The organism is Candidatus Mycobacterium wuenschmannii, from assembly GCF_030252325.1.
Lineage (GTDB): Bacteria > Actinomycetota > Actinomycetes > Mycobacteriales > Mycobacteriaceae > Mycobacterium > Mycobacterium wuenschmannii.
The window spans coordinates 1,084,151-1,199,493 of the sequence record NZ_CP126981.1 but is presented as its reverse complement, the minus strand read 5'-3'; the positions used below and the strand labels follow the sequence as shown (position 1 = coordinate 1,199,493).

Annotated in this window: 103 protein-coding genes and 3 riboswitches (2 of these 106 running past the window's edge); of the genes, 41 read left to right on the top strand and 62 right to left on the bottom strand. The window is 66.3% G+C overall.

What is annotated here, in order from left to right; translation table 11 throughout:
• Positions 1-32: the 5' portion of a molybdate ABC transporter substrate-binding protein gene (modA, locus tag PT015_RS05790; protein ID WP_285189502.1), read on the bottom strand. Its footprint begins 835 nt before the window's first position; only the first 32 of its 867 coding nucleotides appear in the window; it begins with the start codon at positions 30-32; the stop codon falls past the left edge of the window.
• Positions 33-209: 177 nt separating this feature from the next.
• Between modA and PT015_RS05785 the strand changes: the two genes are divergently transcribed.
• The 3 genes from PT015_RS05785 to PT015_RS05775 all read left to right on the top strand — a co-directional run bounded on the left by PT015_RS05785 (position 210) and on the right by PT015_RS05775 (position 3,385).
• On the top strand, positions 210-887 hold the full coding sequence (locus PT015_RS05785) for an SDR family oxidoreductase (RefSeq protein WP_285189501.1): 678 nt from the start codon (positions 210-212) through the stop codon (positions 885-887).
• Positions 888-959: 72 nt separating this feature from the next.
• The gene (locus tag PT015_RS05780) at positions 960-1,877 is read left to right on the top strand and encodes an LLM class F420-dependent oxidoreductase (protein ID WP_285189500.1); all 918 of its coding nucleotides are present in this window, start codon (positions 960-962) and stop codon (positions 1,875-1,877) included.
• A gap of 122 nt (positions 1,878-1,999) precedes the next feature.
• Positions 2,000-3,385, top strand: a complete 1,386-nt coding sequence (locus PT015_RS05775) for an NAD(P)/FAD-dependent oxidoreductase (protein ID WP_285189498.1) — start codon at positions 2,000-2,002, stop codon at positions 3,383-3,385.
• Here the strand turns inward: PT015_RS05775 and PT015_RS05770 are convergent.
• Positions 3,382-3,777, bottom strand: coding sequence for a PaaI family thioesterase (locus tag PT015_RS05770; protein WP_285189496.1), 396 nt, complete (start codon positions 3,775-3,777; stop codon positions 3,382-3,384). The two genes, PT015_RS05775 and PT015_RS05770, sit on opposite strands and share 4 nt — an antisense overlap.
• Before the next feature lie 130 nt (positions 3,778-3,907).
• Here PT015_RS05770 and PT015_RS05765 point away from each other — a divergent pair, with 130 nt between their 5' ends.
• The 4 genes from PT015_RS05765 to PT015_RS05750 all read left to right on the top strand — a co-directional run bounded on the left by PT015_RS05765 (position 3,908) and on the right by PT015_RS05750 (position 8,576).
• Entirely contained in the window at positions 3,908-5,281 is a 1,374-nt protein-coding gene (locus tag PT015_RS05765; RefSeq protein WP_285189495.1) for a cytochrome P450, read from the top strand.
• On the top strand, positions 5,278-6,123 hold the full coding sequence (locus tag PT015_RS05760) for a phthiotriol/phenolphthiotriol dimycocerosates methyltransferase (protein ID WP_390887939.1): 846 nt from the start codon (positions 5,278-5,280) through the stop codon (positions 6,121-6,123). The genes PT015_RS05765 and PT015_RS05760 overlap by 4 nt, the downstream gene beginning before the upstream one ends.
• A 240-nt stretch (positions 6,124-6,363) precedes the next feature.
• On the top strand, positions 6,364-7,740 hold the full coding sequence (locus PT015_RS05755) for a cytochrome P450 (RefSeq protein WP_285189492.1): 1,377 nt from the start codon (positions 6,364-6,366) through the stop codon (positions 7,738-7,740).
• 23 nt (positions 7,741-7,763) lie between these two features.
• Positions 7,764-8,576, top strand: a complete 813-nt coding sequence (locus PT015_RS05750) for a phthiotriol/phenolphthiotriol dimycocerosates methyltransferase (RefSeq protein ID WP_285189489.1) — start codon at positions 7,764-7,766, stop codon at positions 8,574-8,576.
• 99 nt (positions 8,577-8,675) lie between these two features.
• Here the strand turns inward: PT015_RS05750 and PT015_RS05745 are convergent, their stop codons facing one another.
• Positions 8,676-9,476 (bottom strand): iron reductase, encoded by an 801-nt coding sequence (locus PT015_RS05745; protein ID WP_285189488.1) that lies wholly within the window; start codon positions 9,474-9,476, stop codon positions 8,676-8,678.
• Between the two features lie 149 nt (positions 9,477-9,625).
• Here PT015_RS05745 and PT015_RS05740 point away from each other — a divergent pair, with 149 nt between their 5' ends.
• The 10 genes from PT015_RS05740 to PT015_RS05695 all read left to right on the top strand — a co-directional run bounded on the left by PT015_RS05740 (position 9,626) and on the right by PT015_RS05695 (position 23,841).
• Positions 9,626-10,042: a BlaI/MecI/CopY family transcriptional regulator gene (locus tag PT015_RS05740; protein WP_285189486.1), complete on the top strand. Its 417-nt coding sequence runs from the start codon at positions 9,626-9,628 to the stop codon at positions 10,040-10,042.
• Positions 10,043-10,056: 14 nt separating this feature from the next.
• Positions 10,057-11,010, top strand: a complete 954-nt coding sequence (locus PT015_RS05735) for a M56 family metallopeptidase (RefSeq protein WP_285189483.1) — start codon at positions 10,057-10,059, stop codon at positions 11,008-11,010.
• 80 nt (positions 11,011-11,090) lie between these two features.
• Positions 11,091-12,548, top strand: coding sequence for an NADP-dependent phosphogluconate dehydrogenase (gene gndA / locus PT015_RS05730; RefSeq protein ID WP_285189480.1), 1,458 nt, complete (start codon positions 11,091-11,093; stop codon positions 12,546-12,548).
• Between the two features lie 9 nt (positions 12,549-12,557).
• Positions 12,558-13,994, top strand: a complete 1,437-nt coding sequence (locus PT015_RS05725) for a GuaB1 family IMP dehydrogenase-related protein (protein ID WP_285189478.1) — start codon at positions 12,558-12,560, stop codon at positions 13,992-13,994.
• Between the two features lie 139 nt (positions 13,995-14,133).
• On the top strand, positions 14,134-15,498 hold the full coding sequence (locus tag PT015_RS05720; protein WP_285189476.1) for a hemolysin family protein: 1,365 nt from the start codon (positions 14,134-14,136) through the stop codon (positions 15,496-15,498).
• Positions 15,498-16,550, top strand: a complete 1,053-nt coding sequence (locus PT015_RS05715) for a hemolysin family protein (RefSeq protein ID WP_285189474.1) — start codon at positions 15,498-15,500, stop codon at positions 16,548-16,550. Before PT015_RS05720 ends, PT015_RS05715 begins: the two co-directional genes overlap by 1 nt.
• Positions 16,543-17,514, top strand: a complete 972-nt coding sequence (locus PT015_RS05710) for a 3-methyladenine DNA glycosylase (RefSeq protein ID WP_390887938.1) — start codon at positions 16,543-16,545, stop codon at positions 17,512-17,514. Before PT015_RS05715 ends, PT015_RS05710 begins: the two co-directional genes overlap by 8 nt.
• Positions 17,515-17,549: 35 nt before the next feature.
• The gene (locus tag PT015_RS05705) at positions 17,550-19,736 is read left to right on the top strand and encodes a malate synthase G (RefSeq protein ID WP_285189472.1); all 2,187 of its coding nucleotides are present in this window, start codon (positions 17,550-17,552) and stop codon (positions 19,734-19,736) included.
• A gap of 74 nt (positions 19,737-19,810) precedes the next feature.
• Entirely contained in the window at positions 19,811-21,943 is a 2,133-nt protein-coding gene (locus PT015_RS05700; protein WP_285189470.1) for a substrate-binding domain-containing protein, read from the top strand.
• A 293-nt stretch (positions 21,944-22,236) separates the two neighbouring features.
• Complete coding sequence (locus PT015_RS05695) at positions 22,237-23,841, top strand: hypothetical protein (protein ID WP_285189467.1); 1,605 nt, start codon at positions 22,237-22,239, stop codon at positions 23,839-23,841.
• Here the strand turns inward: PT015_RS05695 and gcvP are convergent.
• The 12 genes from gcvP to PT015_RS05635 all read right to left on the bottom strand — a co-directional run bounded on the left by gcvP (position 23,838) and on the right by PT015_RS05635 (position 37,115).
• On the bottom strand, positions 23,838-26,660 hold the full coding sequence (gcvP, locus tag PT015_RS05690; protein WP_390887999.1) for an aminomethyl-transferring glycine dehydrogenase: 2,823 nt from the start codon (positions 26,658-26,660) through the stop codon (positions 23,838-23,840). The genes PT015_RS05695 and gcvP overlap by 4 nt on opposite strands.
• 47 nt (positions 26,661-26,707) lie before the next feature.
• A riboswitch (glycine riboswitch) is annotated at positions 26,708-26,813 on the bottom strand.
• A riboswitch (glycine riboswitch) is annotated at positions 26,814-26,911 on the bottom strand.
• A 67-nt stretch (positions 26,912-26,978) separates the two neighbouring features.
• On the bottom strand, positions 26,979-27,623 hold the full coding sequence (locus PT015_RS05685) for a MerR family transcriptional regulator (RefSeq protein WP_285189463.1): 645 nt from the start codon (positions 27,621-27,623) through the stop codon (positions 26,979-26,981).
• Positions 27,624-27,905: 282 nt separating this feature from the next.
• On the bottom strand, positions 27,906-28,397 hold the full coding sequence (locus tag PT015_RS05680) for a bifunctional nuclease family protein (protein WP_285189462.1): 492 nt from the start codon (positions 28,395-28,397) through the stop codon (positions 27,906-27,908).
• Between the two features lie 109 nt (positions 28,398-28,506).
• On the bottom strand, positions 28,507-29,244 hold the full coding sequence (ftsR, locus tag PT015_RS05675; protein ID WP_285189459.1) for a transcriptional regulator FtsR: 738 nt from the start codon (positions 29,242-29,244) through the stop codon (positions 28,507-28,509).
• Positions 29,244-29,714, bottom strand: coding sequence for a glycogen accumulation regulator GarA (gene garA, locus PT015_RS05670; protein WP_285189457.1), 471 nt, complete (start codon positions 29,712-29,714; stop codon positions 29,244-29,246). Before garA ends, ftsR begins: the two co-directional genes overlap by 1 nt.
• A gap of 209 nt (positions 29,715-29,923) precedes the next feature.
• Positions 29,924-30,319: a glycine cleavage system protein GcvH gene (gene gcvH, locus PT015_RS05665; protein WP_285189455.1), complete on the bottom strand. Its 396-nt coding sequence runs from the start codon at positions 30,317-30,319 to the stop codon at positions 29,924-29,926.
• Between the two features lie 23 nt (positions 30,320-30,342).
• A complete protein-coding gene (locus PT015_RS05660) occupies positions 30,343-31,206 on the bottom strand; it encodes a DUF881 domain-containing protein (protein ID WP_285189453.1) in 864 nt (287 codons plus the stop codon).
• Positions 31,207-31,222: 16 nt separating this feature from the next.
• Positions 31,223-31,555: a small basic family protein gene (locus tag PT015_RS05655; protein WP_285189451.1), complete on the bottom strand. Its 333-nt coding sequence runs from the start codon at positions 31,553-31,555 to the stop codon at positions 31,223-31,225.
• A gap of 34 nt (positions 31,556-31,589) precedes the next feature.
• A complete protein-coding gene (locus tag PT015_RS05650) occupies positions 31,590-32,504 on the bottom strand; it encodes a DUF881 domain-containing protein (protein WP_285189449.1) in 915 nt (304 codons plus the stop codon).
• The gene (locus PT015_RS05645) at positions 32,497-33,090 is read right to left on the bottom strand and encodes a CDP-alcohol phosphatidyltransferase family protein (protein ID WP_285189448.1); all 594 of its coding nucleotides are present in this window, start codon (positions 33,088-33,090) and stop codon (positions 32,497-32,499) included. The genes PT015_RS05650 and PT015_RS05645 overlap by 8 nt, the downstream gene beginning before the upstream one ends.
• A 13-nt stretch (positions 33,091-33,103) precedes the next feature.
• On the bottom strand, positions 33,104-35,428 hold the full coding sequence (gene secA2 / locus PT015_RS05640) for an accessory Sec system translocase SecA2 (protein ID WP_285189446.1): 2,325 nt from the start codon (positions 35,426-35,428) through the stop codon (positions 33,104-33,106).
• Between the two features lie 40 nt (positions 35,429-35,468).
• Entirely contained in the window at positions 35,469-37,115 is a 1,647-nt protein-coding gene (locus PT015_RS05635; RefSeq protein ID WP_285189444.1) for an acetolactate synthase, read from the bottom strand.
• A 77-nt stretch (positions 37,116-37,192) separates the two neighbouring features.
• On the opposite strand from PT015_RS05635, the gene PT015_RS05630 reads away from it, so the two are divergent.
• Positions 37,193-39,112, top strand: a complete 1,920-nt coding sequence (locus tag PT015_RS05630) for an ABC transporter ATP-binding protein/permease (RefSeq protein WP_285189441.1) — start codon at positions 37,193-37,195, stop codon at positions 39,110-39,112.
• Between the two features lie 3 nt (positions 39,113-39,115).
• Here the strand turns inward: PT015_RS05630 and PT015_RS05625 are convergent, their stop codons facing one another.
• The 3 genes from PT015_RS05625 to PT015_RS05615 form a co-directional block, all read right to left on the bottom strand.
• Positions 39,116-40,612 carry an FAD-binding protein gene (locus tag PT015_RS05625; protein WP_285189438.1) on the bottom strand — a complete coding sequence of 499 codons (1,497 nt, stop codon included), beginning with the start codon at positions 40,610-40,612 and terminating at the stop codon, positions 39,116-39,118.
• On the bottom strand, positions 40,609-41,109 hold the full coding sequence (locus tag PT015_RS05620) for a VOC family protein (RefSeq protein WP_285189435.1): 501 nt from the start codon (positions 41,107-41,109) through the stop codon (positions 40,609-40,611). The genes PT015_RS05625 and PT015_RS05620 overlap by 4 nt, the downstream gene beginning before the upstream one ends.
• Before the next feature lie 91 nt (positions 41,110-41,200).
• The gene (locus PT015_RS05615; RefSeq protein WP_285189434.1) at positions 41,201-41,911 is read right to left on the bottom strand and encodes a TetR/AcrR family transcriptional regulator; all 711 of its coding nucleotides are present in this window, start codon (positions 41,909-41,911) and stop codon (positions 41,201-41,203) included.
• A gap of 109 nt (positions 41,912-42,020) precedes the next feature.
• Here PT015_RS05615 and PT015_RS05610 point away from each other — a divergent pair, with 109 nt between their 5' ends.
• Entirely contained in the window at positions 42,021-42,461 is a 441-nt protein-coding gene (locus tag PT015_RS05610; RefSeq protein WP_285189432.1) for a PNPOx family protein, read from the top strand.
• On the opposite strand, the gene PT015_RS05605 is transcribed toward PT015_RS05610, so the two are convergent.
• The 14 genes from PT015_RS05605 to PT015_RS05540 form a co-directional block, all read right to left on the bottom strand.
• The gene (locus PT015_RS05605; RefSeq protein ID WP_449247898.1) at positions 42,458-43,129 is read right to left on the bottom strand and encodes an Rv1815 family serine proteinase; all 672 of its coding nucleotides are present in this window, start codon (positions 43,127-43,129) and stop codon (positions 42,458-42,460) included. The two genes, PT015_RS05610 and PT015_RS05605, sit on opposite strands and share 4 nt — an antisense overlap.
• Before the next feature lie 130 nt (positions 43,130-43,259).
• A complete protein-coding gene (locus PT015_RS05600) occupies positions 43,260-43,844 on the bottom strand; it encodes a LysM peptidoglycan-binding domain-containing protein (RefSeq protein WP_285189430.1) in 585 nt (194 codons plus the stop codon).
• A 142-nt stretch (positions 43,845-43,986) separates the two neighbouring features.
• On the bottom strand, positions 43,987-44,928 hold the full coding sequence (locus PT015_RS05595) for a sterol desaturase family protein (protein ID WP_285189428.1): 942 nt from the start codon (positions 44,926-44,928) through the stop codon (positions 43,987-43,989).
• Positions 44,929-44,951: 23 nt separating this feature from the next.
• The gene (locus PT015_RS05590; protein WP_285189426.1) at positions 44,952-45,677 is read right to left on the bottom strand and encodes an MgtC/SapB family protein; all 726 of its coding nucleotides are present in this window, start codon (positions 45,675-45,677) and stop codon (positions 44,952-44,954) included.
• Positions 45,678-45,768: 91 nt separating this feature from the next.
• A complete protein-coding gene (locus PT015_RS05585; RefSeq protein ID WP_285189425.1) occupies positions 45,769-47,013 on the bottom strand; it encodes a PPE family protein in 1,245 nt (414 codons plus the stop codon).
• Between the two features lie 13 nt (positions 47,014-47,026).
• Positions 47,027-47,326 (bottom strand): PE family protein, encoded by a 300-nt coding sequence (locus tag PT015_RS05580; RefSeq protein ID WP_285189423.1) that lies wholly within the window; start codon positions 47,324-47,326, stop codon positions 47,027-47,029.
• A 282-nt stretch (positions 47,327-47,608) separates the two neighbouring features.
• A riboswitch (M-box (ykoK) riboswitch) is annotated at positions 47,609-47,779 on the bottom strand.
• A 160-nt stretch (positions 47,780-47,939) separates the two neighbouring features.
• On the bottom strand, positions 47,940-49,772 hold the full coding sequence (gene eccA, locus PT015_RS05575) for a type VII secretion AAA-ATPase EccA (RefSeq protein ID WP_285189421.1): 1,833 nt from the start codon (positions 49,770-49,772) through the stop codon (positions 47,940-47,942).
• Between the two features lie 4 nt (positions 49,773-49,776).
• On the bottom strand, positions 49,777-50,949 hold the full coding sequence (gene eccE / locus PT015_RS05570; RefSeq protein WP_285189420.1) for a type VII secretion protein EccE: 1,173 nt from the start codon (positions 50,947-50,949) through the stop codon (positions 49,777-49,779).
• Positions 50,946-52,670: a type VII secretion-associated serine protease mycosin gene (mycP, locus tag PT015_RS05565; RefSeq protein ID WP_390887997.1), complete on the bottom strand. Its 1,725-nt coding sequence runs from the start codon at positions 52,668-52,670 to the stop codon at positions 50,946-50,948. The genes eccE and mycP overlap by 4 nt, the downstream gene beginning before the upstream one ends.
• 106 nt (positions 52,671-52,776) lie before the next feature.
• Complete coding sequence (gene eccD / locus PT015_RS05560; RefSeq protein WP_285189418.1) at positions 52,777-54,291, bottom strand: type VII secretion integral membrane protein EccD; 1,515 nt, start codon at positions 54,289-54,291, stop codon at positions 52,777-52,779.
• Between the two features lie 176 nt (positions 54,292-54,467).
• Entirely contained in the window at positions 54,468-55,379 is a 912-nt protein-coding gene (locus tag PT015_RS05555) for an ESX secretion-associated protein EspG (RefSeq protein ID WP_285189416.1), read from the bottom strand.
• 89 nt (positions 55,380-55,468) lie between these two features.
• Positions 55,469-55,753, bottom strand: a complete 285-nt coding sequence (locus PT015_RS05550; RefSeq protein WP_285188788.1) for a WXG100 family type VII secretion target — start codon at positions 55,751-55,753, stop codon at positions 55,469-55,471.
• A gap of 43 nt (positions 55,754-55,796) precedes the next feature.
• A complete protein-coding gene (locus tag PT015_RS05545; RefSeq protein ID WP_285189414.1) occupies positions 55,797-56,093 on the bottom strand; it encodes a WXG100 family type VII secretion target in 297 nt (98 codons plus the stop codon).
• 165 nt (positions 56,094-56,258) lie between these two features.
• Complete coding sequence (locus tag PT015_RS05540) at positions 56,259-56,558, bottom strand: PE family protein (RefSeq protein ID WP_285189412.1); 300 nt, start codon at positions 56,556-56,558, stop codon at positions 56,259-56,261.
• A gap of 457 nt (positions 56,559-57,015) precedes the next feature.
• Between PT015_RS05540 and PT015_RS05535 the strand changes: the two genes are divergently transcribed.
• Positions 57,016-58,776: a serine/threonine-protein kinase gene (locus PT015_RS05535; RefSeq protein WP_285189410.1), complete on the top strand. Its 1,761-nt coding sequence runs from the start codon at positions 57,016-57,018 to the stop codon at positions 58,774-58,776.
• A 12-nt stretch (positions 58,777-58,788) separates the two neighbouring features.
• Here PT015_RS05535 and PT015_RS05530 read toward each other — a convergent pair whose 3' ends face one another.
• Positions 58,789-59,964 carry a cytochrome P450 gene (locus PT015_RS05530; RefSeq protein ID WP_285189409.1) on the bottom strand — a complete coding sequence of 392 codons (1,176 nt, stop codon included), beginning with the start codon at positions 59,962-59,964 and terminating at the stop codon, positions 58,789-58,791.
• A 121-nt stretch (positions 59,965-60,085) separates the two neighbouring features.
• On the opposite strand from PT015_RS05530, the gene PT015_RS05525 reads away from it, so the two are divergent.
• Positions 60,086-60,280, top strand: a complete 195-nt coding sequence (locus PT015_RS05525) for a ferredoxin (protein WP_285189406.1) — start codon at positions 60,086-60,088, stop codon at positions 60,278-60,280.
• A 37-nt stretch (positions 60,281-60,317) separates the two neighbouring features.
• On the opposite strand, the gene PT015_RS05520 is transcribed toward PT015_RS05525, so the two are convergent.
• From PT015_RS05520 to eccB, 8 genes are all read right to left on the bottom strand, one after another.
• Entirely contained in the window at positions 60,318-60,671 is a 354-nt protein-coding gene (locus PT015_RS05520) for a hypothetical protein (RefSeq protein ID WP_285189405.1), read from the bottom strand.
• A 215-nt stretch (positions 60,672-60,886) separates the two neighbouring features.
• Positions 60,887-62,122 (bottom strand): PPE family protein, encoded by a 1,236-nt coding sequence (locus PT015_RS05515; RefSeq protein WP_285190944.1) that lies wholly within the window; start codon positions 62,120-62,122, stop codon positions 60,887-60,889.
• A 14-nt stretch (positions 62,123-62,136) separates the two neighbouring features.
• A complete protein-coding gene (locus tag PT015_RS05510; RefSeq protein WP_285189403.1) occupies positions 62,137-62,436 on the bottom strand; it encodes a PE family protein in 300 nt (99 codons plus the stop codon).
• Between the two features lie 282 nt (positions 62,437-62,718).
• Entirely contained in the window at positions 62,719-63,969 is a 1,251-nt protein-coding gene (locus PT015_RS05505; protein WP_285189402.1) for a PPE family protein, read from the bottom strand.
• A gap of 339 nt (positions 63,970-64,308) precedes the next feature.
• Positions 64,309-65,511 (bottom strand): PPE family protein, encoded by a 1,203-nt coding sequence (locus tag PT015_RS05500; protein WP_285189401.1) that lies wholly within the window; start codon positions 65,509-65,511, stop codon positions 64,309-64,311.
• A 17-nt stretch (positions 65,512-65,528) separates the two neighbouring features.
• Positions 65,529-65,828 (bottom strand): PE family protein, encoded by a 300-nt coding sequence (locus PT015_RS05495; RefSeq protein WP_285189399.1) that lies wholly within the window; start codon positions 65,826-65,828, stop codon positions 65,529-65,531.
• A 171-nt stretch (positions 65,829-65,999) separates the two neighbouring features.
• Complete coding sequence (gene eccCa / locus PT015_RS05490) at positions 66,000-70,184, bottom strand: type VII secretion protein EccCa (protein ID WP_285189397.1); 4,185 nt, start codon at positions 70,182-70,184, stop codon at positions 66,000-66,002.
• A complete protein-coding gene (gene eccB, locus PT015_RS05485) occupies positions 70,181-71,692 on the bottom strand; it encodes a type VII secretion protein EccB (protein ID WP_285189395.1) in 1,512 nt (503 codons plus the stop codon). The genes eccCa and eccB overlap by 4 nt, the downstream gene beginning before the upstream one ends.
• A 304-nt stretch (positions 71,693-71,996) precedes the next feature.
• Between eccB and malQ the strand changes: the two genes are divergently transcribed.
• From malQ to PT015_RS05470, 3 genes are read left to right on the top strand one after another with little or no spacing between them, the layout of a single operon-like run.
• Positions 71,997-74,144 carry a 4-alpha-glucanotransferase gene (gene malQ, locus PT015_RS05480; RefSeq protein WP_285189393.1) on the top strand — a complete coding sequence of 716 codons (2,148 nt, stop codon included), beginning with the start codon at positions 71,997-71,999 and terminating at the stop codon, positions 74,142-74,144.
• Positions 74,145-74,165: 21 nt separating this feature from the next.
• On the top strand, positions 74,166-75,047 hold the full coding sequence (locus tag PT015_RS05475) for an LLM class F420-dependent oxidoreductase (protein ID WP_285190943.1): 882 nt from the start codon (positions 74,166-74,168) through the stop codon (positions 75,045-75,047).
• Positions 75,044-75,511 carry a nuclear transport factor 2 family protein gene (locus PT015_RS05470; protein ID WP_285190942.1) on the top strand — a complete coding sequence of 156 codons (468 nt, stop codon included), beginning with the start codon at positions 75,044-75,046 and terminating at the stop codon, positions 75,509-75,511. The genes PT015_RS05475 and PT015_RS05470 overlap by 4 nt, the downstream gene beginning before the upstream one ends.
• Here the strand turns inward: PT015_RS05470 and PT015_RS05465 are convergent.
• Positions 75,502-76,626: a glycosyltransferase gene (locus tag PT015_RS05465; protein ID WP_285189392.1), complete on the bottom strand. Its 1,125-nt coding sequence runs from the start codon at positions 76,624-76,626 to the stop codon at positions 75,502-75,504. The two genes, PT015_RS05470 and PT015_RS05465, sit on opposite strands and share 10 nt — an antisense overlap.
• A gap of 33 nt (positions 76,627-76,659) precedes the next feature.
• Entirely contained in the window at positions 76,660-77,964 is a 1,305-nt protein-coding gene (locus tag PT015_RS05460; protein ID WP_285189391.1) for an NAD(P)/FAD-dependent oxidoreductase, read from the bottom strand.
• Positions 77,965-78,052: 88 nt separating this feature from the next.
• Between PT015_RS05460 and PT015_RS05455 the strand changes: the two genes are divergently transcribed.
• Positions 78,053-78,265, top strand: coding sequence for a LapA family protein (locus tag PT015_RS05455; protein ID WP_285189390.1), 213 nt, complete (start codon positions 78,053-78,055; stop codon positions 78,263-78,265).
• Positions 78,266-78,280: 15 nt separating this feature from the next.
• Here PT015_RS05455 and PT015_RS05450 read toward each other — a convergent pair whose 3' ends face one another.
• Together PT015_RS05450 and PT015_RS05445 are read right to left on the bottom strand one after the other, a co-directional pair.
• The gene (locus PT015_RS05450) at positions 78,281-78,709 is read right to left on the bottom strand and encodes a type II toxin-antitoxin system Rv0910 family toxin (protein WP_285189389.1); all 429 of its coding nucleotides are present in this window, start codon (positions 78,707-78,709) and stop codon (positions 78,281-78,283) included.
• A gap of 85 nt (positions 78,710-78,794) precedes the next feature.
• Positions 78,795-79,358, bottom strand: a complete 564-nt coding sequence (locus tag PT015_RS05445) for a hypothetical protein (RefSeq protein WP_285189388.1) — start codon at positions 79,356-79,358, stop codon at positions 78,795-78,797.
• 141 nt (positions 79,359-79,499) lie between these two features.
• On the opposite strand from PT015_RS05445, the gene PT015_RS05440 reads away from it, so the two are divergent.
• A complete protein-coding gene (locus PT015_RS05440; RefSeq protein WP_285190941.1) occupies positions 79,500-80,516 on the top strand; it encodes a DNA topoisomerase IB in 1,017 nt (338 codons plus the stop codon).
• A gap of 397 nt (positions 80,517-80,913) precedes the next feature.
• Positions 80,914-81,501 (top strand): peptidoglycan endopeptidase, encoded by a 588-nt coding sequence (locus PT015_RS24670; RefSeq protein WP_390887996.1) that lies wholly within the window; start codon positions 80,914-80,916, stop codon positions 81,499-81,501.
• 7 nt (positions 81,502-81,508) lie between these two features.
• Here PT015_RS24670 and PT015_RS05430 read toward each other — a convergent pair whose 3' ends face one another.
• Positions 81,509-82,750 carry a sulfotransferase family protein gene (locus PT015_RS05430; protein WP_285189387.1) on the bottom strand — a complete coding sequence of 414 codons (1,242 nt, stop codon included), beginning with the start codon at positions 82,748-82,750 and terminating at the stop codon, positions 81,509-81,511.
• 28 nt (positions 82,751-82,778) lie between these two features.
• Here PT015_RS05430 and PT015_RS05425 point away from each other — a divergent pair, with 28 nt between their 5' ends.
• The 3 genes from PT015_RS05425 (at position 82,779) to PT015_RS05415 (ending at position 85,360) form a co-directional block, all read left to right on the top strand.
• Positions 82,779-83,354 carry a TetR/AcrR family transcriptional regulator gene (locus PT015_RS05425; protein ID WP_285189386.1) on the top strand — a complete coding sequence of 192 codons (576 nt, stop codon included), beginning with the start codon at positions 82,779-82,781 and terminating at the stop codon, positions 83,352-83,354.
• The gene (locus tag PT015_RS05420; RefSeq protein WP_285189385.1) at positions 83,351-84,466 is read left to right on the top strand and encodes a DUF1214 domain-containing protein; all 1,116 of its coding nucleotides are present in this window, start codon (positions 83,351-83,353) and stop codon (positions 84,464-84,466) included. The genes PT015_RS05425 and PT015_RS05420 overlap by 4 nt, the downstream gene beginning before the upstream one ends.
• 120 nt (positions 84,467-84,586) lie before the next feature.
• Positions 84,587-85,360, top strand: a complete 774-nt coding sequence (locus PT015_RS05415) for a cutinase family protein (RefSeq protein WP_285189383.1) — start codon at positions 84,587-84,589, stop codon at positions 85,358-85,360.
• Between the two features lie 6 nt (positions 85,361-85,366).
• On the opposite strand, the gene PT015_RS05410 is transcribed toward PT015_RS05415, so the two are convergent.
• Positions 85,367-86,584 (bottom strand): cytochrome P450, encoded by a 1,218-nt coding sequence (locus PT015_RS05410; protein WP_285189381.1) that lies wholly within the window; start codon positions 86,582-86,584, stop codon positions 85,367-85,369.
• A 194-nt stretch (positions 86,585-86,778) separates the two neighbouring features.
• Between PT015_RS05410 and PT015_RS05405 the strand changes: the two genes are divergently transcribed.
• Both PT015_RS05405 and PT015_RS05400 read left to right on the top strand, forming a co-directional pair.
• On the top strand, positions 86,779-87,330 hold the full coding sequence (locus tag PT015_RS05405) for a TetR/AcrR family transcriptional regulator (RefSeq protein WP_285189380.1): 552 nt from the start codon (positions 86,779-86,781) through the stop codon (positions 87,328-87,330).
• Between the two features lie 44 nt (positions 87,331-87,374).
• A complete protein-coding gene (locus PT015_RS05400; RefSeq protein ID WP_285189378.1) occupies positions 87,375-88,463 on the top strand; it encodes an NAD(P)H-dependent amine dehydrogenase family protein in 1,089 nt (362 codons plus the stop codon).
• Between the two features lie 9 nt (positions 88,464-88,472).
• On the opposite strand, the gene PT015_RS05395 is transcribed toward PT015_RS05400, so the two are convergent.
• Positions 88,473-89,096, bottom strand: coding sequence for a flavodoxin family protein (locus PT015_RS05395; RefSeq protein ID WP_285189377.1), 624 nt, complete (start codon positions 89,094-89,096; stop codon positions 88,473-88,475).
• Between the two features lie 79 nt (positions 89,097-89,175).
• Complete coding sequence (mbp1, locus tag PT015_RS05390) at positions 89,176-89,412, bottom strand: microaggregate-binding protein 1 (protein WP_285189375.1); 237 nt, start codon at positions 89,410-89,412, stop codon at positions 89,176-89,178.
• A gap of 257 nt (positions 89,413-89,669) precedes the next feature.
• Here mbp1 and PT015_RS05385 point away from each other — a divergent pair, with 257 nt between their 5' ends.
• Positions 89,670-90,245, top strand: a complete 576-nt coding sequence (locus PT015_RS05385) for a hypothetical protein (protein WP_285189374.1) — start codon at positions 89,670-89,672, stop codon at positions 90,243-90,245.
• A 30-nt stretch (positions 90,246-90,275) separates the two neighbouring features.
• On the opposite strand, the gene PT015_RS05380 is transcribed toward PT015_RS05385, so the two are convergent.
• Positions 90,276-91,103 carry a sugar phosphate isomerase/epimerase family protein gene (locus PT015_RS05380; protein ID WP_285189373.1) on the bottom strand — a complete coding sequence of 276 codons (828 nt, stop codon included), beginning with the start codon at positions 91,101-91,103 and terminating at the stop codon, positions 90,276-90,278.
• Between the two features lie 14 nt (positions 91,104-91,117).
• A complete protein-coding gene (locus tag PT015_RS05375; protein WP_285189372.1) occupies positions 91,118-91,882 on the bottom strand; it encodes an SDR family NAD(P)-dependent oxidoreductase in 765 nt (254 codons plus the stop codon).
• Positions 91,883-91,929: 47 nt separating this feature from the next.
• Here PT015_RS05375 and PT015_RS05370 point away from each other — a divergent pair, with 47 nt between their 5' ends.
• Positions 91,930-92,913 (top strand): LLM class flavin-dependent oxidoreductase, encoded by a 984-nt coding sequence (locus PT015_RS05370; RefSeq protein WP_285189371.1) that lies wholly within the window; start codon positions 91,930-91,932, stop codon positions 92,911-92,913.
• Here the strand turns inward: PT015_RS05370 and PT015_RS05365 are convergent.
• The 4 genes from PT015_RS05365 to PT015_RS05350 are packed head-to-tail and all read right to left on the bottom strand — an operon-like array spanning position 92,910 to position 97,606.
• The gene (locus PT015_RS05365) at positions 92,910-94,178 is read right to left on the bottom strand and encodes an amidohydrolase family protein (RefSeq protein ID WP_285189369.1); all 1,269 of its coding nucleotides are present in this window, start codon (positions 94,176-94,178) and stop codon (positions 92,910-92,912) included. The two genes, PT015_RS05370 and PT015_RS05365, sit on opposite strands and share 4 nt — an antisense overlap.
• 10 nt (positions 94,179-94,188) lie before the next feature.
• Positions 94,189-94,962, bottom strand: coding sequence for a class II aldolase/adducin family protein (locus PT015_RS05360; protein ID WP_285189368.1), 774 nt, complete (start codon positions 94,960-94,962; stop codon positions 94,189-94,191).
• A complete protein-coding gene (locus PT015_RS05355; RefSeq protein WP_285189366.1) occupies positions 94,949-96,559 on the bottom strand; it encodes a class I adenylate-forming enzyme family protein in 1,611 nt (536 codons plus the stop codon). The genes PT015_RS05360 and PT015_RS05355 overlap by 14 nt, the downstream gene beginning before the upstream one ends.
• A 48-nt stretch (positions 96,560-96,607) precedes the next feature.
• Complete coding sequence (locus tag PT015_RS05350) at positions 96,608-97,606, bottom strand: Gfo/Idh/MocA family protein (protein WP_285189365.1); 999 nt, start codon at positions 97,604-97,606, stop codon at positions 96,608-96,610.
• Positions 97,607-97,864: 258 nt separating this feature from the next.
• Between PT015_RS05350 and PT015_RS05345 the strand changes: the two genes are divergently transcribed.
• On the top strand, positions 97,865-98,029 hold the full coding sequence (locus PT015_RS05345) for a hypothetical protein (RefSeq protein ID WP_285189363.1): 165 nt from the start codon (positions 97,865-97,867) through the stop codon (positions 98,027-98,029).
• Here PT015_RS05345 and PT015_RS05340 read toward each other — a convergent pair.
• Complete coding sequence (locus PT015_RS05340) at positions 98,026-98,376, bottom strand: DUF732 domain-containing protein (RefSeq protein WP_285189361.1); 351 nt, start codon at positions 98,374-98,376, stop codon at positions 98,026-98,028. The two genes, PT015_RS05345 and PT015_RS05340, sit on opposite strands and share 4 nt — an antisense overlap.
• 112 nt (positions 98,377-98,488) lie before the next feature.
• The gene (locus PT015_RS05335; RefSeq protein WP_285189360.1) at positions 98,489-99,964 is read right to left on the bottom strand and encodes an MFS transporter; all 1,476 of its coding nucleotides are present in this window, start codon (positions 99,962-99,964) and stop codon (positions 98,489-98,491) included.
• Positions 99,965-100,066: 102 nt separating this feature from the next.
• On the opposite strand from PT015_RS05335, the gene PT015_RS05330 reads away from it, so the two are divergent.
• From PT015_RS05330 to PT015_RS05315, 4 genes are all read left to right on the top strand, one after another.
• Positions 100,067-100,516: a hypothetical protein gene (locus PT015_RS05330; RefSeq protein WP_285189359.1), complete on the top strand. Its 450-nt coding sequence runs from the start codon at positions 100,067-100,069 to the stop codon at positions 100,514-100,516.
• A gap of 232 nt (positions 100,517-100,748) precedes the next feature.
• Entirely contained in the window at positions 100,749-101,171 is a 423-nt protein-coding gene (locus tag PT015_RS05325; RefSeq protein ID WP_285190939.1) for an MmpS family transport accessory protein, read from the top strand.
• 50 nt (positions 101,172-101,221) lie between these two features.
• The gene (locus tag PT015_RS05320; RefSeq protein WP_285190938.1) at positions 101,222-104,026 is read left to right on the top strand and encodes an MMPL/RND family transporter; all 2,805 of its coding nucleotides are present in this window, start codon (positions 101,222-101,224) and stop codon (positions 104,024-104,026) included.
• Positions 104,027-104,068: 42 nt separating this feature from the next.
• Entirely contained in the window at positions 104,069-104,311 is a 243-nt protein-coding gene (locus PT015_RS05315) for a hypothetical protein (protein WP_285189358.1), read from the top strand.
• Between the two features lie 5 nt (positions 104,312-104,316).
• Here the strand turns inward: PT015_RS05315 and PT015_RS05310 are convergent, their stop codons facing one another.
• A complete protein-coding gene (locus PT015_RS05310) occupies positions 104,317-105,129 on the bottom strand; it encodes an adenylate/guanylate cyclase domain-containing protein (protein ID WP_285189357.1) in 813 nt (270 codons plus the stop codon).
• Positions 105,130-105,271: 142 nt separating this feature from the next.
• Here PT015_RS05310 and PT015_RS05305 point away from each other — a divergent pair, with 142 nt between their 5' ends.
• Entirely contained in the window at positions 105,272-105,451 is a 180-nt protein-coding gene (locus tag PT015_RS05305; RefSeq protein WP_285189356.1) for a hypothetical protein, read from the top strand.
• A gap of 116 nt (positions 105,452-105,567) precedes the next feature.
• Complete coding sequence (locus PT015_RS05300) at positions 105,568-106,818, top strand: FAD-dependent oxidoreductase (protein ID WP_285189355.1); 1,251 nt, start codon at positions 105,568-105,570, stop codon at positions 106,816-106,818.
• Here PT015_RS05300 and PT015_RS05295 read toward each other — a convergent pair whose 3' ends face one another.
• The 4 genes in view from PT015_RS05295 to PT015_RS05280 are tightly spaced (at most 58 nt apart) and all read right to left on the bottom strand, a layout consistent with a single transcriptional unit that may run on beyond the window.
• Positions 106,819-107,649, bottom strand: a complete 831-nt coding sequence (locus PT015_RS05295; RefSeq protein ID WP_285189354.1) for an ABC transporter permease — start codon at positions 107,647-107,649, stop codon at positions 106,819-106,821.
• Positions 107,646-108,485 (bottom strand): ABC transporter ATP-binding protein, encoded by an 840-nt coding sequence (locus PT015_RS05290; protein ID WP_285189353.1) that lies wholly within the window; start codon positions 108,483-108,485, stop codon positions 107,646-107,648. Before PT015_RS05290 ends, PT015_RS05295 begins: the two co-directional genes overlap by 4 nt.
• On the bottom strand, positions 108,482-114,007 hold the full coding sequence (locus tag PT015_RS05285; RefSeq protein ID WP_285189351.1) for a type I polyketide synthase: 5,526 nt from the start codon (positions 114,005-114,007) through the stop codon (positions 108,482-108,484). The genes PT015_RS05290 and PT015_RS05285 overlap by 4 nt, the downstream gene beginning before the upstream one ends.
• A 58-nt stretch (positions 114,008-114,065) precedes the next feature.
• Positions 114,066-115,343 carry the 3' portion of an NAD(P)/FAD-dependent oxidoreductase gene (locus tag PT015_RS05280; RefSeq protein WP_285189348.1) on the bottom strand. 492 nt of this gene lie beyond the right edge of the window, so 1,278 of the gene's 1,770 nt are visible here — the last part of the coding sequence; its start codon lies off the right edge, out of view; its stop codon occupies positions 114,066-114,068.

Sequence of the window (115,343 nt, the reverse complement as noted above, 5' to 3'; positions counted from 1 at the left end):
GTGACCGCCTCGTGCCGGATTCGGAGTTTCATATCTAGCTACCGTCCAGTAACATAAGGAAACGTTAATGCCATACACGCCCTGAAATCCCAGGGACCGGCGTTGCGGTGTGCCACCATCGAAGCATCGGAAAACCGTTGCTCTCGGCGGAGACCGCGGCTGCTCGACACGAGCCGGCACCTGGATTCAATGCTGAATACAAGGAGGTCATGGCGGTGGAGGTACTGGTCACCGGAGGCGACACCGAGTTGGGTCGCGCCGTTGCTGAGGAATTTCATAACGACGGCCACACGGTCACGCTGCTCGGCGCTCGCCGCGACGACCTCGAGGTAGCGGCCAAGGAGATCGAGGCGGACGCGATCGTCTGCGACAACACCGACCCGGCCGCGCTGGCTGAGATTCGTCATCTCTTCCCGCATCACCTCGACACCATCGTCAACGTTCCGGCCCCGCGTTGGAACTCCGGCGACCCGCGCGCCTATTCGCTGTCCGACCTCGCCTCGGCTTGGCGCACATCGCTGGATGACACCGTCCTGTCGGCGGTGTTGACGCTCGAGACGGTCGGCGACCACCTGCGCTCCGGCGGTTCGATCATCAGCGTCGTGCCGGAAAACCCCCGCCCGGGCAGCGCCGAGGCCGCCGTCAAGGCCGCCCTCGCCAGTTGGGTCGCGGGCCAGGCCATGGTCTTCGGCACCCGCGGTATCACCGTGAACGCGGTCGCCGCGGGACGCAGCGCGCAGCAGGGTTACGAGGGTCTGTCCAGCACCCCGCCTTCGGTTGCCGCCGAGGTCGCCCGGATGTCGCTGTTCTTGACCAGCGGCGCCGCCCGCCACATCACCGGGCAGACGCTGCACGTCAGCCACGGCGCGTTGACTCAGTTCGCCTGACCGTAATTCGCTGAGCGCGTAATTCGCTTCGGTGACCGTCGCGGCTGCGCGCCGGTCACTAGGGTGGACTTTGTGACCATTCGACTTGGCTTCCAAATTCCCAACTTTTCCTACGGCACCGGCGTCGAACAACTCTTTCCCACCGTAATCGCGCAGGCACGCGAAGCCGAATCAGCAGGCTTTGACTCGGTTTTCGTGATGGACCACTTCTATCAACTGCCGATGCTCGGCTCTCCGGACCAGCCGATGCTCGAGGCGTACACCGCCCTCGGAGCGCTCGCGACGGCGACCGAGCGAGTTCAGTTGGGCACGTTGGTAACTGGCAACACGTACCGCAATCCCACGCTGCTGGCCAAGGCCATCACCACCCTCGACGTGGTCAGCGCGGGGCGGGCGATTCTCGGCATCGGCACCGGCTGGTTCGAACTCGAGCACGACGAACTCGGCTTCGAATTCGGCACCTTCACCGACCGTTTCAATCGACTGAACGAGTCGCTGGAGATCATCCTGCCGATGCTCAAAGGTGAGCGGCCGACTTTCTCCGGTGAGTACTACCGCGCGAACAATGCATTGGCCAATCCCCGCTATCGCGATCACATCCCGCTGATGATCGGTGGCAGCGGTGAGAAGAAGACGATTCCGCTGGCGGTGCGGCACTTCGATCACCTCAACGTCATCGCCGGCTTCGACCAACTCGCGGGCAAGGTCAAGGTCGTCCGGGAGCGCTGCGAGGAGATCGACCGTGATCCCGCGACGCTGGAGACCAGCATGCTGGTGACCGTGCTGCTCGACGACAACGTGAAGCCGGACCAGGTCCCTGACGAGATGGGCGGACGCATGCTGGCCGGCAGCGCCGACTACATCGCCGAGCAGGTCAAGGCCAAGGTGCTGGACGCGGGAATCGACGGCGTGATCATCAACATGCCGTCGTACACGCCCGGTGTCATCGCGGCGGTCGGCGAGGCGCTGCGACCGGTCGTCGGTCTCTAGCGAGGTGCGTCACGTGTGACGCTCTGTGGTGTGGGCGATCACACGCGATTTACGTCGAAAATTGCAGGTCCCGACGGCTATCGTAGAGGCGAACGCTGTCGCCGCTGAGGAGCAATGACGCCATGAACGCCCTGCCCGAAAACACCGCGCCCGATCGCCGACACCGGGTAGTGGTCATCGGTTCGGGATTCGGTGGCCTGAACGCCGTGAAAAGGCTCAAGCGCGCGGACGTCGACATCAAGTTGATCGCCCGCACGACCCACCATCTGTTCCAGCCGATGCTCTACCAAGTGGCGACGGGCATCGTCGCCGAGGGTGCAATCGCTCCCCCGACCCGAATGATCCTGCGCGGCCAGCACAACGCGCAGGTCCTGCTCGGCGACGTCACTCATGTCGACCTCAAGGGCAAGTTCGTGGTCTCGGAGTTGCTCGGCCACAGCTATGAAACCCCTTACGACAGTTTGATTATCGCGGCCGGCGCGGGCCAGTCCTACTTCGGCAACGACCATTTCGCCGAATACGCACCCGGCATGAAGTCCATCGACGACGCCTTGGAACTGCGCGGCCGGATCATGAGCGCGTTTGAGGCGGCCGAGCGCTCCAGCGATCCCGAGCGGCGCAAGAAGCTGCTGACCTTCACTGTCGTCGGCGCCGGACCGACCGGCGTCGAAATGGCCGGCCAGATCGCCGAGCTCGCCGACTTCACGCTGAAAGGCGCTTACCGGCACATAGATTCGACCAAGGCGCGGGTGATTCTGCTCGACGCCGCCCCTGCGGTGCTGCCGCCGATGGGCGAGAAGCTCGGTCACAAGGCTGCGGCGCGGCTGGAGAAAATGGGCGTCGAAATCCAGCTCGGCGCCATGGTGACCGACGTCGACCGCGATGGCATCACCGTCAAGGACTCCGACGGCACCACCCGCCGCATCGAGTCGGCCTGCAAGGTGTGGTCGGCCGGCGTCTCGGCCAGCCCGCTGGGACGCGACTTGGCCCGGCAGTCCGGGGTCGAACTCGATCGCGCGGGCCGGGTGAAGGTGGAGCCCGATCTCTCAATTCCCGGTCACCCCAACGTGTTTGTCGTCGGTGACATGGCCGCCGTCGACGGCGTTCCCGGGGTCGCTCAGGGTGCCATCCAAGGTGGCAAGTACGCCGCGCAAACCATCAAGGCCGAGCTGGCCGGGGCGGATCCCGTGCAGCGCGAGCCGTTCCAGTACTTCGACAAGGGCTCGATGGCCGCGGTGTCGCGTTACTACGCCGTCGTGAAGATCGGCCCACTGGAATTCGGCGGCATCATCGGCTGGTTCGCATGGCTGCTGTTGCACCTGGTGTACCTGATCGGTTTCAAGAACAAGATCACCACGGTGTTGTCGTGGATCGTGACATTCCTGAGTGGTCGACGGGGTCAGCTCACGATCACCGAGCAGCAGGCCTTCGCCCGCACCCGGCTCGAACAATTGGCGGTCCTGGCCGCCGAGGCGCACCAGGACGAGACGGCCAAGGCCGCCAGTTAGCTGTCGGCCTCGAGGTTCTGCAACCGAACCTGGCCGCGAGCCACGAGCCGCTCGTCGGAGTCGACGATGGTGACCAGCCACAGCTGCTGTCGTCGTCCGCGATGAATTGGTGTCGCAGCGCCGTAGACCATTCCGGTGCTGATCGCGCGTAAGAAGTCGGTGTTGTTGTTGACGCCGACGACCGAGCCGCCGCCGTTGGCGTCGATCCAGGTGTAGGCGGCGACGCTGGCCAGACTCTCCACCATCGAGCACCAGACCCCGCCGTGCACGATGCCCATGGGCTGCAGCAGTTTGGGCGCGACGTCCAGGTGGGCGCGGGTGCCGTCCGGGGTGATTTCGGTGAACGTCAGCCCGAGTTCTTTGTCGAAAGGTGCTTCGGGCAGTGGCTGCATGGATCTACTCCCGTTCTCCGGCATGCACGTGCGCGCGCTCGCCGCGTAGATGTTGCATAGTTTGTTGAGAGAGCTGTAACATTCTTTTCGAATGGAAAGACTCTCTGGACATACTGTGGGAAGGCTCGACATGGCGACGGCGACGTCCGACCCGGTGCGGCTCCCGCCGCGTCCGCGAATTCCGAAGCTGATCCAAACCGCAGCCTTCTTGACCTCGAGCCACGCAATGTTTGCCGGTCTCGCTAGACGTTACGGCAGCGCAGTTGTGCGAGTGAATCTGCCGCACAATAACGACGCGGTCGTCGTCTGCGATCCGGTGTTGGCGAAAGATCTCCTTTCCACCGGTTCTGACCTGGTCGAACGCGCGCCGTCGGGCGCCGGCGCGATCGGCGCGGTGTTCGGGCCCGGCTCGACCTTCAGCCTGGCCGGCGACGCGCATCGCGAGCGCCGCAAGTTGTTGACTCCGCCGTTTCGCGGCACGCGGATGCGCGGCTACGAACGCATCATCGAAGACGAAGTGCGGCGTGAGATCGGCAACTGGCAGCAAGGCCGCGAGTTCGCGACGATCGAACCCATGCTCAGGATCACGCTCGGTGCGATCCTGCGTGCCGTGTTCGGCGCCGGTGGACCCGCATTGGAAGAACTGCGCGAAATGGTGCCGCCGCTGATCACGCTCGGCTCCATGCTCGCCGCCTGCCCGCCGATGGTTCAACAAGACCTCGGCCCGTGGAGTCCGTGGGGCCGGTTCGTGCGAGAGCGCCGGCGGTTCGACGCGATCATCGCCTCGTTGATCGCCGAGGCGCGCGCCGATTCCGCGCTCGAGCAGCGCACCGACGTCTTGGCGCTGCTTCTACAGGCTCGCTACGACAATGGCGAGGGCATCTCGGACGAGCACGTCGCCGACGAGCTGCTGACTCTGCTGGGGTCCGGTCACGAGACCACCGCCGCCTCCCTGGCGTGGACGCTGGAGCGGCTGAGCCGCCACCCGGCTCTGCTTGCCGAATTGACCGAGGAGGCCGACGCGGGTGGGTCGGAGTTGCGGCAGGCCACCATCTGGGAGGTGCAGCGCACCCGGCCCGTGCTCGACGGCACCACGCGACGGACCAAGACTCGAATCCGGTTGGGCGAGTGGGTCCTTCCAGCGGGGACGAACATCATCGTCAGCATCAAGCTCGCGCACGAGTCTGAAAACGACTTCGCCGACGCGCAGTCGTTCAACCCCCACCGTTTCCTGGGCGGGGCACCCAAACCGGCCGCCTGGATCCCCTTCGGTGGCGGCGTCAATCGCTGTGTCGGCGCGGCATTCGCCAACATGGAACTGGATGTAGTCCTGCGCATGTTGCTGCGTGAATTCCGCTTCGTCACGACCGACGCCCCCGGTGAGAAAGCCAGGTGGCGCGGTGTGGCGACCGTGCCGTCGCGAGGAGGTCGAGCAATGGTCTATCGGCGAGGTGCCAGCGCACCGACAAGTGTTGGCACGCTGACCGCGGCGGGCCTCCGATGACGAACCAGGGCATCGACATGAATCCTGTGGCGACAGGCAGCCGCCGGCGGTACATCAAACCCCTCGGCAGTTACGCGTGGTTCAAAAAGGCGATCAACAAGTACTGGTATCCCTTTGTCACGCGGCGATGGGACCAGGACGACGTCGTGTTCCTCAACTGGGGCTACGAGGAAGACCCGCCGATGGGCCTGCCGCTGTCCCTCGACGACGAGAAGAACCGGTACGGCATCCAGCTCTACCACCGCACGGCGACGCAGATCGACCTTGCCGGCAAGACGGTACTGGAGCCCAGCTGCGGCCACGGCGGCGGCGCAGCCTACGTGATGACGACGCTGCGGCCTGCCTCCTACACCGGGCTCGACTTCAATCCGCACGGAGTGGATTTCGCGAAGCGGCGGCATTCCCTGCCTGGGCTGGACTTCGTGCACGGCGATGCCGAGGCCCTGCCCTTCCCGTCCGAGTCCTTCGACGTAGTGCTCAACGTCGAGGCCTCGCACGCCTACCCGCACTTCGAGCGGTTCCTCGACGAGGTCGTGCGGGTCCTGCGCCCTGGGGGCCACTTCCTTTATGTCGACTTCCGCGGCTTCCTCGAATACGACGAGTGGGATGCCGCCCTGGCGGCCCTGCCGTTACGGATGGCGGCCAGGCGCGAGATCAATGCCGACGTTCTGCGCGGGCTCGACAACAACGCGGCACGCCACGTCGAATTGATCAACAAGCGGCTGCCTCTCGTCTTGCAGCCCTTCGGGCGACTTTTCGCCGGCGCGCCGGACACGTTGATGTACAAAGAACTGCAACGAGGCCGGCTGTCCTATCGGCTGCACCACTTCATCAAGGACTGACCCCGTCATCACCCCTTTCCGACCCTTGGCCGAATGCGGCTGTAGGGTCGGCCGAGGTATTGCCGGACGTCGATGACCTCCGCCACGCAGGGGTGTCTTGTTGGCCAGCGGATCCACCTCACCGCGTCCAGGTACCTGGGTTTCAAGGCTGAAACAATGCAACGCGGCAAATGACCGCGGCCGGTACTGTGAGGTGCCGGCGCGGATACCTTGGCAGCAGCGAAACGGGGAGTGGACGACATGCTGACGGTGACAACCGACCCGGTGCGCTTACCGCCGGGCACGCGACTCCCGAAACCTGTTCAGGGCCTGTGGTTCCTGCGCGACTACCACCACATGTACGGCGCTCTCAGTCGCCGCCTTGGCCCGGTTTTCCGGGTGAATATGCCGCGTCTGGGCCATGCGATTGTCATCAGGGACGCCGCCCTGGTCAAAGAGGTGCTGAACACCAGCACCGATCTGGTGGAACGCGCAACGACGGGAACCGCCAGCCTCGGCGACGGCTTCGGCCCTGGGTCGACGTTCGCCCTTGCCGGCGATGAGCTCCTCGAGCGGCGCAAGCTCATCCTCCCGCAGTTCCACGGCAAACGGATGCGCAGCTACGAGCCGATCATTGAAGAAGAGGTGCTGCGCGAGATCGAGGGCTGGCCCGAGGGGCAGGAATTCGAGACGTTGCCGTCGATGACGACGATGACACTTGGCGCGATCCTGCGTGCCGTGTTCGGCGCCGAGGGCGACACACTCGACGAGCTGTACGACTTGATCCCGCCCATGGCTGAGATCGTCGGTGTCTACCTGACCCTGCCGTCCTTCCTACGCCGCGATCTGGGTTCGTGGAGTCTCGGCGGGCGCTACATGCGGTACCGCCGCCGGTTCGACGCCGCGATCGATGCGCTGATCGCCGCCGCGCGGGTCGATCCCGCGCTGGACGAGCGCGCCGATGTGTTGGCGCTGCTGGTGCGGGCGCGTTACGAAAACGGCGAGCCGATCAGCGACCAGCGCATCTCCGACGAGATGCTCACCCTGCTGGTGTCCGGTCACGAGACCACCGCAGGATCGCTGGGTTGGACGGTCGAACGGCTGATCCGTCATCCGGAGTTGCTGACGCGGCTGACCGAAGAAGTCGACGCCGGCGGATCCGAACTGCGCCAGGCCACGATCTCGGAAGTCCAGCGCACCCGGACCGTCCTCGACTCCACCGTGCGGTGCACCAAGGCCCGCCTGCGCCTGGGCGAGTGGGTGGTGCCCAAGGACACCCGACTGGTACTGAGCCTCGCCCTGGTCCACGACTCCGACGACGTCTTCGACGACGCGATGTCGTTCAACCCGGACCGATTCCTCGGCAGTGCCGCCAAGCCGCGAGGGTGGATGCCGTTCGGCGGCGGGGTCAACCGGTGCGTCGGTGCGTCGCTGGCCACCATGGAAATGGACATCACGCTGCGCATCTTGTTGCGCGAATTCCGTTTCACGCCAACCGATGCGCCAGACGAGCGCGCACACTGGCGCGGGATCGCCTACCAGCCGGCACAGGGTGCACGCGCGACGGTCCACCGGCGATCCGCAAAGGCCGCACAAGACGCCGACTCGGCGCTGATGACCGATCACAGCAACACGTAATAAAGCCTGGCATACTCGCCGCTGTGACAAGCACCCTCCAGCGCTACCTCAAGCCCATCGACCCTCTGCCGTGGCTCAAGCTGGCCATGAACAAGTACTGGTACCCGTTGATCACCCGGCGGTGGGAAAGCGACGACATCGTCTTCCTCAACTGGGGCTACGAGGAAGAGCCGCCGCTGGGACTGTCGCTGGCGCCCGAGGATGAGCCCAACCGCTACTCCATCCAGCTCTACCACCGCACGGCCGCCCAGGCCGACCTCGGCGGCAAGAAGGTGCTGGAGATTAGCAGCGGCCACGGGGGTGGCGCTGCGTACCTGACCCGGACCTTCTCCCCGGGCTCCTACACCGGCCTCGACTTCAACCCCGAGGGCGTCGCGTTCGCCAAGAAGCGCCACAACCTGCCGGGGCTGGACTTCGTGGAGGGCAACGCCGAGGCGATGCCGTTCGCCGACAACTCTTTCGACGCCATCGTCAACATCGAGGCCTCGCACACCTATCCACACTTCGACCGGTTCCTCCCCGAGGTGGCGCGGGTGCTGCGCCCGGGCGGCGACTTCCTCTACGCCGACTTCCGCGGCTACCTGGAGTACGACGACTGGGACGCGGCGCTGGCCGCGATGCCGATGAAGATGGCCTCGAAGCGTGACATCAGCAAGGACGTGTTGCGCGCGCGGGACAAGAGCGCCGAGGTGTTCCTGGACCTGAACACTCGTCACATCCCGAAGTTCCTGCAGGGCTTCGGCAAAATGTTCGCCGGCGCACCCGGAACCCTGGCATACCGACAGATGCAGGCAGGTAAGGCGTCCTACCGGATGTACCACTTCATCAAAGACTGACGCCCAACCCGGACAAAGCAGCGAGCCCCGTGCGTAACGCACGGGGCTCGCTGTATCGAGAGACCGGGGGTCACTGCAGCCCTCAGGACACCGGCGCGGTCATTCATTGCTCGATGCCAGAAGCATAGGCAAGGCTGCCCTAATTTCGCAAGAGCTTCCCCTCGCGCGTGTCCGCGCCGCGGACAGGCCGCGCACCGGGAGGCCGAACCCCACAAGCGCGTCGAGCACCGCCTGACCGCGACGCATCGCGGCAAGCTCGTCGGCGCCGGCCAGCTGCGGCACCTGGGTTGCCGATGCGACCACCATTGATCCGACGATGTGCCACATCGCGGCGACTGACAGGGCTCCGCCACTGACCGTGTGCAGCCGGGCGAACAGCGGTTCCAAGGTGCGATGGCAGCGGTGGGCGACCCATGTCGTCAGCGCTGCCTCGCTCGGTAGACGGACCACGCCGCCGCCCAGGCCGGCGGCGGCGCACGGGTCATCGGGCAGGACGCGAACCGTGGGGTCGACGACCCCGGCCCAGTCGATGACGCCGTCGGAGTCAACGTGTACCCACAGGTTCTCCAAGCCGGTGTCCCACGCCCGGGCCTCCAGCACCACCAGTGCGACCACCCGGCCGATCACGGTGTGCACCAGCGTTGCCGCCAATTGCCTTGCGGCGCTTCGCCGATCCATGTCGATCGCCGCCGCGTCGAACATCGTCTTCAGGCGATCGGTGCTCAGCGCGGACGTCAGCGGCCACCAGCGGCGCACTGAGACGTCGCCCAGCACCGCGACCCCGTAGACGCGCGGACACTGCGGATAAAGCTCGCGAAGCCGTCGGCTGGAGTCGTGCAGCGGCAGCAAGCGGTCAATGGACATCGCCGCGATCAGTGGGTCGTCGATCGTTATCGTCACGGTCACCTCCTGTTGTAAGGTTAGCCTAACCATATGACGGAGTTTGAATCAGTGGGACCCCTCACCGGGCCGCCGCATACGGGGGCGAGGTACGACGGCCGGTAGTAAGCGCGGGTACGCTGACGGCATTGCCAAGGAGATGAGCACACATGGCTAAGCTGACGCGGCTCGGGGATCTCGAGCGCGCGGTGATGGACCACCTCTGGTCGACTCCTCATCCGCAGACCGTCCGACAGGTCCACGAAGCGCTCTCTGAGCAGCGCGATCTGGCCTATACGACCGTCATGACCGTGCTTCAGCGGTTGGCCAAGAAAAATCTCGTCTCGCAGATTCGCGACGACCGCGCCCACCAGTACGCGCCCGTGCACGGCCGCGACGAACTGGTCGCCGGACTGATGGTCGATGCGCTCGACCAGGCCGCCGACACGGGCAGCCGGCACGCCGCTCTCGTGCACTTCGTCGAACGCGTCGGCGTCGAGGAGGCGGATGCGCTGCGGCGCGCGCTCGATGAATTGGAATCAGGCCATCGGAAACCCCCGTCTGGTGGCGCTCGGCCGGAGGACTGAGGGACACTGGGACGATGTCTGGGCCGGCCTTCACCGTACTTGCGGTGATTCTGGTCGGCCCGATCCCGGCCCTGCTGGCGCGAGCATCCTGGCCGCTGCGCGCTCCCCGCGCCGCGATGGTGCTCTGGCAGGCGATCGCTGTCGCCGCGGTGTTGTCGGCATTCAGTGCCGGGATCGCCATCGCAAGCCGGTTGTTCGTGCCGGGCGCTGACGGGCGCCCCACCGCCAGCCCAGCCGCCGAAATCGGTCGACTCGGTTGGCCGCTCTGGCTTCTCGATGTCGCGGTTTTTGGGCTCACCCTGATGATCGGTGCCCGGCTGTTGGTCGCCGTCGTGCGCGTCGCCGTGGCCACCCGGCGCCGGCGGGCCCATCACCGCATGCTGGTCGACCTGCTCGGCCTGTCGCCCGATCTGCTGTCGGCGCGGGCCTGCACCCGCGGCCGCGACCTGCGCGTGCTCGAAGTGGCTCAGCCGCTGGCGTATTGCCTGCCCGGGGTGCGTAGTCGCGTGGTGCTCAGCGAGGGCGCGCTCGACTCGCTGACCGAAGACGAGGTCGCCGCGATACTCAGTCATGAGCGTGCGCATCTGCGCGCCCGCCACGATCTGGTGCTCGAGGCGTTCACGGCAGCGCACGCCGCATTCCCCCGATTCGTCCGTAGCGCAAGCGCTTTGGACGCCGTGCAACTGCTGGCCGAGTTGCTGGCCGACGACGCCGCGGTCCGCGTTGCCGGTCGCGCTCCCCTGGCGCGCGCGTTGGTCGCGTGCGCTTCGGGTCGGGCGCCGATGGGCGCGCTGGCCGCCGGCGGCTCCCACACCGTGCTGCGGGTGCGACGGCTGTCCGGCAGCGGCAACAGCGTGTGGGTGTCCACGGCGGCCTACCTCGCTGCCGCGGCGGTCCTGGTGGTGCCGACGATCGCGCTGGCCATCCCCTGGCTCACCGAGTTGCACCGGCTGTTCACCGCCGCCTAGTCGGGCACGAATCCCGCTGTGCCACAGTGTCTAGGGGCGATGCCCCGCAATGATGTAGTCACGAATGGAGAGGCGCATACATGAGCTCGTCGAATTCCACGACCGGAACCGCGCAGATCGGCGTCACAGGCCTGGCGGTGATGGGCTCGAACCTCGCCCGTAATTTCGCCAGCCACGGTTACACCGTTGCGCTGCACAACCGGTCGGTCTCCAAGACCGACGCGCTGCTCAAGGAGCACGGCGACGAGGGTAAGTTCGTCCGCTCCGAGAGCATCGCGGAATTCCTCGACGCGCTGGAGAAGCCGCGTCGGGTGATCATCATGGTCAAGGCCGGCGAGCCGACCGACGCCGTCATCAACGAACTCGCTGACGCAATGGAAGACGGCGACATCATCATCGACGGCGGTAATGCCCTCTACACCGACACCATCCGCCGCGAGAAGGCGATCCGGGAGCGAGGACTGCACTTCGTCGGTGCCGGCATCTCCGGCGGCGAAGAGGGCGCGCTCAAGGGCCCGTCGATCATGCCCGGCGGCCCCGCCGAGTCCTACAAGTCGCTGGGCCCGCTGCTGGAGGAGATCTCCGCGCACGTCGACGGCGTCCCGTGCTGCACTCACATCGGCCCCGACGGCGCCGGCCACTTCGTGAAGATGGTGCACAACGGCATCGAGTACTCCGACATGCAGCTCATCGGCGAGGCCTACCAGTTGCTTCGCGACGCACTCGGAAAGACCGCACCCGAGATCGCCGACGTGTTCGCCGAATGGAACAAGGGCGACCTGGACAGCTTCCTGATCGAGATCACCGCCGAAGTGCTGCGCCAGAAAGACGCCAAGACGGGCAAGCCACTGGTCGATGTCATCGTCGACGAGGCCGAGCAGAAGGGCACCGGCCGCTGGACGGTGAAGTCGGCCCTCGACCTCGGGGTGCCGGTAACCGGTATCGCCGAGGCGGTGTTCGCCCGTGCGCTGTCCGGTTCGGTTGCCCAACGCAAGGCCACCACCGAGTTGGCATCCGGCAAGCTCGGCCAAAAGCCAAGCGACGCAAAGCAATTCACTGACGACGTGAGTAAGGCGCTGTACGCCTCGAAGATCATCGCCTACGCGCAGGGATTCAATCAGATTCAGGCCGGCAGCGCCGAATACGACTGGGGCATCACCCCGGGCGACATGGCCACCATCTGGCGGGGCGGGTGCATCATCCGGGCCAAGTTCCTCAACCGCATCAAGGACGCGTTCGACGAGAACCCCGACCTGCCCACGCTGATCGCCGCGCCGTACTTCCGTGACGCGATCGAGGCGGGCGTCGACAGTTGGCGACGAGTCGTGGTGACCGCCACCGAATTGGGTATTCCGGTCCCGGGTTTCGCCTCGGCGCTCTCCTACTACGACGCACTGCGCACCGAGCGACTGCCTGCCGCGCTCACCCAGGGTCTGCGGGACTTTTTCGGCGCACACACCTATGGACGGACTGATGAGGACCCGAGCAAGAAGTTCCACACCCTCTGGAGTGCAGACCGCAGCGAAGTCTCTGCCTAGCGGGGCGCGATGAGGTTCCTGGAGGGCCAGCGTCCCGCATACGACCTGACGTACGACGACGTCTTCATCGTCCCGAACCATTCGGACGTGGCGTCCCGCTTCGACGTGGACCTGTCGACCGGCGACGGATCGGGCACCACCATCCCGGTGGTCGTCGCCAACATGACCGCGGTGGCGGGTCGGCGGATGGCCGAGACGATCGCCCGTCGCGGCGGCATTGTCGTTCTGCCGCAAGACCTTCCGATCACTGCGGTGCAGCAGACGGTGGACTTCGTCAAAAGCCGCGACCTGGTCGTCGACACCCCGGTGACCCTCGAACCCGAGGACTCGGTGTCCGATGCGCTAGCGCTGATCTCCAAGCGGGCTCACGGCGCAGCGGTGGTGACATTCGAGGGCCGGCCGATCGGCCTGGTGACCGAGTCGTGTTGCGAGGGGGTCGACCGCTTCGCTCGAGTGCGTGACATTGCGATCACCGATTTCGTGACGGCGCCGGTGGGAACAAATCCGCGCGAAGTTTTCGACCGGCTGGAGCACGCCCCGGTCGACGTCGCGGTGATGACCACGCCCGAGGGCACTGTCGCGGGCGTGCTGACCAAGACGGGCGCGATCCGCGCGGGCATCTACTCGCCGGCCGTCGATGCGCGCGGCCGGTTACGGGTCGCGGCGGCGGTCGGCATCAACGGCGACGTGGTCGCCAAGGCGCAGGCGGTGGCCGAGGCCGGCGTCGACCTGGTCGTCGTCGACACCGCGCACGGCCATCAGGTCAAGGCCATGGACGCGATCAAGTCGATCGCGTCGCTGGATCTGGGCGTGCCCCTGGTCGCGGGCAACGTGGTGTCCGCCGACGGCACCCGCGACCTGGTCAATGCCGGCGCGTCGATCGTCAAGGTTGGAGTGGGGCCCGGCGCGATGTGCACAACCCGGATGATGACCGGCGTCGGCCGACCTCAGTTTTCCGCCGTCATCGAATGCGCTTCGGCGGCAAGGCAACTCGGTGCCCACGTGTGGGCCGACGGCGGCGTGCGGCATCCCCGCGACGTGGCGCTGGCGCTGGCGGCGGGAGCGTCCAACGTGATGATCGGGTCGTGGTTCGCCGGCACCTACGAGTCGCCGGGCGACTTGCTGCGCGACCGGGAGAACAAGCCGTACAAGGAGAGCTACGGCATGGCGTCCAAGCGCGCGGTGGTCGCGCGCACCGCTGCCGACAGCCCCTTCGAGCGGGCCCGCAAGGCGCTGTTCGAGGAGGGCATCTCGACGTCGCGGATGGCGCTGGACCCGGCGCGCGGCGGCGTGGAGGATCTGCTCGACCACATCACCTCCGGGGTCCGCAGCACTTGCACGTACGTCGGGGCGTCGACGCTGGCCGAACTGCACGAGCGGGTGGTGGTCGGAATTCAGTCCGCTGCGGGTTTCGCCGAGGGACATCCGCTGCCATTCGGGTGGTAAGCGGCACACCTTCGCTACCATCGGAGATCACTCCCACCGTGGGAGACGTCTAAGAAGGGGTCACCGTGCCGCAGGCACCCGCGCCAACCGGCGTGCGTGACGCCGACCCAGAGGAGCCTCCTTCTCGCGGGTGGCCTCGATGAATCTGCTCGTCACGCTGCTGAGCTTGCTGGCGATCGTGCTGCTCACCGCCGGAACCGCCCTCTTCGTCGCCGCCGAGTTTTCCCTGACGACGCTCGAGCGCAGCACGGTCGAGGCCAATGCCCGCCGCGGTGGCCGGCGCGACAGATACGTCCAGCGAGCCCACCGCAGCCTGTCGTTTCAGCTGTCCGGGGCACAGCTCGGGATCTCGATCACCACGCTGATCACCGGATACCTCACCGAGCCGTTGGTGGCCGAGCTGCCGCACCCGGCGATGGACGCGCTCGGTGTGCCCAACCAGGTCGCCGACGCGGTGATCACCTTCCTGACGCTGCTGGTTGTCACGTCGCTGTCGATGATCTTCGGCGAGCTGGTGCCGAAAAACCTTGCGGTGGCCCGCCCGCCGGCGACCGCGCGCGCCGTCGCTGGCATGCAGCTGCTGTTCTCCTGGCTGATGACGCTGCCCATCCGGGTCACCAACGGGGTGGCCAACTGGATCCTGCGCAAGCTGGGCGTCGAGCCGACCGAGGAGCTGCGGTCGGCCCGCTCGGCGCAGGAATTGGTGTCGCTGGTGCGCACGTCCGCGCGCAGCGGCTCGCTGGACCCCGCGACCGCGGCGTTGCTGGACCGGTCGCTGCAATTCGGCGAGCTGACCGCCGAGGAGCTGATGACCCCGCGGTCGAAAATCGTTGCGCTGCAGGTGGATAACACCGTAGCCGATCTGGTGGAGGCGGCCACCGAGAGCGGTTTCTCGCGGTTCCCGGTGATCGACGGGGACCTCGACGAGACGGTCGGCATCGTGCACGTCAAACAAGTCTTCGGGGTACCGCCGGCCGAGCGGGCGCAGACGCTGGTCACCGCCGTCGCGCAGCCGGTCGCCACGGTGCCCTCCACACTGGACGGCGATGCGCTGATGGGGCAGATCCGGGCCAACGCCCTGCAGACCGCGATGGTCGTCGACGAGTACGGCGGCACCGCGGGCATGGTGACCGTCGAGGACCTGATCGAGGAAATCGTCGGCGACGTCCGTGACGAACACGACGACGCCACTTTGGACGTGGTCGCCGTCGACAGCGGCTGGCGGGTGTCCGGCCTGTTGCGCATCGACGAGGTGGCCGCCGCCACCGGCTACCACGCCCCCGAAGGCGAGTACGAAACGATCGGCGGGCTGGTCATGCACCAGCTTGGCCACATCCCGGTGATCGGCGACGAGGTGCAGCTCAACGGCTACGAGCACGACGGTGTTCCGCATGCCTCCGCGTGGCGCGCCCGGGTGCTCCGGATGGACGGCCGGCGCGTCGACCTGTTGGAGCTGACCCAGCTGCCGGATCGCGCCGACTCCGGCGTCGGGCGGGGACGCTGATGGGCGATCTCCTGGAGTTGCTGGCGACAATCCTGCTGATCGGCGCGAACGCCTTCTTCGTCGCGGCCGAGTTCTCGCTGATTTCCGCGCGCCGCGACCGCCTCGAAGCGCTCGGCGAGCAGGGCCGCTCGGGCGCCTTCACGGTGATCAGGGCCGGCGAGCAGCTACCGCTGATGTTCGCCGGCGCGCAGCTGGGCGTCACGGTGTCCTCGATCATGCTCGGCCGCATCGGCGAGCCCGCCGTTGCCGACCTGCTGCGACGCCCGTTCGGCCTGCTCGGCCTGTCCCCCGCGCTGCTGCACACCACGTCGCTGCTGGTGGCGCTGGCGATCGTGGTGACGCTGCACCTGCTGCTCGGCGAGATCGTGCCGAAGAACATCGCGATGGCCGGCCCGGAGCGGGCCGCGATCTTGCTGATCCCCGTCTACCTGGTCTACGTCCGAGCGGTCCGGCCGGTGGTCAACTTCTACAGCCGGTGCAACAACGGCATTCTGCGGCTGCTGCGGGTACGCGCCCGCGACGAGCTCGACGTCACCGTGTCCACAGTCGAGCTGAGCGAGATGATCGCCGAATCGGTGTCCGAGGGGCTGCTTGATCCCGAGGAGCACACCCGGCTCACCCGCGCGCTGCAGATCCGCAATCGCACCGTCGCCGACGTCGCGGTGCCGGCCGCGGACATCTACGCGGTGCCGGTGGCCGCCGCCGGATCCGGGCCGACCGTCGATGTCGTCGAAAAGGCTTTGGCCGCAACGGGTTACTCTCGCTTCCCGGTGATCGGCGTCGACGGCGGCTTCGCCGGCTACCTGCACATCAAGGACGTGCTCTCGCTGGCCGACGACCCGCAGGCCGTCATCGACCTGGGTCGGGTCCGGCCGCTGCCCCGCATCCCCGAGTCGCTCGGTGTCCCGGAAGCGTTGTCGCGAATGCGTCGCACCAGCAGCCACCTGGCGCTGGTCACCGGGGACGGCGGCGCCGTGGTCGCGATGGTCGCCCTCGAGGACCTGGTGCGTGATCTGGTCGGCGTCGTGCGCGACGGGACAGGGCGTGCCTGACGTAGCCCGTCGCCACCGCGGGCCGGCACGGCCCGAGAAGGAGCCGAGCAATCAGGCACGCGTCCTGTTGAGTGTCGAGCAGTGGACGATCCGGGCCCGCGACCACGCGCTGCGCGCCGAGAGTTTCGTAGCGCCACACGCGAAGCGGGCGCAGGTCGGTGAGCCGCACCCGGTGTGGGATTTCCTGTTCAGCTACTACAGCCTGCGACCGCGCCAGCTGCGCTGCTGGCATCCCGGCTACGGGGTGGCGCTCGCCGGTGACGAGGCGATCCGCCGCTACCGCGGACGCCGCGGCTACACCGCCGGCGCGTCCAGCGTTACGGTCGCTCGCGATTTCCTGCTCAGTCGGCTCGACACGATCACCTTCGTGGCCGGCCTACTGCGTTCGACCGCGCGGCGGCCGGCCCAGCTGAACTGCTTCGGTCTACACGAGTGGGCGATGGTCTACCGCAGCGGTGATGTTCGCCACGATCGCGTGCCGCTGCGCCTCGGCGCCGCGGGCACCGACACCGTCGTCGAAGCCGAGACCGCGGGACCATTGCGCTGCAGTCACTTTGACGCCTTCAGGTTCTTCACCCCCGAAGCCGCGCCGCGTAACGCGGGCGCGCCCAGTCGCGCCACCCAGCAGGACTGGGAACAACCGGGCTGCCTGCACGCGAACATGGACCTCTACAAGTGGTCCTACAAGCTCAGCCCGTTGATCGACTCCGAGTTGCTGCTCGACTGCCTGGAGCTGGCCGCGGCGGCGCGTGAGGTCGACATGAGGGCCAGCCCGTACGATCTGAGCGACTACGGCTACGCGCCGATTCCCGTCGAGGATGCGGCGGGCCGTGCCGAGTATGTGCGTTGCCAGAAGGCGATCGCGACTCGCGCCGAGCCATTGCGGGCAGCACTGCTGGCGCGGTGTGACCTGCTGCTGCAGGTTGCCGGTGGCAAATCGGCTGGCGGCTGGCCGGTAGGCTGATGGGTGATTTTGATAGGTAAGTGCGGAGGGAAATGATGACTGATCGCGTGTCGGTGGGGAACCTGCGCGTCGCCCAGGTGCTGTACGACTTCGTCAACAACGAGGCTCTGCCCGGCACCGACATCGACGCCGACAGCTTCTGGGCTGGTGTAGACAAGGTCGTCACCGACCTGCAGCCGAAGAACCAGGATCTGTTGGCCCGCCGCGACCAGTTGCAGGCGCAGATCGACAAGTACCACCGCCAGCACGTCATCGAGCCGCTCGACCCCGAGGGCTACCGCGAGTTCCTGGCCGAAATCGGTTACCTGCAGCCCGAACCCGCCGATTTCACGATCACCACCGCGGGCGTCGACGACGAGATCACCACGACCGCGGGTCCGCAGCTGGTGGTTCCCGTGCTCAACGCGCGTTTCGCGCTGAACGCCGCCAACGCCCGCTGGGGCTCGCTGTATGACGCGCTGTACGGCACCGACGTGATCTCGGAGGACGGTGGCGCCGAAAAGGGCTCCAGCTACAACCGGGTCCGTGGCGACAAGGTCATCGCCTACGCCCGGGAGTTCCTCGACAAGGCCGTTCCGCTGGCCTCCGGCTCCTGGACCGACGCAACCGGCCTGAGCGTCGAGGACGGCCACCTGAAGGTCGCCACTGCCGACGGCTCGGTCGACTTGGCCGACCCGGACAAGTTCCTCGGCTACACCGGCGAACTCGGCTCCCCCAGCTGGTCGGTGCTGCTGGTCAACTACGGCCTGCACCTCGAGATCCTGGTCGACCCGGAGTCGCCGGTCGGCAAGACCGACAATGCCGGCATCAAAGACGTCGTCCTGGAGTCGGCGATCACCACGATCATGGACTTCGAGGACTCGGTTGCCGCCGTCGACGCCGACGACAAGGTGCTGGGCTACCGCAACTGGCTCGGCTTGAACCGGGGTGACCTGTCCGAAGAGGTCGACAAAGGTGGCAAGACCATCCACCGGGTGCTCAACCAGGACCGCACCTACCAGACGCCCGACGGCGGCGAGCTGACTCTGCCCGGACGCAGCCTGCTGTTCGTCCGCAACGTCGGTCACCTGATGACCAACGACGCGATCGTGGACGCCGAGGGCAACGAGACCTTCGAGGGCATCCAGGACGCCTTGTTCACCGGCCTGACCGCGATCCACGGGCTGAAGACCGGCGACGGCAACGGCCCGCTGACCAACAGCCGCACCGGGTCGGTCTACATCGTCAAGCCCAAGATGCACGGGCCCGACGAGGTCGCGTTCACCTGCGAGCTGTTCAGCCGCGTCGAGGACGTCCTCGGCCTGCCGCAGGGCACGCTGAAGGTCGGCATCATGGACGAGGAGCGCCGCACCACCGTCAACCTCAAGGCGTGTATCAAGGCCGCCGCCGACCGGGTGGTGTTCATCAACACCGGCTTCCTGGACCGCACCGGCGACGAGATCCACACCTCGATGGAAGCCGGCCCGATGATCCGCAAGGGCGCGATGAAGACCACCACGTGGATCAAGGCCTACGAGGACAACAACGTCGACACCGGCCTGGCGGCCGGCTTCAAGGGCAAGGCGCAGATCGGTAAGGGCATGTGGGCCATGACCGAGCTGATGGCCGACATGATGGAGCAGAAGATCGGCCAGCCGAAAGCCGGCGCCACCACCGCGTGGGTGCCCTCGCCGACGGCGGCCACCCTGCACGCCATGCACTACCACTACGTCGACGTCGGTTCCGTGCAGGAGGAGCTCGAGGGCAAGAAGCGCGCCACCATCGACGAGCTGCTGACGGTCCCGCTGGCCAAGGAGCTGGCCTGGGCCCCGGAGGAGATCCGTGAAGAGGTCGACAACAACTGCCAGTCGATCTTGGGCTACGTCGTCCGCTGGATCGACGCCGGAGTCGGCTGCTCGAAGGTGCCGGACATCCACGACGTCGCGTTGATGGAAGACCGTGCCACGCTGCGGATTTCCAGCCAACTCCTGGCCAACTGGCTACGGCATGGCGTCATCACCGAAGAGGACGTCCGCGCTAGCCTGGAGCGGATGGCTCCGCTGGTGGACGAGCAGAACGCCGGTGATTCCGGGTACCTGCCGATGGCTCCCAACTTCGATGACAGCATCGCGTTCCTGGCCGCGCAGGAGCTGATCCTGCAGGGCGCGCAACAGCCCAGTGGCTACACCGAGCCGATCCTGCACCGGCGCCGTCGCGAGTTCAAGGCTCGCGCTCACGGGTGACGCGGTTCAGGACAACTGGACCACTTCGATGACCGACGGTCGAGGACACCTCCGGCGCTCAGGAGAGGACCGGCATGGGTAGGCACAGGGCTCCCGACGACGACAACGAGCCGATCGACGAGCCGTCGGACGACTTCCCCGAGTCGGAAGACTTCGGCGACCCGGCCGGCTACCGCGAGCCGCCGAGTTTTGCCGCCGACGAGCCGCCCTACCCGGGTTCGTTCTCGGCTCCGCGCTACCCGAGCCCGCCGCCGGCGGAATCGTCTGACGAGTTCGACGACGGCCCAGGCTTTTTCGGCTTCGACGAGCCGGACGACCACCGCGGCGGATTCACGCCACCGGAGCCTCCGGAGCGCGACCTGCCTCCCGTCGACATCGACCCGCCGGACGACTTCCCAAGCTTTTCCCGCCGAGAGCCCAGCGCACCGACTCCCCCGCCGCCCTCGGACCCACCGACCGGCGGTCACCGCGGGTTGCCGGGCTTCAGCGGTGGCCACCGCAACGAAGGCGGGCGTCGCGGCGTCAGCATCGGCGTGATTGGCGCGTTGGTCTCGGTCGTCGTGGTGGTCGGCGTCGTCATCCTGTGGCGCTTCTTCGGTGACGCGCTGTCCAACCGGTCGCACAACGCTCGATGCGTCGGTGAGAAGCAACCGGTCGCCGTCATCGCCGATCCGTCCATCGCCGAACAGGTGCAACATCTCGCCGAACGTTTCAACGCTCAGTCGGCGCCGGTCGGCGACCATTGCGTCGCGGTCGGGGTGAAATCCGCGGGCTCCGACGCGGTCGTCGACGGCTTCATCGGCAAGTGGCCCGGCGACCTGGGTCAGCGCCCGGCGCTGTGGATCCCGGGCAGTTCGGTGTCGGCCGCCCGACTGACCGCCGCCGCAGGCAAGGAGACAGTGACCGACAGCCGGTCGCTGGTCACCTCGCCGGTGGTGCTCGCGGTGCGCCCCGAACTCCAGAAGGCCCTGGCCGACCAGAAGTGGGCGGCGCTGCCGGACCTGCAGACAAAACCCGATTCGCTGGCAGCGCTGAAGCTGGCGAACTGGGGTTCGTTGCGGCTGGCGCTGCCTCTCGGCGGCAACAGCGATGCCGCGTTCCTTGCCGGTGAAGCGGTGGCCGCCGAATCCGTTCCGCCCGGAGCGCCGCCGACCAACGGGAACGGCGCGGTCCGCACGCTGATCGGTGGGCAACCGAAGCTGGCCGACAACTCGCTCGTCGAGGCGATGAACGCGCTGCTCAAGCCGGGCGACGCGGCGACCGCACCAGTGCACGCCGTGGTCACGACCGAGCAGCAGGTGTTCGCCCGCGGACAGTCGCAGTCTGATGCCGGTAACACGTTGAGCGCGTGGCTGCCGCCGGGCGCCGCCGCCGTTGCCGACTACCCCACCGTCCTTCTCAGCGGATCGTGGCTGACGCAGGAGGAAACCACCGCGGCCAGCGAGTTCGCCCGCTTCATGCACAAGCCCGACCAGCTGTCCGAACTGGCCAAGGCCGGTTTCCGCGCCGAGGGCACCAAGACGCCCAAGAGTGACGTCACGGGATTCCCCACGCTGCCGTCGACGCTGTCGGTGGGTGATGACGGCACGCGTGCCGCGCTGGCCAACGCCGTCTCGGCCCCGGCCAGCGCGCCGGCGGCGACCATCATGCTCGAGCAGTCGATGACCACCGACGAGGGCGGCAAGACGCGGTTGGGCAACGTGGTCACTGCGCTCAACGACCGGATCAAGTCGCTGGCGCCCAACGCCGTGATCGGGCTGTGGACCTTCGACGGCAAGGAGGGCCGCGCCGAGGTGCCGGCGGGACCACTGGGCGATCAGGTCGACGGCAAGCCGCGCTCCGAGGAGCTGGCGGCGGTGCTGGACCGGCAGCACGCGTCGTCCGGTGGAGCGGTGTCGTTCACCACGCTGCGACTGATCTATCAGGGCGCACAGGCTAATTTCCATGCCGGACAAACGAATTCGGTGTTGGTGATCACGTCCGGGCCGCACACCGACCAGAGCCTCGGCGGCCAGGGCTTGCAGGACTTCATCAAGCAGGCCGCCGACCCGGCCAGGCCAGTCGCGGTCAACGTCATCGACTTTGGATCCGACTCCGACCGGGAGACATGGGAGGCCGTCGCCAAGTTGTCCGGCGGGAGCTACCAGAACCTGTCGACGTCGGCGTCGCCCGATCTGGCGACCGCGGTGACCAATTTCCTGAGCTGACGGCTCATCCGGCACGTCGGACAAAGTTCAGGTTTGTCACGGGCAGCGTTCGAATTTTACTCGGCAAAATTCGAACCTCGCCTGAGTCCAAACTGTGCTTGTGACTTTTGCGTGGTGCCCGTAGGCGCTGCATATGCGGCAACCGCGGATGCTCACCAGCGGAAGTTCGCTAAGTCCTTTAGTGAATCGATTCACATTGGAGTTTTGTCCAATTACTCAGACGAAGCTCAGGTAGAGTTCGGCCTTGTCGTAACACTGTGACCTGCACCACAGCGCGGTGTCTGGATAAGGAGATGTCCGTCATGCAATACGCCCTGCGCCCCTACGCCACCGCCGGAGTCGCCCTGGTCGGCGCCAGCATCATCGCCGTCACCCCGGTTGTGGTGCCGTTGCCCGAAGTCCAAACGCGGTCGGTGCAACTGGTCGACGCCTGGGCGGATCTGGTCACCGACACCACGGCGAACCTGACAAGCATCGCCAACAACGCCGACATCGCCGGCATCACGTCGGTGTTCAACGCCTTGGCTACCAACCCAATCGGGGTCTTCCAGGCGCTGACCGACCTGACACCGACCGTCTCCGCCGACCTGGGCTCGCTGCCCGGCTCCGTCAGCGTCGAGCTGCCACCGGGGCTGGCGCTGCTGTTTGCCCAGATCAGTGCTGAAGGTGCGGGCATCGGCGCGATCAACGATGTCATCGGGCAGTTGGCGAGCAACCCGGCCGGCGCATTCAACACCCTGCTCGAAGCGCCGGCCGTCATCGCAAACGCCTTCCTCAACGGTGATGGCGACATCAACCTGCTCAACGGCCTCGTCAACATCACGGGATTCAGCGGGCTGCTCGCGCCGCTGGGTGACGTCGGTATCAACCTCAACCTCAGCGGTCTGCTCGACGCCCTCGGTGTCGGCGGCCTGAATCTGAACGTCCTCGGCGTCGATCTGAGCGACCTGCTCAGCCAGCTGGGACTGGGCGACAACCTCGACCTCGGCGGCCTGATCGACGCCCTGGGCCTGAACGACGGCGTCGGCCTGGGCACGCTGCTCGGCAACCCGACGCTGGGTGACCTTCTGGGCGCCTTCGGTCTCGGCGGGCTCGGGCTTGGCTCCTTCGACCTGACCAGCGTGTTGAGTGGCCTGGGACTGGACGGCAACGTTGACCTGAACAACCTGGGACTTGACGGAGTCCTGGCCGCGTTCGGACTCGACGCGCCGATCAACACTCCCCTGATCGACTTGTTGGAGAGCCTGAATCTCGGCAGCTTCCTGGACCAGGGGCTTGGTTCGACACTGCCGGCAGGTTTGCTCAGCGGTGTCTTGGCACCGCTGAACAGCGTTCTCGGCGACCTGTTGGGGAACCTTCAAATCCCGCTTGTAGGTTCGCTCGGCGGCGTCCTGAACAGTTTGTTCGGGATCTCAGTCGACAACCTGTTAGACCCCGGCGACCTCATTGCGGCGCTGAACCAAGTCACCATCGGTCAGTTGTTGGAGGGTCCGACCATTACCGAGAGCGTCAGCGGTCTGCTCACAGCACTGGGAGTTGACCTGCCAAACAACCTGTCGATCGGCGACATCCTCACCGGTTTGGGTTTCTCGCCGGATACCGGCTTGTTGACGCTCGACGACCTGCTCGGCGGGTTCAACCTGGACAATATCGACCTGACCGGCTTCCTGAACGGCCTCAGCCTGAACCTGGGCGATCTGCTGGACGGCCTGAACCTGTCGGGCCTGGGGCTCGACCTGACCCAGCTGGGCGACCTGTCCAACCTGACCCTGGACGGCCTGCTCGGCGCCCTGGGGCTGGGCGACCTGGCTCAAATCACCATCGACCCGTTCGGTGGCCTGATCACGCAGCTGGCCGAGACCATTCCGCAGCAGATCCTCACCGCGCTGGGCGGTTAGGCGTAGGACTCCACCGGCGGGCAGGAGCAGACGAGGTTGCGGTCGCCGTAGGCGCCGTCGATACGGCGCACCGGCGGCCACACCTTGGGCCGGTAGTCCTTGCCCAGCGGGTATGCCGCGACCTCGCGGGTGTACGGATGCTCCCACTTGTCCACCAGCAGGCACTCGGCGGTGTGCGGCGCCCCGCGCAGCGGGTTGTCCTCCACCGTCCATTCGCCCGCGCCGACCCTGTCGATCTCGCCGCGGATCGCAATCATCGCCTCGCAGAACGCGTCCACCTCTTCGAGGCTCTCGCTCTCGGTGGGCTCGACCATCAGCGTGCCGGCGACCGGGAAGCTCATCGTCGGCGCGTGGAAACCGTAGTCCGCCAACCGCTTTGCCACATCGTCGACCGTCACGCCGGTCGACTTGGTGATCGGCCGCAGGTCCAGGATGCACTCGTGGGCGACCATGCCGTTCTCGCCGGTGTAGAGCACCGGGTAGTACTCGTCGAGCCGGCGGGCGATGTAGTTTGCTGAGGCGATCGCGGTCAGCGAGGCGGCGCGCAGACCCGGAGCGCCCATCATCCGGATGTAGGCCCAGCTGATCGGCAGGATCGACGCCGAGCCATAGGGGGCGGCCGAAACCGTCGGGCCGCCTGGCAATTCCGGCGCATACGGGTGGCCGGGCAGGAACGGCGCCAGGTGCGAGCGTGCCGCCACCGGACCCACGCCGGGGCCGCCGCCGCCGTGCGGGATGCAGAAGGTCTTGTGCAGGTTCAGGTGGCTGACGTCACCGCCGAACTTGCCGGGCCGAGCGAGGCCGACCAGTGCGTTCAGGTTGGCGCCGTCGATGTAGACCTGACCGCCGGCATCGTGCACGGCGGCGCAGACGTCAGCGACGTCCTGCTCGTAGACTCCGTGCGTCGACGGGTAGGTGATCATCAGCGTCGACAGGCGGTCGGCATGCTCACTGACCTTTGCTCGCAGATCGTCGAGGTCGACGTCACCATTCGAACGACACGCCACCACAACGACTTTCATGCCGGCCAGCGCGGCGGACGCGGCGTTGGTGCCGTGCGCGCTGGACGGGATCAGGCAGATGTTGCGCTCCGACTCGCCACGGCTGGCGTGGTAGGCGTGGATGGCCAGCAGGCCCGCGTACTCGCCCTGCGATCCGGCGTTGGGCTGCAACGAGACCGCGTCGTATCCGGTCAGATTCACCAGCCAGGTCTCCAGGTCGGCGATCAGCCGCCGCAGGCCCGCGCTGTCGGAGGCCGGTGCGAACGGGTGCTGACGTGCGAACTCCGGCCAGGTGATCGACTCCATCTCGGCGGCGGCGTTCAGCTTCATCGTGCACGAGCCGAGCGGAATCATGGTGCGGTCCAACGCAAGATCCTTGTCCGCCAGCGAGCGCAGGTAGCGCATCATCGACGTCTCGGTGCGGTACTTGACGAACGCCGGGTGGGTCAGGAATTCCGATGTGCGCGTGGCGATCTCAACAGGTGACGCCTTGGCGGCCGAGACAGCGAACGCCTCCAGCACCGCGGCGACGTGGGCGTCGGTGGTCACCTCGTCGCAGGTCACCGACACGTGGTCGTCGTCCACCCGCCAGAGGTTGATGCCGTGGGCCTTGGCCGCGGCGATCACCTCGTCGGCGTGACCCGGAACGTGGGCCACCACGGTGTCAAAGTACTTGTCGTACACCAACGTATCGCCGAGCGCGGCGGCGATGGCCGCGGCGTGGCCGTGCACCCGCCGAGCGATGCCGCGCAGGCCGTCGGCGCCGTGGTAGCTCGCGTACATCGCGGCCATGACAGACAGCAGCACCTGCGCGGTGCAGATGTTGCTGGTCGCCTTGTCGCGGCGGATGTGCTGCTCGCGGGTCTGCAACGCCAACCGAAACGCCGGCGAGCCGTCCGCGTCGACGGACACTCCGACCAGCCGGCCCGGCAACTGGCGGGCGTGCTTCTCGTGCACCACCAGGTAACCGGCGTGCGGTCCGCCGAATCCCATTGGCACACCGAATCTTTGGGTGTTACCGAACGCGACGTCGGCACCGATGTCCCCCGGCGGCGTGACCAGTGTCAGCGCCAGCAGGTCGGCGCCGACGGCCACCAACGCCCCGCGGTCGTGCGCCTCGGAGATCAGCGCCGACCAGTCGGTGAGCCGGCCACTCGCGCCGGGTAGCTGCGCGATCACGCCGAAGAACTCGTCTCCTTCCGGCAGAGCCGGAAGACCACTGCGCAGGTCGGCGGCCAGGATCTCAATTCCCAGGGGCTCGGCGCGGGTGGCGAGAATCGCCGCGGTCTGGGCGAAAACGTCGATGTCGACCGCCAGCTTGTTCGCATTGCCCTTCACCGCGCGGTGCATCAGCGTCATGGCCTCAGCGGCCGCGGTGCCCTCGTCGAGCATCGACGCGTTCGCCACCTCGAGACCAGTCAGGTCGGCGACCATGGTCTGGAAGTTGAGCAGCGCCTCGAGTCGGCCCTGGCTGATCTCCGGCTGATACGGCGTGTAGGCGGTGTACCAGGCCGGGTTCTCCAGGATGTTCCGCAGCAGCACCGGCGGTGTGTAGGTGTCGTAGTAGCCCTGACCGATCATCGACACCGCGGTGGTGTTCTGGTCGGCCAGCGCACGCAGTTCGGCCAGCGCCTCGGCCTCGCTGGCGGCGGGCGGTAGCTGGTCCAGCCCGGGTGCGGCGCCGGATTCGGTCAGCGCGTCAAGGATTCCGGCGGGCAGCGCGCGGCGGGCGAGATCATCCAGCGAACCGACACCGATGACGTCGAGCATCGTCGCGATAGCGGTGCTGTCCGGGCCGATGTGCCGGTCGGCGAACAGGGGATTGGTGTAGTCGGACACGGCGGACTCCTGACGAAAGAGGCAGGTCCTCCCCCTCTGTCGTCTACCCGAACCGGGCGCCTGAGAGATTCGACATCAGCTGTCTTTCCCCATGGGCGGGCGACTCGAGGTCACCGCTTTCCAGAGGCATCGGGGTCCGGCGCGGTCCGGGTGCCTGAGAGGTTGACGGAGAGGTATTGCTCCTTCGGCGCCCGTGGCTGGCGGCCACGGAACTCTCCCGCGCGAGAACGATGCGTCGTCGAGTTTACCGACTCGATGCCCGCGGCACAGCCGGCGGCACCGATAGGACCGGCCCGATCAGCCGATTTTGCGGTCGCGGTGCTTGCGCCGCGAGGCCAGTTCGTCTTCGGGCGCCTCGATCGACTCGCCGCCGTCGGCGCGCTCGCCGGGGAAATCCGCGATGGCACCGGTCAGTTCGCGCATCGCGCCGGAGACGGCGATGCCGAACACGCCCTGTCCGCCCTGCAGCAGATCGACGACCTCCTCGGCGGAGGTGCACTCGTAGACCGTGGTGCCGTCGGAGAACAGCGTGATGTTGGCCAGGTCCTGTACGCCGCGCTGGCGCAGGTGGTCGACGGCGACGCGGATGTTGTGCAGGGAGATGCCGGTGTCCAGCAGCCGCTTGACGATCTTGAGCACCAGGATGTCTTTGAACGAGTACAGGCGCTGGCTGCCGGAGCCTGCGGCGCTGCGAATCGAGGGCACCACCAACGAGGTACGGGCCCAGTAGTCCAGCTGGCGGTAGGTGATGCCGGCGATCTGGCAGGCGCTGGGTCCGCGGTAGCCGACGAGTTCATCGGGGACGGAGTCGTCGGGGAACAAGCCGCCCTGCACGGGCTCGGCCGTCACGTGGATCGCCTGGTCAGGTTCCGGCGCCGAACTGTCATCGAGCGCGGTCAACGACTCGAGATCCAGTTGATCCTGACGTGGCTGATCTCCCACGGGGGCTTCCTCTCGCCGATCGCGCTCGTTACGGGGCTGCAGGTTTCCGCGTTTGCTCAATCGAGTGCTTGTGAGCATACGCTTTTCGACTCGCTGTCGTGTTTGTAGAACTAATCAGTCGAAGCAAAGTATGGCGGTCGACGCGGTGAGCCCACGCTATCCGTCGGGCGTGTCGAGGGCGAACTCGCAGTTGAGACGCATCCGTGATATTGCCGATTCAGATCTGCAGCGCACGATTTCGGCACGCCGCATCCAGTGCGACGCCGCGAGGGGTTCGGCGTGTTATGTGGCTTTGAAATCGTCCGGCGAGACGCTGTCGAGAAACTCCTTGAACTTCTCGACCTCGTCTTCGCGGACGGCGGTCGGCTCGTCGTCGTTCTCGTCGGGAATGAGCAGGCCCGCCTCGGCGAGCACCGCCTCCTCGACATAGATCGGCACACCCACCCGCAGCGCGATCGCCACCGAATCCGACGGCCGCGCCGACACGGTGATGTCGCGGTCGAAGATCAGGTCGGCGTAGAAGGTGCCTTCCTGCAGATCGACGATGCGCACCTCTTTGAGCGAATGTCCAAGCGCGGCAATGAGATCACGGATCAGGTCGTGGGTCAGCGGACGAGGCGGCTCGACGCCCTGCTGCTCGAGGGCGATTGCGGCAGCCTCGGACTGGCCGATCCAGATGGGCAGGTAACGATCACCGTCGGCCTCGCGCAGCAGCAGCACCGGCTGGTTCTGCGGCTGCTCGACGCGAATGCCGACGACGCGAACTTCACCCATCTGTGTCTGCCCTCCGCACGTGCTGCCGTTTCCGGATCAGACCTGCGCGGACGTCGCGGTGCAAACACCAAGCCGCCGTGCGCAAGCTGTGGTTCCGAAGTCTAGTCCTTCAGCGGTGGAGAACGTCGCGCACTGCGGACTTGATCAACGAGGTGTGCAGCGTGATGGCCAGGGCGGCGACTTCGCGCGCCAGGTCGTCGGCGCGGTCGCGCGAACCGGTTTTGTTGGCCTTCACGAGAGGCCCGGCGATCTGCGCGATCAGATCGGATTGCCGGTCCGCCGCGGAGCGGAATGCGCGCAGATGGCGCGGTTCGACGCCGTAGTCGGCGAGCGCGCGGGCGCACTGCAGAATCACCACGGCATGCTCGTCGAAGAACCCGCCCGGCCCGGTGGTGATCACGCCCGCTTTGAGCAAAGCCGTCAGCAGGTCGTCGTCGACACCCGAGCGATCCAGCAGATCCTCACGGCTGAGCCGGACGCGGGTGGGTGCGACAGCCACCGAGTCGGTCTCGGCCGGCGCGCCGTCGCCCACCGTCACCAATCGCGGTACGCCGTAAGGCGATCCGGAAAGCGGCAACTCGCCGTCGGGTTGCGCGTCGAGTTGCGCCTTGATGACCTTGAGCGGCAGGTACTGATCGCGCTGCGCCGTCAGGATGAAGCGCAGCCGAGCACAGTCGTAAGCCGTGAACCGGCGATAGCCCGACGCCGCGCGTTGCGGCGTTACGAGACCCTCTGCCTCCAAGAAGCGAATCTTGGAGATCGTCACATCCGGGAAGTCTGGGCGTAGCAGGTCGAGGACCGCTCCGATCGACATCCCGCTCAGCGCGGGGGTCTCGGGCGCGGTCACTAGCCTCCCGACCCTCCGTCTTCGCCCGCCTTGGGCCCGGTCAGGAAGACCAAGCGGAACTTACCGATCTGGACCTCGTCGCCGTTGGCCAGCACGGCCGAGTCGACCGGTTCGCGGTTGACGTAGGTGCCGTTGAGGCTGCCGACGTCCACGACGTGAAACTCGTCGGTCTCCAAGCGGAATTCGGCGTGCCGGCGGCTGACCGTGACGTCGTCGAGGAAGATGTCGCTGTCGGGGTGACGGCCGGCCGACGTGGTGGGTTGATCGAGCAGGAACCGGGAACCGGCATTCGGGCCCCGTTTGACGACCAGCAACGCTGAACCGGCCGGAAGCCCCTCGACGCCGGACACCGAGGTCTCGGAGCCCGACTGCGCGGGAGCGTCCAACTCATTGAGGAAGTCGGCGCGGAAAACCGAAGTCGTTTCCACGGTGACTTCATCAGAAGTCAGGTCGTTGTCCTTGTCCGTCACCCGCTGCTCCTCACTGGCCGCTGCTGCGTTGTCTGGTTGGGTTCGGCCGACCGGCTTCCCACCCGCTGTGACCGTCGATGTGACGACCGTACCGCGCACAGGAGCCCAATGTGCCGTCCCCCGCCGGATCGGCGGCTACATCTGGCAGCCGCGCGTGTTCCATCCCGGTTCGGCCCGTTGTCGTCGGGCGGAGGGAACGATAACAAGGGTCACTCAGACAGTGAGCCGCGGTAGGTCTCGGCGTCCAGCAGATCGCCGAATCCCTTGTCCAGCGCCGCACTGTCGACCTGCAGGTCGATTAGCCATCCGCCGCCGTAGGGCTCGGAATTGACCAGCTCGGGGCTGCCATCCAGATCCTCGTTCACCGCAACGACTTTCGCCGACAACGGCGCGTACAAGTCAGAGACCGACTTGGTGGACTCCACCTCGCCGAAGGCCTCCCCCGCGTTCAGTTCGTCACCCACGTCGGGCAGCCGGACGAACACGACGTCGCCAAGCGCCGACTGGGCGAAGTCCGTGATACCCACCCGGACGGTGTCGTCACCGGTTCGCCGAACCCACTCGTGGTCGGTGGTGTAGTGCAAATCTGGTGGGATTTCGCTCACGGTGTTCCTGTTCTTGTCGGTGACTACTTGACGGGCTGAGCGTATTGGCGCGGTTTCGGTTGCCGCAAGGCGGTGATGCTGACCTTGTCGGACTGTTGAACCGTCATGGTCCCGCCGACCCGCTTGACGCTGTCCACCGCGCCGCCGGGAATGTTCATCGCCGCGGCCAGGGTCGGCGGATCGCCAATGGCGACAACCGAATACGGCGGCATCAGGGTCTTGCTGTCGACGGTCAACGCGCCCGGGGTGCCGACGATCCAGGTGTCGACGCCGGTGCGCACGGCCTGGTGGCGGTCGCTGATCTGGATCGCCTCGGCGCCGGCGGCGCGCAACTCGTCGAGCACGTCGAGCATCGCCTGCGGCGCGACACCCGGACCCGGGTCCTCGATGCGTACCGTGACGCCCGGGCCGTTGGCGCCGACGGTGCCGATCAGGATCGACAGCGCCGCGAGCCGGGCCTGGGCGTTCTGGATCGCGGTCTGGTCGCTGCTGCCCGAGGCCTGCAGGGCGTTCAGCGAGCGTTGCAGCTCTGCAACTTCGGTGCTGAGCGTGGCCTCTCGCTGCCGCAGCGAATCCAGCAGCACCAACAGGTCGGCGGGGCGGGCGGTGTCCAATGAGTCGCCGGAGGTGGTTTGGTGCACCTGAGTTGCGATGGCGACACCCAGCAAGAGGCACAGCATCACCGCCAGGGTGCCGAACACCGTGCGACCCCGCCGCAGAAACCCGCGGGGTTGCAGTTCGCCGATCGCGGGCTTGGGCTCGTGCGACCCCAATTCGTGGCGGCCGTGCTCGTCGTCGGACACCCGCTCGATCTTCTGCGTCGCAGTGTCATCGGCAACGGCCTCGATCTTCTGCGTCGCGGCGTCGTCCGGGTCGGTGTCGCTCATGTCGGCCTCACGTCCATCACGCCCCGAACAGCCTGCGGCGCAGCGCCGCGGCGTTGCCGAAGATACGGATACCCAGGACGACGATGATCGCGGTCGACAGCTGCGTGCCGACACCCAATTGGTCACCGACGTAGACGACCAGTGCCGCGACCAACACGTTGAACACGAACGACACCACGAAGACCTTGGGGTCGAAAATCCGTTCCAGGTAAGCCCGTAACCCGCCGAAGACGGCGTCGAGGGCGGCGACCACCGCGATGGGCAGGTACGGCTGGACGATCTCCGGCACGTTGGGGTGGAAAACCAGACCCAGCACAATCCCGACGGCCAGTGCTGCGATACCGATCATCGGTGCTGTGCTCCTGCTACTCGGACTTTTCGCACTACGGACCAATCTGTTTGGCGAACTTGACATCTCGCGCCGCCCCGGCGGGCAGCGTGAGGTTGTCCTTGGCGCTGACGTCGACGCCGACCCCGTACGACGTCTCCAACAACCGCAGACGGCGCAGTCCCGGGCTGTTGTTGAACACATCCTGCATGGCGTGCGGCGGCCCGATCGCGAGCACCGCGTACGGGCTGCTGGTGGGATTGTTGTCGACGAGAATCGCACCACCCGCCTGCCGGATGGTGACGTTCGGGCCCACGCGAACCCCGTCGACCGAGATCGCTTCGGCACCACTGGCCCACAGCGAGTTGACCACCAACTGCAGGTCGCGGTCGAGGATGATCTGCTGACTGCCGGCCACCCGCTGCTTGGACACGTCGGACAGATTGCGGCTGACACCCGGATCGGTCACGGTGACACTCAGCCCCGGGCCGGTGACCGGGGTGCTGGCGGCCGCCAGGCTGAGTCGGTCGAGGCTCGCCAGCAGCCGACGCCCGGCGGCGTCCTCGGCCAGCGCGTGGCGCTGTACGTCGTCGCGTTGCGCCGCAAGCGAATTGCGCTCCTTGGTGAGCTGTGAGGTCGTCTTCTCCTCGGATCGGACGCCGGTCGCCAGCACCCGCTGGGCCGCGCTCACGCCGGGCGCGACCAGTCTCGCCTGCGCGACCGCGGCTGCGAACACCGCGGCCACCAGCAGCGCCGCCAGCGCCTGCCAGAACCAGCCCTGCGCCCGCGCCCGCCCGGTCGGCTCGTCGCCGGCGTCGCGCTTAGCGGCGGCCGCAGCGTAACCGGGATCGAGATGCTCGGACAGCAACGCGCGCAGCAGCGATGGGACCGGGATCCGCTGCACCCTTCCGGCCTGGTGTGCGCTGAGCCCGGAATAGGGCTCGTAGCCGCCGAGCGCCTGGTCAGGCATTGCGGACCCGCACCGCTGGCATCCGGCGCAGCACGATCACGACCTGGTAGGCGTACACCATGAACGACCAGAGGTACATGTATGTACCCCAGATTAAAAAGGCCCAGCCGCAAGCCAATACGACGCGACTCCACAGTGCGTCCCACTGGCCCAACAGGATCAGCGGGAACGCCGACATCAACGCGAACGTCGCCGCCTTGCCGACGTAGATCACCGGCAACGCCGTGATGCCCCGCGTGCGCAGCAGCGGCAACTCGGCGGCCAGCAGGACGTCGCGAACCAGCAGGATCGCGATGATCCACCACGGCAGGATGTGCGCCAGCCCGAACGCGATCGGTGTCGTCACCATGTACAGCCGGTCGACGAACGGGTCGAGATAGGCGCCCAGTTTCGAGGACTGGTTCATCAACCGGGCGATCTTGCCGTCGGCCCAGTCCGACGCGCCGCTGAACATCAGGATGGCCACCGCCCACCCGTTGGCGTGCGCGACGAGCAGGAGATAGATGAAGACCGGGATCAAGACCAGACGGAGTCCGCTGAGCACGTTGGGCACCGTCAGCAGCCGGTCGTGGGCGGGCCGGTTCATGTGCGGTGTTTCCCTATCTGAAGATGCCGGGCAGGCTCAGTGCGGAAAGCGAGTCGTCGGACAGCGGGTTGTCGTGGACCATGTAAGTCCACGTCGACGTCGGACGGGCCAACTTGGACAGATCGACCCCCGGCTCGCTCTCGATCGACGGCGACGTCTCGAACGTCTGCTGGGCCGCCTCGATCGCATCGGCGGCCAGTGACGCGAACGCGTCGACCGCCATCCGGTGGAATTCGTCGAGCGGGTTCTGCCGGCCGAGCGCACGGAGGTGAATGCTCTCCCGGATGTCGGCGAGGTAGGCGAGGTGGTCCGCCCAGCCGCGGTCGAGGTGATACAGCATGATCAGCCGGCAGATCTTCGTCAGCTGTTCCTCGGAAAGCTGTTCGGAGAGTTCCTCGTAACGGTCCGGGGCCAGCTCGGCGAGTTCCTCGCGGGCGGTCGCGGTGCTCAGCAGGGTGTTGCGGCGCTCGACGATGATGGCCCGCTGCTGAGCGGTCAGCTGGTTGTAGCGCCAGGTGTTGGCGTGCACGTCGAGCAGGCGGCCCTCGGCGACGCGCTGGGCGTGCTCCAGCAGCCCGGCCACCTTGTTGCTGACGACGCGGCCGTCCTCGTCGGTCTGCACGGGCAGCTTGTTGGGTTCGAGGTTGGCCGCCGCGACGTCGTCTTCCCAACTCGAGAAGAACACCGACGAGCCGGGGTCGCCCTGGCGACCGGCGCGGCCGCGCAACTGGTTGTCGAGTCGCTCGGTGTGGTGGCGGCCGGTGCCGACGACGTGCAGTCCACCGAGTTCGACGACCTTCGCGTGGTCGGTCTCGTCGGAGCCGCCGAGCCGGATGTCGGTCCCGCGACCGGCCATCTGGGTCGACACGGTCACCGCGCCGAGCTTGCCGGCTTCGGCGATCACCGATGCTTCCTCCGCATCGTTCTTCGCGTTGAGCACCACCGCGGGCACACCGCGCCGTTGCAACCGCTCGTGCAGCTCTTCGGACTCGGCGACGTCGTGCGTGCCGACCAGAACGGGCTGGCCGGTCTCGTGCACGTCGATGATGTGCGCGATGATCGCGTCGATCTTCGCCGCGGCGGTGATGTAGACGCGGTCGGTCTCGTCCTCGCGAATGTTCGGCGTATTCGGTGCAATTGGCGACACACCCAGCTTGTAGAACTGGCGCAGCTGTTCGCCCGCGGCCAGCGCGGTGCCGGTCATGCCGCAGACGGTCTCGTAGCGGTTGACCAGCGCCTGCACGGTGATGGTGTCGAGCACCTCGCCGGTCTCGGTGGTCTCGATGCCCTCCTTGGCCTCCACCGCCGCCTGCAGGCCGTCCGGCCAGCGCTGCAGTTGCGCGATGCGGCCGCGCGACGAGTTGATCAGGTGCACGGCGTCGTCGCGGACGATGTAGTGCACGTCGCGGTGCAGCAGCACGTGCGCGTGCAGGGCGACGTTGACCTCGGTGAGCGTGGTGCCGACGTGCTCCTCGGAGTAGAGATCGATTCCGCCGAGCCGCTTTTCGAGCTTGTGGGCGCCCGCATCGGTCAGGTGGACGTTGCGGCTGTCGGCGTCGGTGTCGTAATCCTCGCCGGCCTGCAATTCGCCGACGAGCCGGATGATCTCTACTCGCGGCTGCTCGCGGTGGCTGGTGCCGGCCAGTACCAGCGGCACGAGCGCCTCGTCGACGAGCACCGAGTCGGCCTCGTCGATCAGGGCGACGTCCGGGTTCGGCGAGACGAGATCGTCGACGTCGGTGACCAACTGGTCGCGCAGCACGTCGAAGCCGATCTCGTTGATCGACCCGTAGGTGACGTTGCACTTATAGGCCGCGCGTCGCTCCTCGGGGGTCGACTCGCCGGTCACCCAGCCGACCGTGACACCAAGCGCCTCCAGCAGCGGGCCCATCCACTCGGCGTCCCGGCGGGCCAGGTAGTCGTTGATCGTGACGACGTGGACATGCCGCCCGCCCAGCGCGTAGCCGGCGGCGGCGATCGCACCGGACAGGGTCTTGCCCTCACCGGTCGCCATCTCCACCACGTCGCCGGCCAGCATCCGCAGCGCGCCGAGCAACTGCACGTCGAACGGCCGCAAACCGGTGGCGCGTTCGCCGGCCTCCCGCGCGATGGCCAGGAACTGCGGGACGTCGTCGGCTTCGGCCAGATCGTCGAGGTCCAGCAGGCCCGCGGCCTTGCGCAGCTGCTCGTCGTCGAGTCCCGCCGCCTTGTCGTCGTACTCCGCGGACGCGGTGACCTGGGCCAGCGAGCGGCCCTGGTTCTTCTCGGTGCTGGCGCCGAGCAGCTTCCAGAAGCGGCCGCTCAGGCGGGAGGACGAAGAGCTGGTGGTCTTTGGCACAGGTCAACGGTACTAGCCACCGGTGGCGATGCAGGCCGGGCTACGCCAGATTGGACCGGCGTGGATAGGCGACCTCGCGATCGGTGAGCACATTGACCACCGCGGGCAGGCCGCTGTCGAACGCGCGCTGCAGCGCCGGGCGTAGCTCGGCCGGGGTGGCGACGAGTTCGCCATGCCCGCCGAGCGCGCGAACGACCTCGTCGTAGCGGGTCTCCGGCCGCAGTTCGGCCACCACGGAGTAGCCGTAGAGGGCCACCATCGGGTGATGTTCGAGCCCCCAGATCCCGTTGTTGCCGATCACCGAGACGACGGGAATGTTGTGTCGCACGAGCGTGTCCCACTCCATCCCGCTGAAACCGAAGGCGCCATCGCCCTGCAACAGCACCACCTGACGGTCCGGGCGGGCCAGCTTGGCGGCCAGCGCGTAGCCGGGGCCCGAACCGAGGCACCCGAACGGACCGCTGTCCAGCCACGCTCCCGGCACGTAGCTGTCGATCACGCGGCCGGCGTAGGAACCGAAGTCACCCGCGTCGACGACGACGATCGCGTCGCGGTCGAGCATCGGCGCGAGTTCGGCGTAGACCCGCATCGGGTGCAGCGGGCTGCGATCGTCGGCCAACTCGCCCTGCTCCCGCTCGCGCGCCGCGGTCTCGGTCGCCCGCAGGTCGGCCACCCATTCCTCGTGGCCCGCGGTCTCGGCCCGCGGCGTCTCGCTCAGCACCGTCAGGATGGCCGACAGGTCGCCGTAGAGGCCGGCAGCGATCGGCCGGGGATGCGCGCGTTCCGGTTGCGCGCGGTCGGCCACGATCAGCTGGGTGTCCGGTCCGAAAACGCCACCGAAGCCCAGCCGGAAGTCCATCGGCACCCCAACAACGATGGCAACGTCGGCCTCCCCCAACGCTTTTGAGCGCGCCCGGGAGTAAGCCAGTGGGTGGTCCGCCGGTACTGTGCCGCGGGCCATGCCGTTCATCAGCACCGGAATCCGGCGCTGCTCGGCCAACCGCAGCAGTGCTTGCTCGGCGTGGCCCCACCACACGTTGGTGCCGGCCATGATCACCGGACGCTGCGCGGCCCCCAGCAGGCTGACGGCGCGATCCAGCGCGTCGCCGTCGGGCAGCGCCGGCGCCGGCGTCTCGATCAGGGCACCGGGTAGCCCGGTGTCGGCGGCGACGGAGAAGGCGTGATCCATCGGAAAGTCGATGAACGCTACGCCAGATCGGGCACCGACGGTGGCGCGCAGTGCGTCGTCGATCAGGCCGCTGACGGCATCGGCCGACGGCGCGGTGGCGGCGAATCGGGTCAGCGGCGCGACGAATGGCACGTGGTCGATTTCCTGCAGCGAGCCCATCCCCCAGCGCCCGGCCGGGGCCCGGCCACCCAGCACGAGCAGCGGCGACGAGTTCTGCTGCGCCGCGGCCATGGCGCTCATGCCGTTGGTGACGCCCGGACCGGCGGTGAGAGCGGCGACCCCGGGTTGGCGGGTGACCTTGGACCAGCCTTCGGCCGCAAACGCTGCGGTCTGTTCGTGCCGGGTGTCGACCAGCCGGATCCCCTCGCTGCGGCATCCGTCGTAGATCGAGAACAAGTGACCGCCGGACAGGGTGAAGAGCGTGTCGATCCCGCTGGCCTTCAACCGGCGCGCGATCAGTTGTCCGGCGTGGAAGCTGTTGTCGGCGTCGTTGCCCATGGCCCTACGGTACTTTCGCGGGGAAGCATCCACTGTGACGACGGGCTGGATGCCCTCGTCAGCAAGGAGACGCGATCTTGGAGCCGAAGCCGTTCAAGCCGTCGATCGACTGGTCCACGGCGACCACGGAATCGTTGTGGTGGCTGGCCAAAGGTTGGGTGATCGCCGCGGTCAGCGTGCTGCTGGTGCTCATCCTGCTGCGCTACGTGACCACCTGGGGGCGCCAGTACTGGCGGATCACCGGCGGCTACTTCACCGGGCGGCACGCCGTCCCCACCTGGTTGCAGTTGGCGGTTCTGCTGCTACTGGTCTTGCTCTCGGTGCGCCTGGTGGTGCTGCTCAGCTACCAGAGCAACGACATGTTCAGCTCGTTGCAGACCGCGTTCATGGGGACCGCGTCGGGTAACGCCGCGATCAGGCAGAGCGGTATCGACGGCTTCTATAAGTCGTTGATCCACTTCAGTGTGCTTGCCACGCTGTGGATTTCCCGAGTGATGCTGGACATCTACCTGACGCAGCGATTCATCATCGCTTGGCGGGTGTGGTTGACCGGGTACCTGTCCGACGACTGGCTCAGAGGTCGGGCGTATTACCGAGATCTGTTCATTGACAACACCATCGACAACCCGGATCAGCGAATTCAGCAGGACGTCGACATCTTCACCGCAGGGATGGGCGGGATGACCAACGTTCCGCAGAGCGACACCACCAACACCTTGCTCTTCGGCGCCGTGAAATCGGTCGTGTCGGTGATCTCCTTCGCGGCCATCCTGTGGAATCTGTCTGGCCCACTGAGCATTTCCGGTTTTACGCTGCCACGCGCAATGTTCTGGATCGTCATCCTCTACGTCTCGGTCGCGACGATCGTCGCGTTCTGGCTGGGACGTCCGTTGATCTGGCTGAGCTTCAACAACGAGAAACTCAACGCCGCATTCCGTTACTCGCTGGTCCGGCTTCGGGATTCGGCCGAGGCGGTCGGCTTCTACCGAGGTGAAAGGGTCGAGCGCGCAACATTGTGGAGTCGGTTCACACCGGTTATCGACAATTACCGGCGATACGTCCGCCGGACGGTCGGATTCCTCGGCTGGAACGTGTCGATGTCGCAGGCCATCGTGCCGTTGCCGTGGCTCGTCCAGGCTCCGCGACTGTTCGCCGGTCAGATCGCATTCGGCGACGTCACGCAGACCGCCACGGCATTCGGCGAGATCCACGATTCGCTGTCGTTCTTCCGCAACAACTACGACTCCTTCGCCTCCTTCCGCGCGGCCATCCTCCGTCTGCACGGTCTGGTTGACGCCAATGCCAAGGGCCGCGATCTGCCCGCGGTGCTGACGCGCCCAACCGCGGATGGTTCGGTGGAATTCGACGGCGTCGAGGTGCGCACGCCGGACGGGGATCCGCTCGTCGACGCACTCGACGTGCGCCTGGAATCCGGTCAGTCGCTGGTGATTACGGGACAGTCGGGTGCGGGCAAGACCACGTTGCTGCGCAGCCTCGCCGAGCTGTGGCCGTATGCGTCCGGGACGCTGCGCTGCCCGGACGGCGAGAACGCGACGATGTTCCTGTCCCAGCTGCCGTACGTTCCGCTGGGCGATCTAAGGACGGTGGTCTGCTACCCGAACTCGCCGACCGACATCTCCGACGAGACTCTGCAGAACACGCTCAGCCAGGTCGCGCTCACTCCCCTCGCGGATCGCCTCGACGAGGTGCGCGACTGGGCCAAGGTGCTCTCTCCCGGCGAGCAACAGCGGGTCGCGTTCGCACGCATCCTGCTCACCAAACCCAAGGCCGTCTTCCTCGACGAGAGCACCTCGGCGCTCGACGAAGGTCTGGAGCATGCGCTATATCAGTTGCTGCACAACGAGTTACCGCAGTGCATCGTGGTCAGCGTGAGCCATCGGCCCGCGGTGGAGACGTTCCACCAACGCCATCTCGAACTGCTCGGCGGCGGCCCGTGGCGGCTCGGCGAGGTGGACAAGCAACCCGCGTCGGTCTAGCGCCTACCCGCCCGCGGCCCTGCCGGCCGCGTGCGTTCCGGCGCGGCGCCCGAAGAACGACCCCTCGCCCAGTTGCGTGCCGCTGGCGTAACCCTTGCCGTCCTGGGCGATGTTCGATGCGCACGCGCCGACCGCGTACAGGCCCGGGACGACGCCGCCGTCGCCGCGCTTGACCTCGCCGTCGACGGTGACCGCCAGGCCACCCATCGTGAAACCGGAGTACATCGCCCGCCCGAGTGACAGGTCGAATACGGCCCACGGCCCATTGTCCTGCGGCGCAACATAATCCGGGCGCTTGTGGAAGTCGGGATCTTCGCCGTTGGCGGCGAACTCGTTGTAGCGCTCCAGCGTCGCGGCCACATGACCCGCGGGGATCTCGAGTGCCTCTTCGAGTTCGGCGATCGTCTCGTAACCGTCGAGGAACTTGATCAACGGCATCGCGGGCATCTCGGTGTGCGCCTCGTCGACGATCAGATACGCCGTCTGCTCTGGCTGCTCGAGCACGAAAGCCGATGTGCGCGAATGGTAGGAGTCCTCGGCGACGAATCGCTTGCCGTCTTTGTTGACGATCACACCGGTCAGCAGGATCTCGGGTGGATACGCGGCGGCGGTGATGAATTTCTCGTTCATGTTCTCGGCCACGCCGCCCGCCGAAACACCCATCCGCAGACCGAGACCGTCGTCGTTCGGATTGCCCAAGATGTATGGAGCCACCAGCCCATGGTGTTTGGTGCGGCGCGGCTGACCCAGTTCAGGGGTGTGTTCGGCGACCATGTCGGCGTTCATCGCGAATCCGCCGGTCGCGACGATCACCGACTTCGCTTTGACCGCACCGGTTTCGGTGAAGTGCTTCCACGCGACTCCGACCACGACCCCCTCGGCGTCCAGGACCAGGTTGGTTGCCCCCGTTTCGTACCGGAATTGGACGCCCAGTTCGTCGGCGCGCTTGACCAGCAGATCGATCACCATCGACGCGCCGCCGAGTTCTCCGGGCACGGGAACGGAATGCCCTCGCGGCGACGGGACGGCCTGCTCGCAGAACGGCCAGACCTTCTCATTGCCGGTGTAACTGAGCCCTTCGGTGCCCGGCGGTACCACGACCTTGCCCGGGTAGAAGCTTCGCTCGAACTGAAAACCCAAGTCTTCCAACCAATTGAAGTGCTCGACGCTGCCGCCGCTGTAGGCGCGGATCTTCTCATGGTCAGGATCGCGCGACACCGCGACGAGGTATTTGTACATCTCCTCGGCGGAGTCGGGATGACCTGTCGCTTCCTGAACCGCCGTGCCGCCGCCGAGGTAGAAGTGACCCCCGGCCATCGCGCTGGTGCCACCCGCGGCGGCGGCCCGTTCCAGCACCAGGACCCGTGCGCCTTCGGCGGCAGCGCTGACCGCCGCGCACCCGCCCGCGATGCCGAAGCCGAGCACTACGACGTCCGCCTCGTCCGACCACGACGGGATGTCATCGACGCTCAATGTTGCCGGGATGTCGGTAGAACTCACTGCTGCTCCTGCTTGATGTAGTCGAAGAACTGCCGCATCTCGGGTGAGAAGTGCGCGATCTCGATGAACGGAACGCCGGAATTCGGCGCGGACAGGTAGGCGAAGCGCAGACCCCCGGGCATCACGCCCTGCTGTGGCACCGAGGCCCCCTGCTGCTCCGCCGAGGCGAGGGCGGCATCGAATTCCTCCGGAGAGTCAGCCTCGACGCAGATGTGGTGTAAGCCCGGGCCAGAGTTGTCCAAAAGGTCACTATAGATATTAGGCCCGCGGACCGGTTCGATGAGTTCGAGTTGCATTTCGCCGAGGTAGCTCAGTGAGATGTTGGCGACGAAATCGGCCGGGGCACCAAGGTAGCTACAGGCGTCCGGCGCGAAGTGGATGTCGGGCAGACGCACCCACTTCCTGACGCCTAATAGCCCGGTGAGAGCCGTTTCGGTGGCATCCAGGTCGCGCGTCACCCATGCGGTTTGGACCGGTGATCCGAAGCGGAGACTCATCGCCTCGCAGGATAACCCAGCCCCTTGCCCGGCCGGAACTGTTGCCGGGATCGGCGATGTCCGCCGTCGAAAAAGGCCCGGTGAACATGTTCTAATTCGGCGCCGAAACCCCGAAAGCCGGCTGGGTGAGCACCCCGACCAATAGCCGCACCTGAGCGTCGAACACCGCGTGGGTGTCGCTCAACGTGTCGGCGCCGTACTGACCGAACACCTCGAGGCTGATCGCGCCGACCACGGCGGCCCACGTCGCAAAGCACTTGGCGATGACCGTGTCGTCGCCGGCAAATCCGAATTCCTGACGGAGTCGCTCGAAGTCATCGGACATCGGTTGCGGCGCAGAATGATTCGTCAACTTGATGTCTCCGGTCGCTATGCCGGCCGCCACGGCGTCGAACAGCGCGCCGATCACCCGGGTCCCGGGCTCGACCGTCCGCTCAGCCGGAGCGTGATAGCCGGGCACCGGACTGCCGTACAGCAGCGCCCAACTGGCCGGGTGTGTCACGGCCCAGTCCCGCACCGCGTGGGCGATCGCAACGACGTCCTCGGTCCACGCGTCGTCGGACACCGCGTCGCGGGCGCGATCCACCACGTCGGCAAGCTCGGAGTACGCGTCGATCAGCAGCAACGTCAGCAACTCGTCGCGGCTGGCGACGTAGCGGTACACCGCGGACGACACCATGCCGAGGTCGCGGGCGATTGCGCGCAGCGACAGCCCGGCCGCGCCGTGCTCCACCAGGTGGCGCCGACCGAGCTCGATGATCTGCGCCTCGGTGCGTTCGCGCGCATCGCGCCGATTCGCCATCTGGCAAGTGTGACACAACAGAGAACGGTGCTCTTGTTTTTCCTGAGCCGGTGTGTCATTCTTCCAGCAAAGAGAGCAGTGCTCTCAGTAACCGAACATAGGAGCGCTCGTGGCGACGAGATACGACGAACCCAGCGGTGTCGCGAAGAAGGCGAACACCTTGATCCGATGGCTGGCCGAAGCCGGCATCAGCATCGCGGGCACCCGCGCGCTACGCGTGCGCGGACGCGCGAGCGGTCGCGTCCGTAGCGTGGTCGTCAACGTCTTGACCATCGGTGATGCCGAGTACCTCGTGTCGCCGCGCGGCAACACCCAGTGGGCCCGCAACGTCCGCACAGCGGGCGCGGTCGATGTCGGACCGGTGTGGCGTCGCCGCAGTCTGCGCGCGACAGAGCTGGCGGACGGCGCCAAGGCGGAGGTGCTGAAGCGTTACCTGGAGCGGTGGTACTGGGAGGTCAAGGGCCACATCGCCGGGCTGACACCGGATTCCGGCGCCGACGAGCTGCGCGCCGCCGCGCCGTCGATCCCGGTTTTTGTGCTGACGCGCTAGATGGCCGGCCCGCCGACGCCTACGTCCTGACGGATCTGCTGGGTGGTCGACTGCCACGACACCGCCGCCGGCAGGTTGCCCCAAACGCTGTTGAAGATGCCGACGATGCGGGCGGGTCCGGGTCCGTTGGTGAGGTAGACCGGTCCGCCGGAGTCACCCTGCTGGCTGACGGTGCCGTGGCTCATCGTGAACCAGCCGTTGTTGACGGCCTCCACCGTTCCGCAGCTCTCGCCGGTGACGACGCCGAAGTGACAGATCGGTTCGCCGGGCGTGACGACCAGTCCCGGGTCGGACTGCAGCAAGCGCCCACCGGGCAGGATGTTGTTGATCGTCACGTCGGGGGCCAACACGATCGATTCGTAGTCCGAGATCTCCTGGTCGGTATGGACCACCGTCCCGTTGGGTGTGTTGTCCCGGAATGTTGCGACGTTGCCGATCACCTTGTTGTCCCGGTCCATAACCGGGCCGTCGCTGTGGCAGTGCCCGGCGCTGAACGCCACCCGCAGCGCGGGATCGACGTAGCCCAGAGTGCACAGGTGAGGACCCTGGTGGATCTCCATTCCGGGGAATACGGGCACCGGATCAGCGTGGGCGGGCGCGGGAACGCAGAATGCCGCGACCGCAGCCGCGAGAGTTACGCCGAATGCGCGAATTGCCGAACCCCCCACCCACGACTCCGATCCGTGAACACCGGCTCCCCACCGGCAGGCTTTTAGATTACCTAGCAAATCCTAAGCCGAGAGCGGATCTGACGAGAGCGCGCCGGCCGGATTCGCGGCCGACGCGCTCCCCTCGCGATCAAGGAATGGTCAGAACCTGGCCCGGTTGAATCAGGTCCGGGTTCGAGATGCCGCTGGCGTCGGCGATGATCTGGTACTTGTTGCCGTCGCCGTAGAACTGCTCGGCGATGGCCCACAACGTGTCACCCGACTCGACGGTGTAAGTCCGCGGGGCGGCGGGCTCCGGCTCGGCGTGCGCGGCTTCCTCGGCGTGGTGTTCTTCCTCGGCGGCTGCCGGTGCGGCCGCTTCGGGCTCGGCCGGCGGAGGAGCGTCGGTCTCGGTCTTGGTCGACCACGCGGCGCCGTCTGCGGAGTAGAGCACGAGGTTGCGGTCGTCCTGCAGGACCAGGCGGACGTTCTTTTTGCCCTTGGTGTCGGTGTGCCACACCGGCTTGTCGCCCGTGTAGAGAACGAAGTTGCCGTCGCTCTGCACCTCGGCGCGCACGACGTCTTCGCCGTTGGTGCCCGACGACCAGATCGCGTGACCGCGTGATGCCAGGACCAGGTTTCCGTCATCCTGCAGTGTCAGGGTGTAGGCCCCGTTGCTCGATGTCAGCGATTCACCTTTGACGAGCTTTTGCCCCTCGGTGAGAGTGTCTCCCACAGCAATTCCCTTCTCGTGGTCGCGGCAGGCGGATACCGGCCTCGCCGTCGAACTTACTGATCTTGGCTAAGCCGTGGGGGCTTTCGGCTCGCCGAAATAAAAACGCCGGGTGAACAAGGACTCACTGCCGCTGAGCGGATGGTCAGCGCGAGGGAGTCAGCGGAGCAGCGCTGCGCAGCACCCCGGCCGGCTGCCATCCAGGCGGCCCGAACACATACCCGAGGCGGTCGCGGAAACGCCTCGCAGAACGGAAATCCCTTGCGATAGAGAGGTATTCATGGGTCTGCAGTTTCCAGACGTTGAACGTGTCGACCTGTTTGGTCAGGCCGTAGTGCGGCCGGAAGGTCTCCTGCCGGAAGGTGCCGAACAGCCGGTCCCAGACGATGAATATTCCGCCGTAGTTCTTGTCGAGGTATTCGGCGTCCATCCCGTGGTGCACCCGGTGGTGCGAGGGTGTGTTGAAGACGAATTCGAAAGGCGCCCACATGCGCCCAATTCGTTCGGTGTGCACCCAGAACTGGTAGATCAGATTCAGCGAGAAACTGCAGAACACCACCCAAGGCGGAATTCCCAAGAGCGGCAACGGGATCCACATCAGGATCTCGCCGCTGTTGTTCCACTTCTGCCGCAGCGCGGTGGCAAAGTTGAAGAACTGGCTCGAGTGATGCGCCTGATGGGTCGCCCACATCAGCCGAATGCGGTGCGCGCTGCGGTGATAGCAGTAATAAAGGAGGTCGACGCCGAGGATCGCGATCACCCACGTGTACCACCGCGTCGCGGCCAAGTGCCACGGCGCGACGTAGGCATAAATCGCGGCGTACCCCAGCAGCGCGAGGAACTTCCAGCCCGCCGTCGTGGCGACCGAGATGAGACCCATCCGGATGCTGGCCCACGAGTCGGCGGTCAGATACGCGCCCGCTCCCGGACGGTCGGTGGGCATCGATGCTTGCCGCTCGATGCGCTCGAGTTTGCGTGCCGCCGTCCATTCCAGGATCAGCAGGCCGAGAAAGAACGGGATCGCGAACAACACCGGATCCCGCATCTGCTCTGGCAGCACGGAGAGGAAGCCGGAGATCGCAGTCACGTCACACACCCTACGACGACGGGCTAATGCGCCGGCGGCATGCGGTCATCCTGGTCACCCGCATACCAATGCACCGCCTGCACGCCCTCCTGCAGGGACAACTCGGCGACGAGCTGCTCCAGCCGGGACGGCGCGTGGCCGTCGCTGAGCAAATAGGCGGTCAGCGTGACGCTGTCGTCGCTGTTGCGGCCGGTGTAGATGCCACGCAGCAGCAGACGATCCCCGCCGAATCCGGTGCGCTGCACGATCTGCGCGCGCGCGTACTTCTCGGACTTGGGCCGGCAGATCAGCTGCAGCTGGTACGGCTGATCGTCCTCGTCCTCCTCGACCACGTTGTCGCGGTCGATCAGGTGCCCCACCGGGCGTCCCAGCAGATGAATCAACACGATGGTGCCGGTCGCGATCAGCGCGAACACCAGGTATCCCCCGGCCGCGAGCACCCCCACCGCGGCCGAGCACCAGAGCGTGGCCGCGGTGTTGAGGCCGCGGACGTTGAACCCCTCACGCAGGATCACCCCACCACCGAGAAAACCGACTCCGGAGACCACATAGGAGGCCACCCGGGTGGGACTGCTGTCGTTGGTCGCGACGGCGTACAGCACGAACAACGTCGCGCCCGTCGCCACCAGGGCGTTGGTGCGCAGGCCGGCCCGCCGGGCCTGCCACTGCCGCTCGATGCCGATCAGGGCGCCGCAGCCGAGGCCCACGGCCAGCCGCAGCGTGAATTCCGCGATTGTCAGCGTGTGCATGACGCGGCTCTCCTTTCCCGGGCGAGGTGCCTATCAGTGTGGACGACGCCACGCCCGATCGGCGCTCACCGCTCGAAATACAGTGTGCGGCTTAGCCGACCGCAGCCCACGAGGGGACCATCGGCGGCCGGGCCAGGAACCGGGTGTCCATGATGCCGCCGGTCGCCCCGGCGCGGGCGCCGACCCCGGCACCCGTCGGGGCCACGCCGGGTACACCGGCCGCGACCTCGGCCGGTGCGGCCAACGGCGTGCTGCCCAGCGCCGATCCGGCCGACGGCATCGCCGCGGGCGGCGCCGAGGTCCAGCCGGGCGGCACCGACAGCTGGCCGATGGACGCGGCCTGACCGACGCCCGCCGACATCGAGGGTGCGGCCGCGCCGAGGCCGGTCACGCCCGAGATTGCCGGCGTGCCAGAGCCCAGGCCCGCGGCCATCCCGCCCAACGGTGAAAGTTGGCTCAGGCCCTCGCTTCCCGCCATCGTGCCGGGTCCGAGGAAGCTGGCGCTGGTGACGATTTGCGCCGCCTGCAGCGGGTTGATCGCTCCGGTCGAGGTGATCGTGTTCCAGACGTTGGCGTTGGGCCCCCACGCGTTCCAGAAACCGTCGAGCTGCGAGTTGCCCGACGAGCCACCACTGAGCAGGCCCTCGAGCTCGCCCAGCATCGAGGTCGACGACGTCGCCGGCGACGACATTCCCTGCAGCGTGCCGGGAACCGACGAGGTCAGCTGCGACAACGCGGCCTGCGCGCTGCTGCCGGTGGCCTGAGTCGTCGCGGCCGCCTGACCTGCGAGCGCGCCGGGGGCGGTGGTCTGCGGCGCGGTCGCGAACGCCGGCACCTTGGTGGCCGACGACGACTGTGCGGCGTAGCCGTACATCGCCGCGGCGTCCTGCGCCCACATCTGGCCGTAGTGCGCCTCGGTCGCCGCGATGGCGGGACCGTTCTGGCCCAGCACATTCGTGGCGACCAACGCCGCGAGCTGAGCCCGATTGGCCGCGATCACCGGCGGCGGCACGGTCATCCCGTAGGCGGCCTCGTACGCCGCTGCCGCGGCCGTCGCCTGGCCGGCGGTCTGCTCGGCCTGCGCCGCCGTCGTGTGCATCCACGCCGTGTACGGCGCGGCGGCGCCTGCCATCGCGGTCGACGCCGGGCCCTGCCAGCCCTCGCCGGTCAGGTTCGCGACGATCGCACTGTAATTGGCTGCCTGCGAACGCAGTTCGGACGCCAGCCCGTTCCACGTGGACGCGGCGGCCAGCATCGACGCCGACCCGGGGCCGGCGTACATCTTGGCGGAGTTGACATCTGGTGGGAACGCGCCGAAGTCGAGTGCTGCAGTCATGGTGGCGCTCCTGTCAGATCGCTGAACTTGCGTTCGCGGCTTCGGTGGCGGCGTAGGACGCGGCGCTGGCGCCGAGGACGTCGACGAAAGAGTCGTGCACCGCGACCGCCTGTGCGGCCACCGCCTGATACAGCGCTGCCTGCGAGACGAATTGTGCTGCGGCCAGGGCGGATATCTCATCGGCTGCCGCGGGGACCACCGCAGACGTCGGGGCCATCGCCGCGGCATTCTGTGCCGCCAGTTCTGAGCCGACAACGGCCAACCGGGCGGCCGCCGCGGCGAGCAGTTCGGGTTGCGTCGTCACAAAAGTCATCGGGTACTCCTTTGCGCGGGCATGCGGAAACGGCCGCTGTGCCAGGGCACGACAAGTGGGCACGCGCGGCAAAGATCAAGCGCGCGTGGCTGATTGAAGCGGCGTCAGCCGAGTCAGTGGATGTTGTGGACGCCGAGGCCGGACCTGGACGAAACGGTCACCGGTCTCGGATACGGACTATCGCTGGGACTCACTTCGCCTCACCTCCTCGCGGCCAGGGCACGCGGGGGTGCCGACACGGTGCACGCGGGACGTAGCGAATCCGGCCTGATCAGGCCGGTCGCTGCACCCCTCTCGACAGAGCTTTGGCACTGCACGGCGTATCCGGTGGACCCGGAAGCCACTTGGGCTCAACCCTTAAGCCGGGAGGAGCTGTCCTGACCCTGGGCGTCTTTCGACATTTGAGGTCAGTGGCCTGTATCCGTGCAGACGCCTCACCTAGCGAGGTGCTTGCTCCGGTCATAGTTCCACCACGATCGTCGCGAGTCAACTCACCCCTGGGTGAACTCACATGTGCGGCGAGCCGAAGTCTCTGGATTGCCGAGACGCAGCTCTGTTTCTGGCGCAACATCTTTGGCGCAATATACCCCAAAGATGTTGCGGCTCAGTGACTTCAGTCGCTCTTCTTCTCGGCCACCGCCGCGCTGAGTCCCTCGGCGAGGTCGTCGCGGGTCAGCTCCTTGAACCGGCGCAGCTGGTCGTCGCTGAATTCGTCGAAGTCACTGGCCAGCACCGCGTCGAGGTCTTCGTCGTCGAGCCGGAAGCTGCGGTGATCGCGGGCCTTCTCCACCACATTGCGCACGAAGCCGGCGTTGCCGAGCGTGTCGATGCCGCGGATCAAGTCGCCGTCCGAGGAGAGTGTCTCGTCCTCGTAGAACCGGGTGTAGGACGGCAGCAGTCCCTCGACCGCGTCGTCGGTGATGATGTCCTCGTTCTCCCGGCCCATCAGCTGAGTCAGCGCGACAAGCTCTTTCGGGTTGTAGCTGAAGAACTCGATGACGGTGGAGAACCGGCGTCGCAGACCTTGGTTGACCTCGAGCATCTTGTCCATCGCCTTGGCGTACCCCGCCCCGAAGACCACCAGTTCGTCGCGGTGGTTCTCCATGTACAGCAGCAAGGTGTTGATGATCGCGTTTCCGTAGGCGTCACCGGTGGAGTAACCGCTCTCGTGCAGGTTGTGCATCTCGTCGAAGAACACCGCCCCGCCGCGCGCTTCCTCGAGCATTTCTTCGGTGTTCTTCTCCGCGTCGGCCATGTAGCGGCCCAACAACTTTGCGCGGCTGGTCTCCACCACCAACGGTTTACGCAATACGGTCAGCCCGCACAGTTGCTTCGAAAAGGCCCGTGCCACAGAGGTTTTGCCGGTTCCAGGAGGTCCGAGCAGTAGTGTGTGCCGCGACGTCACCGGCACCGGCAGGCCCATTTTCGCGCGGGCCAGGTTCACCTTGGTTGTCGACTTGATCAGTTTGATTTCCCGCTTGGCGGCGTCCATGCCGAGCATGGCGTTGAGCTCGGAGTCGCCCTCGTCGAGGTACTTCTTGGCCATCTCGGCGTGCTTGGCGGCCTCGGCCTGCTCGCGGGTGGGCGCGCTGTCCGCATCCCACGGATCTGTGCGTGCCTCAATGGTTTCCGGGTCCGTCAAGACCAAGCGGTAGTTCGGGTTGTCCAGCGCCTCACGGGCCGGTGTGAACTTCGCATCGCGCGAGTACACCCGGCGCAGGGCCTCGACGGCCTCCTCTTCCCGGCCGAGATGCCGGAAGCACATGCCCTGGGTGTACATCGCGACGTTGGCCGCGCTGGGCACCCGGTCCCCCTCGATCGCCTCCTGGGCGCGCCTGGTCGCCTCCTCGAAGACGCCCAGCGATGCCAACGCGGTGGTGGCCATCGCGGCCCCGGCCGCTTTCAGCTCGGGGTGCCGCCAACCGGCCCCGGGCGGGAACTGCGCGAGCACGTCGGGCCAGCGGCCGGTGCGGAAATGCAGCAGGCCCCGCACATACTTGACCAGTTCCTCATCGGAGGCGTGTCGCGGCGTTATCGAATCCAACAGTTCGGCCGCATCGGTGTATCGCTTGGCCTCGGTGAGCGCGGCCGCGTAGGCCGCGGCAAGCGACTCCACGCTGGTCACAGCGAGCTTCAGGAACATCCCGTCGGACACCTCGGGCCGGAACTCGAGCTCCGTCAGACCGAGCCGGCGGATCTCCCAGCCGAACGTCTTCACCGACTGCCACGCGCCGGTCAGTACCTCGATGGTCTGGTCGCCGGCCAGCACGCGGGCCAGCCAGGCGTCGCACATCTCCGGGTCGAGGCTGGTGGCCGTCGTGAACATCCGCAGTGCCACTTGCGGATTGTGGCTGGGCTGAAGCCCATTGACCGATATTCCGGACGCCAGCAGCCCCGCGACCATCGCGTTGCGGGAATCCGGCGCGTTGGTCTGCGGTCGCGTCATCCCTTTATCGTAAGGCTTCGAAACCGCTCGCCTGCTGCCCAGCCACTGCGCCCACCGGAACCAGGATGTCCTCGGTGTGGCCCAGCGTGCGGCTCGGCATCGGGAGCGGGCGACGAGACGTGGGAGCCGGGAGGCTGGCCGCCACCGCGCCGAGCTGACGCCCGGTCAGGCGGTTCAGACCGCTGAAGGCCTCTTTCCGCAGGCGCTTGTCGCTGTGGTACCGAACCCACACCGACACGTCGGCCTCGTGACCCTCGGCGATAATGCGGATCGTCATGACCGTGGTGTCGGCGTCGGTGAGCCACAGCTCCTCGAGCGTCTCGCTGGTGATGTCGCCGGGCGACACCCAGAAGCTGGTCACGTAGCCGTCCGGGGTCTTCAGGTAGCGCCAGAACGGCCGGACGTGCGCCGGCTGCAGACCGGCCAGCACGGCGTCGTCCACGTCGACGATCTCGTCGGCGGTCAGCGGGCGCGCGACGCAGCTGCGTCCGTCGAGATCGTTGGCCAGCCGCTCGGTTGCGGCGGCCAGGGTGCAAGCCACCGAATCGCGGGCCGCGACGGCGCTGACGTTGTGCTGCGGGTCCATCCGAAGCACCAGCCAGGTGTTGCGCTCCTCGATCGGACGGCGGTCGCCGCCGAAGTCGTCGCGCGCGGCCGCCTGCACGCCCTTGCTGGCGGTGCGGGCGCCAACGGAGATCACGTCGACGCTGTCGAGGCGAACATCGAACTGCCGCAACGACGTAACGACTGCTTCCAGCGGGATGGTGGTCGCCAGCCCATCGCGGTGACGGTGCCGGCCCTGCTCGCCCGCGCCGTCGACTGCGATCACCGCGATCAGCTTGCCGTCGTGCTCACGGATGCCGACGGTGTCGCGGCTGAACTGCCGGCGGTGGTCGATGGCCGGTGTGCAACCGACCGTCAGCGCCTCCGGGTCGGCGTACCAGTTGCGCACCCGGGCGATCGGGGCCGACGACACCGGCACTCCCCCGTTGGTCAGCAAGGCGACGACGGTCAGGATGACCGCCAGACCGACGCCGATCCACAGCGTCAGGTTGCGATCGGCCTGCCAGGAGTCCGGCAGATGGCTCGCAATCACCAGCAGCGCAACGTCAATCAGGAACACGGTGGTGACTCGCGCCCACGAGAGGGACAGCCCGTACTCGCGTTGTGCCTTCATTCCTGTCTCCCTGTTGTTTTCCTCATCAAAACGGCTCCACCGAAGATGAGGCCGGCCAGCAGCAACGCACCACCGAAGCCACCCGCAGCGACCCACACCGGCACCATGTTGCGCGGCGGGGCGGCGGGCGGCAGCTTGAGCGGTTTCGCCGTATCCTTCGGCAGGACAGAGCCTTCCGGCACATCCCAGGTCAGCGCGGCAACCGGATCCACGATCCCGTGGCCGATCTGGTTGTCGACGCCGCGGGCGGGGGCGCGCGCCGTCCGAATCAGGCGGTCGATGATCTGATGCGCCGACAGGTTCGGGTATTTCGCCCGCACCAACGCGGCCACACCGGACACGATCGCGGTCGAGAAGCTGGTCCCGGACGGCACCAGCAGCGTGTTGTCCGGACCGTCAATCGCGTTGATCAGGCTGTCATCTCGCGGCGACAGGCCGACCACGTCGGTGCCGGGCGCGGCGATGCCTACCCAGGGCCCCGCGACGCTCAGTTTGTCCATCGGCGTGCCGGAGGCATCCACCGCGCCGACGGTCAGGACGTAGTCGCTGAACCAGGACGGGGTGACCACTGTAGTCACTCCATTCCAGTCACGAGAGTCGTTGGGGTGCAACGGATCCACCAGGGGATTCTCTTTGCAGTCGCGCTGGCTGGTGTCACCCGCGGCCGCAACGATGACCGCGTCCTTGTCGACCGCTGCGTAGCGGACGGCCGCGCCGAGGTCGGGTTGGTCGATCATGCTGCGGGCGCTCATACACAGCACCTGCGAGATGTTGATCACCTGGGCGCCCATGTTCGCGGCGTGCACGATGGCCCGCGCCATCGTCCGGATGTTGTCCGACTTCTGCCGAGTCTGCGGATCCTGGTCGCCGGTGTAGGCGTCCTTGAGCCCAAAAGCCTGGCTGGACTGGCGAATTGAGATCAGATCGACGTCGGGGGCGATGCCGCTGTAGGCGTCGCTCGGCGCCGGTGGTGGCGGCGGATCCAACGGCGGCTGCGGCGCGGCCGGCCGCGGATAATCCACCGAGACGATCTGGCCGTGTCCGCCACGGGGATTGTGCGGCAGCACCGTCTTGCCCTGATCGTGGCTGGACGCTCCAGCCGCCTTATTGCCCGGCGGGCACCACGGACATGCCGGGGCATCCTCTTGCGCGGGCGGCGCCGGGACCAACGTAATGGTCTGCGGCGGCGGCGGGGCGACGCTGATCGTTTGCGGCGGCGGCGCCTGCGGCGGTGGTTCCCTGGTGGGCACCGGCGGTGGGCGCCGGGGTCCGGGTGCTTCCGCAGGGCCGTTGCTCCCGGGGGACGCGGCAATCATCGACGCCACGAGCGTGCCGTGGGCGTCGCAGTCAGATAGCCCGTCGCCGGCGGTCACATAGTCGCCCCCCGGAATCAGGTGGGGTAACCGCGGATGCGGGGTGACGCCGGTGTCGATGACGGCAACCCGCACGCCGCCACCACGCCCGAACTTCCACGCCTCGGGCAGGTTGAGCATGTCCATGTACTTGGGCTGGACACGAAAGTCGGTGCCCGGCAACACCCCAACCTCGGTGCAGTACGAGTTCTGCTTCGTCGGCTGCTGCGGCCCAGGCGGGCTGTCCGGCGGCGTCGCCGCCGGATCGATGCCCGGGGGGTTGATGGCGTAGGCCGGTGAGCCCGACAGGGCTACCGAGGCCACGATCAGTGTGGTGGCGGAGACTGCGGCCACACGAAGCGGCCGCAGTCGGTGCCGACCCGCTGCGCCCCGCTTCGCCGCGCTTGCGATCGCCAGTCCCTTACCGTGCCGACCCGCTGCGCCCGGCTTCGCCGCGCTTGCGATCGCCACGCCCCTACCGGTAGCGGATCGCGGCATAGACATTCATCAACCACAATGCCAGCGGGAAGATCGGCATCAGGCAGAGGTACTCGACCCACTCAACGAGCTTGCGGAACAGCGGGCTGTAGATCGTGTTGGGCACCGTCGCCGCGGCCGTCAGACCCGCCGCGGGCAGCAGCACCGCCAGGCCGGCGGTCACCGACACGGCCGCCGTTGAGGACAGCACCAGCGAGTAGCGCACCACGACCGCGCCGACGATCAGGACCGACGTGACCGCGAGAATGATTGCCTGCCAACGATCTACATAGGACCGGCCGCGCAGCATGAGGAAGCCTGCGGTGGTGGCGGCCAGCAGCAGCGGCAGCCAGCGGTCGTGCGTGCGGGGGTCGGACACCCCGGCCAGCGAGACGACCGTCAGCACACCGAGACCGACCAGCAGTCCGGTCAGGAACGAGCGGGCACGCTCGGCTCGCAGCACCACGTCCTGGATCGACGCGGGGCCCTCCAGGGTCGGACGTCCGCCGTCGACGCCGTGCGCCACGGTGGTCGGGAGGTCGGGACGGGCCTCGAAGACCCAGCGGCTGGTGGCCGAAGGGAAGACGGGCAACCGGATGCCGGACAGCCAGCGAGACATCGCCGGTGCGCTGTGGTACCCGAAGACGCAGACCAACAGGGTCGTGGTCAGCAGCGTGACGGCGCCGGTGTCGAACGCCATCCGAGCCAGGCTGCCGAACGTCGCGATCAGCGAGACGGTGACGATCGCGGTTCCGGTGCCCAGTCGGCGGCCAGTGAAGCGCATGATCATCAGCGCGGCGACCGTGGTGACCGCAAAGCCCAGCAGGGCGTGCGGAGAGCCGACGGGGCCGGGAGGCGCGGACGCCGCCGAGACCGCCAGCGGTGCGAGCCCGCTCCAGAGCAGGATGTCGCCGGCACGGCGGTTCTGCACGGTGTGGGAGCGGCCCAGGATCAGCAGCGCGACGGTGAACACCAGCACCGCGATGACCGCTGCGTACGGAGCCGGGACCCAGGAGTCGTGGTGCCAGCGGAACCAGCCGAGCAGGAAGGAGCCCAGCAGGACTCCGGCGCCGACCATCGCGGCGCCGACCTGAATCGCCACCGACGGGTTGATCGAGGAGAACCGTTTGCTGAGGTTGACCGAAACGGCCGTCGAGATGTGCTCGATGACCTGCGAGCGGTGCTCGGTGTCCTCGACGAAGCGCAGCCACAGTCGGTCGCCGTCGTAGACATCCTGCTCGGTGAGTGACTGGGTGGCGCGCAGCGGCGTGCCGTCCACCAGGCACAGTGCCCAGCGGCCGCGCTGCTTGGCCTCCAGCGCGGAGAGGCCCAATTCCCGCAGACGGACGTTCACGACCTTCAGCAGCGGGTCGACCATCACCGACACCGGGGCGTTGGCGTCCAGCAGGACGCCGATCTGCACGCCCTCGCCGGCGATGATGCCGATCACGGCCGATTGAGGCGACGAGACCGCCTCTGTGCCAGGCTGTGGCGCCTCAGCTACTGCGGTCATCGCTGCACCCCTCTGTCGACGAATTGTGGGTCCATCTGTCTTGCCTCGCTAGGTGTAATTGTGACGTCGCGTCACAATTGTTTGAGCAGATTCTAAGAGCATTTCGCGGCATCCGCATCTTTGCTAAATGCTGCCCTGAAAAACGTTGCCGTGCGCGGTAACTGCGTGAAGATTAGTTAAACTCTGCTGTGTGTCTTCCACTCTCCGTAGGGAAGCGTTTCCAGCACGGTCTTCACACCGACCTGTACCAACTGCGGAGTGGCCGGGCAGATAGCGAGCCAGGCTTCATTTGAGCCTGCTGTGCGCGCCTGCTGGTACATGGCGATCCGGCCGCCAGATCCATCCTTGAGCGAAAGCACCGACGCGCTCGGCGCCTTGTCGTCGTCGCGGTACTGGCGGGCGTAGACCGCGGCTTCGGCGGCCGGGTCCGACAGCGCCTGGCCGAGTGCGGCCACGGTCGCTGCGCTGATGCCCAGCCGGCGCAGGTCTCCGCCGGAGAAAACGTTAAACCCGGAGCTTTGCCAGGCTTTCGTGATTTCAAGCATTTCTTCGAGCGGCACGTTCACCGCGTTGATTGCGGCGGGCTCGGCGTGGTGGATCGACTCGAGCGCATCGAAGACCAGCGTCGCGATAGACGTGGTATCTGCGATGGCGACGTCGTCGACGGTGATCTCGTCGCCGACTCGTACGGCCGATACCCAGTGCTGGCCGCGACGGGCCAGTAGAACTCGGAACTCGTTGTCCGGAATGTCGCGGGAGCCAACCTGCTCCTCGTCGCCGGACTCGTCTTTCTCCTTGACTCCGTAGAGCAGTTTGCCGCGGGACAACAGCGCGACAATTTCAAGATCGGGGGCGGCCAGCACGCGCATTCTGGCGGCGACCGCGTCATTAACTGTCTCGCCGTCGACGATGCCTTGTTCGCGCATGACGGCCATGCCCGGATGCTCGTTCAGCCAGTCCATCGAATCGGTGGACACGAATGGCCGACATCGTAATTCGGGCGCGACGTGACGAATGTCCAGCAACGCTTGCAACATCCAGAAACCTTCGACGTTGACTGTGATGTCGGTGCGTGTGCTCTGATCCATCCGCTTCTCTCGTATCTCGGTATTTCTCTGTTATCGCACGACGCGGCAGCACACCTGAACCGGTGTGCTGCCGCGCCCTGCGTTGACTGTCAGGCCCAGCTGGAGCCGACGGCGGAGTCGGTGCTCGACATGTTGTTGCCGGCGCTCTGCACCTTCTGGCCGTGGCTGTTCGCCTGCTCGTAGATGACCTGGAAGTTGCGACCCAACTGGGTGATGAACTCCTGGCAGGCGACGGAACCCGAGCCGCCCCAGAAGTCACCGGCAGCCAGCACATCGCGGACGATGGCCTGGTGCTCGGCCTCCAGGGAAGCGGCCTGCGCACGGATGAGCGCGCCGTGGGCGTCGACATCACCGAACTGGTAGCTAATCGACATTTATCTTTCCTCCTGTGTGTGGAAGCTTACGCTGGTCAGCGAGCTAGCTGCTCAGAATCTGCTGAGAGGCCTGCTCTTGGCTCTCGTAGTTGTTGGCGTCGCGGATCAGTCCGTCACGGACCCCGTGCAGCATGTTGACGATGTTGCGGAAGGCCGTGTTCATCTGGCCCATCGTGTCGTAGGACGTGGCCTGAGCGGTACCGCTCCAGCCGGCCCCGGCGATGTTGGTGCTCGACGCCCACATCTTGCGGGCCTCGTCCTCGACGGTCTGCGCGTGCACGTCGAAACGGCCCGCCATCGCCCGCATCTCGTGCGGGTCAGTCATAAAACGCGTAGGCACTTACTTTCTCCTTGGTTGAGTGGTGATTGATGGAATGAACGTGGTAGTCGACGGGTTACCAGAGGTAACCGCCGACTTGAGACACACGGTTGTTTCCCCCTTCCCCGCGTGATGGCTGCCACCGTGTGTGGAGCCACAGTGGGATGGCTTTCATGTACGTGACGCTCAGCCCGCGGCGGCTGCGTTGGCAGCCTCGGTGGCAGCGTAGGAACCGGCGCTGGTACCCAATGTGTTGACGAACGCTTCGTGGATGGCCGCGGCCTGCGCACTCACAGCCTGGTAGAGCTGCGCGTGCGCGGCGAACTGCGCGGCGGTCAAAGCCGAAACCTCGTCGGCCGCGGCCGGAACCACGCCCGTAGTCGGCGCCGCTGCGGCGGCGTTCTGGGCGTTGATCGCAGACCCGATCCCCTGGAGGCTGGTGGCCGCCGCCGACAAAGCTTCCGGCTGTGTGGTCACGAACGACATTTCGGGCTTCCTTCTCGGTCGACAACGGCGATCTGTCCGTGCACGACAATAGACGCGCGCAGGCCCCTGTGCTGCGGCCGAAGCTGGGTGTTTGCAATTGTTCACCCGACAGCAACAAGTGTTCATCTCCGGTAACAGCCGAGTAACAGAGTCGCCCGAACACCGGCGATTCTGTCGCCACGATAGGCCTGTGACATGGGCAAATGATGTGAGCCGGGTAAGTCCCGGGTACTAAGCCGGTTCGCTACCGAGCGTTGGGTCGATGAACGTCCGAAGTTGTGCGGCTCGCCTGAACCGAAAAAATCCGGCAGCGAATAACGCCATCTCGGTGTTTCATATAGGGCTTCAACTGCGGTTTTGTCGACCTGCGGATCCGGATTACGACATCGCCACCACGCGCAGCGGCGGGGTCCGCGCAGGGATGCCCCGTCGGGTGCGCCGTGGTTAATATCTGCCCATGTCGGTCACCAACGGCTCGACCTTTACGGGTTACACCGTCCTGAGGCTCTTGGGGCATGCCGACACCGGCGCGGTGTACCTGGCTCAGCACCCCCGACTACCCCACTGGAACGCGCTGAAGGTGCTGTCGGCCGGCCTCTCAGGCGACGAGGAGTTCCGCGACCGTTTCCTCCGCGAGACTCCGATCGCCACCAGCCTCTACCACCCCCACATCCTCGGCATCGAGTATCGCGGCGAGTCCGACGGTCAGTTGTGGGTCACGATGGATTACGTCAACGGCACTGACGCCGACGAGCTGGTCACCGGCCGCTACCCCAATGGGATGCCGGCCGGTGAGGTGCTGGCGGTCGTGACGGCCATCGCCGACGCGCTCGACTACGCCCACGGCAAGGGCATGCTGCACCGCGGCGTGAAACCGGCCAACATCCTGTTCACCCATCCCAGCGACGGGGAGCAGCAGATCCTGCTCACCGACTTCGGCCTGGCCCGCCAACTCGGCGACCCGGACAGCCCGGCGTCGCCGGAGCTCACCGGCGAGACCGTTGCCTTCGCCGCGCCCGAGCAGCTGATGGGCGGCGACATCGACGGCCGTGCCGACCAGTACTCGCTGGCGGCCACCGCGTACTTCCTGCTCACCGGCAAGCCGCCCTTCCAGCAGTCGAATCCGGTCGCCGTTATCAGCCAGCACCTGACTGCCGCCCCGCCGAGCCTGCGCGACCAGCGCCCGGAGGTCGCCCGCCTCGACGGCGTGTTCGCGGTCGCGTTGGCGAAGAATCCGCGCGACCGGTTCGGCAGCTGCCGCGCCTTCGCCGACGCTCTGAGTCACGGCGCCGGCGCGTGGAGCGGCGATCGCAGTCCAGAGGCATATCTGACGGTCGTCGACTATCCGGATGACCACGACACAACGGCGACCTGGTTGTCACCGCAGGAGGCGACGTCGTCGTCGTCCTACTTCTCCTCCTGGGCCAAGACGGTGCGCGGTCTGGCGCAGCACCATCAGCAGGTCGAGGAGCCGGCTACGGTCGAACGCTCCGCCAAACCGGCGGAAACCCGCCCCAATCGCTGGCCGTGGATCATCGGTCTGGGCACCGCGGCGGCCTCGCTGTGCGTCGCGATGGTCGCGGTAGGCGTCATCATCGGCCGCGACGACCACGGAACGAATCGCGCCGCCGGCCCGCTGGGACCCGTCGCGGGGCCCGCACCCAAAGCGGCGCCGGCGCCCGCCGGGCACGACTTCCCGGTCACGGGTGAGGCACTGGACGGCGCATACCGCGTCGACGTCAACCGCGAACAGCAGTCCTACAACGGCAGTCCCGACCCCCAGCCGCCGAATGTCAGCACCTGGTGGGCGTTCAGGACGGCCTGCACTCCCGCATCGTGCGTGGCCACGGGCGTCATGCTGGACGAGACCGGTCACGTCCAGGTGGGCGAGGGCGGCGGCAGCAAAACGGTCGTGCTGGACTTCCGCAACGGCGGATGGCAGTCGCGGCCCGACACCATGCTGTTCGCATGCGTGGGGCCCGACAACGCACCCGCGAAACAGACGACGACACAGGCACTTTCGCTGCGTAAGGACCATGCCGAGTTCCGCGGCACGATGACCGTCACGGTGGAGACCAACGAGTGCCAGCAGCAAGGCGCGACGATCGAGATCCCGTCCGTCGCCGCGCGGGTCGCCGAGGTGCCACCCGGCGTCGAGGTGCCGAATCCGCCGAGTTCTGCTCCCCCGGCTTCGGGGTCGGCACGACCGCCCCGCTGACGAGCGGCTGGCTCAGCCGAACCGCAGCGGCAATTCCGTGAGCGCGAAAGTCTTGCTGGGAAACTTGATTACCGGTTCGTAGTCCGGCGCCAGCTCGAAATCCGGGATTCGATTCAGCCATTCGTCGACGATCACCGTCAGCTCCATGCGTGCGAGGTGCGAGCCCAGGCAGCGGTGTGGTCCGCCGCCGAATCCCCAGTGCCGGTGCACTTTTCCGTCCATCACCAGCTCATCGGTCGAGATCGAATCGCTGCCGTCCCGGTTGATCGCCGCCATGCACAGAAACACCGACGAGCCGGCCGGCAACGTCATGCCGCCGACGACGGTCGTCTCGGTGAGCACGCGCGGTGCAACCGGCGCTGACGGCTCCAGGCGAACGATCTCTTCGATGAAAACCCTTATCTGCCTCAGGTTTCCGCGCAGCTGGTCCCGAAGCCGCGGTCGGCGCGCCAGCTCGAGCAGCGCGAAGCCGATCGCCGCCGTCACCGTGTCCAGCCCGGCAAGGATCAGCAGGTGACTCATGCCCAGCAGTTCGAGATCGCTGAAGTCACCGTCACCGGTCATTACCGCCGACAGCATATCGGTGCCCGGATTCTGCCGACGCTGCTTGATGACCTCGGTCAGGTACTCGTAGAGGTAGCGCGCCGACGCCGCGTCCGCCTCGGTCAGGAACGGCTTGTCGCCGATCACGTCGTCCTTCCAGGCGATCAGTTGGTCGCGGTCCTCGAGCGGCAGGCCGTAGAGGTCTAGGAAGACCTGAAAGGGGTACAGCCGGGCCAGGTCCCCCATGGCCTCGCACTCACCTTCGGCGGCGATGGCGTCGATCATGTCGGCGGCGTGGCGGACCAGCACCGGCCGGGACTTACTCAAGCCGTACGGGCTGAACAACGGCTGCAGGATCTTGCGGTAACGGGTGTGCTCCGGGGGGTCGAATGCCAGTGGCAGCACAGGAATTGGGCTACCCGGGGGCTGCAGCGCCAGCCGTGACGAGAACACCTTGGGGTTGCGCAGGGCGGCCAGCACGTCCTCGCGACGCGTCACGTAGTAGTAGCCGTTCATGAACACGATGGGACCGGCCTCGCGCAGCGTCTTCCAGCCAACCCCGCGGTCCGCGGTCATCGGCAGGGAGGTGTATTCGAGCCGCGGTAGGTGAAAGCTGCTGCCGTACAAGCTTTCATCAATGGTCATGCACGCGTACTTTCCTCGTAAACCCGATCGTCGTGACCATCGTATGTCGCATCACTCGCCAACGTTCGCCCGACGTGTCTTCTAGAATCGGCTGTGTGTGTAGTCGACGGAGGACCACCCGATGAAGGTTCGAATCGAGCAATCACGGTGCGTCGGCCACGCGCAATGCTTTGCGGTCGATCCGGACATCTTCCCGATCGACGAGGCCGGCAATTCCACTCTCGAGGAACACGAGGTCGCGCCGGAAGACGAGCAGACGACCCGCGACGGCGTGGCGTCCTGTCCCGAGATGGCGCTGATCCTCGACGAGGACTAGGACGAATCTCGTTGCTGCACAGTCCTATTCGCGGCAGCTAATTGTCGACTTCTGACATGCCGTGCGGAAAGCGGCCTTGCAGCGCACGCAGCAGCCGTTGGATCTCATCGAGACGGGCGCGGATCTGCATCAGATCGTGAGCCGGATCGAGGTCAGTGTTGTCCGGCAGCGCATCGATGGTCCGGGTCAGCGTCTGCAGCTCGGACCGCTCGGCCTGCAGCAGTCTTTCGAATACCCGAGCCTGAGCGACCTCGGCGGGCTGGGCCGGATCCAATGCCCGTGCCATGTGCAGGGTTCGGCGGTTGTCGGTGGTCTTGGGCACCGCGCGGGCCCCGTCTCGCGGACGCGGCGACAGTGCAAGCGAACCGGATGTGTCGGCTTTACGCGTCATGAACCTCTCCTGCCCTGGATCCCCGAGTGTTCACCATCAAGAAACCTACGCCACGCCAATCTCATATCTTCCGCCCTTAAGCAGGTGCCCCAACTGTTCATATTCGAGCCACCCTGGCGACACCGAAATTTCATGCGAGCTACCCGCCGGCCCGCACACGCGTGGGGCGCCACGCGAATGCGTGGCGCCCCAAGGCGTGTGCGGCTATTCGATGATCAGCCGGCGAACGGCGGGCGCGTCATCACCGTGGGCTTGAACCCGTAGCGCGGGCCCGCGGGCCCACCCAGGCCGCCGGCGCCGGCGCCGGCCAACGGCATGCCGCCCAACAGGTTGCCGCTCCCAGTCTCCGGGGCCGCGCTGACGCTGCTGACTGCCAGTGGGGCGTGCGGAGCCGCCAGCGGGGCGCCACCGATCCAGGACGGGGGCACCGCGAGCTTGCCGACCGATGCGCCGCCGCCGAGGCTGGCCGCGACACCGCTCGGCGCGGCAGCGGCGGCACTGCCCCCGCCGAGCATGCCGCCCAGCCCGCCGAGACCGCTTGTCGCCGCGGGCGCGGCGGCGGCAGCCGGGGCGCCACCCAACAGACCCAGGGTCTTGGCCATCTGCACGCCGAAGTTGCCCATACCAACGCTGAAGTAGGGCAGACCCTCGGTGTTGTAGAAAAAACCGGCGTATGGCGAGTAGGCGTTGACGAGCGCCTGGAGGTTCGTCGGCAACACCGAGCTGCCGAAGAAGAAGCCGTACAGCGTGGACTCGAGCGACTGCAGACTGCCGAATGAGCTCTGGAAGCCGCCGGGTGTGAACCACGCCTGAATGTTGCTGGGCAGCAACGACAGCAGCTGCTGCAGGATGTCCTGCGAGCTGTCCGCCGCCGACGTCCCGGCCGCCTGCGTTACCGCTGCGGCCTGGTTCGCCGTTCCGTTGGGTGTGGTGCTGGCGGCCGGCGAGGCGAACGGCGTTACTTTCGCCGCTGAGGATGACTGTCCCGCGTAGCCGTACATGGCTGCCGCGTCCTGCGCCCACATCTGGCTGTACTGCGCCTCGAGTTGTGCGATCAACGGCGTGTACTGGCCGAACACGTTGGCCTGCGTCGCTGCGGCCGTCTCGGCCCGGTTGGCTGCGATGAGCGGCGGCGGCACCGTCGCCGCGAACGCCTGCTCGTAAGCCGCGGCGGCCGCGCGGGCCTGGGTCGCGGCTTGCTCGGCCTGCGCCGCTGTTTCCTGCATCCAGGTCACGTACGGCTGGGCCGCGCTCGCCATCTGCGCCGACGCCGGACCCATCCACTGGTCGCTCGACAGCTGAGTGATGACCGTCTCGTAACCCTGTGCGGCCGACTGGAGTTCGGCGGAAAGCGAGTTCCACGCCGATGCGGCCGCCTGCAGCGACGACGAACCAGGACCCGCGTACATGCGGGCCGAGTTGATCTCAGGCGGTAACGCCCCGAAATCCACCATGAAAGAGCCTCCTAGCCGGCCGCAGCCGCGTTGGCGGCCTCGGTGGCTGCGTAGGAACCGGCGCTGGTGCCCAACGTGTTGACGAATGCTTCGTGGATCGCCGCGGCCTGGGCGCTCACCGACTGGTACAGCTGCGCGTGCGCGACGAACTGAGCCGCCGTGAGTGCCGAAACCTCGTCGGCGGCAGCGGGAACCACTCCCGTGGTGGGAGCGGCGGCGGCGGCGTTCTGTGCGTTCACCGAAGACCCGATCCCCTGCAGGCTTGCGGCCGCGGCCGACAGTGCCTCCGGCTGCGTGGTTACGAACGACATCCGGTTTTCCTCCTCAATAACCGTGGGCGTCTTCGACCTAGAGCAAGGTCGTCGAGAGCAAGATTAATTGGTCACGGGGGCATAAAGCTTGTGCCGGGGCAACTGTTCATGAGTTTCCGATGAGTATTCATCCCCCGATATCTGCTGTTCACTTGATGTTCTACTTATCTTCGTCTTGCGGTCATGCGTGCGTCCGCAGGCCGGATACCGCACTGCCGCTTGAACTTTGACGCACTCACTCGTACTCAACTGCGCCACAACGAATTTGGATGCAGAGAAGCGTCAGCCGGCTGACGGTGGCCGCGGCATCACCGCGTGCCGGAAGCCGTACTTGACGACGTAGCCGGTGCCGCGGCCCCGACCGAGTGCGGTTGCGCCATTTGTCATCGGAACACCGTTGAGCATCGCGTTCTCGGTCGGTCCCGCCGAGATCGGCCGGAAGGCGTTGGCGAGCTGGGCCTCTTCCATCGCCGCCGGGGTCGCGCCCGGCCACCCCGGTGGCACCGACAGCCGACCGAGAGTGCTGGCCTGGCCGATACCCGCGGACACCGGCGTGCCGGCGTTGCCGAAGCCCAGGCCGGCGAATTGCGGTGTGGGGTACCACGCACCGCCGGCACCTGCCGTCGCGCCCTGGCCGAAGGTCAACTGCTGGCCGATGCTCCAGCCGAAGTTGCCGATACCGACGCCGAAGTAGGCCTGCAGGGTCTGCTTCAAGATCGCGGTCAGCGACGTGGTGTTGAAGTTCACCCCGAGGCCGCCGGTCGGGTACTGGTTGTAGGTGTTGTAGATCAACTGCTCGAGCCACGCGAACGGTCCGGTGAACGTCGGGGGCGTCGCGGCGCTGGTCGCGCCGGTGCCCGTGGTGGTCGCCGCCGGCAGCGCCGTCGTGGTGGTCTGGCTCGTGGGAGCCGAGGCCACCGCGTTCTGCACCACGGTCGACGCCTCGCTGGCGGGAGTGGCGGCAGCCTTGGCGACGGCGTCAGCCTGGTTGCTCGACCCGTCGTCGGTTGCGGTCTTCGGCGGCGCGGCGAACGGGGTCACCTGAGAGGCGGCCGCCGAGGCACCCGCGTAGCCGTACATCGCGGCGGCGTCCTGCGCCCACATCTCTACGTAGAGCGCCTCGGTCGCCATGATCGCCGGGGTGTTCTGGCCGAAGAAGTTCGTCGCGATCAGCGCCATCAGCAGCGCACGGTTGGCCGCGATCGCCGGCGGCGGCACGGTCATGGCGAACGCCGCCTCGTAGGCGGCGGCCGCCGCGCGCGCCTGGTTGGCGGTCTCCTCGGCCTGGGCGGCGGTGGTGCTGAGCCAGTTCACGTACGGCGTCACCGCGGCCATCATCGCGAGCGACGTAGGCCCGATCCAGTTACCGCTCGTCAGTTCGGCCAGCGTCGCCCCGTAACCGGAGGACGCGAAACCCAGGTCGGCGGCCAAGCCGTCCCATGCCTCCGCGGCGGCCAGCATCGGCCCCGGGCCGGGACCCGTGTACATCCGACCGGAGTTGACCTCCGGCGGCAGCAGCCCGAAATCCAGCACTAAACCCCTCCGTCAACAAGCCGGAATCGCGTCGGCCGCCCCATCGCCCGCGGTGCGGCGACGTGCAGCACTGTCATTGTCGTCACGAGCTGTTCGGCAGTCGGCGTGCCCAAGCGGTATGCGGTCACAGACGAAGTGCTCTCTATCCTCGGTAACGCTGGCGCATCAACAACATTGAGCCCCGACGCTCATCGCTGAGCAGTCGCTGACTGAGACATTAGATGCGCCGGGAGGCGATCCGAAACCAAGACGCCGACTATTCATTCCCGTTGAAGCAGTGTTCATCCGGCATCAACTGATGTTCACCCAGAGTTGGCTTTTCGGCCATCGGGACGACGGCTAACCGCCCGCTGGACTGAAGGGAACGACGGTCGAGCGAAGCTCGAATCGAGGCGCGGCAGGGGACGCCGCACGGCCACCCATCGAGGTGATCGGCATCATCGGCGGCATGCCGGCGTGCGCACCCACCGCGGCCGCGGGCGCCGTGGCAGCGCCGCTGAACGGCAGGCCCGCTGCCGACGTCATGGTGGGCGTCGCGCCCGTCCAGGCGGTCGGCACCGACAGCGCGCCGACGGAGGTGGCGTGACCCATGCCCGCAGAGATCGCCGGCGCTCCCCCGCTGAACCCCGCCAACGTCAAAGCGCCTGCACGGGAACCGATTCCGGCCGACTGCACCGCTCCCAGCTCGTTCGCGGCGGTCGTTGCGGCCTTGGCGGCGGTGGCTGTGCTGCCCGCGGTGAACAGCTTGGACAGCATGCTCATCGGCATCGAGGCGAACTTCATCGGCATGCTGAGTGCGTTCATCATCGACGACATCGACGACGATGACGTCGATGTGCCGGTCCCGGTGGCTCCGATATCGCCCACGGTCTGCGGCGCCGCCAGGCTCTGCAGGGTCTGGGGCATCCCGGAGATCAGCTGCGGGCCCGAGGACATGATCGTTTCGGCGTCGGTCCCGGCGGAGGTGCCCGCGGACTGCGCGGCCGCAGCGGCCTGGGTCGCGAGCCCGGTCTGGTTGGTGGTCTGCGGCGGACTGGTGAAGGGGCTGATCTGCGACGCCGTCGAAGAAGCGCCGGCGTAGCCGTACATCGCGGCCGCATCCTGGGCCCACATCTCGCCGTAGAGTGCCTCGGTCGACATGATCGCGGGAGTGTTCTGGCCCAGGATGTTCGTTGCGACGAGCGTCGCCAGCAGACTCCGGTTGGCAGCCACCAGCGGGGGTGGAATCGTTGCGGTATAAGCGGTTTCGTAAGCGCTGACCGCGGCGCCGGCCTGTGCCGCGGCCTGCTGCGCCTGGTCGCCGGTGGCGTTCAGCCAGGTCACGTACGGCGCGGCCGCCGCGGCCATCGACATCGAGCTGGCACCGGTCCACGGGCCGCTGGTCAACGTCGCGAGGATCGAACCATATCCTGCCGCAACCGAACTCAGTTCCTCGGCCAGCGATTGCCACGCCGTCGCGGCCGCCAGCAAGGAGCCCGGGCCGGGGCCGGAATACATTCGGCCGGAGTTGATTTCGGGTGGGAGGGCCGCAAAATCGAGCATCGTGGGATACCGCCCGCCTAGCCGGCCGCGGCCGCGTTGGCGGCTTCGGTGGCTGCGTAGGAACCCGCACTCATGCCCAGCGTGCTGACGAACATGTCGTGGATCGCCGCCGCCTGTGCGCTGATGACCTGATACATCTCGGCATGCGTGGCGAATTGCGCGGCGGTCAGCGCGGACACTTCGTCGGCGGCCGCGGGCACCACTCCCGTCGTGGGAGCTGCGGCGGCGGCGTTCTGCGCCGCCATCACGGAACCGATGCCCTGCAGGTTGTCCGCGGCGGCCGTCAATTCGGCCGGTTGCGCACTGACAAACGACATCTGGCACTCCCCTCATAACAGGACCCACCCGTCACTAGTTAGAGAGGTTAAGTAGGAAACATGGGGCGACGGCATGCCGAAGCTATGCGCCGGCTATGAGCTGTCTGGCAGTGCAGCTGCCCACGAAAAAGTCCCCCACCCAGACGGGCGGGGGACTTTTCCGAGATCCAGCTATCGACGCAGTTCGGTGGCCGCGACCTGGACGAACACACCGGTGTCCTCGGCCATGAGCAGGCCACGACCGCGGGGCAGCGGGCCACCCTTCATCTTGCCGCGGATGAAGCCCTCGTCCGGGTCTGCGTCCATCACCAGCAGTGGCGCGTTGGCCTGGGCCAGCGACCGCAGCATCGGGTCGCTGCCCGCCGACGACCATCCACCGAAGGTCCGGGTGACGATCACGTGCAGGCCGACGTCGGCTGCGCGGGTCACCCAGGGGGCGGCCTTCTGCAGCGGCGAATCGAAGCCCGGCGGCAGCTGCTGCACGTCGTCGATGATCAGGAAGATCTCCGGACCGCTCCACCACGCACGGGACAGCAGCTCCTCGGCGGACAGCCCCGGCGGCGGCTCGCGACGGGCCAGCACCTCGCTGAGCTCGTTCATCATCGCCGAGACCCCGTCGAGGTTGTAGGCGAACTTCTCGACGTAGTCGGTGCCCAGGGTGGTCAGCAGCTGACGACGCGGGTCGACCAGCCACACCTGAGCGGACGGTCGCGAGGTCGGCTGCGCGATGCTGGCGCCCGGCTCGTAGACCCGGCCGATCTCGGACATGATGGTCGCCAGCGTGGTGGTACGACCACACTCGCGTCGACCGGTCACCATCAGGTGCGCGTTCTCGGCGAAGTTGAGGTACACCGGCTGCAGGTCCAGTTCGTTGATGGCCCAGGCGATTCCGCCCGCACCAACGTTCTGGCGCCGATCGGCCTGTGCCAACGTGCGTACCTGGTCCAGCCCGAACTTGGCCGGCAGCCGCCGGACCGGTGGCGCGTGACCCGCCGCGACCTGACTGACGGCGGCCCCGACGCTCTCCGACGAGAAGACGTTGTCGGCGGTGCTGGCCAGTGCGGGTCGAGCGACCAGCGTGTGCAGACCGGACTGTGGGTCGCTGTCCAGGCGCACGTAGTTGACCGCGACCATGCCACGACCGGGCTTGACCGGAACGTCCTTGGCGAACCGCGAACGGACCAGCTTGGCGTCTTCGACCGCGGCCAGCCGCAACTCGATCCGGGACCCGAACCCGCTACGCACCGGCGGCCGCAGTTCCGACTCGCGGTCGGCCGTGGCCATCACGTGGATACCGAATGACGGACCCTGGTTGATGATCTGGTTGATCTGCTCGATCAGCACTTCGTTCTCTTCGGCAAGCGCCCGGTAATTGTCGATCACCAGGAAGATGTCGCCGAAGCCATCGTTGGGCACCTCGCCCGGCTCTCCACCGAACTTGCGCCGCCGGAACACCTCCATCGACGGCACGTCGTACTGCAGGAAGGTGTGCTTGCGCTCGCGCAGCAGAGCCAACAGTTCGGCGACCGTCCGGCGGACGCCGTACGGATCGGTCGGGCCGACGACCTCGCCGACATGCGGCAGGTTGCCCACCGTGGTGAGCGCGGTGCTGCTGTAGGCCAGCACGTAGAACTGCACCTGCTCGGGCGTGTGGGTCAACGCGGCCGACGAGATCAGGGTCTGCAGCGCGGTGGTCTTACCCGACCCACCGGCACCCAGGATCAGCACGTTGGCACCCGGTCCGGAGACGTCTACCGTCCACGGCGGCTGATCGTGCTTGAACGGCCGGTCGATGATGCCGACCGGGAACACCAGGTCGGTGCGCTGTCCGTACTGCTCCTGCCACGGGTGCTCGAGGAAGCGGTTGACCAGGTTCTCGATCGCGACCGGCCGGTCCAGCGGCGGCTGCCACAACCGGTACGGCTCGAAGTCGATCCGGCGAAGCTGGTCGATGATCACGGTACCGACCTTGGGGGTGCGGACCGCCGTCTCTTCTTCTTCCTCCTCGACCGGCGCGTCACCGAAACCGGTGAAGCCGTCACCGTTGACGCTGTCTCCGTTGGTCAGGGCGTTGAACTCGTCCGGTCCCGTCACATCGACCTCGATCGGCGTGAAGCCGGTCGTAAAGAGTTGCGGGCGAATGTAATCCACGGAGTGGGTCAGCATCGCCGGCCCGCTGTCGTCGAGTGAGACGCCACGGCGGTAGTCGCGCCACAGGAACTCGGCCTGGAAGCGGACGATCTCGTCGAGGCTCTTACGGAAGTAACCCAGACCGGCCTGCGCGGGCAGGTTGACGGCATTGGGCACACCGGCCGCCTGTGCCGCACCGGCGGTACGTGCCTTCAGCACCAGCCGGTAACCCATGTTCTCCATGAGCTTTTCGGCCCGGCTCTCGATCGTCTGCGAAGCCATCATCAAGTGGATCCAGTAGGCACGACCCTGTCGGCCGATGGAGTCCAGCACGTCGACCGCGGTCGGCATGATGCGGAACCACTCGTAGAACTCGTCGATCACGACCACCAACATCGGCAGCGGCGGAATGTCCTGACCGCGTGCGCGCATTCGGGAGCGCATCTCGTTGTATTCCTTGGCGTCGTCCACGCCGGCGTTGTCGCAGACCGCCTTTCGACGGGCGATCTCACCCCAGAGTGAATCCAGGAACCGCTCCATGAGGGCCTGGTCTTCTTCGAGGTCGGTGATGATCCGGGACACGTGCGGAACGCCGGAGAACGGCTTGACCGCGGAACCACCCTTGAGGTCGGCGAGCACGAACTGCAGCTCGTCCGGCGGGTGCGACAGCATCAGCGACTCGAGCACGGTACGCACCAGGGTCGACTTACCGGAACCGGTCGTTCCGGACATGACGCCGTGCGGGCCGTCGCCGCCCTCGTCGAGCGACTTCATGTCCAGGAAGAGCAGTTCACCGTTGTCGGAACGGTTTCCGAACGGGATTCGCAGACGCGAGCGACTGGTCAGCGCGTCCCGACGGCTGCTCCACAGGCCTTCGAAGTCGATCTCGGACGGATCGTCGATCCCGTAGTAGGACAGGATGTCTCGGGCACCGATCTGGGCGACGCGCTGACCGATCTCCTCGTAGGCCTCGGCCAGCCGCCAGCGGGCCACCCGCTGCGCGAATTGCTCGGCCTCGGCCTCGCTCACGTCGTCGGCGAGCGCGAAGAACCACCGGTTGTCGTCGATCACCATCCAGGTGTCGCGGTCGCGGGGCAGCGCCTCGATCACGCCAACGTCGTTGGTGAACTTGAGGACTCGCTCCGGGTTTCCGGTCCATAGTGCGGAGCCGGTCAGGTCGAAGAACGTCACGCCGTCCACGCCGTCGACGCTGATGACGTACTCCCACTGCGGGTCGTCGACATCCGCGATGATCACGTGGTGTGGCGTCGGCGTCTCGGCCGACGAGCTCGCGTGGCGAGGCGTGAAAGATCCACGGCCGGCGAACAATTCGGCCTGGTCGGCGGCGAACTCGCGTACCGAGGCGTAGACCATCCGCGCGTTGCCGGCGGCGTCGCGGCGGCGGGGGTCACCGAAGTGCGGTAGCCACTTGACCCAGTCCCACTTACTCATGTCGGACGTGACGACGATCATCTGCAGGTGGTCGGGCCCGTGCGAGAAGGCCAGCTGGCAGATGATCGCGCGCATGATGCCCAGCGTCTGCTCGCGGTTACCGACCAGCGAGTACCACGGCTCGACGAGCAGCGACACCATCTTCGGAAGGTTGTAGACCACGCTCTGGTAGCGACCGAACTCTTGCAGTGCCTTACCGGTCACCGGCTCGAGTTCGATGTCGGTCGGCATGTTCTGCGGCTCGCCCCAGGTCACCTCGGGGCGGGTCATGCCGACCCCGAGACGGGCCACACCGAAGTTGAGGTCCTTGCCGTCGGGCTTGCGCTCCCACATCCGGGGAGAACCCACCGCGGCGGCCAACGTCGTCGGCTCCGGGTGGAACCAGCGGTAGTTGGCGTCCATGCTGTCGGCGGACTCGTTGGCGGTCTCCCGCAGCATGTCCAGCATCAGCATGAACTGGGCGCGCATCGCGTCCAGTTTCGGCCGGCTCATCTGCTGCTGGCCACCGAAACGGCCACCGAACATCATCATGGCCACGCCACCGATCATGAAGATCGGGAAGATCGAGCCGGCGCCGAGGAACATCCGCGAGCCGTTGGCCACCGTCATGCCGACCATGCCGACCAGCAGGCCGACAACCAGCACGCCGACCACGATCAACCACCAGGGCTTGCCTTCGGGCGGCGGAACACTCAGCGGAGTCGGTAGGACGATGTTTTCCGGCCGGACGGCAGGAGCGCGCTCGGGCGTCGGGCGTGCGAAACCTTGCTTCACTTGGGTACCACCAACTCTGCGGGGTTCATATCGGTCGGAAGGGTGTCGTGCCGCACCAACGCGTCGGCGCGGGATAGAGCGGGGCCGGGTGCCAGCAAACGCAGAGCAACCCAGGGCGCCGGCGACGGTTCGGTCGTCAGGCCCAATGCCGCGCGGGAATCGCGAGAATTCTCGACACCGAAGCGGGCACCGGAACTGGTGAGCCACCAGAGCGATTCTGAGGTGGACGAACCGGGGTCGTTGCCGGTGACCGTGACCCAGTTGCCATAGTCCGGCCCGAAGTACACGTGGTCGGCTTCGCGGCCCGAGGTGTCCGCCTTGACCAGCGACACGACCTTGTCGGTCGCGCTGTTGGGCACAGGAATCGTCGGCCCCGAGATCACCTGGATGCGGGCGCGCTCCTCGCCGGCGGTCTTCTGCCACCACCAGCACGTCGCCGGGTTTTCCTTGAGGTCGATCGGGCTCAGCGGGGCGTCGGGGTAGGCCGACAGGTCCAGCCCGTTGACCACCGGCATCTTCGCCAGCGACGCGGGAGCCACCACGACCGGCGAGTTGCCGGCCGGGGTTCCGGCGTTCTGCAGGATCTGCGCGACCACCGGGTTCACCGTCTGGACACCGTCCGCCAGCACCACTGAATACTGTTGCGGCCCACTGATTTGCGGGGTCACGATCACGGTGCCGATCGGGCCGGGCGCACTGACGAACGTGGCCGGTTTACCGGCGTCGGGCACCTTGGGGACCGCCAGTTCGGGGCCGACGGGCAGCGAGTCGTACAGCGCACGGCTCATCGGGTGCGCCTGGCTGACGTTCTCCGGGGTCAGGCCCAAGGGCAGCAGCACCGCGCGGTTGGTCGAGTCGATGCGCGACCGGCGTCCCTGCCGGATCACGTAGGTGTCCTTCTCGTACTTCAGCACGACGGCGTCGGAACCGTTGAGCACGCGGCGACGGTTGGTCAGGTCGGGAGTGCCGTCGATCACGGTGACCGTCACCGGCGACGTGCCGACACCGGCGGTCGGCGTCACCGAGTCGCAGACCAGCCATGACGACGTCCCCGGACTGGTCGGTGAAAACTCCGACGGCGCACCGGGAATGCCGACCAGCGGCCCATGTGGCTGCTGGGCGATCTGGCTGGCTCGCACTTTGTGGGGGTTGTCCGCGCGGCCGGCGATGAGCCGGGCGGAGGCCAGGTTCAGTGCGGGGTACAGCTTGTCGCCGACGCGCACGTAGAGGGCTCCGGAGTCGCGGTCGGCGATGATCGGCGACTCATTCAGCGCGCCGGACGGGCTGATCAGGGAGTACAGCAGTGCGCCGAGGCAGATCACCAGGGCGGCGGACACCGAAGCGACCACGGCCAGCGTCTGGCGCCGGCCGGGCTCGATTTCCATCCGCACCCGCCAGCGCGTCAGCGCCATCGCGGTGCGGCGGGCCAGGAACTGGTAACCGGTTACCTGGGTCCGGGTCGACAGTCCGAGGCCGTAGCCCGAACCCCGCTGCTGGTCACCGGCCATAATTGTTCACGCTCCAGTCGGCCGCGAGGACCGAGAGTTGGGTAGTCCCACGATTCACAGGGATAACGGTAGGGCACCCCGCGCGACCGCGCCACGCGAACGTTTGAGCGGGATCGAAGTTCACGTCCCTGCCGCTTGTGGTTTGCGCCACAGTGCTGTCACCTGCCAATTGTTAGGAGTGAGATGTGAGAGGGATCTTCACAGCGCATGGTACGGCCGCGAGCAAACTCAGCCCGCCGATAAGACGACGTCGAGGTGAACACTCGGGTCGCGTTCTCGTCATCTCGGCAAGCAAGATGGCGGTATGAGCCAATTGGCGCCGTCACTGGTCGAACTCGCGGGTCGCTACGGGATTTCCACCGATTACGAAGACTGGAGTGGACGTCGGGTCGCCGTCCCGGAGGGCACGTTGATCGCGGTGCTTGCGGCACTGGGCGTCGCCGCCTCCGACGAGGCGACGCGCAACGAGGCGCTGACCGCGCACGATCGGGCGCATTGGTCACGGGCTCTGCCGCCGACGATCATCGCCCAGGCCGGCGCCCCGACGAAGTTCTGGGTGCACGTGACGCACGGCCGGCCTGCGGACATCTCGGTGCAGCTCGAAGACGGGACCGTGCGCACCGGGGTGCGGCAGGTCGACAACTTCACTCCCCCATTCGACCTCGATGGCCGCCGGATCGGCGAAGCCAGCTTCGTGCTGCCCGACGATCTGCCGATTGGCTATCACCGCGTGCGCCTGAGTTCCGGCGACGATGAGGCCAGCGCCGCGCTGATCGTGACCCCGGCCTGGCTCGGGGTTCCCGAGCGGCTGGGCGCGCGCCGCACCTGGGGCCTGGCGACACAGTTATATAGCGTGCGATCGCAGCAGTCCTGGGGCGTCGGTGACCTCACCGACCTCGTCGACCTCGCGGTGTGGTCGGCGTCGCGCCACGGCGCGGGCTACATACAGGTCAACCCACTGCACGCGGCGGAGCCGACGGTGCCCATGGAACCGTCGCCGTACCTGCCGACGTCGCGACGGTTCGTCAATCCGCTCTATCTGCGGGTGGAGGCGGTTCCGGAGTTCGCGCAGCTGGCCAAGCGGGGCCGCGTGCAGCGGTTACGCGACGGCGTTCAAAAGCGGGCCGCCAGTCTGGACTCGATCGATCGCGACTTCGCATGGGCGGCAAAGCGGGAGGCGTTGGAGTCGGTCTACCGGGTCCCGCGCACCGCCGGCCGGGAGCTGGCCTTCGCGGCGTACTGCGCTCGAGAGGGAGCAGCGCTGGACGACTTCGCCGCCTGGTGCGCGCTGGCCGAGAAGTACGGCGGCGATTGGCACCAGTGGCGGAAGTCGGTCCGCCGTCCCGATGGGGACGGCGTCGCCAAATTCGTCCAAAAGAACTCAGCGACAGTTGATTTCCATCGTTGGCTGCAGTGGCAGCTCGACGAGCAACTGGCGGTCGCGCAGACACACGTTGTTTCGGCAGGAATGTCGTTGGGCATCGTGCACGACCTCGCGGTGGGTGTCCATCCCAACGGAGCCGACTCCTGGGCGCTGCAGGACGCCCTGGCGCTCGGGGTGTCGGCGGGCGCGCCGCCGGACGAGTTCAACCAGCTGGGCCAGGACTGGTCGCAGCCGCCGTGGCGGCCGGACCGGCTCGACGAGCAGGAATACCGACCGTTCCGGGCCCTGATCCGCAGCGTCCTGCGTCATGCCGGCGGGGTACGGATCGACCACATCATCGGTTTGTTCCGGCTCTGGTGGATACCGCAGGGCGAAGCGCCCACCCAGGGCACGTATGTGCGATACGACCACGAGGCGATGATCGGCATCGTCGCGCTGGAGGCCTACCGTGCCGGAGCGCTGGTCGTCGGTGAAGACCTCGGAACCGTCGAGCCCTGGGTGCGTGACTACCTCCGGGCGCGGGGCGTGCTGGGCACCTCGATCCTCTGGTTCGAACTCGACCGCGACGGTGCGGGCGGTCCCCTGCCGGCGGAACGGTGGCGCGAATACTGCCTGTCGTCGGTGACCACCCACGACCTCCCGCCGACAGCCGGCTATTTAGCCAATGAGCATGTGCGACTAAGGGATTCGCTAGGATTGCTCACCCGTTCGGTAGACCAGGAACTGGCCGCCGCCGAGGCCGAGCGGGCCGCCTGGCTCGCCGAACTGCGCCGGGTCGGCCTGTTGTCCAAGCACGCCGACGAGGAGCAGACCGTGCTGGCCCTGCATCAGTATCTGGGTCGCACCCCGTCGAGGCTGCTCGGGCTCGCGCTCACCGACGCGGTCGGCGACAAACGGACCCAGAATCAGCCCGGTACCACCGACGAGTACCCGAACTGGCGCGTGCCGCTGAGCGGACCCGACGGCCGGCCGATGCTGCTGGAAGAGGTGTTCCAGAATCACCGGGCGATCACACTCGCCGAGGCCCTGCGGGCGCAGACGGCGGTAGGCGGTGCCGAGACCTGTTAGCGTCGATTCGCCATGAAGCCACTGAGATTCGGCGTGGTCGCGCCCGTTGCCGCCGGGGTCACCGCGGACCCGCACTGGATGGTGGCGTTCGCGCGGCACTTGGAGACGTGCGGCTTCGAATCGATCGTCGCGGTCGAACACACCGTTCTGGCAACGCAGTACGACAGCGTGTACCCCTACGACCCGTCGGGGCGTGTGGAACTGGAATCGGACTGCCCGGTCCCCGATCCTCTGGACCTGCTGTCGTTCCTGGCCGCCCACACGACGCGGCTCGAATTGGCCACCGGAGTCCTGGTGTTGCCCAACCATCACCCGGTAGTGCTGGCAAAGCGGGCGGCGACGCTCGATGCCCTCTCGGGTGGACGGCTGCGGTTGTGCGTCGGCGTCGGCTGGCTCCGCGAGGAGATCGAAGCGTGCGGCAGCGAATTCGCGAGCCGGGGCCGCCGGGCCGACGAGCAACTGGCGGTGTTGCGGGCATTGTGGGATGCCCGGTCGGGCGGCGTCAGTCATCACGGAGAGTTCTTCACCTTCGAGAACGTGGTGTGCAGCCCGAAACCCATTGCCGGTGAGCGGCTTCCGGTACACATCGGCGGCCACAGCAGGGCCGCGGCACGCCGGGCTGGCCGGCTGGGTGATGGCTTTCAGCCGCTGGGCGTGGCCGGCGCGGAGTTGGCGGACCTGCTCACCGTGCTGCGCGACGCCGCATCTGCCGCCGGTCGCGATCCGGCCGAGATCGAGCTGACCCTGGGCCACTCGGTCAGCAAGGTCGACGCCGAACGTGCAGAGCGGCTCGCTGCCCAGGGCGCCGACCGGGTGGTCCTGGCGATGCCGCCGATCGCCGACCTCGAGCGGGCCAAGGACGAACTGTCGGCATGCGCCCAACGGCTGGGCCTGCCGACGTGACGTTCAGCGCCGGCGACCGTGCGGAGCTGAGCGATCTGGTGCACCGCTATGCGGCCGAGGTCGACGACCGGCAATTTGACTCGGTCGCCGACCTTTTCACGTCCGATGCGGAGCTGCTGCTGCCCGATCCGCCGGGGTCGCTGGAGCCGGTCCGCCGTCACCACGGTCGCGCCGCGATCGGCGAGGCGGTGGCCGCCGTCGCGGCCACGATCCGGACCCACCACGCGATAGTCGGCGAGGTGTATGACGCCGACCCGGATTCCGGGCTGGCCCGCGGTCGTGTCGCGTGCGTCGCCCACCACTGGGTGCGGCACGACGACCAGATTCGCGACGTGACCTGGTATCTGCGGTACGCCGACAGTTACCAGCGAATGGCGTCGGGTTGGCGAATTCGACTGCGGTCGTTGACCATTGACGCGATCGACAGCCGGCCGGTTCGCCAGGTGCGACCAGGTCAGTCCTGACTTCCGCGCGTCGCGGCTTCCTCGAGTAGATCGGCAGCGCGAGTGAGGCTTTCGGCTGGACTGGTCATCTGAGGTGCCCCGCTGCGGGCCTGCTCGGAGTAGGACCGGCTCAGAATCGCCTGTAGGTCGGCGGTGAGTGTGTCCAGCGTCGACTCCGAAAAGCGGCGCCCGAAGCCGACGCCGAGGTGTGCTACCGACGTCGCCCACACCGGCTGGTCCAACCCGCTCCACAGGACCAGGCTCGGTGCCCCGGCCCGCATGCCGGCGGCCGTTGTGCCGGCACCGCCGTGATGAACGACGGCGCGGCAGGCGGGAAATACGGCGGCGTGGTTCGCATCGCGGATGGTCTTCACCTGAGCCGAATCGGGTGATTCGTCAAAGTAGTTCGGGCCCAAGCAAATCAATGCGCGAACGTCGGTGCGGGCGCATGCCGCGCCGATCACCGCAACCATCTCTGCGGGTCCCGCGACCGGCATGCTGCCGAACCCGAAATACACCGGCGGCGATCCGGCCGATATCCACGACGCCACGTCGTCGTCGGTGTCCGTCGGCAACTGCAGCGTCAGCGCTCCGACGAAGGGCCGTCGATCCGCACCGTCCCCCCATCCGGCGGCCAGTCCCGGTATGCAGATCTCGTCGTATGCCTGTATCTGCAGGGCACGGTCCGGCTCATGATCCGGCCACGACGCGCCCTGCGGCAGGATCTGCGCCGGAAAGAAGTGCAACGCCGCGACCGGAATGCGGTACCGCTCAGCCACTTTCGCGGCCGTCTCCTGCTCGGTCATGCCGGCCACGACGAGGTCGGCGCCGTCGGCCAATGCGGCCAGTGCTGCGGTCTTCTCCGCGTTGACCCGCGCGACGTAGTCCACCGCCTGTGGAATCGTGCTCATCGGGTTGCGCAGCATGCGGGTGAAGTCGTCGGTGGCCAGCAGCTCCTGCCAGTCCTGTCCGTACGGCTGGGTCGACAGTCCCGTTGCCTCGACGTGGCTCCGCAGATCTGCCGGGACCGTCACGGCCATCTGCACATCGTGGCCCCGACGCTGCAGCTCCCCCGCAACGGCGATACAGGGTTCGATGTCGCCGCGACTGCCGTAGGCGGCCACCACGAACTTCACCGGCCCAACCTAACCCGTGCAAGGTCGGTGACTTCAGCCGGCTTCTGGCAGCGGAATGCCCTCGCTGGTGGAGAATTCGGCGTCGCTCTGGGTCGAGAGCCCCAGCGACACCACCGACCGCGCGAACATGGCGTCGGTCAGGTAGGCCAGCGTGACCGCCCAACGGTTGACTCCGCGCGGAATCGCATAGAGGTGGTAAGCGCGGGCGACCACCTTGGCCGGGAAGCCAGACAGCGGGATCTTCAGCGGGTTCGCGACAGCATGATGCGGCCCGAGGTCGACGACCAGACCCATGTCGTGATGCTTGTATTCACGAGTCTTGCCGCGCCCCAGGCTGGCTGCGACATTGTTGCCGAGCGTCTTGCCCTGCCGGGTCGCGTGCTGCGCGGTGGGCGGGGTGATCTTGCCCGGCTGCGTCACGTCTGGCACCGCGGCGGCGTCACCGGCGGCGAAGACGTCGGGATGGCCGGGAACGCTGAGATCGGTCTGCACCTTCAACCGGCCCTTCTCGGTGGGCAGTCCGAGCGTGCCGATCAGCGGTGCAGCCGTCACCCCGGTCACCCAGGCAACGGTGTGCGTATCGACGCGCGAATCATCGCTGAGCACAACGTGATTGGGGTGGACCTCGTTCAACGTCAGCCCCAGCCGGACGTCGACGGCGCGCCGCTGTAACACGCGCTGCGCGCGCGCCCCCAGCTTCTCGCCCACTTCGGGCATCACCTGCTCCGCGAGGTCGAGAAGCTGGAACTTCACCGAGTTGGGATCGAAATTCATCTGCTTGGCGGCCGCGTCGGCCAGCGCGCGAAGCTGCAGGACGAGCTCGGTACCCGAATACGAGGCGCCGACAACGACGATGGTGCGTCGAGCCTGCGCCAGGGCCGGGTCCTCTTCCAGGCACGCGAGCTCCAACTGCTGGAGCACGTGATCGCGGAGATACAGCGCCTCCGCGGTTGACTTCAATCCTCTTGCGTACTGGGACAATCCCGGGATGTCGAACAGCCGCGTCACCGAACCCGGAGTCAGCACCAGACGGTCCCAGGACAGGTCGCGAGTGCGCTGTTCGAGATCGGTGAACTGCAGGCGGTGCTGGTCGAGGTCGACGCTGTCGACGCGGCCGCGAATCGCGCGAACTCCCTTAAGCGTTCCCGCCAGTGGGATGGCGACGAACCGGGCGTCCACCACTCCGCCGGCAACATCCGGCAGCAGTGGCGTGTAGAGCATGTAGTCCACCGGCGAGATGATGGTCACGTCTACGTCGCTCCGGCGCAGCTTGCGCGCCAGGCGCCGCGCACATTCAAATCCAGTGAACCCACTGCCTACGACCACAACCGACGTCATCTCGACCATGTAGCCGCTCGGCGCGGCGCACAAACCGGCTGCCCGTCAGACCTGTTTTCACATCGCGCGATCGGGGTAGCTGAATCGTATGCCCCGCTCCGCTCTCGTCCTCGTCGCGCTAACAATCGTCTCGGCCGTCGTCTGTGTGACGGGCTTCGCGGTCCGGCAGGTCGGCGTCGGGGTGAGTGCGGCGAGCGTCACCTTGCTGGTGACGGGTCTGGTCTTATCAGGTCTGACGTCGGAGTCGCGACGGATTCGGGACGCCGAGCGCGGCGGCGGAGGTCGCCGCGTCGCATCGTGACGCGGCGACCGGTCGTCACTCCAGCACGGCGAGATTGCACACCGACTTGCGCACATCGGACTTGATGATCCGGGCCACCAATTTTCCGAGCGGACCGTTCAGCAGCCCGCCGGACAGGTCGGCGCTCAGGTCGAACGTCGACCCCGGTGAGTTGTCCGTGACCCCCATCGCGACGGTGATCTCGACCCCGCCTCGACCATGACCACTCAACTCGATCTCGTGGGGCTCGTCGTATCTGGTGACTTCCCAGTGGATTACGTTGCGGAATCCCTTGACCTTGATCAACGACGAGACGCGTGTGCCCTTCGTGATTGTGGCGGGGACGTCGCCGCGCCAGCCGCCGAAGATCGTCATCCAGTCGCCGAACCGGCTCAGGTCCGATGCCAATTTCCAGGCAGACTGCGGTGACAGGTCCGATGTTGTCGAGACGTTGACTTGTGCCACGTCACCTAACTCCCTTAGACGCTGGATATGCCGGGTTAGCGCTGGCTTTACATACCCTCGGTTGGTGGGGGTAAACCACGCCGGCTCAGATGCCGGCCCAGGTCTGATCAAGCTGCTCGGCAACGTCGATGACCTGGGCCGCTTGCGACTGCGGGTTGTCAATTTCTTCGTTGACGTATTGCGCGATGAAGCGGCGGATCTCGGCATCGACGCCGCCGATGATGCGGACAATCTCTCCGCGAATGCTTTTGGAGGACACGTGCACCGCGATGTCCGAGGCCCGTGGCTTGGCAACGTCGACAATCAGTTTGAGCGGCTCGGCGGCTCGCGCGGTTGCGCTCAGCGCGATATCACCGTCAACGGTGAAGCGCTGCTTGTCAATTCGCAAGTCGACAAGTAGGTCGATGAGCAACGGGATGTGGATGTCGAAGGTGATGCTGTCCGCGACATGGCGGGTGACTTGCGGCTGCTTGATCGTGACCGCGGCGCTGACGCGGGCGAGCTTGCCGGGGCCCTGAGCCATCGGCGGCATCTCGAATTGACTACCGGCGATCGCCGCGAACGCAGCGGCGACGCGTTCTTCGGTCACCGCCACTTCGAAGAAGCGTCGACCGAAAGTCTCGTAGCTGACGTACTCAAAGCCCTGCATGACTAACTACCGTCTCATGCCCGATTGCGCTACGACGACTGATCCGGTCGTGTCGGGTTGAGCCGCGCAGACTGTGGCGTTACTGCGCTGGATCCGCTGGGTAGTCGTGTGCGGGTGAACACGCAGCGAAGGCCGGCCGCCATGCGGCTGCGTAAGAGCGTCGTCGACGGACCGGGTCTGCGCCGCACGCGCCGTGGACGCGGATTCTCCTACGCAGGGGACGACCGGATCCGCATCACCGAAGCAGACGAACTCGCGCGGATCGAGGCGTTGGTGATCCCGCCCGCCTGGAAGAAGGTATGGATCTCGCCGCATCCGAACGGCCATATTCAGGCGGTCGGCACCGACGCCGCCGGACGTCGACAGTACATCTATCACGAGCGTTGGCAGGAGGAGCGTTCCGAGGAGAAGTACGAGCGCACAGTGAGTCTCGCCAAGCATCTCCCCGGCTGGCGGCTCAATCTACTTGCCGACTTGCGGACCCGCGGCCTTGCGCGCGGTCGGGTGCTAGCGCTGGCCCAACACATGATCGACCAGGGATATTTTCGGGCCGGCGGTGAAGAGTATGTGGAAGAGAACGGCAGCTATGGACTTTCGACGCTGCTGCGCGAGCATGTGCGCCTGCACCGAGACAGCGTCGAGTTCGACTACCCGGCGAAAAGTGGTGTGCGGCGTTCGATTTCACTGGAAGATCCGTTGGTCCTTCGCGCGGTCCGATCGCTGTTGCGCGCCGAGACTACGACGCCGCGCTTACTCGCGTATCGCACGTCGGAGGGTTGGACGGAGGTGCACGCCGACGACATCAATCTGAGGTTCCGGGAATTGGTAGGCGATGACTACAGCGTCAAAGATCTGCGTACATGGCACGGCACCGTCCTGGCCGCCGAAGCTTTCGCTGTCGCCGGAGAGCCGACGTCCAAGACTGCGCGTCGTCGTGAGGAAGCGGCGGTGATGCGGGCGGTGGCGGAGCAGCTGGGAAACACCCCCGCGGTGGCCCGGCGGTCATACGTGGACCCCCGCGTTGTCACAGCCTATGAGCAGGGCCTGACCATTGCCCCGGCACTGCGGAGAGTCAAGCGTCAACGTAGCCCGGAGGCCAAGCGCGAATCGATCGAGCGCGCTACGGTGCGCATGATCAAAAAGGTGGGTCGTAAGTAGTTGTCGTGCAGAGTAATTCGTGGCAGCATCCTCAATTACCTTGGGGTGAAGTTGCTTTGGACAGCTTGCAGTGTGGTCATCTTTGCAGAGCGGAGCATTCGTGAATTGTGTAGATAGCGAACACATTCGCGATGTGCCGGACGAACGTCCCACGGGCGCCGCACAACTGCTATTTCGGCGGCCGAGAAAGGTTCCTTTCCGGGCATTTTGCGCATAGTGACGAATAACTCTTTGCTAAACACTGCCTTTGCCCTAAAGTTGCTGCATCTCGGGTTTTGAGGCCCGAAAAGTCAAGACGCGGTTACTCTTCCACGCATGTCGAATTTATGATTTCGCGGTTCTTCTACCAGGACTTTTCACGTCCAGATGAGATGTGCGTCTCGTTTTGCGCGCAAAAGTGATGGCCTGCACAAAGTTTGGTTGTCTATTCAAACGCTCAGTACCGTCCCGGCTCATGTTTGATTTAGCGACTCTGATGACTCTGCTGACGCAGATGTCGGGCACGCCGTACATCACCGGCGGTAACTCGGCGGCAGGAACGGATTGCTCCGGTCTGGCCTCACTTGTTTCGAACGTTGCATCGGACCGGCCCGCGTTCAGCGGTCGTTTCAACACCGGCAACGAGGAGTCGGCGCTGCTGGCGCGTGGCTTCAAGTACGGCACGGCGCCCAACGCCGTGGTGATCGGCTGGAACGGCGGCCATACCGCGGTCACGCTGCCGGACGGCACCCCGGTTTCCAGCGGTGAAGGCGGCGGCGTCCGTATCGGTGGTGGCGGCGCGTACCAGCACCAGTTCACCCATCACATGTATCTGCCCATCGACGGTGAGGCTCCGGCCGACGCGCCGGCACCGGTTCTGGTGAGCGTCGTTGCTCCCGATGCTCCCCCGCCGCCGGCTCCCGATGCGCCGCCGCCGCCGGCTCCCGATGCGCCGCCGCCCGCGGAAACCCCTAACGACGCGCCCGCCCCGCCGGAAGCGGCCTGAGCGGACGTCAGACTGAGAACCGCTCGCGATAGCGAGCGAACCGGTTGGGCAGATCGCGCTCGTCGAGCCCGAACATCTCGGCCGACGTCGCGATCGTGCCCAATCGGCCTCTCCGGTGGTCGTCCAGATAGTCGACCATCGCCGCGCGCGCCTGGGCGGTCAGCGTTTCCCCGGCGAGCGCGTAGATCCGCTCCACTGTGCCGAGTTCGTCGGCCATGAAGTCATCGAAGCGGACGTCGATCGACCGTTCCTCGGGAATCAGGTCACGATCGCGGACGAGGGCATCCAGCATCTGTTCGAGCCGAACCGACCACGACGCCGCGATCTCGTGCACCGGGACCGGCGAGCGGTGCATCCGCGCCGTGTAGGTCAGCATCGCCATCATGGACAGCACCACCGGCACCGGATCGCGGTGTGTGCACACCACGACGGCACCGGGGAACACAGCGTCCAGCACCGGCAACTGCTCGAGATGCTGCGGCGATTTCAGCAGCCAGCGTCGGCCGCCCCGAAGAAATTGCAGGGCCTGCAGCTGCAGGCGCAGGTGTTCGTACGACGACGTCTGATCGTGTGACAGGTAGTAGTCGCGCCACCGCGGTACGTGGGCAAGCGTCTCGAACAGCATCGTCGAGAAGTCGTTGGCCAGCAGCTGGATCTCCTCGTGCACGTGCTCGGTGGTCATTTCGTGCATCAGCGGGAAATGCGGCATTGCGGCGTTCATGAAAGCCACGGCGGCGTCCATTCGCCCCTTACGCGGATCCGGCTCGATTCCCCGCTCGGCCGGTAGGGGGAAGGGCTCGACACTCTCCCAGTACGAAATGGTCCGGAAGGTCGGGCCGGCGGCCAGCAGGTTGTGGAGGTGGGTCGTGCCGGTTCGCGGCAGACCCGCAATCACGATTGGCGGCAGCAGATCGATGTCTCGGATCTGTGGATGGCGGGCCACTAGATCGCTGAGCAGCAGCCGATTTTTCAGCAGTTGCAAGGTCTGCGCATGGAAGTTCACGATGCCGGGGCCGTGCAGGCCGTCGATCTCACGCAAGGCAGCCAGGTAGACCTCGATGCGCTCGCGGTAGTCGTCGGGCCCGAAGTCGGTCAGGCCCGTCTCCGCGACGGCCTTGTCGTGCAGGGCGTCGGCATCGAGCGGGCACTGCGCCGCCATTCCGGCCATCAGGTCGCGGATCTGCTCGACCTCGGGGCTGAAGCGCGGGGTGGATAGGTCGTCGAGCTGAACAGGGGCGGCGTCCGTCACGCCGAATTATGTTACTCTGAGTTTCGTAATGACGACAGAGCTTGGCCGGCCCCGCAACAAGCGCATCGATGGTGCCGTGTTGAGGGCAGCTGTCGAGCTCCTCGCCGAAACCGGCTACGCCGACCTGTCGGTCGATGCCATCGCGCGCCGGGCCGGCACCAGCAAACCCGCGATCTATCGGCGCTGGCCGAGCAAGGCGCACCTGGTGCACGAGGCCGTCTTCCCGATCAGCGAGGCGACCGTGCTTCCCGATACCGGCTCACTGGCCGGCGACGTTCGCGAGATCGTCGGCCGCACCGCGGCGGTGCTGACCACCCCGGCGGCGCGCGCCGCGCTGCCGGGCCTGGTCGGCGAGATGGCCGCCGACCTGACCCTGCACGCGGCGCTGTTGGAGCGGTTCGGCGACCTTCTGTCCCGGGGCCTGGCGGACCGCCTTGCCGATGCCGTCGCGCGCGGCGAGGCCCGGTCCGACGTCAGCGCCGCGGAAGTCGTCGAGGTGGTGGCGGGTACGACGTTTCTCGCACTGCTGACCCGCGGAGACGCGCTCGACGATGCCTGGGTCGGCCGCACGGCCGCACTGATCACGAGAGGAATCAGCGGATGACCGATCAGCACGAGTCCACCGCCGCATGGCGTGAATTGCTCGACACGCTCGGCGGGTTGGACCGCTCGTTTCTCGACGGCGAACGGGCGGTCGCCGACGATCAGCAGATCGCCGACGGCTACCGCATGCTTGCCACCACGCTGGGCGTCGCGTTCGACACCTGCTTGTTCGGTGAGCCGAGCCGACCCGTCTTCGTCGCGGTCAATACGCCCTTCCGGCGGGACCGGCGCTGGGGCGGCGACAACACCGATGCTTATTACTACATCTGCCCGGTGGATCCCGGCCGGCGCTATCGCGTCAGCGGCAATCGCGGCGACAGTGTCTATTTCTCGTTGACCGCGTACAACGAACCGTCCCCGGGGGCCTGGTCGGATCGGATCGTCGCGATCGTGCGTGACGACGAGATCGACGTCGACGCCGATGGCAACTTCTCGTTCGAGCTCGGACCGACACCCGACGCCGCGGTGTTGATGACCCGCGACTATCAGGCGGATCCGCAAACCGGCCGCCGGGTGCGCTGGAACATCGAATCGCTCGACGAGCCCGAGGCCATCCGGCACGGCGATGCAGAGACGGCGGCAAAGCTGCGAGCCAGCGCCGTGTGGTTGCGGACCATGTTCGCGATCATCCCGTTGGCCGTGGGCGCGCGCGTCGACAAAGCGCATTCGCTCGGCCACGAAATCTCACACGCAGCAAATGAATTCGCCGAGCCATACCAAGTGCCGGACGCCAACTTCGGCTGGTCCGCCCGCGACGCCTGCTACTCCTACGGCAGCTTCGTACTCGACGAAGACGAAGCCCTGGTCATCACCCACCGCCCGCCGGACTGCCGGTTCTGGAATCTGGTGGTGTGGAACCAATTCATGGCCACTCACGGCGTGAGCGACGCACGGTGCTCGGTAAACGGCCACAGTGCGGTGCCCAATGCGGACGGGTCGGTGACCATCGTGCTATCGCGCGGCTTGACGACACACCCGAATTCGCTGACCACACTTGACTATCCGCGCGGCAACCTGGCCTTCCGCTGGTTTCTCAGCGAGCGCGTGCCGGAGCAGCCGCGCGTGCGGTTGGTGAAAGTGGACGACGCGCCGACCAGCATCGATAGCCTGTGATGAATCACTCTGTGGCGCTGCCCAACTCATGATCAATGGGCGGATCGCCGAAGTTTATAGCGCTGCCGTCGGCACGCTCAGGCTAAGCCCAGAGAATTCTTAGTTTGGACAAGCATTGGTATGGGAATCTTCTGCGCTATGAATGCGCGTGGCGTCTCTCGTCTAGTCGGTGCCGCGGTGACCGCGGCGTGGGGCCTTGGATTTACCGCTCTGCCAACCGGTGTCCTCCCGTCAGCTTCGGCTGCGTCATGTCCCGATACACAGGTGGTCTTCGCGCGTGGCACCGGTGAGGAACCCGGGGTCGGGCCCACAGGCCAGGCGTTCGTGGACGCGCTGCGTGACCGTCTCGGTGGAAAGTCGCTGGACGTCTACCCGGTGAATTACCCGGCCAGTGATCAGTGGTCGACCGGTCTCGACGGCATTCGCGACGCAGGCGCCCACGTCGTGTCGGAGGCCGGGATCTGCCCCAAGACGCGAATGGTGCTCGGCGGATTTTCTCAGGGCGCGGCCGTCGCGGGCTTCGTGACGTCCCCCGCGGTCCCCGACTCGGTGCCGCAAGACGTCGATCCGGCGACCATCCCCAAGCCGCTCGACCCGGCAGTCGCCGACCACGTCGCCGCCGTGGTGCTCTTCGGAACGCCCAACGTGCGGGCGATGAACTTCTTGGGACAGCCACAACTCGTTATCGGGCCGCTGTATCAGGCCAAGACCATCGAGGTCTGCGCCACCGAGGATCCGGTCTGCTCTGACGGGATGAACTTCTCCGCGCACAACAGCTACGTCGAGGACGGCAGCTTCATCGCCCAGGGTGCCGACTTCGCGGCCGGCCATCTGCAGGGCCCCGGCGGACCGGCTGCGTCGCCGGCACCGCAGCGCGGCGGCTTCGGCAACTAGGTCCGATCAACCGGTCCGAATCGCCAACTCGAGGTGTTCGAGTCGGCGCACCAGCAGGCTAGGCAGCCATCTCCCGGCGTCAACGGCGGCGATGTGCGTTGTGCGAGCGAGTAATTGGCTGAGCACAATGCGTGCTTCGATCCGCGCGAGCGCAGCACCCACACAGAAGTGGGCCCCTTTGCCGAAGGCGATGTGCGCTTTCGGCGACGCGCGGTCGAGCCGAAATTCGTCGGGCGACTCGTAGTGGGCCGGATCGCGATTCGCCGCTCCCCATAGCAAGATCAGACGGGATCCAGCGGGCAGGTCAGTTCCGGCCAGAGTGGTGTCGCGGGTGACATGACGGTAGTGACCGCGAAAAGGTGGCTCGAATCTCAACGTCTCCTCGATGAATGTTTCGAGCAATGCCGGATCATCCCGCACCTGTCGTTGAATGTCCGGGCGGGTGGCCATGATCCACGTAGCGCTGCCAAGCAGAGAGGCAGTCGATTCGCCGCCGGCCGCGAACAGCGTGATCATCATCGCGAGCGCGGCGATGTCGTCCAGTTCGCCTGCGGCGCAAGCTTTTGTGAGACCGCCCAATAGGTCGTCGCGCGGACTGGCGGAGGCCCGTGCAAACTGCTCGGCGATATAGACCGCGAGCTCTCCGACCGACACACCTGCAGCAGCCAACTGATCCGCCGACAAGAGACCCTCTAGCATCTGAGTGCCCGCGTAGCCCCATGCGACCAGCTTGTCGACGTCCGATTCCGGTACGCCGATCAGCCGGGCCACCACGAGCATGGGCAGCCGGTTCGCCAGCGCGCCCATCCACTCGATGCGACCACCGCGCAGGCCGTCGACCCACAGCCGCGCGGCCGTCTCGGCGGCGAAAGCTTCGAGCGCGCGGACCTTCCTGACAGAGAGATGCGGCACCAGTAGCTTGCGATGCATCGCGTGCACCGGGTCGTCCGCGATAGCCAGTACCTGTGAGGGATCCCCGAACGGGGCCATGTTGTACGGAGCGACCGTCCCGTCCGGTTGGTACTGCATGGTCGCGGTGAGGTTCGACGAGAAATCTCCGACGCGGGCGACGGCATCGACCACTGCGTCCCAGCTCGACACCGCATAGAAGTCTGACTTGCCGATTCGACGAACCGCGCCGCCCGCGCGCATCCGCGCGTACAGCGGGTAGGGATCCTGCAAAGCGTCGTCGTCGAACAGTTCGATGGGTGCTCCCGCTGCCATTTGTCCAGGTTGAACTGGCGCTCTTGCGGTGGTCAACGCCGGCGCTGAAAGTTGACATCCGACGGATACCGACGCCGGCGCGCGTCGTCTCACCCGGGCACGTGCACCAGCATGGATTGTGAGAATAAGACCAGATTATGTCTCAAGCGTGAGAATATTGTCGTCATTGGTTTCAGGTGTGGGGAGACGGTGCTGTGCCGCGAAGCGACTGGCTCATCGGCGGCGAGCGGCGGGCGATGGCGGCCGAGCGGATCTACGCGGCCGCTACTGACCTGATCATCAAAGAGGGTCCGGACGCCTTCGAGATCGACGAGCTGGCGGCGCGGGTGCACTGCTCCCGGGCGACTATCTATCGGTACGTCGGCGGCAAAGCAAACATCCGCGATGCCGTGGTCGCCCGGTCGGGGGCCCGCATCGTCGAGGCTGTGCGACAGGCCGTGGCGGATCTTGCCGGACCGCAGCGGGTGGTCGCCGCGATCACTGTGGCGCTCAGACTGATTCGCGCCGACCCACTTGGACAGTTGATGTTCAACACGGTCAGGGCCGATGATGTGCCGTGGCTGACCGGGTCGCCGTTGGTGGTCGGCTTCGCCGCGGAACTGGCCGGTCTCGACGAGAGTGATCCGCACGGCGCGCAATGGGTGGTCCGCATGGTGATGTCGTTGCTGTATTGGCCGGTCGGTGATGACGACACCGAGCGCGCGTTGGTGCAACGATTCGTCGCGCCGGCATTCGCCGTGGACTAGCGTCGGGTGGGTCTGTCGCGCGCATCCAGAGTTGGAGAACAGCTATGGCGATCCGAGTCGCCCACGTCGGAACCGGGAACGTCGGTCGACTGGCGTTGATCGAGTTGATCAACAATGCACAATTCGAGCTCACCGGGGTGTGCGTGTCGACGCCGGAGAAGGTCGGCAAGGACGCCGGTGAACTCGCGGGCTTGGACGTGACAACCGGAGTCGCTGCGGTCAACGATCTCGATGTCCTGATCTCCGCGCGGCCAGACTGCATTGTGTACTGCGCCATGGGTGACACCCGTCTGCCGGAGGCGATGACCGATGTGATGCGCATTCTCGCCGCCGGCATCAACGTTGTCGGGTCGTCACCCGGGCTACTGCAGTACCCCTGGGGCGTGATGCCCGATAAGTACATTCAGCGAGTCGAAGATGCTGCTCGACAAGGAAATTCGAGCTTGTTCATCAGCGGTGTCGACCCGGGATTCGTCAACGACCTGATCCCCCTCGCGCTGGCCGGCACGTGTCAGCGCATCGAGCAGGTCCGCTGCATGGAGATTCACGATTATGCTTCCTACGACGGGGCCGAGGTCATGCACTACATGGGCTTCGCCCGACCCCTCGACGAGATTCCGATGTTGCTGCAGCCGGGGGTGCTCAGCATCGCGTGGGGCACCGCGATTCGGCAACTCGCCGCCGGTCTGGGCATCGAGGTCGACGAGATCACCGAGTCCTACCAGCGTGAACCGGCGCCCGAGGACTTCGACATCGCTGTCGGTCACGTCGCCAAGGGCACCCTCGCGGTGCTGCAATTCGAGATCCGCGGCATGGTCAACGGTCACCCCGCGATCGTCATCGAGCACATCACCCGGTTGCGGCCCGATCTACGGCCCGACCTTCCGCAGCCCGCTGCCGGGGGCGGTTCGTATCGGGTCGAGATCACCGGGGAGCCGTCCTACGCGGTGGACATCGTCCCGAGTAGTCGCTACGGCGACCACAATCAGGCCGCGATCTGCGGGGCGGCGGGGCGCATTGTCAACGCCATCCCGGCCGTGATCGAGTCCGCACCGGGTATCAGGACAACGTTGGACCTGCCGTTCATCACCGGAAGCGGGCTCTACGCCCGAGAAGAAGTCGTTGCTAGCTAGATTCGGAATCTATTGGTAGGCAGGATATTCCGCTGACTTGAGCACCTGGGCTAGGTGCACCGCGTTGCGGGCTGCTGCTGCGGTGGCTGAGGCGACCGGTTCGGGCGCTTGGTCGAGGTCGTTGTAGTCGGTGGACTCCATCGCGACGCCATTCCAATAGGTGCAGCCTTGCGCGGGGATGCTGAACCCAATGTCGTTGAGCCCCTGGAAGACATCGGCAACCGTCTTGTGCGCGCCGTCCTCATTGCCGACGACGCTCACCATCGCCACCTTGCCCGCCATGGCGGGCCGGCCCGCGTCGTCGGTGTTCGACAACTCCGCGTCGAGGCGTTCCAAGACTCGCTGAGTGACGCTCGAGGGATGACCGAGCCACACCGGCGTGCTCAGCAACAGGATGTCCGCGTTGAGCACCTGCCTTCTGATACTGGGCCACTCATCTCCCTCGCCCATGTAGGGTTCGACGCCCGGAGCGATGTTGAAGTCGGCGCACCGCAACGCTTTACACGTGACGTCGCGTTCGCGCAGGTGGCTGAAGACTTGCTCAGCCATCAGTTCGCTGCTCGATGCGGCCGGACTCGGCTTGAGACTGCACACCAGTGCCAGGGCATGTAATGACGACTGTGAAGTACTCATCCGGGTCGATTACCCGGAAGGGGCCGAAAGTGAAACGGCCCGAATCCGCATCGCAGACCCGGACCGTCTCCACCCCTGGCTATTGGTGCTTCTTTTGGCGCTCCTCCGCCGCATCGGCGCCGGAGCGCGCGGCCTCGGCCTCGGCCTCCTTCTTCGCCGCGTCGCGCTGGGCGTCGGCTTTGTCCTGCTGCGCCTCGCCCTCCTTCTTGAGGTCATCTCGACCGGCAAGGGTGCCGCCTACTTCTTTGACCTTGCCCTTGATGCCCTCGACAGCGCCTTTCACGGCTTCTTCGGGTCCACTGTCCTGATCCGCCACGGATCACTCCTCTCGTCGGTGGTGAGCACTTGCTCACAAGCGCGAACACGGTGGTTGACAACGAATAATGTTGCATTGCAGACGAATTCGCATATGAACTGACTCGACAGTCAACGGTTTTGTGTTCGCCCTCAAGGGCTTCCCGGGTAACCGACGGATCAAACACCAGCGCGGTGGAATGGCTGCGGTCCAGGAGTTTCTGCCGCGGTTCCTGATGAGATACGGTTTTCGTGACCCCGTGTGAAGGAGCATGTTTGATGAGGATCCCCCTGACGGTGATCGCCACGACGGCGATCGCGGCCACGCTGGCGGGAGTCTCGGCGTGCGGCAACGATTCCAAACAGGCGACACCCGCATCGGGCAGCAGCACCACTTCGCATCCGGTGATCACCGACTACACCACGCTCTTGATCAAGGCTGACGACATCAAGGCACCTGATGCCTTCACCGCCGGCCCGGCGACCAAAGACCCGAACGGTCAGCAGGGCGCGACGGTGACATTCACCGACAGTGATAAAAGCCACGCGATCATCGACACCATCCAGGTCCTGCCGGACGTCAACGCCGCTGCGGAAGCACTCGTCGCGGCGAAGGCGACCCATCGTGAGACGCTCCTGGCCAAGTCGCTCAACGCTGAGGTCGGCGTCGGCGGCGCCACGATCTCAGGACTGTCGCCGGATCACTCCAAGGGTGTGACGGTGTTGGTGTTCACCGCGGCCAGGGCACTGGTCACGCTGGAGTTCGACGGGCCGTCCTTCGCGTTGGCGCCGCCGGAGTTCATCACCGACGTCGGCCAGAAACAGGACGAGGCGATCAAGAAGGCGCTCGGCTGATTGCTCTCTCGTGTTGAGTTCGCCTGCCGATCAATGCCTTCCGTGACAGCTACTCAGTAGCCGTCGTGCGCCCTCGACACAGGGCTGCAACCGGTCGTAAGCGCTGACCCCGGCCTCCGCACGGGACCGCATCGGTATCTCGAGTCCGACCACGCGGTCCGCTGGGAGTGCGGCCAGCATGTCGATCAGCGGCAGCTCTCCTTCACCTGGCGCCATCCGCTCGAACATCGCTTCCTCGGCGTAGTGCCGCATCCGGCGCTGCATCGTGGTGTCGCTCAGTTGGATGTACCCGATTCGCTCCGGGGGAATGGAACGAAGGTCATCGGCCGTCGCACCGAAGCGTGCCACGTGCATGGTGTCGATCAGCACGCTGATCTCATCGCGGCCCACATGCTCCACTGCAGCCATCGCGCTCGCCAGATCGGCGATGCTCAGCCCGACAACGGGTTCGACGCAGGTGGCGATTCCTCGTTCGGCGGCCAGTTCGGTCAGCACAGCCAACTCGTCGAATGTGCGGACCCGGTCCGGTTCCATGCTGACGGTGTTGATCCGCGGGATCTGCAGTTCGGCCATGATGTCGAGATCGTCGGCGTAGGAACGAACGTCGACTCCCGGCGCGATGAGCAGGCCCTCCCCCAGCGAGATCGACACATCGCGCTCATTCATGACCGTCAGCAGGTCCTTGCGCAACTGAGGTTCGTCGCGCAGCGAAAACGGTTGGTAACCAAGACTGCTCACCGGTGCGAATCCGACCATGCCAGCGGTGATGAAGTGGCAGCCGAGATCGGCCGTAAGATGGACATACTCGATCGGAGGCATTCCGAATACGCTGAGCATTTCGACGCCGAGACGATCCATGACGTGGTCCTTCCTCAGCCGCCTACCATGGCCAGGCCGCCGTCAACGGGAAGAAGTTGGCCGGTGATGAACCCGGCCCCGGGACTGGCCAGAAATACCAGGGCCGGCCCGAGATCTGTTGCGGGATCGCCGAGTTTGCCGCCCAGTGGAATGGACAACTTCATCTGCTGATCGATGTAAACGGCGACATCGGGTCCGAGGAAATCCCGCAGCCGATCCGCACCGGGAGTCTGTACGGCGGGGGCGAGCGCGTTCACGGTGACGCGCTCGGCACCCCAGGCCTTGGCGGCCGAGCGCGTCCAGGCCTGGACCGCGCCCTTGGTCGCGGCGTACACCGCGGCGATGGGGCTGCCCATCACCGCCTCGGCGGACCCGAAATTGATGATCTGACCGCCATTTTCGCGCATCACCGCGTACGCGGCCTGGTTTGTGAGGACCGTCGCCTTGATATTGGTCGCCAGCAGGAAATCGATCTCCTCGCTGCTGATCTGTCCCGGCACCCCCGGTTGCCACAGTCCGGCGGCGTTCACCAGTACGTCGAGGCCGCCCAACTCCTGCGCTGCGGCGGCGAACGCAGCGTCCACCGAGTCGGGGTCGCGGACATCGCACTGTAGCCACGTCACCGCCGGTGCGTTGTCCGCTGGAGTGGAGCGGTGATAGGTCGCGGCGAGCCGCGCGCCGGCCGCGTGCAGGACGCGCACCGCGGCCGCACCGATCCCGGTGGCCGCGCCGGTAACCAGTATTCGCCGGCCTTCCAGTAAGGGTTGCGGTACCGTCATGGCCGCGGAGTCTATCCGCCTGTCGACGACGAAGTCAGGTATCGGCCATGTATTCGATGCGGTTCGACATGCGCGCACCCGACTTCGGCGCGCCCGCGGTCGAGTTGTACGAAGCGGCCGTCGACATGTGCGAATGGGCGGAGACACGTGGCTGCATGGCAGCGGTCATCTGCGAGCACCACGGTTCGCCGGACGGGTATCTGCCGACCCCGCTGATACTCGGGAGTGCCATCGCCGCGCGAACGAAACAGCTGATGATGACGCTCATTGTCATCTTGCCGTTCTACGACCCGGTCAGGTTGGCCGAAGAGATCGCGGTCCTCGACCTGATCAGCAAAGGACGTGCGACGTACGTGTTCGGCCTCGGCTACCGGCCCGAGGAGTACGAGATGTTCGGGGTCGACCTCAAAGCGCGCGGGCGCATCGCCGACGACAAGCTCGACATGCTACGCCGGCTACTGGCCGGCGAGGTGGTAGAACGCGAGGGACGGCGAATCAGGTTGACGCCCTTGCCGTTAGCGCCGCAGGGGCCGCTGATGATGTGGGGTGGCGGAAGCAAGGCGGCAGCGCGGCGTGCGGGGCGCTACGGCCTGGGCTATCTCGCTCAGGGCGATGCGCCGGGATCACTGGAGGCCTACGAGGAGGCGTGCCGGGCACACGGCCACGAGCCCGGAATGACGCTGCTGCCCACCCGCGATACACCGAGCGTGTGTTTCGTCGCCCCGGATGTTGACACCGCGTGGCGAGAGATCGGTGCACACCTGCTGCACGATGCGCGCACCTACGCGGAATGGAACCCGGACAACGAGACCTCGGCGGGCATCGCCGATGTCCGCGACGTCGACGAACTGCGGGCGACCTCACGGACGCACCGAATCTTCGCCGCCGACGAAGCGGTAGCCCATGTCCGCAGTGGTGGCATGCTGACGCTCGCGCCGCTGTGCGGAGGCATCCCGCCCGACATCGCCTGGAAATACCTGCGCTACGTCGACGAGGCGGTCATGCCCGCGTTGCGCGGTGGGGCTGGCTAAAACGCCTCGGGATCCCGCTGGATCTCGACCGGCACCGGGTGCTGGTACAGCCGTGCGGCGTTCTCCCAGGTGAATTTTCGGATCAATTCGGCCGACAGGTCACCGATCTGCTCGTGCACGGTCTCCTGGGTGTGCGGCCAGGTCGAGTCGCAGTGCGGGTAATCGGCCTCGAGCATGATGTTGTCCGCCCCGATTCGTTCGTGCTGCACGAACGACGACTTGTCCTCGACGGCGCAGAACCAGAAGTTGCGGGTGAACACTTCGGCTGGGGTCAGGCCCTCCCCCAGCGCCGCCCACGTGCCATACATTTCGTGATAGCTCAGCATGTGGTCGAGCCGGTCCAATAGTCCTGCCACCCAACCGATTCCGCCCTCGGACAAGCAGATCTTCAGATCGGGGTACCGACTGGGCAGCCCGGAGTACAACCAGTCCACCGCCGCGGAAATGGCGTAGGCGAAGAACAGCACCCCCTGCACGTCCGGTGGGGCGTCATCGGTGGTCGACGGCGACGATCCAGACGAGCCGATGTGCAGGTTCACCACGGTCCCGGTCTCGGCGCACGCAGCCATCATCGGATCCCAGTGGCCCGAGTGGATACTCGGCAGCCCGAGCATCGACGGGTTCTCGCTAAAAGTGACTGCGTGAAAACCTCGTTGGGCATTCTCGCGGATCATCTGCGCGCCGAGCTGCGGGTCCAGCAGCCAGGGCAGCTGACAGGGAATGATGCGGCCCGGGTGCGAACCGGCCCACACGTCACGGTGCCAGTCGTTCCACGCCCGCACTGATGCCAGCGCCAGATCGCGGTCTTTGGTCACCTGCTGCAGTCGCTGGCCGGCGAAGCCCGGCAGGAAGGACGGAAAGTTCAACGACGCGTAGACGCCGTTGAGGTCCATGTCTTTGACTCGTTCGTCGATATCCCAGGCGCCCCTGCGCATTTCGTCGAAGCGCACCGGCTCGAATCCGTACTCCGACACGGGCCTGCCGACGACGGCGTTGAAGCCGACATTCGGCAACACCTGGTTGTCGTAGACCCAGGTCTGGCCACCATCGGCGGTTTCGACGACCTTCGGAGCGCGATCGGCGAACCGCTGCGGTAGCCGCCCGGTGAAGGTATCGGGCGGTTCGACGATGTGGTCGTCGACGGAGATCAGTGTGTAGCGGCGCGGCGCCCGAGGCGGATCGGGTAGGAATGTGACCGATCGGTCGTCTCCGGTTTTGGCCGTGGTGAAATTCAGGTTGGCGGCCAGATCGTCGATCGATTTCATCGCAACATGCTCAATTCAACACGGACTGATCGGCTTTAATGGTCAGGCGGGCCGCGCCCGCCCAATAGACGTCGGCCGCGCGTTCGATGAGCGATCGCTGCATGCCGGCCATGTCCGACCAATTCATCGGAGTGGGCTCCGTGCCGGTGAGCAGCACGTCGTACGCGAGTTTGCAGACCCGTTCGATGGACGCCGCGCGGTAGACGGCTTCTGCGAGGTTGCGGCCGGTGGCGATCACACCGTGGTTGGCCAGAATGGTGAGGTTGGCGGATCCGATGCTGTTCGCGAGATCGGCTGCGCGCGCGGCACTGTCGATCTCACCGTCGTACTCAGCGACGAGGCAAAGGTCGTCCAGGAACAACGAACCGGTCTGATGAACCAGTTCGGGAAGCCTGCCGAGGGCGGCGAGAACGCACACGTAGTAGGGATGGTTGTGGATGACCACACGTGCGTCGTCGCGGACACGGTGCAACTCGGTGTGAATGTGGATCGCCGGCGTCACGTCCCATCGTCCGCTGACTACCCGAGCGTCGGCGTCGACCACGCAGATGTCCGAAGCGGTGATCTCCTGCCACCACAACCCCCACGGGTTGACGAACATGTCCGTCTGCCCGTCCGGTTGCCAGGTGATGTGCCCGGCCAGATTCTCCGCGAATCCGATGCCCGCGAGGTGGCGGAAGGCGATCGCGAGCGACTGCTCGTCGGAGAGGTCGACGCCGATCGGCGGTACCACCGCCGGCGCCCACACTTCCAGTCCGCCTCGACGGGCGTCAGGGACGTTCATCATCGGCCTCCATCCTGGCGCGAATGTCCTCGCGAAGAACGCCTTTGGCGATCTTGCCGCCCGAGGATCGCGGCAACTCGTCGACCACGATGAGACGCTCGGGTAGCAATTCCTTGGAAATGCCCGCCGCTAGCAGGAATTCGATCAGCTCGGCCAACTCGACGGTTCCCCCACCGACGAGTTCGGCGTAGAGGCAGACCTTTTCGCCGAAGATAGGATCTGGCATCGCCACAGCCCCGGCGACCGCGACCGCCGGATGGGTGGTTGCGGCGTCCTCGACCTGAGCCGCGCTGATGTTCTTGCCGCCGCGCAAAATGAAGTCCGAGGTGCGACCGGTGACGCTTAGGTAGCCGTCGGCGTCGATCTCGCAGATGTCGCCCATCCGCATCCAGCCGTCGCGGGTGAACAGCGTGTCATGATCGGTGCCGCCGAGGTAGCCCAGACTCGTCGCCGGGCCACGGCATGCGGGTTGGCCGCGGCCGACGCCGGTCACGTCGCGATCGCCATCGAACAAGCGCACCGCCATCTCGGGCACGATCCGTCCCGCGGTGCGTAGCCGGCGTGACTGGGTGTCTTCCACCGTGGTGGCGCTGAGCAGGCCGGTTTCGTTAGAGCCGTAGAACTGCAGAATTGTTGCGCCGGTGAGCTTTTCGAACTCGGCCGCAGGGCGGTATGGCAGTGCTTCCCCGCCGGTGAAGACCACCCGCAGTGAACTCAAGTCATACTCGCGTGACGCGCTGTCGGCGATCAGCATCGTCAACTGTGTACTCACACAACACAACACGGTGACTCTGTGCTCGGCGATCGCCTCGCAGGTCGCACGGGCGCTGAAGCGGTCCAGGATGACAGCGCCGGCGCCGAGCAGGATCGGCGTCGTGTGGCTGGTCCAGAGTCCGAACCCGAACGGCGTGGGGATGACGGGTAGGAAGACGTCGTCGGGAGTGAGGCGTCCATTGGCGACCGCCTTCTGGTGGAAGTAATACCAGCGGTTCTGGGTGTGTACGACGCACTTGGGCAGCCCGGTCGTGCCCGACGTCGAGTTGATCAGAAACACGTCGTCGGATCCGAGCGTATGCGCCGTCGGCAGCGCCGCGGGGGCGGCTTCGAGGTCCAGGCGCAAACCGGCGGTCAGCACCACCGTGGGCACCGCGCCGGCGGCGGCCCGCACCGCGTCCCGGCCGCGAGGAACATCGCTGATCAGCAACTTCGGGTCTGAGCTCTGCAGTATCGCGGTGACCTCGCGGGTGCCGGCCCGCGCGCCGAGTCCGACGACGATCGCCCCGCACCGCTCGACGGCGACGAACAGGGCGTGAATGGCGGCGGAATCGCCATGCCACACCGCGACCCGATCACCGCGGACGATCCCCGCCCCCGACAATTGCTCCGCCAAAGCCGTTGTCGCCGCGTCGAATTCACGCCAGGTCAACGACGAGCCGTGGTGGTCGACGTAGGCGATGCGGTCGGGTCGTTGCTCGGCATTGCGCGCCGCCGCGCGAGACAACGTCAGGTCAGACCACCAGCCCGCCGCCCGATAGCGGGCGGCCTCCTCGTCGGTGAAAGCCGGCGAGCCCAGGCTATTCAGGCCGCCGACGCTCATCGTCCGATGATATGGGGCTGGGTTGCCTGCGTGACCGGCATTCGGCGATCAGCTCGGTTGGCGCAGCGGCAGATCGGCAGCACGGTAGATCGCATCGATCACCGTCATGTTCTCGATGGCGTCCTCGGGCGAGGTCGGCACCGGCTCGCCGCGCAGCACGGCGGCGGCGAACGCGTCGAGCTGGTAGGCATAAGACGGCCGGCGCGGGAAGTGTTCGACGCGCTTGCCTTCCGGCGTGCGGATGGCGAGCCGGTTGACGAGGTGCGGCGTCACCGGGTTGAACAGCCTCAACTCTCCCCGCTCGCCGACGATTCGGGCACTGGTCTCGAGCAGTCGCGCCGACCACATCGAGCACCGAACCTGACCGGTGTGCCCCGCGTCGAACGCGAGGTCAGCGGTCATCGCCCGGTCGATCTGCGGATCACGCAACTTGGCCCGGGCCGAGGTCACCGCGGGCGTCGATCCCCCGAACGTGCGAACCATGTGGACCGCATAGCAGCCGGCGTCCATCAGGGCACCGCCGGCGAGCGCGTAGTTGTAGCGGATGTCGGAGAATTTCGGCAGCGGAAAGCACAGCGACGCTTCGACGTGTGTCAGCTTGCCCAGTGCGCCCGAGGCGATGATCTGCTCGGCGCGCAGGGTGAGCGGGTGGTAGCGGTAGTGAAACGCCTCCATCGCCACCCGGTTCGTCGCCGACGCGCGCTCCGCGATCTCCCGAGCCTCGGCGGCGTTCGCGGTGAACGGCTTTTCGCACAACACATGCTTGCCCGCGTCCAGCGCGGCGCGGGTCCATGTGCCGTGCAGACCGTTCGGCAACGGGTTGTAGATCGCATCCAGCTCGGAATCGGCCACCAGCGCTTCGTAGGTGTCGTGCACGCGGGGGATCTCGTGTTTGGCGGCAAAAGCCCGGGCGCGGTCACCGTCGCGTGCGGCCACCGCCGCCACCACTACGGCGGGATTATCCTCGGCGGGTTTGATGAGCGCCGACGGAGCGATCCGCGCGGCGCCGAGAATGCCGATCCGTATAGGTTGTCCGCGTCCAGGCACGGACCGAAGCTAACACCTCGTCACAGGAGTGGCGTGTATCCGGCTGAGTTCTTCTCAGCGACTCCATCCCATTTATTAATGCCGCGCGCAGGGACGGCGCTTACCTTCGCTCTATGCCTGCGGTCGGAGTACCGGTGCAGTGGGTCTCGACGTTCTGGTCGCGATGTCATTGTGGCGCAACGACATATCCGTCGTCGCGGGGTCGGCCATGAGCACTGGATGTCAGCATTTCTCAAGTACTGCCCAAGGGAGAACACCATGATCCCGCTTCAGTCGCGACTGGAGGACGAGCTTCGCAATTGCGCCGTCGAGTTGCGGCAACTCGCGTACACGCTGCAGAACGGCGTCGGCGAACACGACCTGCTGCGGTTGTCCGAGCGGATGCGCGCCGCCGCTGACGAGGTTGTGCGCGGCAGCGCTTAATTACCTTGTGCGCCCGGCGGTTTCGCGGGGCGTCCCTCGCCGGTCAGGTACTTGGGGCAATACTCGCCGGCGGCTAACATCATGAACTTCGCTGCGCCGTTTCCAGTGAACGAGGGATTGCGCAGTTGAAGGTTCTTCTGGATGTCGGTGTCCGGTGTGCCTTTGTCGACCAACTGGCACACGTCCTTGGCGACCGCGACAGCTTGCGGCCCGTCTTGATAGGTCAAGCCGGCCGCAGTGAGTTGCTTGAGGAAATCGGCATCGTTGTTGGGGGGTGGGTCGGCGTACGCCGGCGCGGCCATGACGACCATGGCGGGGGCGCTGAGCAGCATCAGCAGACGTCTCATGAGGCCGAGTCTTCCAAATTGGAGACAACGCCGCAGCCTGCGCCGCGACATCTCGGCAGCGAATTGCGCAAGTTCAGCGAGCGTTCACGCGGACGTGGCTCACCCGACGCTTTCAGCGGCCGTCGGCCTGCTCGCGCTCGGCATCGGCGACCGTCAACGGCAGCGCCAACTCCTCGAGCGGGCGTTGTTCGGCGTTGATCCCGAGCCACAGTTCAACCAGACCCGCGATCGCCATGACTGCGGCGCCGATGAGGAACGACCACATCACCTGGCCGCGCTGGCCGGACTCGATCAGGTGCCCGAACAGCAGCGGTCCGCTGATGCCGCCGATTCCGGTGCCGACCGCGTAGAAAAATGCGATGGCCAGCGCCCGGGTCTCCATCGGGAAGATCTCGCTGACGGTCAGGTAGGCGGCGCTCGCACCGGCCGACGCGAGGAAGAAGGTGGCGGCGAGTACGGCGATGAGGGCCCAGACGCCCCCGCTCTGGGTGACGAACAGTACGGCGAGTAGCACCGCCACCGCGGCCGAGCCGACGTAGGACGCCGTGATCATCGGCTTCCGGCCGATGGTGTCGAAGAGCCGCCCGAGAACCAAGGGCCCGAAGAAGTTGCTCAGCGCCCACAACACATAGAACTGCGGAACCTTGGCCGGGTCCACGCCGTAGAAGCCGCTGAGCAGCGTGCCGAGATTGAACGTGACCCCGTTGTACAGAAACGCCTGCCCGATGAACAGGGCCAACCCCAGGACCGCTCGCCGCGGATAGAGCGTGAATGCGACACGAGCGATCTCGGTGAACGAAATCGTCTCGCGCTGGCGGACTTTCAGCGGTTGACCCTGCGGCTCCGGAAGCGGATGACCGATTTCGCGCTCGACCTCGGACTCGATGTCGCCGACAATCTCTTCGGCTTCTCGGTTGTGACCGTGAATGAACAACCAGCGCGGACTCTCCGGGATGTTGCGGCGCACGAGCAGGACGAATATGCCGAAGATGGCACCGATCCCGAACGCGAGGCGCCAGCCGATGTCTTCGGGAAAGTTCGACGTATCCAGGAGCAGGAGCGCCCCACCCGCGCCGGCCGCCGAGCCGAGCCAGTAGGTCCCGTTGATGATCAGATCCACGCGGCCCCGAACCCGCGCGGGAATCAACTCGTCGATCGCGGAGTTGATGGCGGCGTACTCGCCGCCGATGCCTGCACCGGTGAAGAACCGGGTCAAGAAGAAGTACCACGGCGCGAACGCGAAAGCCGTTGCGACAGTAGCGGTCAGATAGACCGCGAGCGTCAGGATGAAAAGATTGCGCCGTCCGAAGCGGTCCGTCAGATGGCCGAAGAACAGCGCGCCCAGACACGCCCCGGCGATGTAGAACGCTGCCGCGGTGCCGATATCCCCTGGGGTGAGGGCGATTCCGCTGCCATGTTCGGTGAGGCGCGACGACACGTTGCCGACCATCGTCACCTCGAGGCCGTCCAAAACCCACACCCCGCCGAGGCCGACGACGACGCGCCAGTGAAACCGCGACCACGGCAGCCGGTCCAAGCGGGCCGGCACGCGGGTGCTGATCGTTCCGGTCTGGGCGCTGCCGCTCATGCTGCTCCGTTCTCTTCCGTTGCCGCCAGTCTTGCAGCCTCGGCGCGCGGCCGGATCCGGTGCGCGGTGTTAGGTTCGATCGGCAAAGCGAAGGAGTTTGGTGTGGGCACGTTGGGCGTGGGTACGTATTTCTGGGGTTTGTTCGCGTTGATCGCGCTAGCGGTCGCATTGACCCTGCTGACGATCGGCACCATCTATGCGCGACGGCTGGAAAGCGAACCGAAACTGCCGTTCAGCGAGGAAATCGGCGCAGCACCGAAAGTCATCAAGAAATTGCGCAAACGCGAACCGATGACGTCCGAGGAGTTCGAGTACGCCCAGCGCATCGTGAGCATCCGCGGCAACCCGATGGCCTTCTGCATCCCCTTCACCCTGTTCGCGCTCTCGGTCTACTACGTGTTCGGGTGTCTCGAGTATCTCCAGGGAGCAACCCCGTCCGAGCGGAGCTTCATCGGCGTGATCCCCATGTTTACCTCCTCCAACCTGGCCATTCAGCTGTTGCGTGCGAGGAAGCTCAAGAGCCGTCTGCGCACCGCTGAGGTAGTGGCCTGAGGCCCCAGTTGCCCACGCTGCCGGGTGCGTGGGCGGGTGATAACGTTCCGCAAGTTGTAGTCGTTCCCGTTCTGTACTGGTAACGTCATAACGAACTCATATCAACCTGGTTGATATGTCGAGCCGACGTCGAGGTCGGTCGAAAAAGCGAGTTCCGGGGAAAACGTCGTTCCGAAAGGGTGATCGGGTGAGCCCTCGTCGAACCGTGCGGAGCGTCCTGTCGCGAACCTGGATGCCGCTGGTTTCCGTCATCGCCGTCAGCGTCGGCCTGCTGTGCATGTACAAGGTGCACCAGTTCTCGGAGCCGGAACCGGTGATCACCGTGAACGGCCCCCAGGCGCCGGAGCAGTTCAACGTCAAACGCCTCACCTATCAGGTGATCGGGCCGGTCGGCAAAAAGGGAAAGATCGTCTACGTCGACATCGAGGGACACCCGCATCCGGTCGATGTCACCTTCACCAAGGAACCCTGGACGCACGACGAGACCACCACGTTGACAGTGGCGTCGGGTGCCATCTCCGTGCACGTCCACGGCGGCCCGCTGCAATGCCGGATGCTGGTCAACGGCATGCTGCCGCCACCGCAGGCCGGCGTCCCCGAGGCCACGGACAATCATCCGGACGCTGACGTCGAGTGCCGGGTGAAGTCCGCGTGAGCGAGCACCGGCTGGACGAGCACCAGGTCAAGCGTCCGTTCCTGCCCCGCATGGTGCGTCGGTTCGCAATACCGATCATCTTCTTCTGGGGCTTCACCGCGGTCACGATGACGGCCTTCACACCCAAGGTGGAGGACGTCGCCGAAGAGCTTGCGGGCCCGATGGTTCCGCACTACGCGCCATCGCAGCGGGCGCTGCTGCACATCGGGGAGAAGTTCCACGAATCCAACTCGACGAACTTGAGCATGGTCGTCCTCGAGGCGCAGAACCGGAAGCTTGGCGACCAGGACCACGCTTACTACGACAAGTTGATGAAGCGCCTCGCGCACGACAACGGCCACGTTCAGTACGTGATGGACCTGTGGGGCAAATCGTTCACCGCGGCCGGGGCGCAGAGCGTCGACGGCAAGTGCACCTACGTGCTGCTACGGCTGTCCGGCGACATCGGGACGATCGAAGCCAACGATTCGGTCAACGCCGTCCGCGACATCGTCGAACACGGCGGCAAGGACAACAACACCCCTCCGCCCGGCCTCAAAGTGTTCGTCAGCGGTGCTGCCCCGCTGGCCGCGGACACGCTGAGCATCGCCAACGCCAGCCTGAACAACGTCACGATCGTGACGATCTTCCTCATCTTGGCGATGCTCATCATCGTCTACCGCTCCCCGCCGACGGTGCTGCCGGTATTGCTCGGCGTCCTCATCGAGATGCTCTTCGCCAAGGGACTCGTCTCGTTCCTCGGTCATCACGGATGGCTCGAGCTGTCCTCGTTCGCGGTGAACATCGTCATCGCGTTGACCCTGGGAGCGGGAACCGACTACGGCATCTTTCTCATGGGCCGCTATCACGAGGAACGGAACAAGGGCTACAGCCGCGAAGACGCCTTCTACATCGCCTACAAGGGTGTCTTGCCCATCGTCGTCGGTTCGGGGTTGACGATCGCCGGCGCCTGCTACTGCCTGACCTTCGCGCGGCTGAACTACTTCCACACCATGGGTCCGGCCGTGGCGATCACGATGCTGTTCACCATTGCCGCGGCAATGACGCTCGGCCCGGCGGTGTTGACGGTCGGCAGCCTGTTCGGGATGTTCGAACCGCGGCAGCACGACCGGGGGCACCTGTACCGGCGAATCGGCGCGAGCGTCGTGCGCTGGCCGGTGCCGATCCTGGTTGCCAGCTCGGCGATCGTGATGCTGGGCGCCATTTTCGTGCCGAGCTATCGGCAGAACTACGACGATCGTCAATATCAGCCGCGCGATGCGGCCGCCAACTTGGGCTTCCAGGCCGCCGATCGACACTTTCCGAAGAGCAAGCTGTTCTCCGAGATGCTGATGATCGAATCGGATCACGACATGCGTAACTCCGCGGACTTCATCTCTCTCGACCGGGTCAACAGGGCGCTGATTCGACTCAACGGGGTGGCGATGGTGCAAGGAATGACAAGGCCTTTGGGTCGCGCCCTCGAGCACGCCTCGATCCCCTATCTGTTCACCACTCAGGGAAGTGGTAACGGCGCGCAGTTGCCCTTCAACATCGAACAGAACAACAACACCGATCTGCAGGCTGAGATCCAGTCGCACTCCGTGGAGGTGCTGCGCAAGGAGATCACCTTCTTTCAGAAGGTCTCCGATGAACTGCACAAGACGGTGCTGACCATCGAAGATCTCGAGGCAGTCAGTAACGAGATCAACGACGACGTGTCGAATCTCGACGATTTCTTCCGCCCGATCAAAAGCTATTTCTTTTGGGAGAAGCATTGCTTCGACATCCCGATCTGCTGGACATTCCGATCCGTCTTCGCGACGGTGGACCAAATCGACCACCTCGCTGAAGACATCAAATACGCGCGGATCTCGCTGACGGAGGTGGACAAGACCTTCCCGAAGATCATCGAGCAGTTGAAAGCGACGGCGGACGACACCGAAGCCCTGAAGGCCAAGCTGGTCAACAGTTACGGGTCGGCGGATCTACAGTCCCAATCGACCCAGCAGACCTACGAGGACTCGATCAACGTCGGTAACGACTGGGACCAGTCGCGCAGTGATGACTTCTTCTACATCCCGCACGAGGGCTTCGACAACGAAGACGTCAAGACCGGTATGAAGCTGATGATGTCGCCGGACGGCAAGGCGGCGCGCTTCATCGTCACCCACGAGGGTGACGCGATGGGTCCCGAAGGCGTCGAGCACGTCGAGATGTTCCCCGACGCGATCAAGACGATGCTGAAGGAAACCTCGCTCGCCGGCGCCCGGGTCTACATCGGCGGTTCGGGCTCCAACGACAAGGACATCAAGCAGTACGCGATGTCCGATCTGCTCATTGCGGCGATAGCCGCGTTCGTGCTGATCTTTTTGATCATGATGTTTATTACGCGAAGTCTGGTGGCGGCCTTCGTGATTCCGGCCACCGTGGCGTTCTCCTACGCGGGCGCGTTCGGGCTGTCGATCCTGCTGTGGCAGCACCTGATCGGGCTGCCGCTGCACTGGTTGATCCTGCCGCTGACCTTCATCATCCTGGTGGCGGTCGGATCGGACTACAACCTGCTGCTGATCAACCGGGTCAAGGAAGAGCTGCACGGCGGACTGCACACCGGGCTGATCCGGGCTCTGGGCAGTACCGGAGGCGTCGTCACGTCGGCGGGATTGGTCTTCGCGTTCACGATGCTGGCCATGTTGACCAGCGATCTGAGGACGATCGGTCAGATGGGCTCGACCGTGTGCATCGGCCTGCTGCTCGACACGTTGATCGTCCGCTCGTTCGTTGTGCCGTCCATCCTTGCCATCCTCGGGCCGTGGTTCTGGTGGCCTACCGTGGTGCGCCGGCGACCGTCGGATCCGCTTCCCGTTAGCACCTAGTCGTCACCTGCTCGTAAGAATTGCTGGGCAGAATTAACGACTATGCCGACGCCATCCAGCCGGGTGCTCCAATTGCGGGCAGTCGATCTCACGAACCGCTTGCCGGGTTATCAACTCCGGGAGCATGGCGAAGGCGACGACGCGTGGAAGCGAGTAAAGACTCGGGTCGTCTCGGAATTGAGTCCCCACGAGGGCACTTTCCTACCCGAGGTGTGCACGGTGAAGTTCACCGATGGAACCGAGCGCTATTTCAATCCGAATGACCAGGTCGAAATTCGGCCCTGAACGCGTCAGGCGGGAATTGCGACGGCATAAAGACTGTGGGTGCCCTGTAGGCCTTTCAGTTCAGCTTCGCGGGGTGCGCACAGGTCGATATCGGCACGCGTGCCGACCGCCTCGCGGACCGCGTCGCTGACCAGGATTTCACCGCCACCCGCCTGCCCCGCGATGCGGGCGGCCATCGCGACGTTGCGCCCGAACAGGTCGTCCCCGCGCCGCACCGACGGCCCGATGTGGATGCCGATGCGAACGCGAATTCCACCCCACTGCTCGGCGTTCTCGAGCAGCGCCCGCTGCACGCCGATGCCGCACAGCACGGCTTCTCCGGGGTCGGCGAAGGCGATCATGAATCCGTCGCCTTGCGTCTTGATCACGTGCCCGCCGTGCTCGGCGACGAGTTTCTCGATGAGCCGGTTGTGGCGCTCCAGGACCTTCACCCAGTCTCGGTCGCCGAGTTCCTCGTTGTGGACCGTGGAGTCCTCGATGTCGGAGAAGGCGATCACCACGTCGCCGTCGGCGGTCAGCCGGGCCAGGTCGGGGCGTTCCACCTGCGCCCAGCCGGCAAGGTCCTCGATCGAGTTACGGACCGTGGCGCCAATGCCTTTGGTCATCAGTGAGTCGGCGGTTCGCCAGGCCGTCCGAATCGCGAAGGGCGCGAGTCCCGGGCGGCGCCGACGACGGCCGCTGCGGATCCGACGGCTGCGTTCAAGTTCCGCCCGCGACTCCTTGAGTTGGTGCCGCGAGACGATGAGCAGCACCCCGAGGGCGATGAGCCCACCGAGTTCGACGACGGCGATGCCGCTCGCGAGCAGGACAGCGCTCATCGACGGCCCGAGGATGATCTCACCGGACGATTATGACCGGCCGCATCTCCCACGCGGACGCCCGCGCCGTCTGTGCCATCTTCAGACGCGTCCCAGCTTCCTGACTTACCCTGCTTTTGTTGACAATCAGGAGGATTGACCAATGACACGTCCGCGTCTGCTGATCGCCGCGGGCGTAGGCCTGATCCTGTTGTCGTTGTTCGTCAACGTTCCCCTGCACGGCTACCTCGGTCTCACGGTGACCGCCGTGGTCTCGATGGCCCTGCTGATCGCCGGAGTGGCCGCCGTCGCGAACGGGGTGGTGCAGTTACGACGATTCTGATGCCGCGGGTCGATGCCGAGGGTCCTCAGGGGACTTGTTTCAGGCGCGACGATCTCGGCAATTCTCACCGCTCTCAGTGACCGCCGCGAGTCCGCGCTGACAGGAGGCAACAGTCGATGGCCGAGGACGATGTCGACGTGGTGGTCATCGGTGCCGGCCTGGCAGGCTTGCGCTGCGCCACGGTCATTGCTGCCGCCGGCCGCGACGTGCGGGTACTGGAGCAAGACGACGACGTCGGCGGCCGCGTTCGTACCGATGCCGTCGACGGCTTCCTCTGCGACCGCGGCTTTCAGGTGCTGAATCCGGCCTACCCGGAGTTGCCGCATGCTGTCGACGTCGACGCGCTCGATCTGCAGCCGTTCGGCGCCGGGGTTGCGGTACGACGGCAATCCAAGTCGGCCGTGCTGGCGCACCCGCTGCGGGAGCCGAAGCTGGTGCCGAAGATGTTGCTGTCCGGCGCCATTCGACCCGCGGACGTCGCCGCCGTAGCGCGCTGGGCCCTTCCCGCTCTGCGGCCGAGCGCGCTCAAGTCGCATGTGGGAGCCGACATCACGCTGAAGGCGGCCCTGGACAAGACGGGCCTCGGCGGCGAGTTGCGCCGGGTCATCGACCGCTTCCTGGCCGGTGTGCTGCTCGAAGACACCGGCAACAGTTCCAACGCGTTCGCCCTCCTGCTCGCTCGGGTGTTCCTGCTCGGTGTGCCGGCGCTGCCGGCGGCCGGCATGCAAGCGCTTCCGCGCCAGATGGCCAAGCCGCTGGTCGGGCGAATAAGCCTGAACCACAAGGTTTCTCGCATCGATCGCGATGGGGGTCGCTGGCTGGTATCGGGACCCGATACGGCGGTACGCGCGAGTGATGTCGTGGTGGCCGCGGACCCCACCACCTCGGCGGCGTTGACCGGTTCGGCCGCCTCGAGCACCCACGGCGTGGTCACCGACTGGTGGTCCGCCGAGATCGCCCCGACGTCGCGGCCGATGTTGTGGGTCGACGGACGCCGCCATGCGCAGGGTCCGGTCCTGAACACCGCGGTCATCAGCGCTGCGGCACCGAGCTACGCCCCACGGGGGCAACACTTGATCTCCGCGTCCGCACTGTTGGAGCCCGATGGGTCCGCGCCCGCGGAGACCGCCACGCGACGCCATGCCGCTGACATCATGGGTGGGGACGGGCGGCCGTGGAAGTTGCTGACACGCAATGTCATTCGTCACGCACTTCCTGCTCAGTCGGCGCCGTTGCGGGTGCGGCGGCCGGTCGCCGTCGGTGACGGGCTGTGGTGGTGCGGCGACCACCGCGACACCGCTTCGATCCAGGGTGCGCTCGTGAGCGGTCGACGAACGGCCAAGCAGATCCTGCGGTCGCGCCCCTGATCAGTTCCTGTCCGACCATCGGAACACCGCGAGGCAGGCGGCGAGACCACCGATTGTCCATGCGGTCAGCACCAGAAACGTGTGCCAGTGCTCCCAGTTGCCGGCCGGCTCGAACGCGGCCATCTGCGGCGGCAGAAGGACGGAACGGAAGCCTTGCGCCATCCACTTCACCGGAAACAAGGATCCGACGACCAACATCCAGCCCGGCAGCACCACCAGCGGAACGTAGGTGCCGGACACGAACTGCAGACCCACTGCCGGGCCGTTGGTGACGACGGCGGCCGCAACCGCGTTACTCGCCAGGTTGCTGATGAAGATGCCGAGCAACGAGCAACTGACGGTGCCCAGCAGGAACACCCAGATGAGCGTGAACCAGCCGAAAACCGTTGACGGCAGCCGAAGTTGAAAGAAAGCCAGCCCAACGGACACGAGCAGAACAGCCTCGGCGAGGCTGACGATTGCAACCAGGAAGATCTTTCCGATGAAGTACGACAGCGCGGTCGTGGGTGTCCCCCGCAGGCGCCGCAAGGCCCCGGTGTCGCGATCGGCTGCGATGCTGATGCCCAGGTTGATGAACGACGTCGACAAGATGCCGTAGGCGAGCATGCTCGCCGCGATCACCGCACCGGTACTGGTTTCGGTGTTGGGCAGTCGGGTCGAGAAGATCGACCCGAGCAGCACGCAGATGATCGCTGGCAACGAAAACGTCAGCACCACCTGCTCCGGGCGACGGTAGAACATTTTGAGTTCGGGGACGACCCGCGACAGGCCGATGCGGACCGGGGACGGCAGCGGTGGCGACGCCGGCGTGGCGGCGTGTCCGCCGCTCATCGCCGCATGCCGATCAGCTGTAGGTAGGCGTCCTCCAGAGACGGCCGAGAGACCGTCAGTTCGGCAAGCTCCGCACCGTCGCTGGACAGCTGCCTGATGAGGTCGGTCGGTCGATCGGTGTGCTCAGTACATATTTCGCCGCCGGCTCGCCAGCGGACTGTGGCAGCCGAACTCGCGTACCGGGTCAGGTTCCGTGGCGAGTCGAGCGCTACGACCCGGCCCGCGGCGATCACCGCGACGCGGTCCGCGAGCGCCGCCGCTTCCTCCAGATAGTGGGTGGTCAGCAGGATCGTCGTGCCGCCGCGGGCGAGCAGCCGGATCAGATCCCAAAAGCGCAGTCGCGCTTCGGGATCGAAGCCCGTCGTCGGCTCGTCCAGGAAGAGTAACTCGGGGCCGTTGATGATCCCGAGAGCGACATCGAGACGGCGTCGCTGCCCCCCGGACAGGGTCCGCACCTTCGATAGGGCAACCGACCCGAGGCCGACGAGCTCCAGCACCTCCTCGGGAATCTGTGCCGACCCATAGCATTTCGCGAACATCCGCACCGTCTCGAGGGCGGTCAGCATTCCGGCGTCGCTGACCTCCTGGAGCACAATCCCGATGCGGGCGCGCCAGTTCCGGCCCGCAGTGCCGGGGTCCTCGCCCAGCACGCTGACCTGACCTGAGTCACGCTTGCGGTGGCCCTCGAGGATCTCGATGGTGGTCGACTTGCCGGCCCCATTGGGGCCGAGGATTGCGAACACCTCGCCGTACTCGACATCGAGATCCACTCCGCGCACGGCTTGCAGCTGTCCGTACGCCTTGGCTAGACGGCGGACGCGCACCGCGGAATTCACGAATGCTTCTCGAGTTCGACCAGCATTTCGCGCAACTCGGCGTCGGACAGTTGATCGATCAGCCGGTCGACGTCGCCGACGGGTGGGACCGCACCTCCGCCGGTGACCGCCTCGGGTTCGGTGTCGGTCACCGGCAGGTCGGCAAGGATCTTGGCCGCCACCGAGTTGACGCTGACGCCGCGGAGCAGTTCGAGCAACGGCAGATCGATGGCGAACGTGGCGTTGATCCGCAGCCGGAAATCCATGGCCATCAATGAGTCCAGCCCGATTTCGTCGAGCGCGTCGTCGACGCCGATGTCGTCCGCTGCGATCTCGAAGACCGCGGCGGCGATCCGCCGAACATGCCCCACCACGATCTCGAGCCGGTCCGCGGCGGGGCACCCCGACAGCATGTCGAGCATCGAGGTATCGGAAGTGTCTGCATCAGAGGCGATTTCGACATTGCCGAGTTCGGAGAACATCGGCGGCAGTTGCCCGCCGAGGCCCGCGCGCCGGGCCTGTATCCAGTCGGCACTGATCGCGATCACATTCGCGACCCTCTGGTTGATCAGTCGATCGAGTACGCGGCCGCCCGAGGCGGGGGTGATGAGCTCGATCCCACGCTGGGCGTAGATCTTCTCCAGCTTGAGTTCCTCGACCATCCCCACCGACCACGGCCCCCAGCCGATGGTGAGCGCCGGGAGCCCCAGCGACTGCCGGTAGTGCGCGAAGGCGTCGAGAGCGGCGTTGGCGGCGGCGTAGTTGCCTTGACCGGGAGACGCGATCACCGACCCCGCCGACCCGAACATGACGAAGAATTCCAGCTCCGTCTCCCGGAACACGTTGTGCAGCACGCGGGCACCCTCGATCTTCGGGGCCATCACCGTGGCGAAATCCTCCTCGGTCATATTCACCAGCAGCCGGTCGTCGACAGATCCGGCCGCGTGAATGATGCCGCGCACCGGGCCGCCGCCTCCTCGGACGTGCTCTGCCAGCCAGCCGGCGACTCGCTCGGGATCGGTGATATCGACGCTGGCGGTCGATACCCGCACACCGCGACGCTCGATGTTGCGGATGGCGTTGACAAGCGCGTGGTGCCGGTGGTCGTCGGCCAGCTGTGACCACTGCTCGCGGGATGGAAGCTCACTGCGCGACAGCAGCGCGATCTGGCGCGCGCCGTGTTCGGCCAGGAAGGTGGCCACGACGCGGCCGAGGGCACCCGCTCCGCCCGTCACCACGTAGGTTCCGTCGGGCGTCAGCTTGGTGGGGAACGGCGGGGTCAGGCCAGTGGCCGGGCGAACCCGCGGAACGAACACCACGTCGTCGCGAACGGCGATCTGGTCCTCGGGGTCGCCGCCCAGAATGTGTTCGCACACAAGAGATGCGGTCTGTGCGCGGTCGTCCGCTGGGTTGATGTCGATCAGCCCGCCCCACCGACTGGCGAACTCTTGGTGGCCGATCACACGCCCGAGACCCCAGACGGCGGCTTGCGCGACGGCGGTGCATCCGGTGCCTGGCGCGGGCTGCGCCTGGGCGGTGAGCACATACAGCCGCGGCGCCGCGCTGTCATGTTCGGCGAAGGCTTGCACCACGTGTAGAAGGGTGGGAACCCCGAGCCGGTCGTTGACGTCATCGGCATCGACGTCCAGCGGCCAGCAGTTGACGACGCCGGCGAGCGCACCGTCGGTGTCGAGTTGGGCGGCGATGAGCTGACGGAGTTGCTCGGGCCGCCGCGGATCGACCGCGTAGCCGCCGTCGATCTTGGTCAACTCGTCGACACGCTGATGGAGTACGGCCCGGACCCGATGGCCGCTGCGGCGAAATTGGTCGGCCAGCGCCGACCCCACCCCGCCGGTGTCGTGAAAGATGAGCCAGGACCGTGGTTCCGCTGTCGCCGACTCCCCCGCCTCTCGCGATTCGGTCGTGCGCCCGGAGTGTGGGACCCATTGAATCTCGTAGAGGCCCTTGTCCACCCGCTCGGGCGACATCCGCGATGTGGCGCTCAATGTTTGCAGGGTGAAACCCGTGAACAAGGCGAGCGTGTCGCCCTCGCTGCCGAGGACCGCGATGTCGGCTTCGATCTCGTCCCTGGTCGCCGACACCACCGAGATCTGAGCGGTCATCTGCTGCTCGGGGGCGCGGTAGATCGCGCTGCGCTGGATCCTGGTGGGCAGGTAGGCGTCGTCCTCGGATTCGCGCCCGAGAAGCGTTGTGCCGATCAGCGTTTGAAAGGCACCGTCGATCAGCGCCGGGTGGAATCGGTAACGATCGACGTCGTCGGCGATGCCCGCCGGGATTGCGAGATCCGCGGTGGCCCAACCGTCTCCGGACGTGATGGCGCCAATGGTCTGAAATGCATGGCCGTAGTCGAATCCGACCGCGTGCGCGCGGGTGTAGAACTCGTCGTGGTCGATCGTCGTGACGGCCTTCGCATGACGGGGGGCAGCGGGTTGCCGCGCCGCTCGTCCAAGTGTATTGAGTTCGGCGGTAGCGGTGATCGTCCACTTGACGTCTCCCCCGGCGGTCGCGGTGAACGCGGCGAACTCCAACGCTCCGGTGTCCCGATTGAGGGTAGTCCGCAGGACCGGGTCGCAGGTGTCATCGAGGATGACCGCACGCAGCAACGCCAGGTTGTCCACGCTGTACTGCGCGGAGCCGTAGGTGGCATCGGCTGCCGCCAGGGCCATTTCGATGTACGCCGCGCCGGGCAGCAGCGTGCTCCCCTGCACTTGATGGTCCGCCAGGAAGGGCATGGTCGCGCTGCTCAATTCGACTTCCCAGGCCGGGTGGACTCCGCTCACCGGTTGCCCCAATAGCGGGTGCACGGGGTGGTAGTGCAGGTCCTCGGCGGCTTCCTGCGTTTCGTTCCAGTACCGCTTGGATTGCCACGGGTAGGACGGAAGTTTGACCAGACGCGCGCCGTCTCGCGGGTACAACGCCTCCCACCGGATCGGCTGCCCGTGACAGTGCAGTGCCCCAACGCAATTCATCAGGGTGCGACCGTCGTCCTCGTTGCGTCTCTGGGTGGCCGACACCACGACCTCGGTGTCGTGGGTACCCGCGATTTCGAACAGCGACGCGGCCAGGACTGGGTGCGGTCCGAGTTCGACGAAGTGCGTGTAGCCGTCGTCAAGCATCCGGCGGGCCGCTGGCTCGAAAAGAACCGTGGCGCGGGCATTTTGCCACCAATACGCCGCTCCGTCTGCGTAGCTGTCCAATCGCTCGCCGGTGACGGTCGAATACAGCGGAATGGTTGCAGGGCTGGAGGCCAGCTCCGAGAACGCCTGCAGGAGGTCGGTTTTGATGGTGTCCATGTAGTGGGTGTGATACGGGACCGACCCGTTGAGAAACCGGTTGAACACCTGGGATTCGTCGAGCTGGCGGGCGATGTCGTCGAGGGCGTCGCTGTCGCCGGCGATGGTCACCGTCGACGGGCCGTTGATTGCTGCGATCGATACCCGCTGTCCGACGACGTCACGCGTGGCGGCGTCGATCTTTTGCATGAACGCCTCGGCGCTGAGGCCGACCGCAAGCAGGCGACCCAGCCCACTGGTGCGCTGCTGCAGCCGGCTCCGGTGGTAGACCACATGTATCGCTTGCTCGAAGCTGAGGACTCCTGCCAGATAGTGGGCGGCGACTTCGCCCGCGCTGTGGCCGATCACCGCGTCCGGTGTGACGCCGAAATGCTTCAGCTGTTCGGCGAGCGCGACCTGAATGGCGAAGTTCGCCGGTTGCGCGATTTCGGTTTCGCCCATCCGCGAACGTGATTCATCAGCCCGAAGCTCGCCGAGCAGCGACCAGTCGGCATACCGTGACAGCTCTCGGTCGCTGCGCAGGATGCTTGCGGTAAAGGTGGGATACACGTCGAGTAGCTCGCGGCACATCCGCCACCACTGCGGACCCATCCCCGTGCACACGAACGCCAACTTGGGCGCCGCCGTGCCGGTTCGGCTCGCCGAGATCTGACCAGCATCGGCGAGGGCCCGGAGTTGTTCTCGCGCATCGGAAATACTCTCCGCGACCAGGGTGCGACGGTAGCTCAGCTGTGCGCGGCGCCGGCTCAGCGTGTAGCCGAGATCGGGCAGCGCGAGGTCCCGGTGACCGTCGATGTGGTCGGCCAACCGTCTGGCGGTCGCCACCAGAGCCTCCTCGGACCGCGCCGAGATCGGCAGGAGCGCCAGCGGCGGCCGGCCGTCGTGGTGCAAGCCATTGGTCTCGGGTCGAGTGGGTGGCTCGGCGAGCACCACGTGCGCATTCGTGCCGCCGAAGCCGAACGAGTTGACGCCTGCGATTCGTCGGTGCGTTTCGGGGAACGGGCGGCCGATTCGCGGAATGTCGATGTTCAACTCCGCCAGCGGAATCTGGTCGCTCGGGTTGGTGAGGTGCAGATTCGCCGGGATGAATCCGTGTTTGAGCACCAGCGCAGCTTTGATCAACCCTGCCACGCCGGCGCCGGCCTCGAGGTGGCCGATGTTCGTCTTCGCCGATCCGATCAGCAAGGGGCTGTTCGTGGGCCGGCCGGTAGCCAGGGCTTTGGCGAGCGCCGCGACCTCGACGGGGTCGCCGACAGGTGTGCCGGTGCCGTGGGCCTCGACGTAGCCGACGTCGTGGGGGTGCACGCCGGCCCGGCGTAAGGCTGTGGTTATCGCGGCCTCCTGGGCCTGCGCGCTCGGGACGGTGATGCCGTCGGTGCGACCGTCCTGGGATACCGCGGTTCCAAGGATCTGCGCATAGACGTCGTCGCCGTCGCGCAGGGCCTGCTCGAGCGGCTTGATCACGACGACGGCCCCGCCCTCACCCCGCGCGTAACCGTCGGCGGATTGATCGAAAGCCTTACATCGGCCGTCGGGTGCCAGGAATCCGCTCTTGGATTCGGCGATCGCGGTATTGGGACCGATCATGATGTTGACGCCGCCGGCAAGGGCCAGATCGCACTCACCGTTCCAAATGCTCAGCGCCGCAAGGTGTACCGCGACCAGCGAGCTGGAGCATGCCGTATCGATGGTCATGCTGGGTCCGCGGAAATCGAAGGAGAAGGAAATGCGGTTCGCCAGCATCGTCATCATCATCCCGGTGGCGGAGTGGGTCTTGAAGCGATAACGGCTGGTGCGGCCCTGGTTCTGCAGCAGTTGGTAGTCGAGGGTGAAACCGCCGACAAAAACACCGACGTCGGTGCCGGCCAGGCTCTCCGCTGCTATCCCGCCGTCCTCGAGGGCCTCCCAGGTGGTGCGCAGCAGGAGTCGCTGCTGCGGATCCACCAGGTTGGCCTCGCGAGGTGAGATGCCGAAGAATTGCGGGTCGAATTGATCTATCTCGTCGAGGAATCCACCCCGGCGAGTGACCATCTTCCCGACCTTCTTCGGGTTCGGATCGTGGTATTTGTCGGCGTTCCAACGCGTTTCGGGAACCTCCCGGGTGGCGTCCGTGCCACTGCGCAGCAACTCCCAGTAGCTGTTCGCGGTGTGGGCCGCGCCCGGAAGGTGGCAGCCGATCCCGACGATGGCGAGGGGCTTGTTGGTCTCGTATTCAGTGAAAGTGTTCATCGATTCGACCTAACGACCTGTAATGCGAGTCCGTTGAGCGGAGCAGATCTGTTCCAGCTCAACTGAACTCAAGCGCAGGCGCGTCTCGTACGATCCAATCCGGGCTGAGCGGATGGTCATCGGGAATCTCGCGGTACGCGGCTCGGAGTTCGCGCAGGAAAGTGTCGCGCTGCCATGCCTGCACCTGCCGGACGACTTCGTCGTCGGCGAAATCGCGGCACTTGTCGGTGAGGATGGTGTCGACCAGTTGACCCGCCAGCTGTCTCAGCAGCCGGACGTTCGCGTCGAACTGCGCTGCGAAGTCCGACGCTTGCCCCATCATCGCGACATGCAGCGTCACCATAAAATTGTGCGCGGAGTACAGATCGACGAATTGCGACGAGTGGTGCGCGTGTTCGATGCCCGCCCACTCATGGAAGAACTGCTGCATCCGATTGCTCAGTTCGATGAGCCCTTCCAAGTGCGGCACCACACCGGGGTCGTCGGCGACGGTGGCGAATCGCCCGTTGCTGTACATCAAACCCAGGAATCCCCAGTAGAAAGCGATGTCCCAGATCACCTTCGCCGTCATTACGGAGGGCGAGCCCATGAGCTTGTACTGGTTGCAGTAGATGTTGAGCCACATCTCGGTGAGTGATCGATACAGCGAGTCGTTGATCGCGCATCGCGCGACCACATCTTCCCCGTCGAGTTGTCGAGTGATCATGTCGGTGATGAGCCCGTTGCCGATCGCCACGAGGTCCAGACCCGACGAGTACAACGGGTCCAGGAAGACACCGGCATCGCCGGTGAGGCACCAACGGCGCTGTGCATCAAATACTTTGGTGGCGCCGTGGCTGTAGTTCTTCATCACTCGGAAGTCTTTGATCACGTGCTCGCTGCGCGTCAGCACCGCCGCGCACTGCGGCTCGTGCTCTGCGAGCCACGATCGAGCCTTGTCGAGGGTGTTGAAGTCGCTGAAATCATGGAACGCGGGGTCGGCGACGATGCCGACGCTGGTGGAGCCGGAGGCGAGGCGGATCAGCCACACCCAATAGCCCTCCCCCATGAGGTGATTGGTGGACATTGCCCGGTCGCCCTCGACGAGGCGTGCCTGCCAATCGGGATCGTCGCTCCATTGACCGATGTCGATTTCGACGCCGATCCGCAGCCAGACGGCGTTGCAGAGATGTTCGTTGGACCGCTTGAGGTCCAGCTGGCGGCTCAGGGCTCGGTTGCGCCCCGAGGCGTCGACCACCCAGCGCGCCGTGGCGGAACTCGCGTCATCCCCGCGCTGGATCGAGAGGGTGTGGGGTTGGCCGCCGTCGCCGAGTTCGACGGATGTTACTCGGCCAGC

Coding starts and splice junctions, on each gene's coding strand:
- PT015_RS05785 (WP_285189501.1), top strand. CDS start 210: ATGGCGGTGGAGGTACTGGTCACCGGAGGCGACACCGAGTTGGGTCGC.
- PT015_RS05775 (WP_285189498.1), top strand. CDS start 2,000: ATGAACGCCCTGCCCGAAAACACCGCGCCCGATCGCCGACACCGGGTA.
- PT015_RS05770 (WP_285189496.1), bottom strand. CDS start 3,777: ATGCAGCCACTGCCCGAAGCACCTTTCGACAAAGAACTCGGGCTGACG.
- PT015_RS05765 (WP_285189495.1), top strand. CDS start 3,908: ATGGCGACGGCGACGTCCGACCCGGTGCGGCTCCCGCCGCGTCCGCGA.
- PT015_RS05760 (WP_390887939.1), top strand. CDS start 5,278: ATGACGAACCAGGGCATCGACATGAATCCTGTGGCGACAGGCAGCCGC.
- PT015_RS05755 (WP_285189492.1), top strand. CDS start 6,364: ATGCTGACGGTGACAACCGACCCGGTGCGCTTACCGCCGGGCACGCGA.
- PT015_RS05740 (WP_285189486.1), top strand. CDS start 9,626: ATGGCTAAGCTGACGCGGCTCGGGGATCTCGAGCGCGCGGTGATGGAC.
- PT015_RS05735 (WP_285189483.1), top strand. CDS start 10,057: ATGTCTGGGCCGGCCTTCACCGTACTTGCGGTGATTCTGGTCGGCCCG.
- gndA (WP_285189480.1), top strand. CDS start 11,091: ATGAGCTCGTCGAATTCCACGACCGGAACCGCGCAGATCGGCGTCACA.
- PT015_RS05725 (WP_285189478.1), top strand. CDS start 12,558: ATGAGGTTCCTGGAGGGCCAGCGTCCCGCATACGACCTGACGTACGAC.
- PT015_RS05720 (WP_285189476.1), top strand. CDS start 14,134: ATGAATCTGCTCGTCACGCTGCTGAGCTTGCTGGCGATCGTGCTGCTC.
- PT015_RS05715 (WP_285189474.1), top strand. CDS start 15,498: ATGGGCGATCTCCTGGAGTTGCTGGCGACAATCCTGCTGATCGGCGCG.
- PT015_RS05705 (WP_285189472.1), top strand. CDS start 17,550: ATGACTGATCGCGTGTCGGTGGGGAACCTGCGCGTCGCCCAGGTGCTG.
- PT015_RS05700 (WP_285189470.1), top strand. CDS start 19,811: ATGGGTAGGCACAGGGCTCCCGACGACGACAACGAGCCGATCGACGAG.
- PT015_RS05695 (WP_285189467.1), top strand. CDS start 22,237: ATGTCCGTCATGCAATACGCCCTGCGCCCCTACGCCACCGCCGGAGTC.
- PT015_RS05680 (WP_285189462.1), bottom strand. CDS start 28,397: ATGGGTGAAGTTCGCGTCGTCGGCATTCGCGTCGAGCAGCCGCAGAAC.
- PT015_RS05660 (WP_285189453.1), bottom strand. CDS start 31,206: ATGAGCGACACCGACCCGGACGACGCCGCGACGCAGAAGATCGAGGCC.
- PT015_RS05655 (WP_285189451.1), bottom strand. CDS start 31,555: ATGATCGGTATCGCAGCACTGGCCGTCGGGATTGTGCTGGGTCTGGTT.
- PT015_RS05650 (WP_285189449.1), bottom strand. CDS start 32,504: ATGCCTGACCAGGCGCTCGGCGGCTACGAGCCCTATTCCGGGCTCAGC.
- PT015_RS05645 (WP_285189448.1), bottom strand. CDS start 33,090: ATGAACCGGCCCGCCCACGACCGGCTGCTGACGGTGCCCAACGTGCTC.
- PT015_RS05635 (WP_285189444.1), bottom strand. CDS start 37,115: ATGGGCAACGACGCCGACAACAGCTTCCACGCCGGACAACTGATCGCG.
- PT015_RS05620 (WP_285189435.1), bottom strand. CDS start 41,109: ATGAGTCTCCGCTTCGGATCACCGGTCCAAACCGCATGGGTGACGCGC.
- PT015_RS05615 (WP_285189434.1), bottom strand. CDS start 41,911: ATGGCGAATCGGCGCGATGCGCGCGAACGCACCGAGGCGCAGATCATC.
- PT015_RS05590 (WP_285189426.1), bottom strand. CDS start 45,677: ATGCACACGCTGACAATCGCGGAATTCACGCTGCGGCTGGCCGTGGGC.
- PT015_RS05585 (WP_285189425.1), bottom strand. CDS start 47,013: ATGACTGCAGCACTCGACTTCGGCGCGTTCCCACCAGATGTCAACTCC.
- PT015_RS05580 (WP_285189423.1), bottom strand. CDS start 47,326: ATGACTTTTGTGACGACGCAACCCGAACTGCTCGCCGCGGCGGCCGCC.
- eccA (WP_285189421.1), bottom strand. CDS start 49,772: ATGACGCGACCGCAGACCAACGCGCCGGATTCCCGCAACGCGATGGTC.
- eccE (WP_285189420.1), bottom strand. CDS start 50,949: ATGAAGGCACAACGCGAGTACGGGCTGTCCCTCTCGTGGGCGCGAGTC.
- eccD (WP_285189418.1), bottom strand. CDS start 54,291: ATGACCGCAGTAGCTGAGGCGCCACAGCCTGGCACAGAGGCGGTCTCG.
- PT015_RS05555 (WP_285189416.1), bottom strand. CDS start 55,379: ATGGATCAGAGCACACGCACCGACATCACAGTCAACGTCGAAGGTTTC.
- PT015_RS05550 (WP_285188788.1), bottom strand. CDS start 55,753: ATGTCGATTAGCTACCAGTTCGGTGATGTCGACGCCCACGGCGCGCTC.
- PT015_RS05540 (WP_285189412.1), bottom strand. CDS start 56,558: ATGTCGTTCGTGACCACACAGCCGGAAGCTTTGTCGGCGGCGGCCACC.
- PT015_RS05535 (WP_285189410.1), top strand. CDS start 57,016: ATGTCGGTCACCAACGGCTCGACCTTTACGGGTTACACCGTCCTGAGG.
- PT015_RS05530 (WP_285189409.1), bottom strand. CDS start 59,964: ATGACCATTGATGAAAGCTTGTACGGCAGCAGCTTTCACCTACCGCGG.
- PT015_RS05525 (WP_285189406.1), top strand. CDS start 60,086: ATGAAGGTTCGAATCGAGCAATCACGGTGCGTCGGCCACGCGCAATGC.
- PT015_RS05520 (WP_285189405.1), bottom strand. CDS start 60,671: ATGACGCGTAAAGCCGACACATCCGGTTCGCTTGCACTGTCGCCGCGT.
- PT015_RS05510 (WP_285189403.1), bottom strand. CDS start 62,436: ATGTCGTTCGTAACCACGCAGCCGGAGGCACTGTCGGCCGCGGCCGCA.
- PT015_RS05500 (WP_285189401.1), bottom strand. CDS start 65,511: ATGCTCGATTTTGCGGCCCTCCCACCCGAAATCAACTCCGGCCGAATG.
- PT015_RS05495 (WP_285189399.1), bottom strand. CDS start 65,828: ATGTCGTTTGTCAGTGCGCAACCGGCCGAATTGACGGCCGCCGCGGAC.
- eccB (WP_285189395.1), bottom strand. CDS start 71,692: ATGGCCGGTGACCAGCAGCGGGGTTCGGGCTACGGCCTCGGACTGTCG.
- malQ (WP_285189393.1), top strand. CDS start 71,997: ATGAGCCAATTGGCGCCGTCACTGGTCGAACTCGCGGGTCGCTACGGG.
- PT015_RS05460 (WP_285189391.1), bottom strand. CDS start 77,964: ATGACGTCGGTTGTGGTCGTAGGCAGTGGGTTCACTGGATTTGAATGT.
- PT015_RS05455 (WP_285189390.1), top strand. CDS start 78,053: ATGCCCCGCTCCGCTCTCGTCCTCGTCGCGCTAACAATCGTCTCGGCC.
- PT015_RS05445 (WP_285189388.1), bottom strand. CDS start 79,358: ATGCAGGGCTTTGAGTACGTCAGCTACGAGACTTTCGGTCGACGCTTC.
- PT015_RS05440 (WP_285190941.1), top strand. CDS start 79,500: ATGCGGCTGCGTAAGAGCGTCGTCGACGGACCGGGTCTGCGCCGCACG.
- PT015_RS05425 (WP_285189386.1), top strand. CDS start 82,779: ATGACGACAGAGCTTGGCCGGCCCCGCAACAAGCGCATCGATGGTGCC.
- PT015_RS05420 (WP_285189385.1), top strand. CDS start 83,351: ATGACCGATCAGCACGAGTCCACCGCCGCATGGCGTGAATTGCTCGAC.
- PT015_RS05415 (WP_285189383.1), top strand. CDS start 84,587: ATGGGAATCTTCTGCGCTATGAATGCGCGTGGCGTCTCTCGTCTAGTC.
- PT015_RS05410 (WP_285189381.1), bottom strand. CDS start 86,584: ATGGCAGCGGGAGCACCCATCGAACTGTTCGACGACGACGCTTTGCAG.
- PT015_RS05400 (WP_285189378.1), top strand. CDS start 87,375: ATGGCGATCCGAGTCGCCCACGTCGGAACCGGGAACGTCGGTCGACTG.
- PT015_RS05395 (WP_285189377.1), bottom strand. CDS start 89,096: ATGAGTACTTCACAGTCGTCATTACATGCCCTGGCACTGGTGTGCAGT.
- PT015_RS05385 (WP_285189374.1), top strand. CDS start 89,670: ATGAGGATCCCCCTGACGGTGATCGCCACGACGGCGATCGCGGCCACG.
- PT015_RS05380 (WP_285189373.1), bottom strand. CDS start 91,103: ATGGATCGTCTCGGCGTCGAAATGCTCAGCGTATTCGGAATGCCTCCG.
- PT015_RS05375 (WP_285189372.1), bottom strand. CDS start 91,882: ATGACGGTACCGCAACCCTTACTGGAAGGCCGGCGAATACTGGTTACC.
- PT015_RS05370 (WP_285189371.1), top strand. CDS start 91,930: ATGTATTCGATGCGGTTCGACATGCGCGCACCCGACTTCGGCGCGCCC.
- PT015_RS05365 (WP_285189369.1), bottom strand. CDS start 94,178: ATGAAATCGATCGACGATCTGGCCGCCAACCTGAATTTCACCACGGCC.
- PT015_RS05360 (WP_285189368.1), bottom strand. CDS start 94,962: ATGAACGTCCCTGACGCCCGTCGAGGCGGACTGGAAGTGTGGGCGCCG.
- PT015_RS05355 (WP_285189366.1), bottom strand. CDS start 96,559: ATGAGCGTCGGCGGCCTGAATAGCCTGGGCTCGCCGGCTTTCACCGAC.
- PT015_RS05345 (WP_285189363.1), top strand. CDS start 97,865: ATGATCCCGCTTCAGTCGCGACTGGAGGACGAGCTTCGCAATTGCGCC.
- PT015_RS05340 (WP_285189361.1), bottom strand. CDS start 98,376: ATGAGACGTCTGCTGATGCTGCTCAGCGCCCCCGCCATGGTCGTCATG.
- PT015_RS05335 (WP_285189360.1), bottom strand. CDS start 99,964: ATGAGCGGCAGCGCCCAGACCGGAACGATCAGCACCCGCGTGCCGGCC.
- PT015_RS05325 (WP_285190939.1), top strand. CDS start 100,749: ATGCCGCTGGTTTCCGTCATCGCCGTCAGCGTCGGCCTGCTGTGCATG.
- PT015_RS05320 (WP_285190938.1), top strand. CDS start 101,222: ATGGTGCGTCGGTTCGCAATACCGATCATCTTCTTCTGGGGCTTCACC.
- PT015_RS05315 (WP_285189358.1), top strand. CDS start 104,069: ATGCCGACGCCATCCAGCCGGGTGCTCCAATTGCGGGCAGTCGATCTC.
- PT015_RS05310 (WP_285189357.1), bottom strand. CDS start 105,129: ATGAGCGCTGTCCTGCTCGCGAGCGGCATCGCCGTCGTCGAACTCGGT.
- PT015_RS05305 (WP_285189356.1), top strand. CDS start 105,272: ATGACACGTCCGCGTCTGCTGATCGCCGCGGGCGTAGGCCTGATCCTG.
- PT015_RS05300 (WP_285189355.1), top strand. CDS start 105,568: ATGGCCGAGGACGATGTCGACGTGGTGGTCATCGGTGCCGGCCTGGCA.
- PT015_RS05295 (WP_285189354.1), bottom strand. CDS start 107,649: ATGAGCGGCGGACACGCCGCCACGCCGGCGTCGCCACCGCTGCCGTCC.
- PT015_RS05285 (WP_285189351.1), bottom strand. CDS start 114,007: ATGAACACTTTCACTGAATACGAGACCAACAAGCCCCTCGCCATCGTC.